This is a genomic window from Streptosporangium sp. NPDC049376 (assembly GCF_044466505.1).
Classification (GTDB): domain Bacteria; phylum Actinomycetota; class Actinomycetes; order Streptosporangiales; family Streptosporangiaceae; genus Streptosporangium.
The window spans coordinates 1-110516 of the sequence record NZ_JBITMT010000006.1 but is presented as its reverse complement, the minus strand read 5'-3'; the positions used below and the strand labels follow the sequence as shown (position 1 = coordinate 110516).

The 110516-nt window shown below is 71.3% G+C and carries 107 protein-coding genes, 1 pseudogene and 1 riboswitch (1 of these 109 running past the window's edge); of the genes and pseudogenes, 54 read left to right on the top strand and 54 right to left on the bottom strand.

Annotated elements, in window-relative coordinates:
- Positions 1–225, bottom strand: partial view of an AAA family ATPase gene (locus ACIBVQ_RS18570; RefSeq protein ID WP_399178743.1) — the 5' portion only. The gene continues 2031 nt to the left of window position 1, outside the view; the window shows 225 of its 2256 coding nt (coding positions 1–225); it begins with the start codon at positions 223–225; its stop codon lies beyond the left edge, outside the window.
- Between the two features lie 281 nt (positions 226–506).
- Between ACIBVQ_RS18570 and ACIBVQ_RS18565 the strand changes: the two genes are divergently transcribed.
- Both ACIBVQ_RS18565 and ACIBVQ_RS18560 read left to right on the top strand, forming a co-directional pair.
- On the top strand, positions 507–1829 hold the full coding sequence (locus tag ACIBVQ_RS18565) for a lanthionine synthetase LanC family protein (protein WP_399178741.1): 1323 nt from the start codon (positions 507–509) through the stop codon (positions 1827–1829).
- 108 nt (positions 1830–1937) lie between these two features.
- Positions 1938–2831, top strand: a complete 894-nt coding sequence (locus ACIBVQ_RS18560; RefSeq protein WP_399178739.1) for a hypothetical protein — start codon at positions 1938–1940, stop codon at positions 2829–2831.
- Positions 2832–2868: 37 nt separating this feature from the next.
- Here the strand turns inward: ACIBVQ_RS18560 and ACIBVQ_RS18555 are convergent, their stop codons facing one another.
- Complete coding sequence (locus tag ACIBVQ_RS18555; protein WP_399178737.1) at positions 2869–3855, bottom strand: sulfotransferase family protein; 987 nt, start codon at positions 3853–3855, stop codon at positions 2869–2871.
- A gap of 108 nt (positions 3856–3963) precedes the next feature.
- Here ACIBVQ_RS18555 and ACIBVQ_RS18550 point away from each other — a divergent pair, with 108 nt between their 5' ends.
- The 3 genes from ACIBVQ_RS18550 (at position 3964) to ACIBVQ_RS18540 (ending at position 5579) form a co-directional block, all read left to right on the top strand.
- Positions 3964–4647, top strand: coding sequence for a response regulator (locus ACIBVQ_RS18550; RefSeq protein ID WP_399178735.1), 684 nt, complete (start codon positions 3964–3966; stop codon positions 4645–4647).
- A 62-nt stretch (positions 4648–4709) separates the two neighbouring features.
- Complete coding sequence (locus ACIBVQ_RS18545) at positions 4710–5162, top strand: MarR family winged helix-turn-helix transcriptional regulator (RefSeq protein WP_390048326.1); 453 nt, start codon at positions 4710–4712, stop codon at positions 5160–5162.
- A 48-nt stretch (positions 5163–5210) separates the two neighbouring features.
- The gene (locus ACIBVQ_RS18540) at positions 5211–5579 is read left to right on the top strand and encodes a DUF4440 domain-containing protein (RefSeq protein WP_399178733.1); all 369 of its coding nucleotides are present in this window, start codon (positions 5211–5213) and stop codon (positions 5577–5579) included.
- 11 nt (positions 5580–5590) lie between these two features.
- On the opposite strand, the gene ACIBVQ_RS18535 is transcribed toward ACIBVQ_RS18540, so the two are convergent.
- Both ACIBVQ_RS18535 and ACIBVQ_RS18530 read right to left on the bottom strand, forming a co-directional pair.
- Complete coding sequence (locus ACIBVQ_RS18535) at positions 5591–7552, bottom strand: sigma-70 family RNA polymerase sigma factor (RefSeq protein ID WP_399178731.1); 1962 nt, start codon at positions 7550–7552, stop codon at positions 5591–5593.
- 56 nt (positions 7553–7608) lie between these two features.
- Positions 7609–9273, bottom strand: a complete 1665-nt coding sequence (locus ACIBVQ_RS18530; RefSeq protein WP_399178729.1) for a penicillin-binding transpeptidase domain-containing protein — start codon at positions 9271–9273, stop codon at positions 7609–7611.
- A gap of 418 nt (positions 9274–9691) precedes the next feature.
- Between ACIBVQ_RS18530 and ACIBVQ_RS18525 the strand changes: the two genes are divergently transcribed.
- Positions 9692–10318 carry a YigZ family protein gene (locus tag ACIBVQ_RS18525; protein WP_399178727.1) on the top strand — a complete coding sequence of 209 codons (627 nt, stop codon included), beginning with the start codon at positions 9692–9694 and terminating at the stop codon, positions 10316–10318.
- Between the two features lie 15 nt (positions 10319–10333).
- On the opposite strand, the gene ACIBVQ_RS18520 is transcribed toward ACIBVQ_RS18525, so the two are convergent.
- The gene (locus ACIBVQ_RS18520) at positions 10334–11563 is read right to left on the bottom strand and encodes an isochorismate synthase MenF (RefSeq protein ID WP_399178725.1); all 1230 of its coding nucleotides are present in this window, start codon (positions 11561–11563) and stop codon (positions 10334–10336) included.
- 167 nt (positions 11564–11730) lie between these two features.
- Here ACIBVQ_RS18520 and ACIBVQ_RS18515 point away from each other — a divergent pair, with 167 nt between their 5' ends.
- Entirely contained in the window at positions 11731–12618 is an 888-nt protein-coding gene (locus ACIBVQ_RS18515) for an SGNH/GDSL hydrolase family protein (protein ID WP_399178723.1), read from the top strand.
- Between the two features lie 106 nt (positions 12619–12724).
- On the opposite strand, the gene ACIBVQ_RS18510 is transcribed toward ACIBVQ_RS18515, so the two are convergent.
- Genes ACIBVQ_RS18510 through ACIBVQ_RS18495 form a run of 4 tightly spaced genes read right to left on the bottom strand, consistent with a single transcriptional unit; the run spans position 12725 to position 16111 of the window.
- On the bottom strand, positions 12725–13933 hold the full coding sequence (locus tag ACIBVQ_RS18510) for an MFS transporter (RefSeq protein WP_399178721.1): 1209 nt from the start codon (positions 13931–13933) through the stop codon (positions 12725–12727).
- 29 nt (positions 13934–13962) lie between these two features.
- Positions 13963–15567, bottom strand: a complete 1605-nt coding sequence (locus ACIBVQ_RS18505) for a DHA2 family efflux MFS transporter permease subunit (protein WP_399178719.1) — start codon at positions 15565–15567, stop codon at positions 13963–13965.
- 17 nt (positions 15568–15584) lie between these two features.
- Positions 15585–15929, bottom strand: a complete 345-nt coding sequence (locus tag ACIBVQ_RS18500) for a VOC family protein (RefSeq protein ID WP_362781374.1) — start codon at positions 15927–15929, stop codon at positions 15585–15587.
- Between the two features lie 2 nt (positions 15930–15931).
- The gene (locus ACIBVQ_RS18495) at positions 15932–16111 is read right to left on the bottom strand and encodes a CopG family transcriptional regulator (protein ID WP_362781376.1); all 180 of its coding nucleotides are present in this window, start codon (positions 16109–16111) and stop codon (positions 15932–15934) included.
- 388 nt (positions 16112–16499) lie between these two features.
- Between ACIBVQ_RS18495 and ACIBVQ_RS18490 the strand changes: the two genes are divergently transcribed.
- Entirely contained in the window at positions 16500–16781 is a 282-nt protein-coding gene (locus ACIBVQ_RS18490) for a DUF3040 domain-containing protein (protein WP_362913366.1), read from the top strand.
- Positions 16782–16815: 34 nt separating this feature from the next.
- On the opposite strand, the gene ACIBVQ_RS18485 is transcribed toward ACIBVQ_RS18490, so the two are convergent.
- Positions 16816–18444, bottom strand: coding sequence for a penicillin-binding transpeptidase domain-containing protein (locus tag ACIBVQ_RS18485; protein WP_399178716.1), 1629 nt, complete (start codon positions 18442–18444; stop codon positions 16816–16818).
- Positions 18445–18519: 75 nt separating this feature from the next.
- Entirely contained in the window at positions 18520–19170 is a 651-nt protein-coding gene (locus tag ACIBVQ_RS18480) for a lysophospholipid acyltransferase family protein (protein ID WP_362913362.1), read from the bottom strand.
- 462 nt (positions 19171–19632) lie between these two features.
- On the opposite strand from ACIBVQ_RS18480, the gene ACIBVQ_RS18475 reads away from it, so the two are divergent.
- Genes ACIBVQ_RS18475 through ACIBVQ_RS18465 form a run of 3 tightly spaced genes read left to right on the top strand, consistent with a single transcriptional unit; the run spans position 19633 to position 21835 of the window.
- Positions 19633–20034: a GntR family transcriptional regulator gene (locus ACIBVQ_RS18475; protein ID WP_399178714.1), complete on the top strand. Its 402-nt coding sequence runs from the start codon at positions 19633–19635 to the stop codon at positions 20032–20034.
- Positions 20031–20876 carry an ABC transporter ATP-binding protein gene (locus ACIBVQ_RS18470; protein ID WP_399178712.1) on the top strand — a complete coding sequence of 282 codons (846 nt, stop codon included), beginning with the start codon at positions 20031–20033 and terminating at the stop codon, positions 20874–20876. Before ACIBVQ_RS18475 ends, ACIBVQ_RS18470 begins: the two co-directional genes overlap by 4 nt.
- Complete coding sequence (locus ACIBVQ_RS18465) at positions 20873–21835, top strand: ABC transporter permease (protein ID WP_399178710.1); 963 nt, start codon at positions 20873–20875, stop codon at positions 21833–21835. The genes ACIBVQ_RS18470 and ACIBVQ_RS18465 overlap by 4 nt, the downstream gene beginning before the upstream one ends.
- A gap of 18 nt (positions 21836–21853) precedes the next feature.
- Here ACIBVQ_RS18465 and ACIBVQ_RS18460 read toward each other — a convergent pair whose 3' ends face one another.
- Positions 21854–22828 (bottom strand): tyrosine-type recombinase/integrase, encoded by a 975-nt coding sequence (locus tag ACIBVQ_RS18460; RefSeq protein WP_362781385.1) that lies wholly within the window; start codon positions 22826–22828, stop codon positions 21854–21856.
- A gap of 165 nt (positions 22829–22993) precedes the next feature.
- Here ACIBVQ_RS18460 and ACIBVQ_RS18455 point away from each other — a divergent pair, with 165 nt between their 5' ends.
- Entirely contained in the window at positions 22994–23974 is a 981-nt protein-coding gene (locus ACIBVQ_RS18455) for a DUF4037 domain-containing protein (protein ID WP_399178707.1), read from the top strand.
- 110 nt (positions 23975–24084) lie between these two features.
- Complete coding sequence (locus ACIBVQ_RS18450; protein WP_399178705.1) at positions 24085–25689, top strand: ABC-F family ATP-binding cassette domain-containing protein; 1605 nt, start codon at positions 24085–24087, stop codon at positions 25687–25689.
- Positions 25690–25695: 6 nt separating this feature from the next.
- Here ACIBVQ_RS18450 and ACIBVQ_RS18445 read toward each other — a convergent pair whose 3' ends face one another.
- Complete coding sequence (locus ACIBVQ_RS18445) at positions 25696–25995, bottom strand: DUF3817 domain-containing protein (RefSeq protein ID WP_352012510.1); 300 nt, start codon at positions 25993–25995, stop codon at positions 25696–25698.
- Positions 25996–26127: 132 nt separating this feature from the next.
- Between ACIBVQ_RS18445 and ACIBVQ_RS18440 the strand changes: the two genes are divergently transcribed.
- A complete protein-coding gene (locus tag ACIBVQ_RS18440) occupies positions 26128–26955 on the top strand; it encodes a MerR family transcriptional regulator (RefSeq protein WP_352012509.1) in 828 nt (275 codons plus the stop codon).
- On the opposite strand, the gene map is transcribed toward ACIBVQ_RS18440, so the two are convergent.
- Complete coding sequence (map, locus tag ACIBVQ_RS18435; RefSeq protein ID WP_399178702.1) at positions 26942–27709, bottom strand: type I methionyl aminopeptidase; 768 nt, start codon at positions 27707–27709, stop codon at positions 26942–26944. The genes ACIBVQ_RS18440 and map overlap by 14 nt on opposite strands.
- 62 nt (positions 27710–27771) lie before the next feature.
- Between map and ACIBVQ_RS18430 the strand changes: the two genes are divergently transcribed.
- Positions 27772–28026, top strand: a complete 255-nt coding sequence (locus ACIBVQ_RS18430) for a helix-turn-helix transcriptional regulator (RefSeq protein ID WP_352012507.1) — start codon at positions 27772–27774, stop codon at positions 28024–28026.
- Here the strand turns inward: ACIBVQ_RS18430 and ACIBVQ_RS18425 are convergent.
- The 3 genes from ACIBVQ_RS18425 to ACIBVQ_RS18415 all read right to left on the bottom strand — a co-directional run bounded on the left by ACIBVQ_RS18425 (position 28023) and on the right by ACIBVQ_RS18415 (position 31569).
- Positions 28023–29024, bottom strand: a complete 1002-nt coding sequence (locus ACIBVQ_RS18425) for a tyrosine-type recombinase/integrase (RefSeq protein ID WP_352012506.1) — start codon at positions 29022–29024, stop codon at positions 28023–28025. The genes ACIBVQ_RS18430 and ACIBVQ_RS18425 overlap by 4 nt on opposite strands.
- Before the next feature lie 263 nt (positions 29025–29287).
- Positions 29288–29755, bottom strand: a complete 468-nt coding sequence (locus ACIBVQ_RS18420) for a hypothetical protein (RefSeq protein WP_362913346.1) — start codon at positions 29753–29755, stop codon at positions 29288–29290.
- Positions 29756–30921: 1166 nt separating this feature from the next.
- Positions 30922–31569, bottom strand: coding sequence for a TetR/AcrR family transcriptional regulator (locus ACIBVQ_RS18415; protein ID WP_399178699.1), 648 nt, complete (start codon positions 31567–31569; stop codon positions 30922–30924).
- Between the two features lie 82 nt (positions 31570–31651).
- Between ACIBVQ_RS18415 and ACIBVQ_RS18410 the strand changes: the two genes are divergently transcribed.
- Positions 31652–32572, top strand: coding sequence for an alpha/beta fold hydrolase (locus ACIBVQ_RS18410; RefSeq protein ID WP_399178697.1), 921 nt, complete (start codon positions 31652–31654; stop codon positions 32570–32572).
- A gap of 11 nt (positions 32573–32583) precedes the next feature.
- Complete coding sequence (locus ACIBVQ_RS18405; protein ID WP_352012709.1) at positions 32584–33594, top strand: tyrosine-type recombinase/integrase; 1011 nt, start codon at positions 32584–32586, stop codon at positions 33592–33594.
- Here ACIBVQ_RS18405 and ACIBVQ_RS18400 read toward each other — a convergent pair.
- Positions 33562–33822 carry a hypothetical protein gene (locus tag ACIBVQ_RS18400; protein ID WP_362781402.1) on the bottom strand — a complete coding sequence of 87 codons (261 nt, stop codon included), beginning with the start codon at positions 33820–33822 and terminating at the stop codon, positions 33562–33564. The two genes, ACIBVQ_RS18405 and ACIBVQ_RS18400, sit on opposite strands and share 33 nt — an antisense overlap.
- A gap of 205 nt (positions 33823–34027) precedes the next feature.
- Here ACIBVQ_RS18400 and ACIBVQ_RS18395 point away from each other — a divergent pair, with 205 nt between their 5' ends.
- Genes ACIBVQ_RS18395 through ACIBVQ_RS18385 form a run of 3 tightly spaced genes read left to right on the top strand, consistent with a single transcriptional unit; the run spans position 34028 to position 36519 of the window.
- Positions 34028–34948, top strand: a complete 921-nt coding sequence (locus ACIBVQ_RS18395) for an ABC transporter ATP-binding protein (RefSeq protein WP_352012501.1) — start codon at positions 34028–34030, stop codon at positions 34946–34948.
- Positions 34949–34964: 16 nt separating this feature from the next.
- A complete protein-coding gene (locus ACIBVQ_RS18390; RefSeq protein ID WP_399178695.1) occupies positions 34965–35708 on the top strand; it encodes an ABC transporter permease in 744 nt (247 codons plus the stop codon).
- A 7-nt stretch (positions 35709–35715) separates the two neighbouring features.
- Positions 35716–36519 (top strand): ABC transporter permease, encoded by an 804-nt coding sequence (locus tag ACIBVQ_RS18385; protein ID WP_399178693.1) that lies wholly within the window; start codon positions 35716–35718, stop codon positions 36517–36519.
- Positions 36520–36540: 21 nt separating this feature from the next.
- On the opposite strand, the gene ACIBVQ_RS18380 is transcribed toward ACIBVQ_RS18385, so the two are convergent.
- The gene (locus ACIBVQ_RS18380) at positions 36541–36858 is read right to left on the bottom strand and encodes a DUF952 domain-containing protein (RefSeq protein WP_399178691.1); all 318 of its coding nucleotides are present in this window, start codon (positions 36856–36858) and stop codon (positions 36541–36543) included.
- Positions 36859–36889: 31 nt separating this feature from the next.
- A complete protein-coding gene (locus ACIBVQ_RS18375) occupies positions 36890–37216 on the bottom strand; it encodes a multidrug efflux SMR transporter (protein ID WP_352012497.1) in 327 nt (108 codons plus the stop codon).
- Between the two features lie 117 nt (positions 37217–37333).
- Between ACIBVQ_RS18375 and ACIBVQ_RS18370 the strand changes: the two genes are divergently transcribed.
- The gene (locus ACIBVQ_RS18370; RefSeq protein ID WP_352012496.1) at positions 37334–38317 is read left to right on the top strand and encodes a radical SAM protein; all 984 of its coding nucleotides are present in this window, start codon (positions 37334–37336) and stop codon (positions 38315–38317) included.
- Positions 38318–38362: 45 nt separating this feature from the next.
- Here ACIBVQ_RS18370 and ACIBVQ_RS18365 read toward each other — a convergent pair whose 3' ends face one another.
- From ACIBVQ_RS18365 to ACIBVQ_RS18345, 5 genes are all read right to left on the bottom strand, one after another.
- On the bottom strand, positions 38363–39553 hold the full coding sequence (locus ACIBVQ_RS18365) for an Ig-like domain-containing protein (RefSeq protein WP_352012708.1): 1191 nt from the start codon (positions 39551–39553) through the stop codon (positions 38363–38365).
- A 195-nt stretch (positions 39554–39748) separates the two neighbouring features.
- Entirely contained in the window at positions 39749–40726 is a 978-nt protein-coding gene (locus tag ACIBVQ_RS18360; RefSeq protein WP_399178688.1) for an alpha/beta hydrolase, read from the bottom strand.
- A gap of 155 nt (positions 40727–40881) precedes the next feature.
- Positions 40882–43101, bottom strand: a complete 2220-nt coding sequence (locus ACIBVQ_RS18355) for an ATP-dependent RecD-like DNA helicase (RefSeq protein ID WP_399178686.1) — start codon at positions 43099–43101, stop codon at positions 40882–40884.
- Between the two features lie 79 nt (positions 43102–43180).
- Positions 43181–43891 carry a hypothetical protein gene (locus ACIBVQ_RS18350; RefSeq protein ID WP_399178684.1) on the bottom strand — a complete coding sequence of 237 codons (711 nt, stop codon included), beginning with the start codon at positions 43889–43891 and terminating at the stop codon, positions 43181–43183.
- Positions 43888–44832 carry a DUF5996 family protein gene (locus ACIBVQ_RS18345; protein ID WP_352012492.1) on the bottom strand — a complete coding sequence of 315 codons (945 nt, stop codon included), beginning with the start codon at positions 44830–44832 and terminating at the stop codon, positions 43888–43890. The genes ACIBVQ_RS18350 and ACIBVQ_RS18345 overlap by 4 nt, the downstream gene beginning before the upstream one ends.
- Before the next feature lie 256 nt (positions 44833–45088).
- On the opposite strand from ACIBVQ_RS18345, the gene ACIBVQ_RS18340 reads away from it, so the two are divergent.
- The 3 genes from ACIBVQ_RS18340 (at position 45089) to ACIBVQ_RS18330 (ending at position 47883) form a co-directional block, all read left to right on the top strand.
- Positions 45089–46444, top strand: coding sequence for a serine hydrolase domain-containing protein (locus ACIBVQ_RS18340; protein ID WP_362913332.1), 1356 nt, complete (start codon positions 45089–45091; stop codon positions 46442–46444).
- A 63-nt stretch (positions 46445–46507) separates the two neighbouring features.
- Positions 46508–47122: a helix-turn-helix domain-containing protein gene (locus ACIBVQ_RS18335; RefSeq protein ID WP_352012490.1), complete on the top strand. Its 615-nt coding sequence runs from the start codon at positions 46508–46510 to the stop codon at positions 47120–47122.
- On the top strand, positions 47122–47883 hold the full coding sequence (locus tag ACIBVQ_RS18330) for an SRPBCC domain-containing protein (protein WP_352012489.1): 762 nt from the start codon (positions 47122–47124) through the stop codon (positions 47881–47883). Before ACIBVQ_RS18335 ends, ACIBVQ_RS18330 begins: the two co-directional genes overlap by 1 nt.
- A 12-nt stretch (positions 47884–47895) precedes the next feature.
- Here the strand turns inward: ACIBVQ_RS18330 and ACIBVQ_RS18325 are convergent, their stop codons facing one another.
- The gene (locus tag ACIBVQ_RS18325; protein WP_352012488.1) at positions 47896–49071 is read right to left on the bottom strand and encodes an erythromycin esterase family protein; all 1176 of its coding nucleotides are present in this window, start codon (positions 49069–49071) and stop codon (positions 47896–47898) included.
- A 90-nt stretch (positions 49072–49161) separates the two neighbouring features.
- Between ACIBVQ_RS18325 and ACIBVQ_RS18320 the strand changes: the two genes are divergently transcribed.
- Positions 49162–49845 carry a MerR family transcriptional regulator gene (locus ACIBVQ_RS18320; RefSeq protein ID WP_362781422.1) on the top strand — a complete coding sequence of 228 codons (684 nt, stop codon included), beginning with the start codon at positions 49162–49164 and terminating at the stop codon, positions 49843–49845.
- 19 nt (positions 49846–49864) lie between these two features.
- Here ACIBVQ_RS18320 and ACIBVQ_RS18315 read toward each other — a convergent pair whose 3' ends face one another.
- Entirely contained in the window at positions 49865–50254 is a 390-nt protein-coding gene (locus ACIBVQ_RS18315) for a MerR family transcriptional regulator (protein WP_352012486.1), read from the bottom strand.
- Positions 50255–50319: 65 nt separating this feature from the next.
- Here ACIBVQ_RS18315 and ACIBVQ_RS18310 point away from each other — a divergent pair, with 65 nt between their 5' ends.
- Positions 50320–51537 carry an MFS transporter gene (locus ACIBVQ_RS18310; protein WP_386189374.1) on the top strand — a complete coding sequence of 406 codons (1218 nt, stop codon included), beginning with the start codon at positions 50320–50322 and terminating at the stop codon, positions 51535–51537.
- 11 nt (positions 51538–51548) lie between these two features.
- Here ACIBVQ_RS18310 and ACIBVQ_RS18305 read toward each other — a convergent pair whose 3' ends face one another.
- Entirely contained in the window at positions 51549–53510 is a 1962-nt protein-coding gene (locus tag ACIBVQ_RS18305) for a GTP-binding protein (protein ID WP_399178679.1), read from the bottom strand.
- A gap of 362 nt (positions 53511–53872) precedes the next feature.
- Here ACIBVQ_RS18305 and abc-f point away from each other — a divergent pair, with 362 nt between their 5' ends.
- The 3 genes from abc-f to ACIBVQ_RS18290 all read left to right on the top strand — a co-directional run bounded on the left by abc-f (position 53873) and on the right by ACIBVQ_RS18290 (position 57209).
- Positions 53873–55516 (top strand): ribosomal protection-like ABC-F family protein, encoded by a 1644-nt coding sequence (gene abc-f, locus ACIBVQ_RS18300; RefSeq protein WP_399178677.1) that lies wholly within the window; start codon positions 53873–53875, stop codon positions 55514–55516.
- A gap of 64 nt (positions 55517–55580) precedes the next feature.
- On the top strand, positions 55581–56534 hold the full coding sequence (locus ACIBVQ_RS18295; protein WP_399178675.1) for an aminoglycoside phosphotransferase family protein: 954 nt from the start codon (positions 55581–55583) through the stop codon (positions 56532–56534).
- 57 nt (positions 56535–56591) lie between these two features.
- Positions 56592–57209, top strand: a complete 618-nt coding sequence (locus tag ACIBVQ_RS18290; RefSeq protein ID WP_399178673.1) for a hypothetical protein — start codon at positions 56592–56594, stop codon at positions 57207–57209.
- A 346-nt stretch (positions 57210–57555) separates the two neighbouring features.
- On the opposite strand, the gene ACIBVQ_RS18285 is transcribed toward ACIBVQ_RS18290, so the two are convergent.
- The 3 genes from ACIBVQ_RS18285 to ACIBVQ_RS18275 all read right to left on the bottom strand — a co-directional run bounded on the left by ACIBVQ_RS18285 (position 57556) and on the right by ACIBVQ_RS18275 (position 59513).
- Complete coding sequence (locus ACIBVQ_RS18285) at positions 57556–58344, bottom strand: amino acid ABC transporter ATP-binding protein (protein ID WP_399178671.1); 789 nt, start codon at positions 58342–58344, stop codon at positions 57556–57558.
- Entirely contained in the window at positions 58341–58988 is a 648-nt protein-coding gene (locus tag ACIBVQ_RS18280) for an amino acid ABC transporter permease (RefSeq protein WP_399178669.1), read from the bottom strand. Before ACIBVQ_RS18280 ends, ACIBVQ_RS18285 begins: the two co-directional genes overlap by 4 nt.
- 105 nt (positions 58989–59093) lie before the next feature.
- The gene (locus tag ACIBVQ_RS18275) at positions 59094–59513 is read right to left on the bottom strand and encodes an ArsR/SmtB family transcription factor (protein WP_399178667.1); all 420 of its coding nucleotides are present in this window, start codon (positions 59511–59513) and stop codon (positions 59094–59096) included.
- Between the two features lie 471 nt (positions 59514–59984).
- Here ACIBVQ_RS18275 and ACIBVQ_RS18270 point away from each other — a divergent pair, with 471 nt between their 5' ends.
- Complete coding sequence (locus ACIBVQ_RS18270) at positions 59985–60689, top strand: hypothetical protein (RefSeq protein WP_399178665.1); 705 nt, start codon at positions 59985–59987, stop codon at positions 60687–60689.
- Positions 60690–60694: 5 nt separating this feature from the next.
- Here the strand turns inward: ACIBVQ_RS18270 and ACIBVQ_RS18265 are convergent, their stop codons facing one another.
- Together ACIBVQ_RS18265 and ACIBVQ_RS18260 are read right to left on the bottom strand one after the other, a co-directional pair.
- Entirely contained in the window at positions 60695–60832 is a 138-nt protein-coding gene (locus tag ACIBVQ_RS18265) for a hypothetical protein (protein WP_399178663.1), read from the bottom strand.
- A 49-nt stretch (positions 60833–60881) separates the two neighbouring features.
- On the bottom strand, positions 60882–61397 hold the full coding sequence (locus ACIBVQ_RS18260; RefSeq protein ID WP_399178661.1) for an RNA polymerase sigma factor: 516 nt from the start codon (positions 61395–61397) through the stop codon (positions 60882–60884).
- 253 nt (positions 61398–61650) lie between these two features.
- A riboswitch (S-adenosyl-L-homocysteine riboswitch) is annotated at positions 61651–61727 on the top strand.
- Positions 61728–61743: 16 nt separating this feature from the next.
- Here ACIBVQ_RS18260 and metH point away from each other — a divergent pair.
- On the top strand, positions 61744–65382 hold the full coding sequence (metH, locus tag ACIBVQ_RS18255; RefSeq protein WP_399178660.1) for a methionine synthase: 3639 nt from the start codon (positions 61744–61746) through the stop codon (positions 65380–65382).
- A 46-nt stretch (positions 65383–65428) separates the two neighbouring features.
- Here metH and ACIBVQ_RS18250 read toward each other — a convergent pair whose 3' ends face one another.
- Positions 65429–66760 (bottom strand): serine hydrolase domain-containing protein, encoded by a 1332-nt coding sequence (locus ACIBVQ_RS18250; protein ID WP_399178658.1) that lies wholly within the window; start codon positions 66758–66760, stop codon positions 65429–65431.
- A gap of 160 nt (positions 66761–66920) precedes the next feature.
- Here ACIBVQ_RS18250 and ACIBVQ_RS18245 point away from each other — a divergent pair, with 160 nt between their 5' ends.
- Positions 66921–67178, top strand: coding sequence for a hypothetical protein (locus ACIBVQ_RS18245; protein ID WP_399178656.1), 258 nt, complete (start codon positions 66921–66923; stop codon positions 67176–67178).
- Positions 67179–67249: 71 nt separating this feature from the next.
- On the opposite strand, the gene ACIBVQ_RS18240 is transcribed toward ACIBVQ_RS18245, so the two are convergent.
- Both ACIBVQ_RS18240 and ACIBVQ_RS18235 read right to left on the bottom strand, forming a co-directional pair.
- Positions 67250–68068: a peptidylprolyl isomerase gene (locus ACIBVQ_RS18240; RefSeq protein WP_399178654.1), complete on the bottom strand. Its 819-nt coding sequence runs from the start codon at positions 68066–68068 to the stop codon at positions 67250–67252.
- A gap of 68 nt (positions 68069–68136) precedes the next feature.
- Positions 68137–68691 carry an RICIN domain-containing protein gene (locus tag ACIBVQ_RS18235; RefSeq protein ID WP_352012471.1) on the bottom strand — a complete coding sequence of 185 codons (555 nt, stop codon included), beginning with the start codon at positions 68689–68691 and terminating at the stop codon, positions 68137–68139.
- 378 nt (positions 68692–69069) lie between these two features.
- On the opposite strand from ACIBVQ_RS18235, the gene ACIBVQ_RS18230 reads away from it, so the two are divergent.
- Entirely contained in the window at positions 69070–69555 is a 486-nt protein-coding gene (locus ACIBVQ_RS18230; protein ID WP_399178652.1) for an AAA family ATPase, read from the top strand.
- A gap of 9 nt (positions 69556–69564) precedes the next feature.
- On the opposite strand, the gene ACIBVQ_RS18225 is transcribed toward ACIBVQ_RS18230, so the two are convergent.
- Positions 69565–70014, bottom strand: a complete 450-nt coding sequence (locus ACIBVQ_RS18225; RefSeq protein WP_352012469.1) for a MerR family transcriptional regulator — start codon at positions 70012–70014, stop codon at positions 69565–69567.
- 163 nt (positions 70015–70177) lie between these two features.
- On the opposite strand from ACIBVQ_RS18225, the pseudogene ACIBVQ_RS18220 reads away from it, so the two are divergent.
- Together ACIBVQ_RS18220 and ACIBVQ_RS18215 are read left to right on the top strand one after the other, a co-directional pair.
- A pseudogene (locus ACIBVQ_RS18220) lies at positions 70178–70990 on the top strand (MFS transporter); the annotation flags it as partial.
- A gap of 73 nt (positions 70991–71063) precedes the next feature.
- A complete protein-coding gene (locus ACIBVQ_RS18215) occupies positions 71064–71492 on the top strand; it encodes a hypothetical protein (protein ID WP_399178650.1) in 429 nt (142 codons plus the stop codon).
- Positions 71493–71502: 10 nt separating this feature from the next.
- On the opposite strand, the gene ACIBVQ_RS18210 is transcribed toward ACIBVQ_RS18215, so the two are convergent.
- The 3 genes from ACIBVQ_RS18210 to ACIBVQ_RS18200 are packed head-to-tail and all read right to left on the bottom strand — an operon-like array spanning position 71503 to position 74413.
- Positions 71503–72081, bottom strand: a complete 579-nt coding sequence (locus ACIBVQ_RS18210; RefSeq protein ID WP_362913296.1) for a TetR/AcrR family transcriptional regulator — start codon at positions 72079–72081, stop codon at positions 71503–71505.
- 51 nt (positions 72082–72132) lie between these two features.
- Positions 72133–72627 (bottom strand): DUF1348 family protein, encoded by a 495-nt coding sequence (locus ACIBVQ_RS18205; protein ID WP_399178647.1) that lies wholly within the window; start codon positions 72625–72627, stop codon positions 72133–72135.
- 43 nt (positions 72628–72670) lie between these two features.
- Entirely contained in the window at positions 72671–74413 is a 1743-nt protein-coding gene (locus tag ACIBVQ_RS18200; RefSeq protein WP_399178645.1) for a right-handed parallel beta-helix repeat-containing protein, read from the bottom strand.
- A 54-nt stretch (positions 74414–74467) separates the two neighbouring features.
- Here ACIBVQ_RS18200 and ACIBVQ_RS18195 point away from each other — a divergent pair, with 54 nt between their 5' ends.
- On the top strand, positions 74468–75343 hold the full coding sequence (locus ACIBVQ_RS18195) for a TetR/AcrR family transcriptional regulator (RefSeq protein WP_399178643.1): 876 nt from the start codon (positions 74468–74470) through the stop codon (positions 75341–75343).
- A gap of 270 nt (positions 75344–75613) precedes the next feature.
- Here ACIBVQ_RS18195 and ACIBVQ_RS18190 read toward each other — a convergent pair whose 3' ends face one another.
- Positions 75614–77872 carry a PxKF domain-containing protein gene (locus tag ACIBVQ_RS18190; protein ID WP_399178641.1) on the bottom strand — a complete coding sequence of 753 codons (2259 nt, stop codon included), beginning with the start codon at positions 77870–77872 and terminating at the stop codon, positions 75614–75616.
- Positions 77873–78254: 382 nt separating this feature from the next.
- Here ACIBVQ_RS18190 and ACIBVQ_RS18185 point away from each other — a divergent pair, with 382 nt between their 5' ends.
- From ACIBVQ_RS18185 to ACIBVQ_RS18175, 3 genes are all read left to right on the top strand, one after another.
- The gene (locus ACIBVQ_RS18185) at positions 78255–80291 is read left to right on the top strand and encodes a catalase (protein WP_399178639.1); all 2037 of its coding nucleotides are present in this window, start codon (positions 78255–78257) and stop codon (positions 80289–80291) included.
- A gap of 164 nt (positions 80292–80455) precedes the next feature.
- Positions 80456–80998 carry a hypothetical protein gene (locus ACIBVQ_RS18180; RefSeq protein WP_399178637.1) on the top strand — a complete coding sequence of 181 codons (543 nt, stop codon included), beginning with the start codon at positions 80456–80458 and terminating at the stop codon, positions 80996–80998.
- A gap of 204 nt (positions 80999–81202) precedes the next feature.
- Complete coding sequence (locus ACIBVQ_RS18175) at positions 81203–82030, top strand: alpha/beta fold hydrolase (RefSeq protein WP_399178635.1); 828 nt, start codon at positions 81203–81205, stop codon at positions 82028–82030.
- A 53-nt stretch (positions 82031–82083) separates the two neighbouring features.
- Here ACIBVQ_RS18175 and ACIBVQ_RS18170 read toward each other — a convergent pair whose 3' ends face one another.
- Positions 82084–82344, bottom strand: coding sequence for a hypothetical protein (locus tag ACIBVQ_RS18170; RefSeq protein WP_352012458.1), 261 nt, complete (start codon positions 82342–82344; stop codon positions 82084–82086).
- Positions 82345–82577: 233 nt separating this feature from the next.
- Here ACIBVQ_RS18170 and ACIBVQ_RS18165 point away from each other — a divergent pair, with 233 nt between their 5' ends.
- The 4 genes from ACIBVQ_RS18165 to ACIBVQ_RS18150 all read left to right on the top strand — a co-directional run bounded on the left by ACIBVQ_RS18165 (position 82578) and on the right by ACIBVQ_RS18150 (position 87672).
- A complete protein-coding gene (locus ACIBVQ_RS18165) occupies positions 82578–85463 on the top strand; it encodes an AfsR/SARP family transcriptional regulator (protein ID WP_399178632.1) in 2886 nt (961 codons plus the stop codon).
- A 169-nt stretch (positions 85464–85632) separates the two neighbouring features.
- Entirely contained in the window at positions 85633–85773 is a 141-nt protein-coding gene (locus tag ACIBVQ_RS18160) for a hypothetical protein (RefSeq protein WP_399178630.1), read from the top strand.
- A complete protein-coding gene (locus ACIBVQ_RS18155) occupies positions 85770–86621 on the top strand; it encodes an alpha/beta fold hydrolase (protein ID WP_399178628.1) in 852 nt (283 codons plus the stop codon). Before ACIBVQ_RS18160 ends, ACIBVQ_RS18155 begins: the two co-directional genes overlap by 4 nt.
- A gap of 109 nt (positions 86622–86730) precedes the next feature.
- Positions 86731–87672 (top strand): NADPH:quinone reductase, encoded by a 942-nt coding sequence (locus ACIBVQ_RS18150; protein WP_399178626.1) that lies wholly within the window; start codon positions 86731–86733, stop codon positions 87670–87672.
- Positions 87673–87681: 9 nt separating this feature from the next.
- On the opposite strand, the gene ACIBVQ_RS18145 is transcribed toward ACIBVQ_RS18150, so the two are convergent.
- Entirely contained in the window at positions 87682–88707 is a 1026-nt protein-coding gene (locus ACIBVQ_RS18145; RefSeq protein ID WP_399178624.1) for a hypothetical protein, read from the bottom strand.
- A gap of 115 nt (positions 88708–88822) precedes the next feature.
- Between ACIBVQ_RS18145 and ACIBVQ_RS18140 the strand changes: the two genes are divergently transcribed.
- The gene (locus ACIBVQ_RS18140) at positions 88823–89440 is read left to right on the top strand and encodes a TetR/AcrR family transcriptional regulator (RefSeq protein ID WP_352012453.1); all 618 of its coding nucleotides are present in this window, start codon (positions 88823–88825) and stop codon (positions 89438–89440) included.
- Between the two features lie 19 nt (positions 89441–89459).
- Here the strand turns inward: ACIBVQ_RS18140 and ACIBVQ_RS18135 are convergent, their stop codons facing one another.
- Positions 89460–89957: a hypothetical protein gene (locus ACIBVQ_RS18135; protein WP_386189425.1), complete on the bottom strand. Its 498-nt coding sequence runs from the start codon at positions 89955–89957 to the stop codon at positions 89460–89462.
- A gap of 27 nt (positions 89958–89984) precedes the next feature.
- On the opposite strand from ACIBVQ_RS18135, the gene ACIBVQ_RS18130 reads away from it, so the two are divergent.
- Positions 89985–90119 carry a hypothetical protein gene (locus ACIBVQ_RS18130; protein WP_386189427.1) on the top strand — a complete coding sequence of 45 codons (135 nt, stop codon included), beginning with the start codon at positions 89985–89987 and terminating at the stop codon, positions 90117–90119.
- Between the two features lie 115 nt (positions 90120–90234).
- The gene (locus ACIBVQ_RS18125) at positions 90235–90591 is read left to right on the top strand and encodes an arsenate reductase family protein (RefSeq protein WP_352012449.1); all 357 of its coding nucleotides are present in this window, start codon (positions 90235–90237) and stop codon (positions 90589–90591) included.
- Between the two features lie 77 nt (positions 90592–90668).
- On the opposite strand, the gene ACIBVQ_RS18120 is transcribed toward ACIBVQ_RS18125, so the two are convergent.
- A complete protein-coding gene (locus tag ACIBVQ_RS18120; RefSeq protein ID WP_399178621.1) occupies positions 90669–91139 on the bottom strand; it encodes a pyridoxamine 5'-phosphate oxidase family protein in 471 nt (156 codons plus the stop codon).
- Positions 91136–92470, bottom strand: coding sequence for an MFS transporter (locus ACIBVQ_RS18115; RefSeq protein WP_352012447.1), 1335 nt, complete (start codon positions 92468–92470; stop codon positions 91136–91138). Before ACIBVQ_RS18115 ends, ACIBVQ_RS18120 begins: the two co-directional genes overlap by 4 nt.
- A gap of 97 nt (positions 92471–92567) precedes the next feature.
- Between ACIBVQ_RS18115 and ACIBVQ_RS18110 the strand changes: the two genes are divergently transcribed.
- Positions 92568–92999 (top strand): helix-turn-helix domain-containing protein, encoded by a 432-nt coding sequence (locus ACIBVQ_RS18110; protein ID WP_352012446.1) that lies wholly within the window; start codon positions 92568–92570, stop codon positions 92997–92999.
- Positions 93000–93174: 175 nt separating this feature from the next.
- Here the strand turns inward: ACIBVQ_RS18110 and ACIBVQ_RS18105 are convergent, their stop codons facing one another.
- The 6 genes from ACIBVQ_RS18105 to ACIBVQ_RS18080 all read right to left on the bottom strand — a co-directional run bounded on the left by ACIBVQ_RS18105 (position 93175) and on the right by ACIBVQ_RS18080 (position 98179).
- Positions 93175–93480: a hypothetical protein gene (locus ACIBVQ_RS18105; RefSeq protein WP_386189430.1), complete on the bottom strand. Its 306-nt coding sequence runs from the start codon at positions 93478–93480 to the stop codon at positions 93175–93177.
- A 187-nt stretch (positions 93481–93667) separates the two neighbouring features.
- A complete protein-coding gene (locus ACIBVQ_RS18100) occupies positions 93668–94501 on the bottom strand; it encodes an NAD(P)H-binding protein (RefSeq protein ID WP_399178618.1) in 834 nt (277 codons plus the stop codon).
- The gene (locus ACIBVQ_RS18095; protein WP_399178616.1) at positions 94498–95400 is read right to left on the bottom strand and encodes an NAD(P)H-binding protein; all 903 of its coding nucleotides are present in this window, start codon (positions 95398–95400) and stop codon (positions 94498–94500) included. Before ACIBVQ_RS18095 ends, ACIBVQ_RS18100 begins: the two co-directional genes overlap by 4 nt.
- Before the next feature lie 234 nt (positions 95401–95634).
- Complete coding sequence (locus ACIBVQ_RS18090; protein WP_352012442.1) at positions 95635–96276, bottom strand: response regulator transcription factor; 642 nt, start codon at positions 96274–96276, stop codon at positions 95635–95637.
- Positions 96273–97385 carry a sensor histidine kinase gene (locus ACIBVQ_RS18085; protein WP_386189437.1) on the bottom strand — a complete coding sequence of 371 codons (1113 nt, stop codon included), beginning with the start codon at positions 97383–97385 and terminating at the stop codon, positions 96273–96275. Before ACIBVQ_RS18085 ends, ACIBVQ_RS18090 begins: the two co-directional genes overlap by 4 nt.
- A complete protein-coding gene (locus tag ACIBVQ_RS18080) occupies positions 97385–98179 on the bottom strand; it encodes a hypothetical protein (protein ID WP_362913258.1) in 795 nt (264 codons plus the stop codon). Before ACIBVQ_RS18080 ends, ACIBVQ_RS18085 begins: the two co-directional genes overlap by 1 nt.
- A gap of 263 nt (positions 98180–98442) precedes the next feature.
- On the opposite strand from ACIBVQ_RS18080, the gene ACIBVQ_RS18075 reads away from it, so the two are divergent.
- Complete coding sequence (locus ACIBVQ_RS18075) at positions 98443–99654, top strand: MFS transporter (RefSeq protein WP_399178614.1); 1212 nt, start codon at positions 98443–98445, stop codon at positions 99652–99654.
- Here ACIBVQ_RS18075 and ACIBVQ_RS18070 read toward each other — a convergent pair.
- Entirely contained in the window at positions 99602–100231 is a 630-nt protein-coding gene (locus ACIBVQ_RS18070) for a helix-turn-helix domain-containing protein (RefSeq protein WP_362913254.1), read from the bottom strand. The two genes, ACIBVQ_RS18075 and ACIBVQ_RS18070, sit on opposite strands and share 53 nt — an antisense overlap.
- Before the next feature lie 125 nt (positions 100232–100356).
- Between ACIBVQ_RS18070 and ACIBVQ_RS18065 the strand changes: the two genes are divergently transcribed.
- Positions 100357–101616, top strand: a complete 1260-nt coding sequence (locus ACIBVQ_RS18065) for an MFS transporter (protein ID WP_386189442.1) — start codon at positions 100357–100359, stop codon at positions 101614–101616.
- On the opposite strand, the gene ACIBVQ_RS18060 is transcribed toward ACIBVQ_RS18065, so the two are convergent.
- A complete protein-coding gene (locus ACIBVQ_RS18060) occupies positions 101613–102551 on the bottom strand; it encodes a LuxR C-terminal-related transcriptional regulator (RefSeq protein ID WP_352012436.1) in 939 nt (312 codons plus the stop codon). The two genes, ACIBVQ_RS18065 and ACIBVQ_RS18060, sit on opposite strands and share 4 nt — an antisense overlap.
- Positions 102552–102764: 213 nt before the next feature.
- Here ACIBVQ_RS18060 and ACIBVQ_RS18055 point away from each other — a divergent pair, with 213 nt between their 5' ends.
- From ACIBVQ_RS18055 to ACIBVQ_RS18035, 5 genes are all read left to right on the top strand, one after another.
- Positions 102765–103097, top strand: coding sequence for a hypothetical protein (locus ACIBVQ_RS18055; RefSeq protein WP_352012435.1), 333 nt, complete (start codon positions 102765–102767; stop codon positions 103095–103097).
- 177 nt (positions 103098–103274) lie between these two features.
- Positions 103275–103433, top strand: coding sequence for a hypothetical protein (locus tag ACIBVQ_RS18050; protein ID WP_352012434.1), 159 nt, complete (start codon positions 103275–103277; stop codon positions 103431–103433).
- 345 nt (positions 103434–103778) lie between these two features.
- Complete coding sequence (locus tag ACIBVQ_RS18045) at positions 103779–104585, top strand: alpha/beta fold hydrolase (RefSeq protein ID WP_362784786.1); 807 nt, start codon at positions 103779–103781, stop codon at positions 104583–104585.
- A 34-nt stretch (positions 104586–104619) separates the two neighbouring features.
- Positions 104620–104835 carry an MbtH family protein gene (locus tag ACIBVQ_RS18040; RefSeq protein WP_352012432.1) on the top strand — a complete coding sequence of 72 codons (216 nt, stop codon included), beginning with the start codon at positions 104620–104622 and terminating at the stop codon, positions 104833–104835.
- A gap of 37 nt (positions 104836–104872) precedes the next feature.
- Positions 104873–110516, top strand: a 5644-nt coding sequence (locus tag ACIBVQ_RS18035) for an amino acid adenylation domain-containing protein (protein ID WP_399178610.1), incomplete at its 3' end; no start/stop codon positions are given.

The window sequence follows — 110516 nt, the reverse complement described above, 5'->3', positions numbered from 1 at the left end:
GTCGAGGGCGGACAGCAGCGGCCCCAGCGGGGTCAGCCTGCCGAGCATGTCGGCTCTTCCTGAGACGACGGCCGCCCCCGTGCCGGGGGCGGCGGCGCACGCCTCGGCGAGCAGGAGGCTCTTGCCCGTTCCCGGTTCGCCTTCGACGAGGATCACGTTGCCCGGGGCTCCCGCGGTCTCCAGCAGCCGCAGGACCGTCGCCCACTCAGGGGCCCGGCCGCGCATCGTCCTGTCCGAGATCCGAGATCATATAGGCGATTTTCTCCCCGATGTCCACTTCCATCATGTCCTTGGGTGGCGAAACGGCTCGCCAAGAGAGGTTCAGGGTTGGGAGTGGACGGGTGTGATCGCCCGGTTACCGCATATCGCCTCCGGTGTGTGAACGCGCGTAGTAGCCTGCCTTCGAGACCCGGGTAAACGTCATCCACCTCGCATGTTCCAGTATTACCTATTGATCCTGTAGGAAAAGGGGGTAAACTGGTGGTCCCCCGCACGAAGGAGCCGCCATGAGCCCGGAACCTGGGACAGAGAGCCCCTTGCGCGCGGCGACCGAGGCCGCGAGATGGATCCGCTCCGCGGCGGTCGACGACGAGCGGGGACGGCACTGGAAGGCCAACCCCGACCCACGGGGCAAGGCCGCCCTGACCGGCCATCCGCTCTCGCTCTACTCGGGCGCGGCGGGCATCGTCCTGTTCTTCCTCGAACTGGCCGCGGCGACCGGCGACGAGAGCTACCTCGACGACGCCAGGGCCGGAGCCCGCTACCTCGCGGCCACCTGGCGCGAACAGGCCGACCTGTCCCTGCACCACGGCCTGGCGGGGGTGATGTTCACCCTGGCGGAGGCGGGATGGGCCGTCGGGGAGGAGGCCTTCGAGGCCGAGGCGGTCGCGGTCGCCGACCACGTCGTGCGCAGCGCCCGCTCGATCGACGGGGGCCTCGGCTGGACGGGCGACCCGGCCCAGCGTGGCGACGGCGGCGTCATCCTGGCCCTGCTGCACGCCTCCGGCATCCTGGGCGTCCCCGCCTACCAGGAGGTCGCCGTCGAGGCGGGCACCCGCATCGCCGAGCTCGCCGTACCCGGCCATCGCTTCGGTCACGGCGCGTGCGGCGACCTGCCGCTGGACGCCGTCACGCCCGGCTTCCTGTCCGGCACCGCGGGCACCGCCTTCCTGCTGGCCCGCCTCTACGGCCTGACCGGGCAGACCCGCTTCCTCAGCGCGGCGCGCAGGGGGGCCGACTTCGTCCGCGCGGTGAGCGCCGTGAGCGAGCGGTGCGCTCTGGTCCCGCACCACATCCCGCAGGGCCGCGACCTGCACTATCTCGGCTTCTGCTCGGGTTCGGCGGGCGTGGCGCGGATGTTCTACGAGCTGTACCGGGTCGCGGGCGACGCCGGAGACCTCGACTGGGTCGAGCGGCTGGCCAGAGGCATCGTCCGCAGCGGCGTGCCCGGCCGCCAGACCGAGGGCTACTGGAACGTGGCCTGCCAGTGCTGCGGCACCGCGGGCCTGGTCGAGCTGTTCGTCGGCCTCTGGGCGGCGACGGGCCGCCCCGCCCACCTGGAGTTCGCCTGCGAGCTCGGCGACAACCTCATCGGCAGGGCCGCCGGGCACGACGAGCGCGGATCGCGCTGGTACCAGGCCTACCGCAGGTTACGCCCCTGGGAGGTCACCGCGGACACCGGCTACATGGTCGGGGCGGCGGGGATCGGGGCGGCGCTGCTCCACCTGGACGCGACCGCGCGTCCCGAGGAGGCGCGCAGGCTCCTGCTGCCGCCGGACAATCCCTTCCCCGCCATCCCGTTCCCGGCGGCGACGCTCCGCAGGCCCTGACCGTCTCACCGACCTGTGCCTCGTGGCCGTCAAGAGACGGCCAAAACTCGTGACCATGATTGGTGATTCCCCGTGAGCGCTGCCGAAGCCCTGCCTAGCGTCGATGACGTGCTGACATTCGACGATCTCCTGCCCGACCCCGCCCGCTCCGCCGTGGCCGTCGAACCACCACGGGCGGCACCGGGCCACTGGGCGGGCGCGCCCAGCGCGGTCGCGGCCGACGGGCTGATCTATCTGGCCTACCGGTTGCGCAGACCGGTCGGCGAGGGACGCGGTTACGCGGTCGTCGTCGCCAGGTCCCGCAACGGCGAACGTTTCGAGACCCTGGTCACTGTCACCCAGCAGGAGATGGACACCGAGTCGCTGGAGCGCCCCACACTGGTGCGCACCCCGCAGGGCCGCTGGCGGCTCTACCTCAGCTGCGCCACCCACGGCACCAAGCACTGGCGGGTCGAGGTGCTCGAAGCGGACGACCCCGCCGGGTTCGACCCCGCGGTGCGCCAGGTCGTGCTGCCCGGCGACCCCAAGACCGGCGTCAAGGACCCCGTCATCGTACGGCGCGGCGGCCTGTGGCACCTGTGGGCCTCCTGCCACCCCCTGGCCGACCCCGACGAGGCCGACCGCATGGTGAGCGACTACGCGACCAGCGTGGACGGGATCGAGTGGACCTGGCAGGGCACGGCGCTCAGCGGAAGGCCGGGGATGTGGGACGCCCGCGGAGCCCGGATCTCGGCCGTCCGCTTCGTGGGCGAACAGGTCGTGGCCCTGTACGACGGCCGGTCCTCGGCACTGGAGAACTACGAGGAGCGCACGGGGGTGGCGACCGGCACCGACCCGGCGGAGCTGACCCCCCGGGGGACCGGCCCTGCCGCATTCTCCCCGCACGCCGGCGGCGGCCTGCGCTATGTGAACGTCGTGGACCTGCCGGACGGCGGGCGGCGGCTCTACTACGAGTACACCCGTGCGGACGGTGCCCACGAACTGCGCACCGAACTGCGCTGAGCGCCGGGTTCCCGGGGCTCTCCCGGGAACCCGGCGCTCACACCTGCGGGCGCCCGTTCCTGGCCTGGCGCTGACCGTCGGGACGGGTGCCGACCAGGCCGCCGGAACGCTCCCGGGGCAGCAGCCAGTCGCTGAAGTCCTCCCCGGTCACCCGCTGCAGCAGCGCCACGTCCTCGGCGAAGTGGCCGATCAGCCGCTCGCGCTGCTCCCAGGTCAGCGGACGCCGGGCGCGGGCGCGCTGCTGCAGGCGCCGTTCGAGGGGGTCGGTGAGGGCGCCGCTGATCCGGGGCGGCAGGAACCGGCCGACCGCGGCCCCGGTGCGGAGCACCCTCGACAGCGCCCGGTGGGTGCGGGTCGGCTCGGGGTGGGCGGTCACGTTCTCCCTGGGCACCTCGGTGATCAGCCCGGGTTCGGCCCCCAGGAAACGGCAGATCCGGTCGAGGGTGGCGACGGGCCTGTCGACCAGGTCCCGGTACCGGAAGATCAGCACCTGCTCGCGGGGGAACAGCGTGAACAGGTGCTCGAGCTGCTCGCCGTACCGGCCGAGCGCGAGATAGTGCCAGAACGGCGCCCAGCCCGCCGCGATCCTGTGCTCCTCCTCGGCGCAGGCCTCGACCACGTCGCCGACCGGCTCAAGCCCGGCCGACCACAGGTGCGTCCAGTTGGAGTGTGCCCGCTCGACCGGGTCGCGCAGCGCCGCGATCAGCCGGACGCCGGGGATGGTCTTCCTGATGCGCCGCTGGGCGGCCCGGTCGTAGAGGTAGAACGGGGTCGACTCCCCTCTGGGCACCCCGGTCGGCGCCTGCGCGAACAGTGCCTCGTAGTCCTCACGCCGCCAGAGGTGCTCACGGTAGGTCTGGGCGTCGCCCGGCCCGCCCCTGGTGGGCGGCGGGCCGTCGCTGAGGAAGAACTTCGGTTCCTTCACGGGGGACAGGAAGAGCCCGGGATGACGGGACAGCGCGGCGTGCAGGGCCGTCGTCCCGGACTTGGGGGCGCCGATCGTGAGGAAGTCTGGCAGCGGCATCGTATTACCCCTAATTCCTACTTATTTTATCGCAAATATAGCTCTTCCTGGGGCGAAGACAAGCGCCCGGGTGGCCCGGGGGAGGCCCGGTTGGCTAGCCTGACCGCCATGACCGCCTCGCAGCCCTGGACGGTCGGCGTGCTCATCGCCGACGACGACCCGCTGGTGCGCGCGGGCCTGTCGATGATGCTGCGCGGCGCCCCCGACATCCGGGTGGTCGCCGAGGCCGGTGACGGCGCCGAGGTGCTGCCCCTGGTCTCCCGGCACGCCCCCGACGTCGTCCTGATGGACATCCGGATGCCCGTCATGGACGGCCTGAGCGCGACCGAGGCCCTGCGGGCCAGGGCGGGAGCGCCCGAGGTCGTCGTCCTGACCACCTTCGACGCCGACGAGCACGTGCTGCGCGCGCTGCGTGCCGGAGCCGCGGGCTTCCTGCTGAAGGACACCCCGCCGGAGGAGATCGTGGCCGCGGTGCGCCAGGTGGCCAGGGGCCTGCCCGTACTGTCCCCGGCGGTGACCAGGCGCCTCATCGCCCGGGTCGCCGACACCGGCCGCGACCGGCACCGCGCCCGAGCCCTGGAACGCCTCACGGCGCTGAACGACCGCGAGCGCGAGGTCGCCCTCGCCCTCGCCGGAGGCAGGTCGAACGCCGAGATCGGGGCGCTGCTGCACCTCAGCGTCCCCACGGTCAAGACCCACGTCTCCGGCGTCCTGGCCAAGCTCGGCCTCAACAACCGGGTCCAGATCGCGTTGCTCGTGCACGACGCGGGACTGCTCGACGACCGGGAGTGAGAGGCGCCGCCGTACGCCCGGCCGTCATGACGGTGAAACGGCCGGGCGGCTAGCATGACCGCATGGAACCCCGGCACATGCGGCTCGTGCTCGGCGGGGGCTCCCTGGTCAGCCAGGTCGGCCGTGATCTGCGCGCGGCGACCGAGGCCCAGCTGACGCCCTTCGACGTCACCACCCAGCAGGCCGCCGTCCTGCTGCACGCCGCGCGGCACGAGAGCAGCCCGAACCAGCTCGCCGCGCAGCTCGGCACCGACACCGCGGGCATGACCAGGCTGCTCGACCGTCTGGAGGCCAAGGGCCTCATCCTGCGGAGCCCCCGTCTGGGCGACCGCAGGTCCGTCGTCATCGAGCTCACCGGGGAGGGGCGGGAGCTGGTTCCCCGCCTGATGCCGGTCTTCCGGCACATCGCACACAGGCTCCTGGAGGGCTTCTCCGACGATGAGGTCGAGCAGCTGCTGGCGCTGCTGCAGCGGATGCTCGGCAACCTCGGCGGCCCGGCCACGGCCAATCAGTGAATCTACTTTGTAAAGGGCCAAGGCCCATGCAACGAAAGAGGGGAAGCAGTGGCACACGAGACCGTCTGGGCGGTCATCACCGCGATGTACGAGGCCTACCTGCGCGGTGACCGGCCGGGGATCGACCGGCTGCTGCATCCCGAGGCGACCATCTGGGACTCGGCGGAGCAGGTGCTGATCACCAGCAGGGAGCAACTGGACAAGGTCCGTGACGCCCGCCCGCAGGACGGTCCCGCCGAGACGGGGCTACGGGTCCACGACGAGGTCGTCGACGTGTGGGGCGACACGGCGCTGGCCAGATACCTGCTGCGCGTGGACTTCGCTCAGGGGGTTCCGGAGATCGTGCGGACCACCGCCGTGCTGCGGCGCTCCGGAGACGAGTGGCGCATCGTGCACCTGCACGAGAACACGCTCTGACTCCGCCCAGGTCACCGGGGCCTGAGCCGGCGCAGCGTGTAGCCCTCGCCCGAGGGGTCGAGTGACCGGGTCGCCCGCTTGAAGAGATACTCGGCCCGTTCGTAGGAAAGCCGCCCGCGTCCCGTCTCCGGGCACAGATCCGCCGGGACGGGACGCCGGGACGGCCCGGGTCTGCGGTCGGCGAGGAACAGCGGGCCGCGGGCCCGGCCGGCCACCAGGCGGGGCAGCAGCCGAGCCGTCCCCGAGCGCCAGCCGATCCAGACGCCGCCCGAGAGCGCCCGGCGATCCTCCAGGTCCAGGTCCTCGACGTTCAGCGACAGCACGGCCCGCACTCCGGCGGCCGACTCGTGCAGCAGCCGCCACAGGGCCAGCTCCCGCACGGGCAGGTCGTCGCGCTCCCAGAGCGCCGCCAGCAGCGCCGGGTCGATCATCCCGGCGGGCGGGCCGGTCTCGGCACGCCGGTCGAGGCGGGCGGACAGGTCCTCCAGCGAGGCCCAGGCGCAGAAGGAGCGGACGGCGGAGCGGTGCCGGTTCCACGTCCTGGCGGCGGAACCGCCCCAGGCCGTCTCGAACACCCGCGCCACGCGTTCCGGGGTCATCGAGGTGAGCGGGGCGCGCTCGCCCAGGGCCAGGCACAGCCGCCGCAGCGTCTGCCCGTAGGAGCGCGAGGTTCCCGCGTCCAGGTCCTCACGCGCCAGGAAGCCCCGTACGGCCTGGCCGAGCGTGGGCCCGGCCACGTGGGGGAGCGCGAACCCCTCCGCCCGGCGGAGCAGGAAGTCCCGTTCGGCGGCGTTGCCGGTGAGAAGGGCGGCCCGCTCGAACTCCAGCCGCGCCTCCTCGTACCGTCCCAGCCTGGCCAGCAGATCGCCCCTCACCCCGGGCAGGAGGTGGTAGTCGCGCAGCGCGGGATCCCCGGTGAGCGACTCGACCAGGTCGAGCCCGGCCTGCGGGCCATGAGCCATCCCCACCGCCACGGCCTGGTTGAGCCGCACGACCGGGGTGGGCAGCAGCAGGGCCAGCGCCTCGTACAGGCTCGCGATCCGCGCCCAGTCGGTCTCCTCGGCGCTCGCCGCCTGCGCGTGGCACACGGCGATCGCGGCCTGCAGCACGTACGGCCCCGGCGTGCCGCCCGCCTGCCTGGCCCGTAGCATCGCGGCGAAGCCACGGTGGATGAGCAACCGGTCCCAGCGCCCCCGGTTCTGCTCGTGCAGCTGGACGGGCTCACCGGAGGGACCGGTACGCGCCGCCTCACGGGAGGCCTGGATCTCCATCAGCGCGACCAGCCCGTGCACCTCCGCCTCGTACGGCGCCAGCCCGGCCAGCAGCCTGCCCAGGCGCAGCGCCTCAAGGCAGAGCGCGGGACGCGTCAGGTCGCCCCCCGAGGTCGCCGAGTATCCCTCGTTGAAGATCAGGTAGATGACCTCCAGCACCGAGGCCAGCCGCCCGGCCAGCTCGGGGCCCTGCGGCAGCTCGAACGGCACCCGCGCCTCGGCGAGGACACCTTTGGCCTCGGTGACACGGCGGGCGATCGACCGCTCGTCGGTCAGGAAGGCCCGGGCGATCTCCGCGGTCGTCAGGCCGCCGACGAGCCGCAGGGTCAGCGCCACCCGCGCCTCGGTCGCCAGGATCGGGTGGCAGGAGACGAACATCAGCCGCAGCACGTCGTCCTGTTCGGGGTCCCGCTCGGGGCCCGGCGGCTGGTCCGCCTCCCGGGTGAGGCGTTCGTCACCGAGTTCGAGGCGCCGCGCGCGCCGGATGTGGTCGACGGCCCGGCGTTTGGCGACGGCCGTCAGCCAGGCGCCCGGGTTGTCGGGGACACCGGAGTCCGGCCACTGTTCGAGCGCGGAGACGAGCGCGTCCTGGGCCAGTTCCTCGGCCAGGCCGACGTCGTGCACCAGCCTGGTGAGACCGGCGACGATCTTCGCCGATTCGAGTTTCCAGACCGCGCCGACCGTGCGATGGACGTCCGTCACGGCATCGATGACAGCATCCGTCACCTCGGCTCGCAAACCGGCGAAGCGCTGGAGGGCTACCGCAGGGCGTTCAGGAAGCGGGCCGCGACCGGGGCGGCCGTCGCTCCGCCGCTGCCGCCGTTCTGGACGAAGGCCGCGAAGGCCAGGGAGCCGCGGTAGCCGATGAACCAGGCGTGGGAGTGGCCTCCGGCGACCTCGGCGGTGCCGGTCTTGCCTGCGGTGCCGGGGGGCAGACCCGCCGCCGCGGCGGTGCCCTGGGTGACGACGGAGCCCATCATGTCCCGCAGTTGCGCGGCCACCTCGTCTCCGATCGGCACCTCGGGCGGTGAGTCGGCCGGGGGTCGTTCGGTCATGACCGCCGGTTTCCACACGCCGGTCGCGGCGGCCGCGGCGACCTCGGCCATGCACAGCGGGCTGGCCTGCACCGAGTTCTGCCCGATGGCGTCGGAGCCGAGCTCGTTCAGGTCGGTGTGCGGCCTGATCCGGCAGGAGCTGAGGCCGGGCTTCTCCCTGAAGCCGAACCGGTCGGCGGCCTCGGCCCGCAGGCCGCCGTCCCGCAGCCGTTCGTAGGACTGCTGGACGAAGGTGGTGTTGCAGGACAGCGCGAAGGCCGTGGTGAGGGGGAGGACGCCGCGGTCGGCCGGTTCGGCGTTCGTGAAGCGCCTGGCGTTGGGGATGGTGTAGGCGGCGGGGCAGGGGACCGGGGACCGGGAGGTCAGCCCGGTGCGCAGCAGCGCGGCGGCGGTCACCACCTTGAACGTCGAGCCGGGCGGGTAGAGGCCGTTGAAGGCGCCCTTGCCGCCCAGGGTGTCGGCCACCGCCCGCACCTGGCGGGTGTGCAGGTCGATCGCCACGAGGGCGGCGGGCGCCTGCAGGCCGTCCAGGGCGTGGGCCGCGGCGCTCTGCACGTCCTGGGAGATCGTGGTGCGGGTGGCCTCACCCTCTTTGGAGGGGGAGGCCAGCAGTACCCGTCCCGAGGGGAACTCCCGCAGCTTCAGCTCGGTCGTGGTGCCCTCCAGCCCGGTGAAGTAGTCACCCGCCCTGCTGCCGGCGGGGAACGGCAGGCCCTCGCGGGTGAGCGTGGCCGGTCGCCTGACCTTGGTCTCGGTGAGCCGCAGGCTCCTTCCCTCGCCGAGCGAGGGGTGCATCGTCTGCGGGGTCCAGCGGACGCGCCACTGGCCGGCGTGCCGTACCAGGCGCAGCACGGAGGAGAACGGCCACGGCCCGAGGCCGGTGATCTGCCGCACCCCCTGGAAGGGCACCTCGGCTTCGAGCGCGCTGCGCCGCCGCGGTGTCTGCGGGGTCAGGGACGGCGGCACGGCGATCCGCAGTTCGGCGTCGAAGCGGCGGTGCCGTTCGGCGAAGTCGGCGGGGGGAGCCGAGACGAGGCCGGCCATCGCGGCCAGGTCCCCGGCCTGCCAGGCGGCGAGGTACCTCACCGCGACCTCCTGCGGATCCCCTGCCTGAACGGTGGCCTGGGTGGTGGCCTGGACGGCGGCAGGGGGCGCGACGGGCGGAGGCGACGACGGAGCGGGGGACACCGGGGGCGACGTTTCGGGCGCGGGGGTCTCGGCCGGCTCGAAGACGAAGGTTCCGGCGGCCCTCGGAGTCGGCGTGGGCGAGGTGGAACCGCCGTCCGTGACGATCAACGTCCCGTACACGCCGAACCCGGCGATCGCGAGCGCCAGGGCGATCAGGGCGAGAACCAACCGGCCGCGCATGTCCTCCTCCGGAGGTCTCGACGGGGGCACGCGAACGTCCGGAAACGGTCTCGTCCATCGTCCGTACGGCTGCGCGTCCCTGATTGTGCACCATATAGTGCGAAATCCATAATCCTGGGACGTGCTGAATATCGCCGTGGATGAAACAGATGGGATACGCGACCGAATTCCCTTACATCAAGCTTTCTCCAGAAATTCAGACATCTGCTAGTAAGAGATGGGTTTTCCCGGTTCGCGGAAAGGCGCGCGAAAATCGGGAACCCGGCAAGCGGGGCTCCCGCACCGGGCCCGGGTGACGCGACCGTCCGTGACGGGGCCGGTACGCTCTCGGGCTTCGAGCCGGCCGTCGGGCCCGTGGCGAGCCGGTCAAGCCCGGGGCGCCGTGAATCTACTTTGTAAAGGCGAGTAGCCTGGAGGAATGGCCCAGCCGTACCTGACCCCGGAGGGCGTCACCGAGCACGAGATCGAGATCAAGCGGTCACGGTTCATCTGCGCTCTCGCCCCCGTCCGCTCGGAGGAGGAGGCGCGCGCCTTCGTCGCGGCCCGTAAGGGGCTGTACGCCGACGCGACCCACAACTGCTCGGCCTACGCGGTCGGGGGAGAGCTGGGCGCCCGCAGGGCCGACGACGACGGCGAGCCCGGCGGCACCGCGGGCACCCCGATGCTGGAGACCCTGCTGCGCAGGGGGATGGGCGACGTGGTCGCGGTGGTCACCCGTTACTTCGGCGGGGTGAAACTGGGGGCGGGCGGCCTGGTCAGGGCGTACGGCTCCGCGGTCGGCAAGACCCTGGACCTGGCGCCGCTGGCCGAGATGGTCCCGGCGAGGGTGATGACGGTGACCGTCGACCACGTCCGCGCCGGGCGCCTGGAGAACGACCTGCGCGCCTCGCCGTACGAGGTCAGGCAGGTCGGTTACGGCGCGGAGGTCTCCTTCCAGGTCGCGGTGCGCGAGCGCGACCTGGCGGCCTTCCCCGACTGGGTCGCCACCCTGACCTCGGGCGGCGCCGAGGTCGAGCGGGGTGAGGAGATCCACCTGCGGGCCTGACCCCGGCCCGGGTGGTCAGCCCTCCAGGGCGTACTGCATCACCCGGAACTTGGCCTGGGCCTCGGCCAGTTCGGCGGCCGGGACGGAGTCGCCCATGATGCCGCAGCCGGCGAACAGGCGGGCGCGGGAGCCGTCGACGCGCGCGCACCGCAGCGCGATGCCCCACTCTCCGTCGCCCCGGGCGTCGATCCAGCCGACCGGGCCCGCGTAACCGCCCCGGTCCATGCCCTCAAGCTCGCGGATGACCTCCAGGGCCGTGCGTGTCGGCGTGCCGCCGACGGCGGCCGTCGGGTGCATGGCGGCGACCACGTCCAGCACCGAGGCGCCCGCCGAAAGGCGGCCGGTCACCGGGCTCGCCAGATGCTGGACGTTCGGCAGCACCAGCAGTTCGGGTTCGGCGGGCACGTTCAGCTCAGAGCAGAGCGGGGCCAGGGCGGCCCGGACGGAGTCGACGGCACAGGCGTGCTCGTGACGGTCCTTGCCCGAGGCGCGCAGCGCGGCGCCGCGCCGTCTGTCGTCGGTCTCGTCGGCACCCCGCGGGGTCGTGCCCGCGAGCACCAGTGACTCGACGGTCTCGCCGGTGCGCCTGACCAGCAGTTCGGGGGTCGCGCCGACCAGCCCGTCGCAGGAGAAGGCGTAGCAGTCCGGGTAGCGGCCGGTCAGGCGGGCCAGCAGCACGCGCACGTCGATCGCCCGTTCCGCGACGGCGGTCAGGTCGCGGGCGAGCACGGCTTTCTCCAGACGGCCGGACCTGATCCGCGCCACGGCCCTGGCCACGGCGTGCTCCCACTCGGGGGCGGTCAGGCTGCCGTCGCCGTAGCGGATCCTGCCGGGGTCGCGCGGTGCCGTGACCAGGTCGAGCGGTTGCCCGCCGACGGTGGTCAGCCAGGCGCGGCCCGCACGGCGGGCCAGGACGATCCTGGGGACGACGAGGACGGAGCCGGGGGAGTCCTCGTCGAAGGTGAAGGAGCCGAAGGCGACCGGTCCCGAGCCGGGGACGCCGACGCCGTCGTCCACATGGGCCTCGCCGAGGGTCGCCGCCAGCCAGTCGCGGGCCCAGCCGAACCGTCCGGGACCGGGGGGAATCTCGGCCCGCGCGGCCTCTCCCCAGGCGACCAGGCCTTCGCCGCGCCTGATCCAGGCGTACGGCGAGGCCTCGGGGAGCCGGGAGAGCAGATCGACGGGGTCGTCGACGGGGGTGGTTCTCACCACGAGGGGGCGGGTCAGTCCGAGCGCGACACTCACCCGGAACACTCTATTCCGCGCTCCGGCCGCGTCCGGAGCCCGGTCCCTCGCCCGGCCGGGGCGCCGTGCTCCGTCAAGAAATCCGAAAGCGGCCGGTCGGCGACGGGCGGCCCGGTGTCCTGCGGTGATACATCCGAAGCACTGGTGATCTCTCAGGCGGAGGTGTCATGCCCGGCAGGACTGTGATGGTGCTCACGGCGGCGGCGGCGTTCACGGCCCCGTGGGCCGCCTGCCCGGCTGAGGCCTCACCCGCGGTCTCGTCTTCGGCCCCTGACGTGCGGGGGCCGTGGCGTCCCGCGGTGGTCGCGGCGCTCGGCGACTCGATCAGTGCGGGCTTCAACGCCTGCGGCTGGTACGTCTCCTGCCGTTCCCGGTCCTGGTCGACCGGCGACGACGTGGGTGTCCAGAGTCACTACATGCGCCTGCTCGACCTGAACGCGGGGCCCGCACTCGGGAGCGAGGTGAACCTCGCCGTGCCGGGAACGACCAGCGCGGGCCTGGCCGCCCAGGTCGGCCAGGCGGTCGCGCGGCGGGCCGACTATGTGACGGTGCTGGTCGGCGCGCAGGACGCCTGCGCCGAGCAGGAGCGGCTGATGACCCCGGTCTCCGTCTACGAGCGGCGGGTGGCCGGGGCGCTGGCCGCTTTCAAGCGGTCCAGGCCCGGCGGCAGGGTGTTCCTGGCGAGTGTGCCCGATCTGAAGCGGTTGTGGCGGGTCGGCAGGGACAATCTGGTGGCGCGTGGTTTCTGGGCGGTCGGCAGGATCTGTCCCACGATGCTGGCCAAGGCGTCCTCCGACGCCCCGGCCGACCGGGCCCGCCGTGACCGGGTGCGTGCCCGGGTGGCCGCCTACAACGCCGCCCTGGCCAGGGTCTGCGCGGCGTACGGCCCGGCCTGCAGGTTCGACGGCAACGCCCTGTTCGACTGCCCGTTCACCCTGGACCAGGTCAGCAAGTGGGACTTCTTCCACCCGAACGCGGCGGGGCAGCGGCTGATCGCGCAGCGGACCTACCCGGTGGTCCGTGACTGGTTCGAGCGGCCGGAGCTTCAGCCTTGATCGGACGAAGGAAAAATCTACATTGTAAAGGCGCCTGGCAGGGAAAAATCACGAACAGAGACGAGGTCAACCCCCTCAGCGAGGACGTGAAGGGCCTGCCGGGGCCTCATCTGCGAGGCAGCAGTACGGCGGACGCGCACATCACGCCCGCGGCGACGAAGAGTGATGTGCGGGTGCCGGTCCAGGTCGCCGTGAGGCCGCCGAGGAGGATGAACAGGGGCTGGGTGACCGTCGTGGCGAACGACCACAGGGTGGCCACGCGGGCCATCAGGTGGTCAGGGGTCTGCGCCTGCCGGTATCCGGCCATGGTGGAGTTCGCCGTACCGGCGAACAGCAGGACCATGCCGAACCCGAAGCCGCACATCAGCAGTCCGGGTGTGCCGGGGAGCGCCGCCGGGATGAGGAGATACCAGGGGCCGCGCAGCATGCCGGCCCACCACAGGGCGCGTACGGCTCCCAGCCGGGTCACGAGTGTCGGTGCGAGTCTGGCGCCGAGGAACCCGCCCAGTGACGGCACTCCCATCAGCAGTCCGTACTGCCAGGCGTCGAAGCGCAGGTCGCGCAGGTAGAACACGGCGCTCACCGAGGCCGCCATCGAGCTGGCGCCGGCGAAGGTCACCCAGCTGATCAGGATCGGCCGGAGCGTCGGGTGTCCCCAGGCGAAGCGCCATCCGGCGAACAGTTCCGCGCGTCGTGACGAGCGTTCGTCGCGCGTGGGCGGGGCCGGCTCCGGGGCGCGCAGGGTCTTGATCGCTGCCGCGCTGACCAGGAAGGACAGGGCGTCGACGGCCAGGGAGCCGGCCGCGGTGAGGAAGCCGATGAGGGCGCCGCCCAGCGAGGGGCCGGCCGAGACGCCGAGCCAGCGTGTCGACTCAAGGCGGCTGTTGGCCTCGATCAGCTGTTGTGCCGAGACCAGCGCTTTGAGGTGGGCCTGGGCGGCGGCGGTGAACGCGATCTGGCACGCGGCGTTGATCACGGCGATCACGCCCAGTTGCACGAAGGTGAGAAGGCCCGTGACCGCCGCGATCGGGACGCTCGCCAGGCAGGCGAATCTGATGACGTCGGCTGTGATCATCACTGGGCGTTTGTGTCTGAACTCGATGTGGTCGCCGAGGGGAAACGCCAGCAGTGCGGTGGTGATCGCGGTCAGTGCCGACAGCAGCGCGACCTGGAAGGTCGAGGCTTCGACGACGGTTACGGCGACGACGGGCAGTGCCACCATGCCGACGGCCGATCCGAGTTGGCTGATGGCCAGGCCCGTCCAGAGCCGTTGGAAGTCGGCGTGGCCTCTGAGGCTTGTCTGGGGGGAAGTCACTCTGCCGCATTATGTCGTGGCGATCGGCTTCAGTTGGCCGTCTGGCCGCCGGTGGTTTCGGGGACGCCGGGCCGGTGGCCGGTTGGGTGGCGGCGTCGCATCAGGACGCAGGAGAGGGCGCCGAGTGCGATCACGGCGATGGGCAGTGCCAGGGTCGGCCGCATCGCGTGGACGAATCCGTGCTCGAACACCGACTCCGCCGTCCGGTGAATGTGTTCGGCGAGGTCCGCCGGTGTTCCCGGGGGTGGCCTCAGCGCGGCGCCGGCTTCCAGGCCGCTTTCTGCGGCGTTGTCGAAGCCGGTCAGGAACCGGTCGCGGATGCCGGCGGGAAGGTCGGCGGCCTGTTGGGCGGCCTCGGTGTGGAGTGAGGCGGCGAGGCGGTTCTGCAGTACGGCGCCGACCGCGGCGCTGCCGCAGATCGTGCCGATCTGCCGGATGGTGTTCAGCACCCCGGAGGCGGCTCCGGCCAGTCCGGGTTCCACGTTGCGCAGGGCGACCGTGACCATCGGGCCGAACACGCAGCCGATCCCGGCCCCGGTCATGATCAGGGCGGGTTGGAACTCCCATCCCGTACGGCCGACGTCGGTGACCCAGGCGAGCCAGGTCAGGCCGGCCGCGAACAGGGTCAGGCCGCCCATCAGGATGTATGTGCCGCCGATCCGGTCCGACATCCGGCCGGCGAGCGGTGACAGGAGTGCCGATACCACCATCGCCGGCGCCATCACCAGGCCGGCCGTGAAGGCGCTGAGGTGCAGCACCGACTGCAGGTAGATCATCACCGGCAGGAACAGGCCGATCATGCCGACCTGGACGGTCGCGGACACGAAGCTCATGACGGCGTAGCCGCGGTCGCGGAAGAGCGCGAAGGGCAGCAGTGGTTCGTCGCCCTGCCGGCTGCGCTGGTGGATCAGGAACGCCGCCAGTGAAAGCGCGGCGCCGCCCAGCAACGCCTGGATTGCGGTGCCCCAGTCGTATCGTTCACCTTCGGTGAGGGCGAAGGTCAGGCAGAACAGTGTGGCCGTGGCGAGTGTGACGCCTGGCATGTCCAGTCTGCGGTGGGAGCCGTGCCGGGTGTCGGGAACGAGGGTGAGGGCCATCGCGAGGACGACGGCGCCGATCGGGACGTTCACGAAGAAGATCCAGCGCCAGTCGGTCGTGCTGACGAGGAGTCCGCCGAGGGTGGGGCCTGCGATGGTGGCCACGCCGGCGACCGCGCCCCAGACGCCGAGTGCCGCGCCGCGGCGCTCGGCCGGGAACGTGCCGATGATGATGGTCATCGTCTGCGGCACCAGCGCCGCGGCGCCCAGCCCCTGTACGGCGCGGGCGGTGATGAGCTGGGCCGGGTCCTGGGCGAGTCCGCAGAGTACGGACGCCACGGTGAACAGTGCGACGCCTGCGACGAACATGGTGCGTGGCCCGCGCACGTCGCCCAGGCGCCCGGAGGTGATCAGCAGCGCGGCGAGGACGAGGACGTAGACGTTGATCACCCACAGGATCTCGTCGAGTGACGCGTGCAGTTCGCCGATCATGCTGGGGATGGCGACGTTGACGACGGTGATGTCCAGCAGCGTCATGAAGAATCCGAGGCTGAGGGTCAGCAGTACCGCCCATGGGTCGCCGCGCCATCTGCTCATCCGTGTCTCCTGGGCTGTCAGCTCTTGGCGGGGGCCTGCAGGCTCCACAGCCGCCCGTCGGGGTCGCGGACGGTCATCTCCCGGGTCCCGTAGTGGGTGTCCTCGAACGGGGTGACCACTTCGACGGCCGGGTCGGTGTGGAAGAGGTTCTCGTCGGCCACCTTCAGGGCGAGCTGTACTCGGGGTTCGCGGTTCTCGGGGATTTCGACGGTGACGAGATAGGGGCCTTCGCCGTTGCGGAAGACGCCGGAGCCGTCGCCGGTGGAGATCTCCAGTTCGAAACCCAGTGCCTGGAGGAACCTCGCGGTTCTTCCCCAGTTGTGGGTCTCCAGGAACACCGCCTCGAGTCCTTGGGTCGTCATTGTCATGACTCCTTGTGTGGTGATTGCCGTTGTTGCCCGGGGGCGTCGTCGAGGTAGGCGCGCAGGGCGTCGGCGACCAGCGCGGACAGGGACATGCCCTGCTCGATCGCGTGGTGCTTGACCTGTCTGATCAGCCCTGTCGGGAGGTACACGTTGAACTGCTTGACTTCCGCGTCACCCATGACGCCGATGCTAGCATCCTAGCAAGCTAGATCGCGTGGTCGTTTTCGTGGCCCCGCCGTGCGCGCGGGTGACGCGGGGTTGTGGCCGGTGCGCCGGTCGTGATCGCGGTGGTGAGGCGGGCCGCGAGGATCTGTTCACGGAAAACGGGAGCGTCATACGTCCGTGCGGTCGTCGGCTCCGCCCGGTGGTTTGCCGGGGCCGGCGGAAAGCGGCCGCCGGGTCACGGAAAGGACCGCTGCGGGAGAGCGTTCGCCCACGTCGCGGGCTGCGGGGAACACAGGTGGCGGGGGCGGAAAGAAGCGGTAAATCGCCGCCATGTAAATGGATAACGATCTTCATGATTGGGCAGGAAACCGGCACACGCCTTGCGTCCCGGGGAGGTACGGCATGGCCTGGTCGCAAGACGAGGAGCGAATGCTGCTGCAGATCGAGCGTCACCTCACCGACGAGGACCCACGCTTGGCAGCTCGGCTGGAGTCGTTCAATGAGCGTGTCCAGCGTCAGGAGGGCCGCCGCAGGCGCCGTGTGCGCGGGGAGGGCGGACCGGCCAGGGGTCCTCGCGGGACGACGGTCGTCATCGTGGTCAGCTGGATGCTGATCGCGATCCTGATCGCCATGCTGCTCGTCCTGGTGTTGCGTCACGAGGCCGCGGCGGCGCTCCCTCTCTGAGGACCCGGCGGGCTCGGGCGGGGAGTGGGGGGCCTCAGCCCAGCGCGCGCAGGAAGGCCGCCGCCACCGGGGCCGCGACCGCTCCGCCTCCGGTGCCCTCCTCGACGATCACCGCGAAGGCCAGGTCGCCGCGGAAGCCCATGAACCAGGCGTGGGTCTTGAGGTCGTCCTGCGGGCCGTACTCGGCGGTTCCGGTCTTGCCGCGGGTGCCCGCGGGCAGGCCGGCGTCCTTGGCCGTTCCCTTGGTGACGACCGCGGACATCATCTTGTGCATGTCCTGCAGGACTCCGGAGGGCAGTTCCCGGGGTTCGGCCTTCTGCTTGAGCGCGGGGACCAGGGTGGGCGGCCGCCAGGTGCCGTCGGCCAGGGCCGCGGCGGCGGAGGCCATCACCAGGGGGCTGGCGGTGATGCGGCCCTGGCCGAAGGACTCGGCGGCGAGTTCGGCGTCGCTCTGCGCCCTGGGGAAGCTTCCCTTGGTCGCGGGGACGCCGATGGTGAGCGGTTTGTTGAAGCCGAACAGCTCCGCGGCCCGCAGCAGTTTGTCGGCGCCGAGCCGCTCCTTGGTGAGGGGGGCGAAGGTGGTGTTGCAGGAGTAGGCGAAGGCGTCGGAGAGGGTGACCGCCCCGTAGCCCGCGTGGTGGGAGTTGCGGATGGGCAGGCCGCCGACGGTGACGTCCTTGGGGCAGGTGACGTCCTCGCCGGGGGTCATTCCCGAGGCGAGCAGTCCGACGGCGGTGACGGCCTTGAAGGTGGAGCCGGGCGGGTAGTTGCCGTCGAGGGCGCGGTTGAAGCCGCCCTGGTTGTTGACCACGGCGAGGATCTCGCCGGAGGAGGGTTTGACCGCCACCAGTGACGCGGTCTGCTTGAGGTCGCGTACGGCGTCGGCCGCGGCGCGCTGGACCCGCAGGTCGAGGCTGGTCTTCACCTCCTGGCCGTCGTGTCCCTCGATCGTGTCGAGGGTCTTGGCGGTCTTGCCGGGTCCGACGATCTGAATCTCGGTGGCGGGGGCGCCCGCCAGGCTCCGCTGAAAGGTCTGCTGCAGCCCGCCCCTGCCGATCGGGTCGCCCGCCTTGTACGGCGCGCCGAGGGTTTTGACGTCCTTGTCGGTCGCCTTGTCGAGGTAGCCGACGAGTTGCTGGACCGAGCCGCCGGCGTCGCCGGTGTCGATGCGTTCGCCGCCCGCGGCGGTGATCCGGGCGCGCTGTGGCCACTTGGTCTTCAGGGCGAAGGCGGAGCCGTCGGCCAGGCGGGGGTGGAAGGCGGCGGGGGACCACTTGACCCGCCAGTTGCGGTCGACGACCGCCAGGGGGAGGGTGCCGGTGTAGTCCCACTGGCCGATGTCGCGCAGGCGCAGGGTCGCGGTGTAGGCGGCCTCCCCGGTGCCGTCGCCGGTCTCGCGGACGGAGCCGAGGCGGATGGAGACCGACTCGACCGCGAGGTTCCTGCGCATGTCCTCGTAGGTCTTGGTGAGCGCCGGGGCGGGGGTGCCCGTCTCGGCGCGCATGGCGGCGAGGTCGCCCGTCTGCCAGGCGGTCACGAATCGCTGCGCGGTCTCCTGGGGGGTGCCTCTGGTGTGCAGGAACCACCAGGCCCCGGCACCCGCCGCCCCCGCGGTGAGTACGACGGCTGCCGACGTGATCGCGATCGTCCTGCCCTTCGGCACTTGGCTACCCCCCCAGTTGTCCGTGCCCGAAGGTCGCAGCCTAGCGTGAACGCCCCGAATTGTGACGACAAATAGTCAATTGTCCTTACTGCGGCTGGGGGCGTATCCCGGGGCACGCTCCTGGCCGGACAGCGCGTGGATCGCGTCCATGATCTCATCGGTCACCCGGCGGCGGTCACGGGCGTCGGTGTGCGAACCGGTGAAGGTCAGGGGCGCTCCGATCCGGATGCCGACCCTGCCGAACCTGGGCACGCCGGTGCCGATCGGCAGGACCTTGTCCGTGCCCTTCATCGCCACCGGGATGACCGGGGCACCGGTGGCCAGGGCGAGCCAGGCGACTCCGATCTTGCCGCGGTAGAGACGGCCGTCGGGGGAACGGGTGCCCTCGGGGTAGATGCCGAAGAGCTCGCCGTCCTTGAGCACCTTGGCGGCGGCGTCCAGCATGTCCTGGGCGGCGGTCGGGCTCTGCCGGTCGATGGGGAGCTGCCCGGTGGCCCGCATCCAGGCGGCGGTGACGGGGTTACCGGTGAAGTACTCGGCCTTGGCGACGAAACGCACCTGGCGGGGCAGTACCAGTGGCAGGAAGGTGGAGTCCACCACGGACAGGTGGTTGGAGGCCAGAATCGCCGGTCCCGTGTCCGGCACGTGTTCGGCCCCGGTGACCGTGGTCGGCCACATCAGGTGCAGGAAAGGAGCGCTGACGATCTTGGTCAGGCGATAGAGCACGGGCTCTCCTCATCAGATGGGATCACCACACTAGGCGGTGTCCCGGCGTCCCGCTGGTGTGTGCACCCGAACAGGCGGCGTCTTCATGTTTGTAGCCTCCCTCCAAAGCCGGAGGCCTCCCACGAGAGGAAACCGCAAAACGAACGCCCCGTGGGAGCGGACTCCCACGGGGCGGAACGTTTGAGCCGATGTGGCGGTCGCCTCCTCGGCGAGAGGCACAACACGGCTCCAGCCGAACGGTATTCCGTGAAGGCGGTAATTTGCGGCCCGGGGGACACAAACCACATCGGCACGATCACTCTAACGGACGCCGGACGGTGGTTATTCCGTAACGGGCCCGGTGTGTCAGCTCCGATGCGGCGCGGGCCCGTGTACGGGGCCCCGCACGGAGCGCGGGCGTGGGGCCAGGTTGACAGCGGACGACCGGCTCCAACACCCTTTCACTAGTCGAATAGTGAAAGGGTGTTTTCGTTGATCGAGTTCGTCCTGGACAGGGGCTCGGGCGTCGCGACGTACCTGCAGCTCGTTCACCAGGTGAAACAGGCGCTCCGGCTCGGCGTGCTCCGTCCCGGGGACCAGTTGCCGACCGCCCGCGAGGTGGTCGAGAGCCTGGCCATCAATCCCAACACCGTGCTCAAGGCCTACCGGGAGCTGGAGCGCGAGGGCCTGGTCGAGGGACGGCCGGGGATGGGGACGTTCGTCCGGCAGGGTGTCGCGGGCGCGACGCTCGCCGAGCACACACGGCTGCGGCGCGCCCTGGAGGCGTGGGTGTCCGAGGCCCGCGCGGCGGGACTCGACCAGGAGGATCTCCGGGCGCTGTTCGCCGTGGTCCTGACCGGCGCCGCGAAGGAGGGCGTGGCATGAGCCCCGTCCTGGAGGCGACCGGGCTGGGCGTCCGCTATCGCCGTACATGGGCGTTACGCGACTGCTCGCTGTCGTTGCCCGCGGGCCGGGTGGCGGCGCTCGTCGGACCCAACGGGGCGGGCAAGACCACACTCATGCACGCGGCCGTCGGGCTGCTGCGGCCCAGGTCGGGGGGCGTCCGCGTGGCCGGCACGGCCGCGTTCGTGGCGCAGGACAAACCGCTGTACGACGGCTTCAGCGTCGCCGACATGCTCACCTTCGGCCGCCGGACGAACGCCCGCTGGGACCAGGCCTCCGCCGTCGACCGGCTCGCCGGGCTGGGCATACCGCTGGAACGGAAGGTGAGCGGGCTGTCGGGCGGGCAGCGGGCGCAGGTGGCGGTCACGATGGCCCTGGTCGGCCGGCCGGACCTGCTCATCCTGGACGAACCGCTGGCCAACCTCGACCCGCTGGCCCGTCACGACGTGATGCGTTCGATCATGGCGGAAGTGGCCGATCGGGAGCTGACCGTGCTGCTGTCCTCGCACGTCGTCTCCGACCTGGAGGAGACGTGCGACTGGCTGATCGTGCTGAACGGGGGACGGCTGCAGGTCAGCGGTGACATCGAGGAACTGCTCCAGGAGCACCTCGTGCTCACCGGGCCGCGGGAGGCCACGGCGGCGGGGGTAGGGGTGGTGAGCGAGAGCCGTACCGGCAGGCAGACCGGCATGCTGGTCAGGGGACCGCTCCCGCCCGACCCGCGCTGGCGGGCACGACACCCCGGGCTGGAGGAGCTCGTCATGGGCTACCTGCGCAGCCCCGAGTCGGCGGCCCTGCCGCGACCGGCGGGGGTGGACGCGTGATCTGGGTGACCTGGCGCCAGCACCGGGCGCAGATCCTCGTGACGGCGGGCTTCCTGGCGCTGCTGGGGCTCCTGCTGCTGGGTTCGGCCGTCGAGGCGGGCCGGTACGCGGCCGAGCACACCCCGCCGGGCTGCCCGGGCCCCGACGTGGCGTGCGGGGAGCTGGAGGTGGCGCTCGGGCGGCGCTACGGCGCGGTCTACACGATCTTCGGATGGATGCCGCTGGTGGCCCCCGCACTGATCGGGGCGTTCTGGGGCGCGCCGCTGCTCGGCCGCGAGTACGAGCGCGGCACCCACCGGCTGGCCTGGACCCAGTCGGTGTCCGTACGGCGGTGGCTGCTGGTCAAGCTGTCGGTCCTGGGCGCGACGGTCACGGCCGGGGGGCTGCTGCTGTCGCTCATGGTGAGCCTGTGGCGGCCGGTGTTCAGGAAGGGGGCCGACTCCACCTTCGGCAACATCGGCGTGTTCAACATGGTCGGGGTCCAGCCCGGGGTGTGGTGGCTGTACGCGTTCATGCTCGGCGTCGCGGCCGGCGCCCTGTTCCGGCGGACGCTGCCCGCGATGGCGCTGGTCGTGGCGGGGGTGACGGTGACGATGTTCACGCTGTTCCAGCTGAGCGACCACTACGCCGAACCCGTGCGCGCCGAGCTGTCCGGCGACGTGCTGCTCGCCGACCCGGACGCCCGGCTGGTGGGCGCCGCCTGGGTGGAGCCGTCGGGCAGGGAGGTCACCGAGCCGTCGGTCGGCGGCTGCCCGCACCGGGCGGACATGGGACGGAGCGACAGGAACGCCAGAGCGTGGGAGGCCTGCCTGTTCGGCAAGGGGTACCGGCACGCGGTGTACTACCACCCGCCGTCCAGGTTCTGGCGCTTCCAGTGGACCGAGGCGGGCATCCTGACGCTCGCGTCGGCGGCTCTCGCCGGGCTGGCCGTACGCCGCACGCTGCGCAGGCCCGGCTGACGGGCCGGCGCCCGCGGGTCACAGCGGTCTGGCGGGGGGAAGGGTGATCCTGTCGACCGCCTCACGGCGGCGCCGTTCGGGGCGCCGGTCGTAGCGGGCCGTGGTGGCGGGGGAGGAGTGACCCACGAGGGCCTGGGCGGTGGCCAGGTCGACGCCCGCGTCGAGCAGCTCCCCGATGAAGGTGCGCCGGAAGTCGTGCGGGGTGCGGGCGGAGGCCCCGGCCTGAGCCAGCCGTCTGGCCAGGATGTCGGCGACCGCCTGGCCCGTCATGGGGGCGGGCCCGGCCCCGGTGGTCCTGAGCGAGCCGTACCGGCCGATGGGGCAGAACAGCGCCCCGGCGGGACGCCCCCGTACGGCCAGCCACCGTTCCAGCCTGCCGACGGCCTCGGACGTCAGGTAGACCAGCCGTTCCTTGTCGCGCTTGCCGCGCACCCGCAGGGAACGGGCCCCGGGGTCGTAGTCGTCCAGGGCCATCGCGGCGATCTCGGCGCGCCTGCAGCCGGTGGAGTACAGCACGGCGAGCAGGGCGGCGTCGCGTGTCCCGGCGGGGGAGGGGTCGTCGTCGCAGGCGGCCAGGGCGGCGCCGACGACCTCGGGCGGAACGTGCCTGCCCGCGGGAAGACGGGTGTGTTCGACGGTGGGCAGGTCGGCGGCGCGCTGGTACTCCTCGGCGGTCATCTGGCCCAGGCGCCACGCCTCGCGCAGCACCCTGCGCAGCGCGACGAGGTGTTTGTTGACATAGGCGGCCGACCAGCCGCGTTCGGTCATCAGGGTGCGCAGGCGCACGGTGTGCTCGTAACGCAGCAGATGCCAGGGCTGGCCCTCACCGCTGGCGGCCTGCCCGCCGGAGACGAGACCGGCCAGGCGGTCCAGGCAGCCGCGCATGGCGCGGCGGGACTCGGAGCTGGTCAGGGAGTCGAGGTACACCCGGTAGGGATCACGGGCGGGTTCGACGACGGGCCCCGAGGGCTCGGGCAGCACGGGCACGCTCACCCGGCGACCTTATCGAACCCTGGAAATCTACATTGTAAAGCCATCGGGTTGAACGCCCTTCCTCACACACCACAAAAACCCCTCGTCGAGGAAGGAGGCGGCCTCCTCCGGAGGGGAGAAAACCCGATGCGCCGGGCGGTTCCGGCAGGCAGAGTGAATGGAGTGATGTCCAGTTTTGTCCCTGGTCTGCAGTTTTCACGTGACTTCTACACGCAGGAGGTACGGCCCGTCATCGCCGGCGTCGCGCACAGCGCGGCGTTGATCGGGCCGGGCTCGGAGGTGCTGGCGTTCGACACCGAGCGTTCGGCCGCCCGTGGCTGGGGGCCGCGGGTGGTGGTGTTCGTTCCCGAGGGGTCGGTGGGTGAGGTCACCGCGTCGCTGGCCGAGGCGTTGCCCCGGGTGTTCGGTGGTTATCCGGTCGTGGTGGGGGAGGGCGGCGGGGTCCGGGTGGTGGAGCCCTCGGTGTGGTTGCCGGGCAGGCTGGGGTTCGATCCGCTGGCGGGGGCCGGGGTGCTGGATTGGTTGTCGGTTCCCTGGCAGCGGTTGGCGGAGGTCACCGGTGGTGAGGTTTTCCACGATGGCCTGGGGGTTCTGGAGCGGGTTCGTTCGGTGTTGCGCTGGTATCCGGCTGATCTGGAGCGTTACGTGCTGGCGTGTCAGTGGCGGCGGGTGGCGCGGTTGGAGTCCTTTCCCCGCAGGTGTGGGGAGACGGGCGACGATCTGGGGTCGGCGGTGTTCACGGCGTCGCTGGTGGGGGAGTTGATGCGGCTGGTGTTGCTGGTGCGGCGCCGGTATCCGCCGTATGCGAAGTGGGTTGGGGGTGCGTTCGCGCGGCTTTCCGGTACGGCGGAGCTGGGTGAGGTGTTGTCGGCGGCGGTGGGGGCGGGGGATTGGCGGGTTCGTGAGCGGTGTTTGGGGGAGGCGGTCGAGCGGGTGTCGGTGTTGCACGGGCGGCTGGGGTTGGGGGCGGCGGTGCGGGGTGGTGGCGCGCGGGGGGTGGCTGAGGCGTTGGCCGGTGGGGTGGTCGATCCGGTGGTCAGGGGGTTTCCGTTGACGGGGTCGGTGGATCAGCTGGGTGGGTGTGCGGAGTTGCTTGAGGATCCGGTGCGGTGCCGGGCGGCGGTGGGGGCCGTATTGGGGTTGTGAGGGGGTGGGGGGTGGCGTCTATGGTGGGGGGATGTTCGCCCGGATTTCTTAGCTGAGGACTCGCTTCCACGTCAGGAGTGTGTCCTTTTCGCTATCCGGAGCGTTTTTTCATGATTACTGTCTGTGGTGTCGGTGTGCGGGCCGGCGCGCGTCTGTTGCTGTCCGATGTCTCCTTCTCGGTGTCTCCCGGTGATCGGGTGGGCCTGGTGGGCCGTAACGGTGCGGGCAAGACGACGTTGTTGTCGGTTCTGGCGGGTCTGTCGGAGCCGGCTGGGGGGACGGTCACCCGTAGGGGGCCGGTGGGGTTCCTCGCGCAGGACTCGCGGGCCGCTGATCAGTCGGTCTCGGTCACCGATCGGATTCTGTCGGCTCGTGGCCTGGATGCGGTTTCGCGTCGTCTCCGGGCGGCTGAGGGGGCGATGGCCGGGGCGGAGGGTCCCGCGTTGGAGCGGGCGATGGCTCGTTACGCGCGGGCGGAGGCGGAGTTCCAGGCGGGCGGCGGGTACGCGGCGGAGGCGGAGGCGGCTCGGGTGGCGGCCGGTCTGGGGTTGCCTGAGCGGGTGCTGGCGGAGCCGTTGGGGGCGTTGTCGGGTGGGCAGCGGCGCCGGGTCGAGCTGGCGCGGATCCTGTTCGCGGGGTACGGCGGGGGCACGTTGTTGCTGGATGAGCCGACGAACCATCTGGATGTCGACGCGCTGGCGTGGCTGCGGTCTTTCCTGCTGGGGTATCGGGGTGGGCTGTTGGTGATCAGTCATGACACGGCGTTGCTGGCCGGGGTGGTCAACCGGGTTTTCCATGTGGACGCCGTGCGGGGTGCGGTCGATGTGCACAACACGGGGTGGGCGGCGTATCTGGCGCAGCGTGAGGCCGATGAGCGGCGGCGGGTGCGGGAGCGGGTGAACGCTGAGCGTAAGGCGGCGTCGTTGCACGCGCAGGCGGATCGGATGAAGGCGCGTTCGGCGACTTCGGTGGTGGCCAGGAGTATGGCGCGGCGGGCGGATCGGATGCTGGCCGGTCTTGAGCCGGTGCGGCGTGCGGAGAAGGTGGCGAGGATTCGGCTGCCGGAGCCTGAGCCGTGTGGGCGGGTGCCGTTGGGTGCGGTGGGCCTGTCGAAGTCCTATGGCGGCCGCCGGGTGCTGGACGGGGTTGATCTGGCGGTGGATCGGGGTGCCCGGCTGGTGGTGCTGGGTCTCAACGGTGCGGGCAAGACGACGTTGTTGCGTGTGCTGGCGGGCCGGGAGGAGCCGGATGGTGGCCGGGTGGTGCGGGGGCAGGGGTTGCGGCTGGGGTATTTCGCGCAGGAGCACGACACCGTCCGGGGGGATCGGACGGTGCGGCAGAACCTGGTGGAGGTGGCGCCGCATCTGACGGATGGTGAGGTGCGGGGGGTGTTGGGGGCTTTTCTGTTCCGGGGGGACGATGTCGACAAGCCGGCCGGGGTGTTGTCGGGTGGGGAGCGGACGCGTCTGGTGTTGGCGGGGTTGGTTCACTCGGGGGCGAATGTGTTGTTGCTGGATGAGCCGACGAACAATCTCGATCCGGCGTCGCGGGGTGAGGTGCTGGCGGCGGTGGGTTCCTATCCGGGGGCGATCGTGATGGTCACCCATGATGAGGGGGCCGTGGAGGCGTTGCGGCCGGATCGTGTCCTGTTGTTGCCGGAGGCGGATGAGGATCTGTGGGGTGAGGAGTATCGGGGGTTGGTCGCTTTGTCGTGAGGGGGGTCACACGGTGGCGGTGTGGCGGGTGAGCATGCGTCGTTCGAACCACAGGGAGGTGAAGGGGGGGATGGCGCAGGCCAGGCCGAGTGCCGTGGTGGGGATGCTCCAGCGGGCGGTGCGGGCGGCGGCGATGACTCCGGCGACGTAGAGGACGAACAGTGCGCCGTGGATGGGGCCGAACACTCTGACGCCGAGGTCGCCGGTGGCGGCGATGTATTTGAAGTACATCCCGATGAGGAGTCCGGCCCATGAGCACGCTTCGGCGATGGCGACGTATCGGAACAGGCGGAGCGTGGTGGGCACGATGGGGGACCTCTCCCTTGGGGACCGGGAACGGGGGGTGGGTTGGTCCTCACCTTAGGGGTGGTGGGTGGCGGTCCTGTTTCCGGGTTGTCGGCGGTGTCTTCGGGCTGGTGGGGGCGGCATGCTGGAGGGGTGGATGTGGATGATGGGCTGCTGCCGATCGGGCAGTTCGCGAGGTTGTGCCGGTTGAGTGTGAAGCAGTTGCGGCATTACGCGGATTTGGGGTTGCTGGTTCCGGCGTGGATCGATCCTGACAGTGGTTACCGGTATTACCGGGTGGCGCAGGCCAGGCAGGCGTTGTCGATCGGGTTGCTGCGGTCGTTGGATGTGCCGTTGAGCGCTGTCGGTGAGGTGTTGTCGGGGGTGGCGGTGGCTGAGGTGCTGGGGCGGGTGCGTGATGAGTTGGAGGCGGAGCTGGCGCGGCGGAGCCGTACGTTGGCGACGTTGGAGCGGTTGTTGGTGTCGGGGGTGCCGCCGGTTGAGGTGACGGTGGAGCGGCAGGGGCCCCGTCAGGTGGTGTTGGTGCGTGATGAGGCGGTTTCGCCGCAGGACATCGCTCGGGCGACGGGGGCGTGTGTGGCGTCGTTGGTGCGTGCTGTCCGGGAGGGTGGGTTGGAGGAGGGGTTGCGGTTGACGGGTTTGTTTCCGGTGGAGATGGGGGAGCCGATTCCGGTGGTGGTCGCGGCGGAGTTCGGGGGGCCTGCTCCGCGGGGGACGCGGCCGTACATTCTGCCGGGTGGGGTGTTCGCGGGGGCGGTGCATGTGGGGCCGTATGACCAGATTGATTTGACCGCGCATGCTGTGTTGGCGTGGTGTGCTGAGCGGGGTCATACGCCGGATGGGCCGATTCGGGAGGTTTATCTGTCGGATCCGGCGCGGACTTCGCCGGATCGGTTGCGTACCCGGGTGATGGTCAGGTTGGGGGAGCAGGGTCTTTCGGAGGGTCTCACGGCAGGGTGAGGATGCGGGGGCCGTCGTCGGTGATGGCGACGGTGTGTTCGACGTGGACGGTTTGGCTGCCGTCGACGCTGGTCAGGGCCCAGCCGTCGGGGGCGGTGAGGTAGGTGTCGTGGCCTCCGGCCATGAACATGGGTTCGATGGCGAGGACGAGGCCGGGGCGGAGGGTCATTCCGCGGCCGGGGCGGCCGTGGTTGGCGACGTGTGGGTCTTCGTGCATGGCGCGGCCGACGCCGTGGCCTCCGAAGTCGGTGGGGATGCCGTATCCGGCTTGGCGGCCGACGGTGGCGACGGCGTGGCCGATGTCGCCCAGTCGGCCGCCGGGTGTGCAGGTGGTGATGGCGTTGGCGAGGGCGGTTTCGGCGTCGGTGATGAGTTTCAGGTCCTGGGGGTCGGCCGGGCCGACGGTAAGGCTGATCGCGGCATCGGCGGCCCAGCCGTCGAGGTAGGCGCCGCAGTCGATGCTGAGCAGGTCGCCGGGGCGTAGCCGGTAGTGGTCGGGGATGCCGTGGACGAGGACGTCGTTGACGGAGGTGCAGATGACGGCGGGGAAGGGGGTGGGGGCGAAGTGGGGTTTGTAGTGGAGGAAGGCGGGTTTGGCGCCGGCCGCCGAGATGACGGTGGCGGCGGTTTCGTTGAGTTCGAGGAGGGTGGTGCCGGGGGTTGCCTGGTCGCGTGTCGCCTGTAGTGCGTTGGCGACGACGCGTCCGGCCTCGCGCATGGCTTCCAGTTCTGCCGTTGTTTTGATCTCGACCACGTGTCACCTTCCGGTCCAATATTTATACCGGTATTGTTATCACGTTTGCTAAGCTTCCGCACATGGTGCGACCCCCACTGACCGAACTCGACCACGAACGCGGCCACCGCCTGGGCGCCCTGCTACGCCAGGCCCGCGGCACCCGCAGCATGACGGAGGTCGCCGCCGCCGCCGGACTGTCCGCGGAGACCCTCCGCAAGATCGAAACCGGCAGAGTCCCCACCCCCGCCTTCTTCACCATCGCCGCCCTCGCCCAGACCCTGAACATCTCCATGGACGTCCTCGCCGAGGTCTGCACCGCCGAACGCGCCGCCTAAACCCCGCCCCCGCCCGAAACACCCCGCTCCCGCAACAACGGATGAGCCCGCATCGCCACCTCCAGCTCACCCGGCAACTCATCCCGGTAACGCCCCAGCGTCGCCAGATCACCGTGCCCCAGCACCCGCCGCACCGCGTCCATGTCCACCGCCTCGGCCAGCAGATGCGTCGCCGTCGTATGCCGCAACCCATGCGGCGTCACCGAACGCCGCCGATCCGGATCAACCCGCCGCTGCACCCGGTCGATCACCGCCTGAACATCCCCCCGCGCCAGCCGCCTGCCCCGCCACGACAACAGCAACGCCTTGTCCTGCACCCCCCGCAGAACCTCACCCCGCCACGACAGATACGCCTCAAGCACCCGCGCCACATCACCCGGCAACGGCACATCACGCGTCTTACCGCCCTTACCGAAGATCCGCCAGTAACGCACCCCGTCGTTGGTGTAGAAATCCTCCACATCCGCCCGCACCAACTCCGAAACCCGCGGCCCCATCGTCGACAGCAACAACACGATCAACGCATCCCGCAACTCCGTCCGCTGATCACGCCGCCGCGCCCGCCCCGCCTCCTCAACCGGCCCGTCACCCAACTCCCGCGCCGCCCCGACCAACCCCTGAGCCTGCTCCCGCGTCAACGCCCGCCGCTGCGGCCGCAACCCGCCACGCTCCTTGGCCGAAACCGTCACCAACGCCATCGGATTGACCTGCACCCACCCCGCCAGCGACGCGTGCTTGAACAACGCGGAAACCGACCGCCGAAACCTCGCCTGCGACGAAGCCGACTGCACCCCGCCCCCCTGACCGGGATCGGCCCGCCGCCCATCGGGCTTACGCGCGAACGCCAGCAGAACCGCATCGACGTCCTCACCGGTCAGATCATCGAGAACCGTCTCCTCACCCGCCAACCCCACGAACGTCGCCACATCACGCGCGTAAACCTCCGCCGTCGCCGGAGACAACGCCCCCGTCAACGTCTTGGCCCGCACCAACTCCACATACCGATCGGCCGACTCCCGCACCGTGAGGCGATTCAGACCCGCTGGCCGCATGACTCCCCGGACACCCTTCCTCGACGATCAGCCCGGCCGTACCCGCCCCAGACCACCCCGCCTGGCACACAGACCGCCACCGGACACCACCGCGGGCACCCCACACCCACACGGGGGAGAGGGGGAAACCAGCCGACGACGCGCAGCGAACCGCCGGCCACGCCCACCCGCCCAACGTAGACGATCACACCCGCCCACGGGCGGACAAGTCACATGTAAGGGCGGGCAGCCGCGACCAACCCGGCAACCGCACCGGCCGTACTGACCGCGACCGCCGACGGGGGAGTGCGCTCCCGCACATCCTCAGCCCGGATCGCCATCACCGCCGGAGGACTCCCCAGATCACCGTAACGAGCCGCGACCGCCTCCGTCACCGCCCTGCCCACGTCGGCCACCACGTCCTTGACCCGCCCGCACCCGCCGCTCACCGACAGATGACCCAGCAACGCCGCGAACCGCAACTCCTCGGCCACCGGCCCAACCCCGGCCTCACGCTCCGCCGACACCCTCGGCGGATCAAGCCAGAACACCGCGCCGTGCAGAAAACCCGCATACGACACCGCACCCCGGCCCGGCTCCCGCACCGCGTCGGCGAGCAGCCGCCCGAACTCCGCCAGATCAGCGTCCGGCGGCAAATCCGTGGTCACCAGCAACGGCACAATCAGCGAGTCAAGCATCGGCGAACACCCTTCCTGAGAGTCGGCTCATCGTAGAACCCGGCACCGACAATTCCAGGAGCCCACCGCAACCAAGAGGGCAAAACCCAGCCGCCGGACAACATTTCAGGAAAAACCCTCCAGGACGAAAACCACCAGGATCCGGCCCTGCCCCGCCGGACCGGCCACGAGCCGCACCTGAGCAAGGCGCCCCGCCGGGCGGCGAACCCCGGCCCCCGGAGACCCACCCCACAAAACCGGCGCAGACCGCCGAAAAACCCGGCAGCCTACAAACTCCTCAAACCTTTCCCCGACAGGAACGAAAACACCACCCGCCCTCCACGCACAAAACACAAAAAACTCCACGCCCTTCGACCAACGCGTCATCAACGAATTCCACACCAACGGCGGACGTGTCAACGGACCTTTCGATTCGAAAGGACACACCCCCTTCACCACAACCGAGCGCGAACCGGAAACCCCCGGACCCGTCCCTGGACGGCCTCCCGTTCGCCACCACCTCGACCGGGGCCGGCTCCACCGCGCCGTCACCGGTCCCGGCTGGGCCGTCCGTCGTGTCCTCGCCCCGGGCCCGGCGGCTCGGCGGGGGAGGCCTGTCGCGGTTCCGGCGGACCCGCCGGGCAGGGTCCCTGCAGGGGAGCGCCGGAACCGCGTCGTTCCGTGTTGTCTGTGTGGGGAGCGGGACGCCGGGGCCGCGGGGGCGGTGCTCCCCGTCCTGGGCCGGGATTTCTTATACCAAACAGAAACCCAATTCTGTTTGGTATCACGATTTTTCCGGACAAAGCGGGTGAGGTGGCGGAGCCAGGGGGTGCCGGAGCCGCGCACCCGGGTTCGACGTCCCGCCGCCGGCCAGGACCGTCCGGGCCAGCCGAATGCCGTCGGCCGTCCGCGTTCGGCCGTCCGCCGGAACCTCGCCGCGCCTGGAGGCCGCGGGCGTGCCGGGAGCTCCGTTTCCCCGTTTTTCATGATCGATTTACGGGCGGGCGGTGTTCTCCCGGACGGCCGGTGCGCGTCACCCGGTGCCTGGCCCGTCGCGGTGTGTTCGCCGTGTTCCGGTGTGGGTGTGTTCGCCGTACGGAACTACCGTGCCGGCGTTCGCCGGGCGGGCGTCGCCGCGGGTTCTCCAGGGCTCTCCGACGGTTTTGATGCATAATTTTACTTATGCATCACTTGTGACCGCCCTCCTCCGCCGTGGCCTCTCCCTGTTCTCCGGGGCTCGCGGGGTTCGGGAACAGGCGGGCGAGCCCGCTGCGCAGGATCGCGGTGGCCTCCTGCGGGGTGCGTTGCCCGGCGAGGACGGCGACGCCCAGTCCGGCGGCGGTCGCCAGCAGGGTGACGGCCTCGGTGCGCGGGTCGAGGCCGGGTGCGAGGTCTCCGTCGTCGCGGGCCTGGGTCAGCTGGCGGGTGACGAAGGTCTCCATGGCGTCGGGTGCGTTCAGGAAGGGGTGCGCGGCGAGTGTCTCGTCGGTGACGGCCAGGACGGCATAGGAGGTGTAGGCCAGGTGGAAGGCGCGGCTGCGTTCGTCGGTGGGGACGGCTTCGGCGAGGACGGCCTCCATGACGTCGCGTGGCCGGTGGGCGCCGGTGAGGCGGGTGCGCAGGCGTTGGGTCATCTCTTCGGTGAGCCGGTTCAGGGTGGTGTGCATGAGGTGTTGTTTGGTCTCGAAGTAGTGCTGGACCAGGCGGAGGGAGACGCCGGCCTCCGCGGCGACGGCGCGCATGGTGACGGCGTGCAGTCCTGATCGGGTCATGACGCGCAGGACGGCTTCGGTGATGTGGTGGCGGCGGGTTTCGCGGTTGTCGGTCCGGTTCACGGGTGCTTCCTGGTGGACGTGGCCTCACAATATTGATACAACCGTACCGTATACGTATGTATCAATTTTGCCGGGAGGGCGTGTGGACGGTGGGACCCGTGCCGGGATCGGACGGTTTCGTGATGGGCGGGCCGAGCGGAGGTTCCGGGCCGCGTACGAGGTGGCGATGGGGTTGTGGCCGCCGCACGAGGTGTTCGACGTGGAGACCTCCTTCGGGACGACGCGGGTCTACCGGTGCGGGCCGCGGGACGGGGAGCCGGTGGTGCTGTTGCACGGGCACGGTGCGAACGCCTCCATGTGGTATCTGCAGGCCGCCGGGGTGGGGTGTCGCCGTCCGGTGTACGCGGTGGAGACGATCGACGATCCGGGGGGTGGTGTGCAGCGGCGGGTGGTGACGGGGTCCGGGGACTCGGCGGCCTGGCTTGAGGAGGTTCTGGCCGGGCTGGGGCTGGAGCGGGTGCATCTGGTGGGGTTGTCCTACGGTGGCTGGCTGGCGCTGAACCAGGCCGTGTACGGGGCCCGGCGGCTGGCGTCGGTGACGTTGCTCGATCCGGGTGGGCTCGCGCGGGTGCCGCTTCGGTTCATGGTGACGTTGCTGGTGACGTTGTTGGCGATGGCCGCTCCCCCGTCGTGGCGGCGGGCGCTGTACCGGGTGGTGGCGGAGTGGGCGCTGGTGGGGCGGCCGGAGATCATGGCGCCGGTCGTGGCCGGGGCGCGGGGGTTTCGGCCGGATCGCAGTCCGGCGCGGCGGTTCGGTGACGAGGAGCTGGCGCGGGTGGCGGTGCCGGTGCAGTTGATCGTCGGGGGGCGCAGCAGTCTGGTGCGTCCGGCCGAGGTCGTCGAGCGGGCGCGGCGGTTGCTTCCGGTGGTGCACGCGGAGGTGGTTCCGGGTGTGGGGCACGCGGTCGCGCTCGAGGCGCCGGAGTTGGTCAACGATCGTCTTGTGGCGTTCGCGGATCGGTGTCGCGGTGGTGGGGGCCGCTCCCCCGGGCCGGATGCATAATCGCCTGTGTGATGGACGGTTGTGGTCTGCGGGAGGTCGCCGGGGAGTTCCTGCTGTCGTTGCGGGCCAAGAAGCTCTCCCCCAGTACGGTCGCCGGTTACGACAGTGATCTGCGGATCGTGGCGGAGCTGGTGGCGCGGCGTGCGGAGGTTCCGGTTGAGGATCTGCGGGTGGAGGTGTTGACGGCGCGGCTGGTCAGGGGGGCGTTCGCTGATTTCGCCGGGTCGCGTTCTGCGGCCAGTGTGAACCGGGCGTGGAGTGCGTGGAATCGATTTCTGACGTTCTGTGTGGCGGAGGGGGTGCTGGAGGGTAATCCGATGGCGGCGGTGCCGCGGCCGAAGCAGCCGGCGAAGGCGCCTAAGCCGTTGCTGGGTGACGGGTCGGCGTCGGTGACGTTGCTTGAGCGGGTGGCGGCGGGGGCGCGTAAGGCGCGTGATCCGTGGGTGGAGCGTGATCTGGTGGTGCTGGCGCTGGCGTTGGTCACGGGGATGCGGTCGGCGGAGTTGCTGGGGCTGACGATGGGGTCGTTCGGCGGTCCTTCGGGTGAGCGGCGGGTTCAGGTGGTGGGCAAGGGCGGCAGGACGCGGTCGCTGCCGATCGAGGAGCCGGTCGAGGTGCTGGCCGATCGGTATGTGCGCAGCCGGTTGGAGCGGTTCGGGCTTGGGGGGTTGCCGCCTTCGGCGGTGTTTCTGGTGGACACGCGTAATGAGCCGTTGCGGCGGGGTGGTCTGCAGTATTTGGTGCGGCAGTGTTATCGGTACGCGGGGGTGCACGATCGGGTGCAGCGGGGGACGTTGGTGCACGCGTTGCGGCATGAGTTCGCGACGCGGCTGGCGGAGCGGGGGGCCTCGGCGCATGAGCTGATGGAGTTGCTGGGGCATTCGTCGATCGTGACGGGTCAGGCGTATGTGGCTTCGACGGCGCGTGAGGTGCGCCGGGCGGCGGGGGTGAATCCGGCTTATGGGGTGATCGGCCGGTTGGCGGGGTCGTCAGGGGGTGTGGATCTTCCTGACGAGGCGTGAGGCGGCGCGGTGGCTGAGGCCGGTTTCTCCTCGGACGAGGATGACGGCCTGGTCGAACTGGCCGGTGGCTTTGAGGTGCAGGACCTGTTCGATGAGGGCGGGGCCGAGTCCGCCGCCGATGAGGGTGTTGCGGGGGCGCTGGGTGAGTCGTACGGCGAGCGCGATGAGGCCGATGATCACCAGGGCGGCGAGGGCCGCGAGGAGGATGACGGCGGCCGTGTTGACCATGGGGTGATCCTTGCGGGTGTGGGGGCCGGGTGGTGAAGGCCGTACCCGGTGTGTCGTCTGGTATGCCGTCCGGGCGGGGTGTTCTGTGTTCGTGGCCGTCCCGGCGGAGCCCTGCCGCGGTGCGGGGCCGGGGCGGGTCTCCCCCCGGTGCCGTACCCGGTTGGTGGGTTGCGGAAGTGTCGCCGGTCTCTGTTACGTTCCGGGCGTGTCTGCAGAGCCTCTGATCCGCGCGCGCGGGCTTGTCAAACGGTTCGGTGACTTCGTCGCGGTCGACGGGATCGATCTGGAGGTGGAGCCGGGTGAGGCGTTCGGGTTCCTGGGGCCGAACGGGGCGGGTAAGTCCTCGACGATGCGGATGATCGGCTGTGTGTCGATGCCGTCGGCGGGTGAGTTGCGGATTCTGGGGATGGATCCGGTGCGGGACGGGGCGCGGATCAGGGGGCGGCTGGGGGTGTGCCCGCAGCTGGACAATCTTGATCCGGATCTGAGTGTGCGGGAGAACCTGACGACGTACGCGCGGTATTTCGGGATGTCGCGGGCGAGGGCGCGGGAGCGGGCCGAGGAGTTGCTGGATTTCGTGCGGTTGCGGGATCGGGCCTCCAGCAGGGTCGAGCCGTTGTCGGGGGGGATGAAGCGGCGGCTGACGATCGCGCGGGCGATGGTGAACGATCCTGATCTGGTGTTGCTGGACGAGCCGACGACGGGGCTTGATCCGCAGGCGCGGCATCTGTTGTGGGAGCGGTTGTTCCGGTTGAGGCAGCGGGGTACGACGCTGGTGCTGACGACGCATTACATGGATGAGGCCGAGCAGTTGTGTGATCGGCTGGTGGTGATGGACGGGGGGCGGATCGTCGCGGAGGGGTCGCCGCGTTCGCTGATCGGGACGTACTGCGCGCCGGAGGTGGTGGAGTTGCGTTTTCCCGAGGGGGTGGATGTGGCGGGTGGGCTCGCGGGGATCGGGCGGGTGGATCCGTTGCCGGATCGGGTGTTGCTGTACACGGGTGATGGGGACGCGGCGGTGGCGGAGGTGCGGCGGCGGGGGTTGGTGCCGTCGAGTGTGCTGGTGCGGCGTTCTTCGCTTGAGGATGTGTTTCTGCAGTTGACGGGCCGGACGTTGGTGGATTGAGGTGGTTCGTCCGGCGGTGGCGGTGTTTGAGCGGCATCTGTGCCTGTACCGGAGGGTGTGGCGGGCGTCGGTGTTGTCGTCGTTCGTGGTGCCGGTGCTGTTCCTGGTGAGTTTCGGGGTGGGGGTCGGCCGGTATGTGGGTGAGGTCGGCGGGGTGGGGTATCTGGCGTGGATCGCGCCGGGGGTGATGGCTTCGACGGCGTTCCAGATGGCGGTGGGTGATTCGACGTACCCGGTGCTGGGTGACTTCAAGTGGGTGCGGGGGTTTCACGCGATGCGGGCCACTCCGGTCGGGGTGCGGGACATGGTGGCGGGTGGCCTGCTGTATGTGGTGTTGCGGGTGGAGAGCGCGGTCGTGGTGTTCCTGGTGGTGGCCGGGGTGTTCGGGGCGTTGCGTTCGCCGTGGGTGGTGGTGACGCCGGTGGTGGCGGCGTTGCTGGCGGTGGCGGTGGCGGCGCCGGTGACGGGGTTCTCGGCGAGTATCGATCACGACAGTTATTTCGCGTTGTTGTTCAGGTTCGTGATGATTCCTTCGGCGTTGTTCGGCGGGGTGTTCTTCCCGGTGGAGCAGTTGCCGCCGGTGGTGCGTCCGCTGGCGTACGCGTCGCCGTTGTGGCATGGGGTGGAGTTGTGCAGGGCGGCGACGCTGGGGGCGGCTCCGCCGTGGCCGGTGGGGTGGCATGTGGGGGTTCTGCTGGTGTTCGCGGGTGCGGGTGTGGTGTGGGCGGTCCGGGCGTTCGGCAGACGGTTGAGGGACTGAGGCGGTCATGGTTTCTGCGGTGCTGGCCGTGCGGGTCTCTCCGGCGCGGGTGGGGGCGGTGGCCGGGCGCAACGTGGGGGCGCTGCGGTCGGGTCCGGCGTATTGGCTGGTGCTGGCCTCGGGGTTCTTCGAGCCGGTGCTGTATCTGCTGTCGATCGGTGTGGGGGTCGGGGCGCTGGTCGGTGAGCTGCGGCTGGAGGACGGGCGGACGGTGGGTTACGCGGTGTTCGTGGCGCCGGCGATGCTGGCGGTCTCGGCGATGTCGGGGGCGTTGTCGGAGACGACGTTCAACTTCTTCTTCAAGATGAGGTACGCCAAGACGTTCGAGGCGATTCTGGCGACGCCGGTGCGGCCGTTGGAGGTGGCGCTGGGTGAGCTGGCGTGGGCGCTGGCGCGCAGTGCGCTCTACACGGGGGCGTTCCTGGTGGTGATGACGGCGATGGGGCTGACGCGGGCCGGGTGGGCGTTGGCGGCCTTTCCGGCGGCGTTGCTGGTGGGGCTGGCGTTCGGTGCGGTGGGGATGGCCGTCAGCACGGTGATGCGGGGCTGGCAGGACTTCGATCTGGTGAGTACGGGCCAGTTCGCGTTGTTCCTGTTCTCCGGGACGTTCTCGCCGGTCGGGGACTATCCCCCGGTGTTGCGGGCGGTGGTCGAGGCGGCGCCGTTGTTCCACGCGGTGGAGTTGGTGCGGGGGCTGGCGGCGGGGTTGCCCGGCTGGGGGCTGGCGGGGCACGCGGCGTATCTGCTGGTGATGGCGGCGGTGGGGTTGTGGGTGGCGGCGCGGCGGCTGGAGCGGGTGCTGTGCCGGTGACCGGGGTGTGATCGGGGGTGGTCAGGCGGGGGTGTAGGGGGTGGCGGAGACGACGGCGGTGAGGGGCAGCGGGCCGTAGATGTAGGGGAAGGTCTCGGCCGAGCCTGCGGGGGTCTCCAGGCGGACGTCGAGGCCGGCCGGGTCGATGGTCAGGACGAGCAGGGGCTGGGTGACGTCGCGGTAGAAGCGGCCGGCGACGCCGTCGAGCTGGGTGCGGTCGCAGCAGGCGTGGATGAAGCCCTCCTGTTCGAGGGTGCGGCCCAGGGTGGAGACGCGGTACTCCCCCTGGGGCTGGGCGGCGTCCCAGTCGGCGGCCAGGGCCAGGTGCAGGATGGTCATGGAGCGGGCCTTTCCTTGAGGGGGCGGGTCGTCAGGGGGCGCTGCCGGCGAGGTTGATCAGGACCACTCCCCCGATGATGAGGGCGATGCCGCCGGCTTTGACGAGGGTGAGGCTTTCGCCGAGGAAGAGCATGCCGATGACGGCGATGGCGGCGGTGCCGGCGCCGGACCAGACGGCGTAGGCGGTGCCGATCTCCAGCTGGCGTTTGAGGGCCTGGCCGAGCAGGGCGAACGCGGTGGCGTATCCGGCGACGACGAGCAGTGCCCATCCCTTGTGGGTGAAGCCGTCGCTGAACTTCAGGGCGGTGGTCGCCGTGATCTCGGCGATGATGGCTCCCGCCAGGAGCAGCCACGCCATGGGTCACTCTCCCGAATTCTGCTTACATCCCCTCCGAAACCGGCATGACCGTACCATTTCTGGCGGGGTTGGGGGCCGGAAACCCGGTGCGGCGGTTTCACTTGCGAGGGGTGTCGAATGCGTGTTCCACTGAGCGGCATGCGTTGGGAGGCTCCCGCCCTGTTGCCCGAGCCCGCCAGGGGTGGGCCGCGGATCGCGCGTTCGGCGGTGACCCGGGTGCACGGCGCGGTGACCTGTTACGAGGTGCAGGCCCGTACGGCGCTTGAGCGGACGGGGCAGGGGTGGACGGTGAGTCCCTATCAGGGGTGTGCCGGGGGGTGCCGTTACTGTTCGGCGCGGCACGGTCATCGCCGGCTCGGGCTGGACGGCGGTGCCGGGTTCGACTCGCGGATCGTGGTGCGCACCAACATCGTGCGGCGGTTGCGTGCGGAGCTGGTCTCCCGGTGGGACGGTGAGCATGTCGCCGTGGGGATGGCGGGTGACTGTTATCAGGGGGTCGAGGAGGTCTACCGGCTGATGCCGGGGGTGGTGGCGGCGTTGCGTGAGGCGGGGGCGCCGTTCACGGTGCACACCAAGGGGACGCTGATCCTGCGGGACGCCGATCTGCTGGCGGGGGCGCCGGGGGCGGGGGTGGTGGTCTCGATCGCGTTCGTCGACGACCGGGTGCGGCGTGGGGTGGAGCCGGGGGTGCCGGACGCGCAGCGGCGGCTGGAGCTGGTGGAGGAGCTGAACGGGCGGGGGGTGCCCAGCGGGGTGGAGATGGCGCCGATCCTGCCGTTGCTGACCGACTCCCCCGATCAGATCTCCGCGACGGTGCGGCGGGTGGCGGCGGCGGGGGCGGTCAGCCTGACGCCGCGGGTGCTGCGGCTGCCGCCGGGGGCGCGGGAGTGGTACATGGCGTGGGTGGGTGAGCATCATCCGGGGCTGGTGGCCCGGTACGGGGAGTTGTACGCCGCGGGGGCGGAGGCCGATCCGGTGTACGTGCGGGCGGTGGTGGGGCAGGTGCTGCAGGTGGCTGCCCGTTACGGTCTGAGCCCGACGCGGCCGGAGCAGCCGTTGCCGCTGGCGCTTCCGGCGCCGACGCAGATCAGCCTGTTGTGAGGTGGCCGCGCCGTGGCGGCGCGGCCTCGCCGGAGGGGCGGGTGGTCAGGCCTTGAGGGCGCTGCCCTTGCGCCACTCCTTGAACGGCATCTGCCAAAAGCCCCAGCCGTTGTTCCACTCCAGTTGCCGGGTGGTGCCGGTGATGGTGATCACGTCGCCGCGCTGGACCTGGTCGTAGAACCATTTGGCCTGGTCGGGGCGGGCGTTGACGCAGCCGTGGCTGACGTTCTGGCGGCCCTGGGCCCAGACGTTGTTGAGGGCGTGGACGTATTCGCCGCTGTTGGAGAAGCGCACCGCGTGGTTGATCATCAGGTCGTAGTAGCCGGGGTCGCCCTTCTTGCGGCCCGGGGAGATCATCCGTTCGGGGTTGGCCTTGCCCATGGTGAGGTGGACGCCGCTGGTGGTGGTGTACTCGCGGGTGTCGCCCTTGCCCGCGCTGATGAGCATGGTCTGCACGACCTTGCCGTCGCGTCTGACGATCATCTTGTGCTTGCGGGTGTCGACGACGGAGATCTGGGCGGCGCCGATGCGGATGACCTTGGTGAGGTTCTTGACGCCGTACATGTCCTTGCCGCCGCGGACGCCCTTGATGCGGGCGGTGAAGGTGACCTTCTGGTGGGCGGGCCAGTACTTGGCGGTGCGGTAGATCACGGTGGTGTCGTTGATCCACCGCCAGGCGCCGGGGACGGGTTTCTCCGCCTTGACCTCCAGGGCCTTCTCCACGGCGGCCTTGTTGGCGACCTGCTGGTTGAAGGTGACGATGATCGGCGCCCCCACGCCGACCTTTTCGCCCTTGATGGCCGGGGTGACGTCGGCGACGGCCAGTTCCACCTTCGGTTTGAGTGTGGTGAAGGTGCTGGTGGCGGTGGTGCCGTCCACGGTGCGGACGGAGACGTCGTAGGTGCTGGAGGGTTCCATGGGCACGGTGGAGGTCCACTTGGTGCGCTGGGCGTCGAAGTCGCCTTCGAGTTTGTGGCTGCCGCTTTGCACGGTGACCTCCTCCAGGGCGCCGCCGTCGGCGGTGACGACGACCTTGCGGTCGGGCCGTACGGCGGCGCCGCCCTGGGCGGGGCTGATCCTGATGGTGGGGGCGGCGGGTGTGGGGGTGGCCGTCTCGCCGCCGGGGGTGCCTGCGGCGCCGGGTGCCGCCGGGGTGCCGCCGGAGCAGGAGGTGGCCAGCAGGGCGGCGGCCAGGCCCAGTGCGGCCAGCGGTTTCCTCAGGTCACGGCGTTCCATGTTCAGCACAGCTCTCTCCCCCAACCGCAAAGTGCGTCTAAAAACTCTAATAGGTGACGCTGGAGCACTATGCACGGTTCGTGAGAGTTGAATCACATTTAGGTTACTTTCGGTGACGGGGGCGGCCGTTCCGGCCGGTTCGTGCCTCACCCGGGCGGGTGAGGCACGGTGTTCACCGGATGTTCGTGAGAAGGCTCACAGCGCCGTTTCGGGCGCGGCGGGGGCCTTGACCGGGTGGAAGGCGCGGCGCAGGGCGTACATCAGGTCGTCCTGCATCCGGCGGGAGACCTGGGCGTCGGGGACCCAGGAGCAGCCGTGGAAGGTCCCCGGGTACATGTGCAGGCCGACCGGGACCCCGGCCTGCACGAGTCTGGCGGCGTAGGCCAGGCCCTCGTCGCGCAGCGGGTCGAACTCGCACACCACCACGTACGCCGGGGGAAGCCCCGACAGGTCCTCGGCCCTGGCCGGGGCGGCGTAGATCGGGACGTCGTCGCCGCCGGGCCGGTGGGCCTGGCCGAGGTAGTAGTCCCAGCTGATCTCGGCCTTGTCGCGGCTCCAGCCGGGGGTGTCGACGAAGGCGCGCATGGAGGGGGTGTCCAGGCGGTCGTCGAGTTCGGGGATGCCGAGGTACTGCAGGCACAGCGCGGGGCCGCCGCGGTCCCTGGCCAGCAGCGCGACCGCGGCCGACAGGCCGCCGCCCGCGCTCTCCCCGCCCACGGCGATCCGCGCCGGGTCGACGCCGAGTTCCGCGGCGTTCTGCGCGGTCCACACCAGTGCGGCGTAGCAGTCCTCGACGCCGGCGGGGTAGGGGTCCTGCGGGGCGAGGCGGTAGTCGACGGAGACCGACACCACGCCCATGGTCTCGGCCAGGGAGGCCAGCAGCGCGTCGCCCATCTCGATCTGGCCCACGATGAAGCCGCCGCCGTGGATGAAGACCATCGCCGGGGCCGGTTCGGCCGAGCGCTCGCGCGGGGCGTACAGGCGCACCCGTACCGGCCCGCCGGGGCCGGGGATGTGGCGGTCCTCGACCGTCACAGTGTCGGGGAAGCCGCCGGGCATCGAGCTGAAGAACTCCTTGAGGACCTGCCGGGAGGTCACCGTGTCACGAAGGTCGTGCTCGGGCAGCAGGTCGGCGGTGAACGGAGCGAGCTCGGGGTCGAATCCGTAGGGCATCAGGGGGCTCTCCTCAGATCGGGTCGGCCCCATGATGCCCGGCGCCGGCGCGGCCGGGCCGGGCGCGGGCGGTGACTTGGACACGCACGCGCATGAACGGATGCGTGACGTCCAAGTCACCGCCCGCCGGGCCCCGCGGGAGGCCCGCCCGGGGGTCAGGGTGAGCGCAGGCGGTGGGTGAGGCTGGTGTGGCGGCGCCCGGCGCCGCGGGTGCGCACCGCCTGGGCCAGGGCGCGGCGGGAGCCGACGATGACGACGAGTCTCTTGGCGCGGGTGATCGCGGTGTAGAGCAGGTTGCGCTGCAGCATCATCCAGGCGCTGGTGGCCAGCGGGATGACCACCGCGGGGTATTCGCTGCCCTGGGAGCGGTGGATGGAGACCGCGTAGGCGTGAGCGAGCTCGTCGAGTTCGTCGAAGGCGTACTCGACGTTCTCCTCCTCGTCGGTCAGCACGGTCAGCCTGTGGTCGTCGGGCCTGATGTCGACCACGGTGCCGACGGTGCCGTTGAACACCCCGGCGGCGCCCTTGTCGTAGTTGTTGCGCAGCTGGGTGACCTTGTCGCCGACCCGGAAGACGCGCCCGCCGTAGCGGCGTTCCGGCATGCCCTCCCTGGAGGGGGTCAGGGCCTCCTGCAGCACGGTGTTGAGGTTGCCCGCCCCGGCGGCGCCCCGGTGCATCGGCGCCAGGACCTGCACGTCGCGGCGCGGGTTGAGGCCGAATCTGCGGGGGATGCGGCTGGCCACCACGTCGACCGTCAGCGCCGCGATCTCCTCGGGTTCCTCGCAGGGGAACAGGAAGAAGTCCTTCATGCCCTCCAGGGCCGGGGGCAGGCCGGTGTTGACGCGGTGGGCGTTGGTGACCACGCCCGACTCCTGGGCCTGGCGGAAGATGTGGGTCAGCCGTACGCGGGGGATCTGCTCCTGGGCGGCCAGCAGGTCGCGCAGGACCTCGCCGGCGCCGACGGAGGGAAGCTGGTCGACGTCGCCGACGAACAGCAGGTGGGTGCCGGGGGCGACGGCCTTGACCAGTTTGTTGGCCAGCAGCAGGTCCAGCATGGAGGACTCGTCGACCACGACGAGGTCGGCGTCCAGGGGGTTGTCGCGGCCGAAGGTGGCCTCGCCGCCGGGGCGCAGCTGCAGCAGCCGGTGCACGGTGGTCGCCTCGTGGCCGGTCAGCTCCGACAGGCGTTTGGCGGCCCTGCCGGTGGGGGCGGCCAGGATGACCTTGGCCTTCTTGGCGCGGGCCAGGGTGACGATGGAGCGGACGGTGAAGCTCTTGCCGCAGCCGGGGCCGCCGGTCAGCACCGCGACCTTCTCGCTCAGCGCCAGCCGTACGGCCTGGGCCTGCTCTTCGGCCAGGTCGGCGCCGGTCTGTTTGCGCAGCCAGGTCAGGGCGGTGTCCCACTCGACGGTCTTGAAGGCCTCCAGCCGGTCGTGGCCGGAGTTCAGCAGGGAGCGCAGCGCGCCGGCCAGGGACAGTTCGGCGCGGTGGAAGGGGACGAGGTAGACGGCGGGGACGACGGTGTCACCGGCCGGGATCTCCTCGCGGACCACGCCCTCCTCGGCGACGAGCTCCTCCAGGCACTGGACGGTCAGCTCCGCGGGGACCTGGAGGATCTTGACGGCGTCGGCGACGAGGTTGGGGGCGGGCAGGTAGCAGTGGCCGTCGTCGGCGGCCTGGGACAGGGTGTAGCGCAGCCCGGCCTTGACGCGTTCGGGGCTGTCGTGCGGGATGCCGACGGCCTGGGCGATGGTGTCGGCGGTCTTGAAGCCGATCCCCCACACGTCGTCGGCCAGCCGGTACGGCTGGCTCCTGACGACGGTGATGGAGGCCTCGCCGTACTGCTTGAAGATCCGCACGGCGATGGAGGTGGTCACCCCGACGCCCTGCAGGAAGATCATCACCTCTTTGATGATCTTCTGTTCCTCCCAGGCGGCGGCGATCATCTTGGTTCGTTTGGGGCCGAGGCCGGGGACCTCGACCAGTCGTTCGGGAACGGTCTCGATGATGTCGAGGGTGTCGGTCCCGAAGTGGGCGACGATCCGCTCGGCCATCTTCGGCCCGATGCCCTTGATCAGGCCGGAGCCCAGGTAGCGCTGGATGCCCTGCACGGTGGCGGGCAGCACGGTGGCGTAGGACCACACCTCGAACTGCCTGCCGTAGCGGGGGTGGGTGCTCCAGCGGCCGGTCAGGCGCAGCGACTCCCCCGGCTGGGCGCCCAGCAGCGGCCCGACGACGGTCAGCAGGTCGTCTCCCGACCGTTCGGTGGCGACCCTGGCGATGGTGTAGCCGGTCTCCTCGTTGGCGTAGGTGATCCGTTCGAGGACTCCGGAGATGCTGGTGCCGGGGGGTGCGGAACCGTCCTCGCGTGCCACCGGTGACCTCCCTGCCGAATGTCGCCCCCAGCGTAGGAGTGAACGCGGTTGATCGGCAATTTCGGTTCCGGGTGGTGCCTCACCGGGGGGTGAGGGTCCTGCCGATCCGGTCGAACAGGGGTTGCAGGCCGTCCTTGTCGGTGCTGAGGGTCAGGATGCAGGTCCTGCCCGAGGAGGAGGAGCGGGTGTAGTACTGGGTGCCTCTGATGTCGATGCCGCGGGAGGGCAGCCGGTAGACCACCCGCACGGCGGTGCCGTCGTCGATCGGGACCTCGCCCGCCTGGGAGACGGTGGCGCCGAGCTGGCCCAGTTGCCGTTTGACGTCGGCGACGATCTGGTCGGCGGGCACGTCCGGGCTCTCCTGGCAGAAGGCGTTGAGGTTGGTGGCGAAGCGGTTGGGGGAGGTCGCGGCGGAGGTGCGGTCGGAGGCCCAGACCGCTTTGTTGGCCACCAGCGGGCGCAGGCTTCGCCTGGCCTGTTCCAGGGCCTCGCCGGACAGGCCGATGGAGGTGAGGCTCTTGTCGAGGTCGTCCCTGGACAGGTCGAGGGCGACCCAGTCCTGCGGGACGGCGACGGTGAGCCCGTTGGCGGGGCCGCCGATGCGTGTGAAGCCCTGCGGCGCGGTGCCGGGCGGTACGGCGGGCCGCGCCGTCGTGGATGTCGCCGTGGGCGTCACCGGGGGTGTCGCCGTGGCCGGGGTGGTGGGGGGTGCCGGGGTCGCGGCGAGCGCGCCGCAGGCCACGGCCCCGGCGGAGGCCCAGAGGGCCGCCCGGACGGACGGCCGGGTCACGGCTCCTCCTCCAGGAGGGCGTCGGTGACGCCGGGCGGGCTGATGAGCAGCGCCCCGTTCCAGCCGGCGCGGCGGGCGCCCGCCTGGTAGGCGCTGTCGAGGAAGTCGAGCACGGTGGCCACCGGGTCGTCGTGGGCGCGCGCGTCGTCGTAGCGCAGCACCGCCAGGTGGCTGCCCCGCTGCGGCAGCCAGGCCGCCTGCTCGGGCCGCAGCGGTTCCCCGGCCAGGCCCTCGGGTTCGGGGGCGGTGTAGGAGTAGAAGGCGGGCCAGGGCATCGCCTCGTCGCCGAACCAGAAGCCGCTGCTGATCACCTCGCGGGAGTAGGCCTCCCGGGTGACGGGGTCGGCCTGGGGCTGGGGGCCCGCCGGGCGGCCGGAGAAGCGGGTCACGGCGATGTCGAAGGTGTGCCAGAAGTGGTGGACCGGGCTGACCTTGCCGCAGAAGCCCGCCGCGAAGCGGTCCAGCACCAGGCCGACCTGGGTCAGGACGCGCCAGTAGCGGTTGACCAGCGCCGGGTCGTAGTCGGCGTGCTTGGCGTCCTGGGCGAAGGGGGTGGCGTCGGTGAGGCCGAACGGTTCGGCCTCGATGCGGGTGGTGACGCCCAGGCCCTCCAGCACCTCGAACAGGGTCCGGTAGAAGGAGGCGACCGAGTGGCCGACGAGGCTGAACGTCACGCCGCGTCCGTCCAGGCGGTTGACGGCCAGGGTGTGGGCGACGAAGTCGAAGTCGATCGTGAAGACCGGAGCGCCGCCGAACCCTCCGGAGGGGCGGGTGGTGATGCCCCGCCCGGTCAGGTGGAAGGGCACGTTCCACCAGTGGTTGTGGCGGGTGCTCTCGGCGAGCCGTACCTTGCCGACGATCTGGGTGAACCGGTGCAGGGTCTCCTTGGTGCTCTCCCACTCCTGCAGTGGCATGGCGGGAAACCACTCGGTCGTGTCCATCGCTGCCCCCTCGGCGCGGGGCCGGCCGGTCCCGCATCCCTCTCAGCCATCACACTAAAAGTAGTCATATCATGACTTATAGTGATCATAGGGTGGGGAGGGGTCCCCGGCCGCACCGCGGTGGCCGGCGGATGATCCGGGGGGCGGCCCACGGGCGGCCCCCGGACGAGCGCCGCGGGCTCGTTCTCGCGGGTGCCGCCGGGGCTCCCGGGCACTAGCCTGAGCACACACGTCGTGTCGGGGAGGTATCAGTCTGATGTCGCCGCTTCTGGAGAGTACGGCTCGGGCGCTGCTGCGCAGGGTCGCGGTCGAGCAGGCCGAGTCGCGGCTGCCGTCCCTGGCGGCGGCCGTGGTGCGCGACGGGAGCCTGGCCTGGTTCGGCTCGCGCGGCCTGGTGGGCGAGGAGGCCCCCTCCCGCGACACCCAGTACCGGATCGGCTCGATCACCAAGAGCATGGTGGCCGTCGTGGTCATGCGGCTGCGCGACGAGGGCCGCGTCGACCTGCTCGACCCGATCGGCAAGCACGTGCCGGGCACGCCCGTCGGGGAGGTGACCGTCGCGCAGCTGCTCTCGCACACCGGCGGGCTGACCGCCGAGCCGCCGGGGCAGTGGTGGGAGCGCACCCCGGGCGTGCCGGTCGAGGAACTCATCGCCCGTCTCGGCCCGCAGACCTCCCGTCACCGGCCCGGCCGCCGTTTCCACTACTCCAACCTCGGTTTCGCCCTGCTGGGCGAGCTCGTCGCCAGGCAGCGCGGGACGGACTGGGCGCGGGCCGTGCGCGCGGAGGTGCTGCAGCCGCTGGGCATGGACCGCACCACCACCCGGCCGAGCGCCCCGCATGCCCACGGCTACGCCGTCCACCCGTGGGCCGACGTCCTGCTGCCCGAGCCCGAGCACGACGCGCTCGCCATGGCCCCGGCGGGGCAGTTCTGGTCCACCGCCGCCGACCTGGCCCGGTGGGCGGCGTTCGTCGCCGGGGACACCGGCGGTGTGCTGGACCCGGCGACGGTCGCCGAGATGCGCGAGCCCGCGACCGTCGACGACGGCGACGCCTGGACCGGCGGGTTCGGGCTGGGCCTGCAGCTGGCCCGCGCGGGCGGGCGGCGCCTGGCCGGGCACACCGGCTCCATGCCGGGCTTTTTGGCCACCGTGTGGGCCGACCCGGGCGACCGCACCGGGGTGCTGTTCCTGACCAACTCCACCTCGGGGATGAGCCGTACGTTCCTGGGCGAGATGCTGGCCGTCCTGGACGAGCACGAGCCGCGCATGCCCGCCGAGTGGCGGCCCTCGGCGGCCGAGGCGGGCCTGCTGGAGCTGACCGGGCCGTGGTACTGGGGGCCGAGCGCCTACGCGCTGCGGCTGCTGCCCGATCGGGGCCTGTCGCTGGCCCCGATCGGCGCCGCGGGGCGGGCCTCGCGCTTCGTCGCCCAGGACGACGGGACCTGGCTCGGCCTGGACGGCTACTACGCCGGGGAGCGGCTCAGCGTGGTGCGCGGCGCCGACGGGTCGGTCAGCCACCTCGACCTCAACACCTTCGTGTTCACCCGCACCCCCTACGACCCGGCGGCCGAGGTGCCCGGCGGGGTCGACGAGGGAGGCTGGCGGGGCTGACGGGCCCCGTCGTACGGCCGCCGGCGCTTTGACGGCAAATATTGTCGGTGAGAGGGTTGGGGCATGCTGGAAGTGGCGGTGATCGAGGACCCGGCGGCGGCCGAGGCCTCCCTTGACCCGGTGCGGGGGCGGCTGCTGGCAGAGCTGTCGCAGCCGGCGTCGGCCACGATGCTGGCCGCCCGGCTGGGCCTGCCCCGGCAGAAGGTCAACTACCACCTGCGGGCCCTGGAGCGGCACGGGCTGATCGAGCTGGTCGAGGAGCGACGCAAGGGCAACATGACCGAGCGGGTGATGCGGGCGACGGCGGCCTCCTACGTCATCTCCCCGCTGGCGCTGGCCGCGGTGCAGCCCGACCCGGACCGCTCCCCCGACGCGTTGTCGGCCCGCTGGCTGCTGGCGGTCGCCGCCCGGCTGGTCCGTGAGGTCGGCGAGCTCATCGGCGGCGCGGCCCAGGCCCGTAAACGGCTGGCGACCCTGACCATCGACGGCCACGTCCGTTTCGCCTCGGCGGCCCAGCGCGCCGCCTTCGCCGAGGAACTCGCCGCCGCCGTCGGCGCCCTCGTCGGCAAGTACCACGACGAGGACGCCCCCGGCGGGCGTGAGCACCGGCTCATCGTCGCCGTCCACCCCAGTCCCGACTCCCGGGCCCCGGGGGCGCCGGGCCGTAAGGAGCCGTGATGGGCCACGAGTTCGAGGTGCGCAGGCAGGTCGAGCTGGCGGCCGACCCCGAGGAGGTCTGGCAGGCCATCGCCACCGGGCCCGGGGTCGACTCCTGGTTCATGGGGCGCAGCCGGATCGAACCCCGGCAGGGCGGTTCGACCCGGCTGACCGTCGGCGGCGCCGTCGAGGAGGCGACCATCACCTCCTGGGAGCCGCCCGGCCGGTTCGCCTACCGCACCGGCCGGGGCGAGGACGGGACGTTCATGGCGTTCGAGTGGCTCGTCGAGGGCCGCGACAGGGGCTCCACCGTGCTCAGGCTGGTACACGAGGGCTTCCTGGAGGGCGACTGGGAGAGCGAGTACGAGGCCATGCAGTCCGGCTGGGACATGTACCTGCACACCCTGGCCGCCTACCTGAGGCACTTTCCCGGCCTCAGGGGCACACCGGTCTCGGCGCTCAAGGTGGGGGCCGCGGGTCCCGAGCGGGCGTGGGCCGCCCTGACCGGCGCGCTCGGGCTGCCCGCGACGGCCGCCGTGGGTGAGCCGGTGAGCGTCGCCCCCGAGGGGCTCGCGCCGATCGAGGGCGTGCTCGACTACGCCGACCCGTTCTCCTGCCTGGGGGTGCGCACCGGCGACGCGCTGTACCGGTTCCTCCACTCGGGGGAACGCAGGGGCGACGCGGTGTTCCTGGCCCACCACGTCTACTCCGGCGGCGCAGGTGAGCAGGAGCTGGGGCGGGCCTGGCAGGCCTGGCTGGAGCGGCTGTTTCCGGCATCCTGAGGCGCGGGAGGGTCAGAAGGGAGTGGGGGTGACCCGCCTGAGGAAGACGACGCCGTCGATTCCGCCGAGGCGGGCCGGGTCGAGCGGGAAGTAGGCGAAGTCGCGGGAACGGCGCGGCCCGGAGCCGGCGGCGGTGACGGTTTCGGCCAGGCGGCGGGCGTCCAGGAGGCAGCGTTCCCACGGGAGCGCGGACAGGGCGCCCTCGACGGTGTCCGGGGGCGGGACGTCGTCGCCGACCGTGCCGAAGGCCGAGGCCAGGAAGGCGTACCGGTCGCCCAGGCGTGCCGCGGTGATCGCCCCCGCGCCCCACCACCGCAGCGTCCGCTCGCCGAACGGCATCAGGCTTTCGCCGCGCTGCAGGTGGAGGTTGCTGGCGTAGACCAGGGCCGGGCCGTGTTCGGCGACGGCGCTCAGGTTGGCGGCCATCATCGCGTCCCGCAGCGCCGACAGGCGGCCCCAGCGGTGCGGGGAGTCCTCGGCCATCCCGTGGTGGTAGCGCAGCAGGCCGACGGCGGTGCGCCCGTACAGCTCCGCCCGCCACCTGTCGCGGGGGTTCAGCCGCGGGACCTGCGTCTCCAGCAGCGCCACCAGGTCGTCGGCGATCACGCGCAGCCGCAGGGCCTCGGCGGAGCGGCCGATCGACCGGGAGGGGTCCGTGGCCGTGGCCTCGTCGGACCACCGCTCGTCCGGGCCCAGCAGTTCCTCAAGGGTCTGGCGGGTCACGACCGTACGGGCGGGCGGGTCCTCCAGCAGGTCGTACAGGGCGGTGAGCGCCTGGCGCGGGCTCGCCGCCCAGTACTCCAGGGGGCCGTCGAAGCCGAAGAAGCGAAGCTTGTCGTCGTGCTTGTCGTTGTGGGAGCGCATCCAGCGCACGAGTTCGCGGTTGGCCTCCAGGGCGCCGAAGCCGTGGCTGAAGCCGCGCCGCATGACGTCGTCGAGGGTGCCCTCTCCCCTCGTGACGTAGTCGTCGACCAGCAGGCCCATGAGGCAGTCGCTCTCGATGGCGAAGCAGCGGTAGCCCTCGTGCTCGGCCAGGTGCCGGAAGATCTCGTTGCGTGCGCTGCCCAGGTCCTCCACCAGATGCCTGGCCTCGCCCAGGCCGAGCAGCAGGGGGCGGGCGGGAAGCGAGCGCAGCAGGGCCGACACGCCCGCGCCGTCGAGCGGCCAGGCGGTTTCCTTGATGTCCATTCCCTCAACGGTATCGTTGAACATCCAGTGTAAACTTTTCGCGGAAAATCCGGTGTCCGTCTTGGTGGACCTTCAAACGGTGGTGCGTTCATGAGGCCGGTCGACCTGGCGCGTGAGCACGGCCTGTCCGCCCAGGCGGTCAGGAACTACGAGCAGGACGGGGTGTTGCCGGCCGCCGGGCGCACCGTTCACGGCTACCGCGTCTACACGCCGTTGCACGCGCGGGCGCTGCGTGCCTTCCTGGCCCTGGTGCCCGGGCACGGCCACCGGACGGCGACGTCGGTGATGCGGGCGGTCAACCGGGGCGCGCTCGAGGAGGCGTTGCGGCTGCTCGACGACAGTCACGCCCAGTCGCTTGAGGACCGCCGCACCCTCCAGGCGGTCGAGGTCGCGCTCGGTGACCTGGTGCCCGTGCCGCAGGAGCGCGGCGACGTCTTCATCGGTCCTCTGGCCGGCAGGCTCGGCGTGCGCCCGGCCACGCTGCGCAAGTGGGAGAAGGCCGGGCTGGTGCGGCCGCGCCGCGACCCGAAGACGGGGTACCGGGTGTACGGCGCGGCCGAGGTGCGGGATGTGCGGCTGGCCCACCAGCTCAGGAGGGGCGGCTACCCGCTGGAGCGGATCGCCCCGCTGATCGCCCAGGTCCGTGCCGCCGGGGGTGTCGTCCCGCTGGAGTCGGCCCTGGGCGAGTGGCGGGCGCGGTTGGCGGCCCGGGGCCGCGCCATGCTCGCGGGCGCCGCGGCCCTGGACGCCTACCTCCGCGACCTCGAACCCTGAGGCGTCTTCGCGCCCCTGTTCAGCTCCGCGTGGCGACGCCCGGGTCGTCCTGGGTGAGGCGCACCGTGTCGAGGTAGTCGGCGATGGCGTCCCGGTTACGGGTCAGGGACTGGATGCGCTCGGTCATCCGGTCGCGCTCGTGCTCCAGTGTGGCGATCATCTCCGGGGTCGCGTCGGAGAAGTGGATGATCCTGGGCCTGTCCAGGCAGGGCAGGATCTGCTTGATGATCCGGGTCGGCAGCCCCGCGTCCAGCAGGCCCCTGATCTGCATGACCCGGTCCACCAGGCGCTCGTCGTAGGCGCGGTAGCCGTTGGCGCAGCGCTCGGGCAGGATCAGCCCCTGCTCCTCGTAGTAACGCAGCAGCCTGCGGGGCGTGCCGGTACGCTCGGCCAGCTCTCCGATCCGCATGTGCCCTACCTCACACCCTGTCACGTTGACCTTCACATCAATGTGATGGTTTGAACATACGCAACGTGCGAAACCACACCACACGATCAGCCGGGCCCGTCGCGGGAGCCGGCGATCAGAGACTACCCCTGCCCGCTCTGGCCGCGTTGGCCACGGCCGCCTTCGTCACCGTCCTGACCGAGGCCCTGCCCGCGGGTGTGCTGCCCGCGATGGGCGCCGACCTCGGGGTCGGCGAGTCCGCGATGGGACAGGCGGTGACGATCTACGCGATCGGTACGGCGGTCGCGGCGATCCCCCTCACCGCGGCCACGGCCGGATGGCGGCGCAAACGCCTGCTGCTGACCGGGGTCGCGGGCTTCGCCGTCGCCAACACGGTCACCGCCGCCTCGCCGTACTTCGCGCTGAGCCTGGCGGGCCGGTTCGTCGCCGGAGTGGCCGCGGGCCTGGTGTGGGCGCTGCTGGCGGGCTACGCCGGCCACCTCGCACCCGCCCGCCTGCGGGGCAAGGCCATCGCGGTCGTCATGACCGGCATCCCGCTCGCCCTGTCCCTGGGCGTGCCCGCGGGAACCTTCCTGGGCGGCTTCCTCGGCTGGCGGGCCGCCTTCTCCGCGATCACCGTGATCGCCGCCGTCCTGCTGGCGTGGATCGCCGTGGCGGTCCCCGACCGGCCGGGACGGCGGCACCGGGACCGGCACCCGATCCTGCCGACCCTCAGGATCGCCGGCGTGGTGCCGATCCTGTTCGTGACGCTGGTCATGGTGCTGGCCCACACCATCCTCTACACCTACATCGCCACCTTCCTGCGGCGGTCCGGCATGGGCGGCTCCGTCGACCTCGTGCTGCTGGTCTTCGGCGCCGCCTCCATGGTGAGCATCTGGATCGTCGGCGCCCACATCGACCGCAGGCCACGGCTCCTCATCGTCGCGGCCAGCGTCCTGTTCTCCGTGGCGGCGGCCGTCCTGGCCGTGCGGGGCGCCGATCCCGCGCTGGTCTACCCGGCGGTGACGCTGTGGGGGCTCGGCTTCGGCGGCGCCCCGACCCTGCTGCAGACCGCCGTGGCCGTGGCGGCGGGCCAGGCGGCCGACACCGCGCAGGCCATGCTCGTCACCCTGTGGAACGCGGCCATGGCGGCGGGCGGGGTCGCCGGGGCGGTCCTGCTCGGACTGCTGGGCCCCGGCTCCTTCCCGTGGAGCGTCCTGGCCCTGCTGGTCCCGGTGCTGGCCGTCGTGATCGGCGCCCGCACCGGCGGCTTCCCCGCCGTGAGGCGAGGCGCCCCCCGCTGAGGGCGCCCGGCTCACCTGCCCGCCAGATGACGCAGATAGGCCTCCCGGTCGAGCGGGTCGCCGCCGGCGCGCGGACGCGCGGGCGGGCGCCCGCTCACCGGCCGGTCCCCGCCGGGGGCCGACCACCACACCCCCTCACCGTGCGAGAGCCCGGGCAGTTCACGCTGGAACACGTGGACGGCCCCGGCCGGGATCTCCCCCTCCACCGACCAGGCCGCCTCCCGGGCCGCCGACCTGTGCAGCCGCGCCCCCAGCGCGGCCAGCCGGGCGGTGACCGGGCCGAGCGCCTCGGCGGGGATCTCCAGCTCGAAGGAGTGACACGGCTCGTAGACCCGGGTCCCGGCCAGGCGCAGCGCGCCCATGAGGACCAGCGGGGTCAGGCCGCGGAAGTCGGCCGCCGTGCTGACCGGCCCGCCGAAGCCGCTGTGGGTCAGCGTGACGGCGCAGTCGGTGACCGGCCAGCCGTACAGGCCCTGCCCCAGGGTCTCGTGCACGCTCTCCTCGATCGCCCGGTCGAAGGCGGCCGGAAGCGCGCCCAGCTCGACCTCGCGCCGGAACCTCACCCCGGAGCCCGGCGCGCCCGGCTCGACCCGCAGCCCGACCGTCGCCCAGAAGTCGGGCACCCCGCGCCGGTGGTTCATCTCCTCCAAGAGCGCCCCGATCCCCGCGGGCCGCTCGGTGTACACCGGCGTCGAGGGCTCGAAGACGGCCCCGGCCCCGAACTCGCGCTCCAGCCTGGCCGCGATGACCTCCTTCTGCACCTCCCCGTACAGCAGCAGCGAGGTCGCCCCGTCCGGTGTGAGGCGCGCCTGGATCAGCGGGTCCTCATCCGCCAGGCGCACCAGCGCGGCGCGCAGCCGGGCCGCCTGGTTCCGTCGCGGCGGCCGTACGAGCGTCTCCAGGCTCGGCGGCGGGAAGCAGGCGTCGGCGGAGCCGGGCGGCAGCGGGCCGATCAGGTCGCCGACACGGACCCCCGACAGTCCGCGCACCCTGGCGATGTCGCCCGCCCTGGCCGGGTCGCCGCCGCCGGAGGAGGCCGCGCCGGGCGCGACGACCCGCAGGGCGGTGATCTGCTCGGTGCGCTCGGCCGTACCGCCGCCCGGCTCGCGGCGCCGGTAGGTGACGCGCTCGCGGACGCGCAGCTCGCCCGAGCGCAGCCGCAGGTAGGCGACCCGCTCCCCGCGGGGCCCCGGCTCGATCGCGAAGACCGTCCCCCGCGCCTGGCCGCCCGCCGGGGGCGGCACCGGCAGGTAGCGGCGGATTCCCTCGACGAGGCCGCCGACGCCCTGGCCGCCCAGCGCCGACCCGAAGAACACCGGGTACAGCACGGCCGCCGCGCTCTGCCGGGCCACCGCCGCCTCAAGCCGCGCCGCCCCGGGGGTGCGGCCCGCGACGAGGTCTTCGAGCAGTTCCTCGTCGTGCTCGGCGAGGATCTCCGCCGCCCGCGCGTCGTGCGGCGGCGCAGGCCTCACCCGCACGCCCGCCGTACCGGCGCCCTCGACCGACGCCATGGGCAGCAGGTACGGCCACAGCGTGCGGCGCATCCGCTCGAACAGCTCCTGCGGGCGGGCGCCGGGGCGGTCGACCTTGTTGACGAAGATCAGGGTGGGCAGCCGCAGCCCGCGCAGGACGCGCATCAGGACCCGGGTGTGCGCCTGCACCCCCTCGACGGCCGACAGCAGCAGCACCGCGCCGTCGAGCACGCCGAGCGCGCGCTCGACCTCGGCGACGAAGTCCGCGTGTCCCGGCGTGTCGATCAGGTTGACCTGCAGGTCGCCGACCCGGAAGGGGGCGACCGCGGAACGGATGGTGATGCCTCGGCTGCGCTCGATGTCGCCGCTGTCGGTCTGGGTGCTTCCCTCATCGACGCTGCCCAGGCGCCCGATGGCCCCGGTGTCGAAGAGGAGACGTTCGGTCAGGCTGGTCTTACCGGCGTCCACATGGGCGAGAAGACCGATGTTCACGGTGGGCATGCTGGGAGAAGTCCTCGAAAACTCTCGTCCGGAAAAGGGGCTGAGATGTTCCGAAGACTCGCCGCATTGCTTCTCCCCGATCGGTGTGCCGGACCGCCTCATGATGCCACCCGGGCGTCCGGGACGCGCAACCGGATTTCCGGCCTCCGGCAGACCGGTGCCGCGCGTCCGCGGCGGGCAGGGGCTCTGGCGCGCGTCACCGGCCGGGCGCTGAGCACGTCACGGCACATATGAATTGAGGCGAGGTGATTCGCCTTGTTATGGTGAGGACATGGCTTTCCTCTTCTTCGTCTGAGTCCGGGCACGGCCGACGCCGCCGTCTCTGCCGCCCGTGGACCCTTCGTACGATCAGGGAAAGTCATATGCGCGACCGCGCCCATACCGTCCTGCCCGCTGCCGTGGCGCAGCTGTCCGTCAGGAACGTCACCAAGTGCTACGGCACCCGGACCGTCCTCGACCAGGTCTCCTTCACCGTCCGGCCGGGTGAGAAGGCCGCCGTCGTCGGTGAGAACGGCTCCGGCAAGTCCACCCTGCTGCGGCTGCTCGCCGCGGCGGAGCCGCCGGACGCCGGGCAGGTCACCGTCGCCTTCCCCGGAGGCGTCGGACACCTCGCCCAGACCCTCGGCCTCGACGCGGCCCGCACCGTGCAGGACGCCGTCGACCTCGCCCTGGCCGAACTGCGCGACATGGAGCGAAGGCTCCGCGCCGCGGAGGAGTCGCTCGCCGGCGCCTCGGAGGAGGAACTCGCCGCGTACGGCGAGCTGCTCGTCGCGTACGAGCGACGCGGCGGATACGCGGCGGACGCCCGGGTGGACGCCGCGATGCACGGGCTCGGTCTCGCCCGGATCACCCGGCGGCGCCCGCTCGGCTCGCTGTCCGGCGGCGAGCGGTCCCGGCTCGCGCTCGCCTGCGTCCTGGCCGCCGCCCCCGAACTGCTGCTCCTGGACGAACCGACGAACCACCTCGACGCGGCGGCCGTGCACTGGCTGGAGGAGCACCTGCGCGCCCACCGCGGCACCGTCGTCGCGGTCACCCACGACCGTGGCTTCCTGGAGCGCATCGCCACCACGATCCTTGAGGTCGACCGGGACGAGCGCGCCGTGCACCGCTACGGCGACGGCTGGGCCGGCTACCGCGCCGCGAAGGCCGCCGCCCGGCGTGGCGCGCAGCAGCGGTACACCGACTGGGTGCAGGAGGTGGCCCGCGCGGAGGAACTGCTCAGGGCCGCGGGCAGGAGGCTGGCCGTCACCGGCCGCGACCCGAAGCAGGGCTTCGGCAAGTACCGCCGCTCCAGCGAGGCGAAGCTCGGCGGGCAGGTGCGCTCGGTGCGGGAGCGCCTGGACCGGCTGCGGCGCGACCCGGTGGCCAGGCCGCCGGCACCGCTCCGTTTCACGACGGCGCCGCCGACGGTGGACGGCGGCCCGGCTCAGGGCCCCCTCGCCGAGCTCGACGGCGTGCGGGTCGGGGAACACCTGCGCCTGGACGGGCTCCTGACGATCACGCCCGGACAGCGGCTGCTGGTCACGGGAGACAACGGCGCGGGCAAGACGACGCTGCTGCGGGTCCTGGCGGGCGACCTGACGCCGGACGCGGGCACGGTACACCGGCCCGCCCGGATCGCCTACCTCGCCCAGGAACCGCCCGCGCACACCACGCGGCTGCCGCTGCTCGCCGCGTTCGCCGCGGGACGGCCCGGACCGCCGGACGAGCACGCCGAACGGCTCCTGTCCCTGGGCCTGTTCCGTGAGGAGGACCTGCACGTCCCGGTCGCCGCCCTGTCGGCGGGGCAGCGGCGGCGGTTGCAGATCGCGGCCCTGGTGACCCGGCCCGCGGACCTTCTCGTCCTCGACGAACCGACCAACCACATCGCACTCGACCTGGTCGAGGACCTTCAGGCCGCGCTCGCGGCGTACCCGGGGGCGGTGGTCGCGGTCTCGCACGACCGGGGCTTCCGTGCGCGCTTCGAAGCCGAGCGGCTGGAACTGCACGCCGGCCGCAGGCGCTGACCCGGCCCGGCCTGCTTCCGTCCCGAATCGCCTGACATCCGTCAACGCACCGAAACAAGGGATTATGACCACTTTCCTGACACCACAGCAGCGCGCCGACCGCACCGCCGCCGCCGTCGAGGCGGCCGTCACGGCCGGGCGTGATCTCGGCCTGACCGTCACCGGCCCCACGGTGCTCCACGACGTCTTCTCGGTCGCCGTCCACCTGGCGCCCTCGCCGGTCGTGGCCCGGGTTCCCACCGTCCTGCCCCGCCCCGGCGACCTGGCCGCCCTCGCGCGCCGCCAGCGGGACGAGCTGGACGTCACGCGGTGGCTGGCCGACCAGGGGGTCCCCGTGATCGCGCCCAGCCCGCTCGTGCCGCGCGAACCCGTGCGACGCGACGGGTTCTCGATGACGTTCTGGACGTTCGTCGAACAGGCGCGGGACAGGGAACCCGACTACGTGGCGAACGCCGAGAGCGTCGCCGGCCTGCACGCGGCGCTGCGCGCCTACCCGGGCCGCCGCCTGGAGTTCCTGTCCGCGGCCGACCCGCGGTTCATCGCCGACGGCCTCGCCCTGCTCGACCGACGTCCCGGCCTGATCGGAGCGGCCGAACTCGACCGGGCCCGCCGCGAATGGCGCCTCCTCGAACCCCTCGTACGCTCACGCGGCGCCTTCGAGGCCCGCTTCCCCGGCGTCGGCCTCCAGCCTGTCCACGGCGACTGCCCGCCCGCGAACATCGTCAACGCGGTCGACGGCGATCTCTACGCCGACTTCGAACTGGTCACACTGGGGCCCGTCGAGTGGGACCTGGCCGCTCTCGGGCCCGAGCACGAGGCCGCCTACAACCGTGGCGCCCGGCGCAACGGCATGAGACCGCTCAACGAGGAGGTCCTCGCCTTCGTCAACGCCCTGGGCATGCTGCGGATCATCGCCGCCCTCACGCTGGTCCCGCAGCTGCCCGAGCTGATGGGCTACCTCGAACCCGCCGTCGACCGTTGGCGGGCGACGCCCTTCGCCGGCGGCGTGAACGTCTGACACCGGCCCGGCCGCTGGAAACGCACCCGCCGGCTGCCAGCGGCCAGCCTGTGATCCGTGGCGCAGCATGAGTACGACGCGGCCGAAATCACCGTGCTCGAGTTCGACGAAGTGGTTCTCAAACGGCCCGGTATGTACTTCGGCGTCGGACTGGACGATCCGGGGCTGCCGGTCACGCTTCTGTCCGTTGCGGCTCAGCACGCGCTGCACCCGGCGGCACACGTCGCGGAGGACCGTTCGCTGACCTCTGTGATCGAAATCCTTGGCGATCTTCGCTTCGCGGTGACGATCAACCAGCGGCACACTTGGCCGGACTCACCGCCCCTCGGATACCACGGCTCCCTGATCGGTCCCGAGTGGTGGTCCCTGGCGGCCATCGCGGCGCTCTGCGGAACGACGACCGCCGAAATGTGGTGCGACGGCCGGGGCTTCGGCCAGGAACTCGCCGGTCTCCGGCCTCGTACCGCGGTGTGGCGGTTCGAGCCGCCCCCTGGAAGCGGTACCCGGGTCACCTTCACCCTCGACGCGCGGCGCCTTCCGCCCGGCACCGCGTTCCCAGCCGACCTGGGCGGCCTCACCGTTCATGGGCCGTACTGCGACGCGGCGGACGGGCCCGGGACCGTCGCCGTCCACGACAGCAGGAACGGCCCCGGCATCGGCGCCTCGTTCTTCTGACCTTCCCTGCGGGCCCGTCAGGACCGGTGCGGGGCCCGGGGCGTGCAGGCCGCCGGACTCCGACGGGCAGGCGCACCTCCGCCTGGTGAAGTAGGTGACGCGACCAGGAAACCGAACGCCACCGCGATCCCCACCGTCGACAGGGGCACCCCGTTCTCGGCCGCGTCCCGCCGCGCGGATGCTCGTGTTCCCCGGGTTCCCCGGGTTCCCTGCGTCCTTCGCTCATGCCGTGCCTCACCGAGGCTTTCAGGGTTTCGCGGGGGCGCCCCGGGATCACCGGTCGTGGTCGTGGAAGGGGCCCCTCGGGCGTCTGCTCCGTGGCCCGTCTCCGATGCGTGTTGTTTTCTCAAGGCCGGGACGGGGGCCCGCCGCCCTTGGGCACGAGACGCAGGAACGATCTCGCGCGGGCGGTCGCGGGGGCGTCGAAGAAGACGTTCGGATGCTGCTCCTCAAGGATGTGGCCGGCGTCCATGAACGCCACCCGGTCGGCGACCTCCCTGGCGAAGGGGATCTCGTGGGTGATGACGACCATGGTCGTGCCGCAGGCCGCCAGGCTCCGGATGGTCCGCAGCACCTCCGCGCCCAGCTCCGGGTCCAGGGCGGAGGTCGGCTCGTCGAGGAGGATGACCTCCGGCTCCATGGCCAGCGCCCTGGCGATGGCGACCCGCTGCCGCTGCCCCCCGGACAGCCGCGCGGGGTACTCGTCACGCTTGTCGTCCAGGCCGACGTGGGCCAGCAGACGCTCGCCCATCTCGACGGCGTAGGAGCGGGGCAGACGCCGTACCGAGATCGGGCCCTCGATGACGTTCTGCAGGACGGTCATGTGCGGGAAGAGGTTGAAATGCTGGAACACCATGGCCGTCCGGGCGCGGATGTCACGGACCAGGCGCCTCCTCGAACGGCCCTGCCCCCGCGCCGGATAGCTCAGCGTCGTGCCGTGCACGGTGACGCTGCCCGCGTCGGGCTCGTCGAGCAGGTTCAGGCAGCGGATGAGAGTCGTCTTGCCCGACCCGGACGGCCCCATGATCACCACGACCTCACCGCTGTACACGGTCAGGTCCACGCTCCTGAGCACATCCAGGTCACCGAAGCGCTTGTGCAGCCCCCGCACGTCGACGGCGACGTTCCCGCTCATGCGTAGGCCCTCCCCAGCCGTCGTTCCAGCGCCCCCTGCCCGGCGAAGAGAACGGTGTTGATCAGCCAGTAGACGGCGCCCGCGACCGTGAACGCCTCGACGTAGCGGAAGGAGGAGCTGCCCGCGGTCTCGGCGACGCGCGTCAGCTCGACCACCGTGATCACCGAGGCGAGGGAGGTGTCCTTCATCAGCGAGATGAACCGGCCGCCGATGGCGGGGGTGGCCACCCGCAGCGCCTGCGGCAGGACGACCCGGCGCAGGGCCAGGCCGTGGGACATCCCCATCGAACCCGCCGCGTCCCACTGGCCGCCGTCGACGGCCAGGACGCCGCCGCGCAGGTTCTCGCTCAGGTGGGCGCCCGCGTAGAGACTGAAGGTCAGGATCGCCGACGGGACGGGCGGCAGCCGCACGCCGAGCCGGGGAAGCCCGAAGTACACGAGCATGAGCTGGACGAGCGGCGGTGTGCCGCGGAACACCGAGACGTAGACGATCGCGGCCACCCTGAGCGGCCGGCGCCGGGAGAGCCTGGCCAGCATGACGAGGCCGCCCAGCACGAGGCCGAACACGAACGACACCACACCGAGTAACAGCGTGACGGCCACGCCGGAGAGCAGGCCGGGCATCGGCAGGGAGAGCAGGTCCATCGAGCGCGTTCCCTTCTGGGCCTTCGGCCGGTCCGTTCGGCCGGTGTCCCGCGGAGTTCGGGTGGGGGCCGTGCGGATCGGCGCAGTGGTCGTCGTGGCGCGAGGTCATGAGGCCTGCTCCGGAGGCCGGTATCCGCGGGCCGTGTCCGGGGCGTGGCTGACATGGGACAGGCCCAGGCCCAGCAGCATCCGGACGTGGGCGTCGTCGAGGCGGTGGTAGGCCATGCGCCCGGACCGGCGCGCCCGCACGACGTGACAGGCGCGCAGCAGGCGCAGCGTGTGGGAGACCGCCGACTCACTGTGGCCGCACGCCGCGGCGATGTCGCACACGCACATCTCCCCGCCCTTGAGCAGCGCGATGATCACCCGCAACCGCCCCGGGTCGGACAGCAGCGCGAAGACCCCGGCGAGTTCCTCGATCGACTCCGCCCCCGGCATCGCCTCAGCGACCGTGCCGACCCGATCCGGATCGACCATGCGCACCGCGCAGCCCTCGCCCGCGGAAACATATGAAGCTCTGCTCATATGAAGAAGCGTAGATACCGTTTTCGCCCGCCGCCATATTTCATTTCGGATGAATTTCCTGGCGATATGGTCAGGTGGGTGAACAATCGCTTTTGTTGACGATTGCGGGCCCGGCCGAATGGGCCTTGCTCCTCGCTTGAACTGCTGAGATGCCCATTGGTTTCATGTGGCAAAAAATCCAAAAACCAATGCCTTTTTGTGTCTTGTTGTGTTTTTGATCGGTCTTCGACCGGCCGATGCTCCTGTTTCAGGCTTACGCATGAAAAAGGCTGGCATATCCCTTCGGGAGGTCGGATGGCGGCCGCCTTCTGGCCGGAGGCGGTGTCGCGGCGCTGCGTGACCTCCCCCTCCGGATTGGCCGGTCCGGTGCCGGGCCGCCCGGCGCACGGCGGCCTCCGCCGCGCCGTACCCGATCCGCCGCCCGGCGCACGGCGGGTGGGATGTCGGTGATCCCCGCTAGGGTCACCGTCCATGCCGAGCAGTTACCTGTCCTGGGCCGCCGCGGTCGAGCTGTTCGAGCGGCGCGGCCTTGCCCGGGAGACCTACCGTGACCTCTACGAGGAGGAGTACATCCTGCACCCCGGCGCCGCCCGGGTCACCGGGGAGCTCTCCCTCGACGACCACGACGGCTCCCCGTGGTGCGCCGACACCCCGGACCAGGCGACGGGCTACGTGATCGACGGCGACCTGACCGTCGAGGGCAACATCGTCAACGTCGACGACGGGGCCGCCGCGCTGGTCGTCCTGGGAAACCTGCGCGCCGCCAACGTCCTGCTGGAGGGGGACGTCAAGCTCGTCGTGCTGGGCGACGTCGAGGTCGAGACCTTCGTGGGCAACTGGACCGACAAACTCGTGAAGGTCCACGGCGACCTGCGCACGGCGGTGACGATCCTCTGGAACGAGTTCTGTCCCGATCTGGTCGCCGGCACCCTGCGGGGCAGGGTGCTCGCCCCCCGATACATGGATCTCACGGACCTGGGAGCGGGCGGCCTCGAAGACCCCGGCCCCGACGTTCCGCTTTCGGCTCTCATGGTCCCCGAGGTCCTGGTGGACGGTGAGCCGGGGCCGGACGACTTCGCCGAGATCGGTGTGCGCTCCGGGGCGCTGCGTGAGCGCCTGAGCGCGGGCCTTCCCCTGATCCGGGGAGGGCGCGCCGTACCGGCCGCGTCCTCCTGAGCGGGTCAGCCCGCCTGGTCGGTGACCGTCTGGGACATGACGGCGCTGGAGCTCATGAGGGTTCCCGCCCTGCCCCGGCTGGAGTCGGCGATCAGGTAGTCGCGTGTGCCGAGGAAGGCCAGGAGCCGGCGTCGAAGATCCACTCGGTGCGCTCGCCGTCGGCGTCGAACGCCACCGCGATGCCCGGACGGTTCATCGCGTCCGCCGACCTGGCCACCAGGCGCACGCCGGGGATGAGCGCCGTCGCCCGGTACGGCGCGGCCCGGGTGGCGGGGGCACGATCCGTTCGCTCATCAGGCCCTGGATCTGGTCGAAGGCGCGAAAGGGATCTCGGTCGCCCTGCCAGGTGTACAGCTGTTCGAGCAGGACGGTGACGGCCGCGGCGATCCGCTCGGCCTCCTCGGCGGGGTCGGGGGCCGTGTCGCGGACCGGCATCCGGGACATCGCGGCGCGGTGCCTGCGGGCGGCGCGGGCGGTGTTGCGCATGACGTTGGCGGCGATGCCGAACAGCCACGGCCCGACGCCGTCGCCGTCGGGCCTCAGCCGTCCGCGGAGCCGCCAGGCCTCCAGGAAGGTCAGCGACACCACATCCTCCGCCGCCGTCCGGTCCCCCGTGGTCCGGGCGGCGTAGCGGTAGATCGTCTGCGCGTGTTCGCCGAACAGCTCGCTGAAAGCCGCCGGGTCACCGGCTCTGAGCCGGGTACGCATTGTTCGTTCCACATCCGTACCTGTCCGCCGCCCCCGCCGGGTTCCTGTGATCCGCGTCACCCTTCACCCGGCCGTCCGGGCGGGAGCCATTCCCTTGGGCGCCGGAGGGTTCAAGATTGTTCCCTTACCGCCACGTCACCGGCCCTCGGCCACGATCAACCTGCGGTGAGACGTACGGCGGTCGCTTTCCGGGGATTCGTCCCGCGGCCCATCGGATCACAGAACGTCTTGGGGCGTGAGTAAGATTGGCTCTCAGGTCGAGAGGCGCTGCAACGGGCTCACGCCCGCCACGCTCGGCCCGCACCATTCGAACAAGGGCGCCTCCCAGCTGAAGGGAGGCCTCGAAGTGGAGAAGACAGCGCCGGTCGAGACGCGTGCGGAGCGTACGCGGCGGCTGAGGGACATCCTCGACCAGCGGATCGCGGTGCTCGACGGCGCGTGGGGCACGATGCTCCAGGGCGCGAAGCTCACCCCGCAGGACTACCGGGGCGACCGGTTCACCGACCACGAGATGGACGTCACCGGCGACCCTGACCTGCTGAACATCACCCGGCCCGACCTCATTCTCGACGTGCACCGGCAGTACCTCGCGGCCGGGGCCGACATCACCACGACCAACACCTTCACCGCCACGAGCATCGCCCAGGCCGACTACGGCCTGCAGGAGCACGTGCGGGAGATGAACCTGCAGGGCGCGCGGCTGGCGCGTCAGGCCGCCGACGAGGCGGGCGGGAAGTTCGTCGCCGGATCGGTCGGGCCGCTGAACGTCACGCTGTCGCTGTCGCCCCGGGTGGACGACCCGTCCTACAGGGCCGTCACGTTCGACCAGGTCAAGGCGTCCTACGCCGAGCAGATCGCGGCGCTGGCCGACGGCGGCGTCGACCTGCTCCTCGTTGAGACGATCTTCGACACGCTCAACGCCAAGGCGGCGATCACCGCCGCCCAGGAGGTCGCCCCCGACCTGCCGCTGTGGATCTCGGTGACGATCGTCGACCTGTCGGGGCGCACCCTGTCCGGTCAGACGGTCGAGGCGTTCTGGAACTCGGTCAAGCACGCCAAGCCGCTGGTCGTCGGTGTGAACTGCTCGCTGGGCGCCGTGGAGATGCGCCCGCACGTGGAGGAGCTGGCCAAGCTCTCCGGCACCTACACCGCCTCGCACCCCAACGCCGGCCTGCCCAACGCGTTCGGCGGCTACGACCAGACGCCGGAGGAGACCGCGCACCTGCTCGGCGAGTTCGCGGCCGAGGGACTGGTCAACCTCGTGGGCGGCTGCTGCGGCACCTCCCCCGCGCACATCAAGCAGATCGCGGGCATCGTCGCCGGGCGGGCGCCGCGCCAGGTCGCCACCCCGCCCAGGCGCAGCCGTTTCTCCGGCCTGGAGACCTTCGAGATCGGCCCGGACACCGGCTTCGTCATGATCGGTGAGCGCACCAACGTCACCGGCTCCGCGCGGTTCCGCCGCCTCATCGAGGCCGGGAACTTCCACGCCGCCGCCGACGTGGCGCTGGAGCAGGTCCGGGGCGGGGCCAACCTGCTGGACGTCAACATGGACGCCGACCTGCTCGAAAGCGAGCAGGTCATGACCTCCTTCCTCAACCTCATCGCGACCGAGCCGGAGATCGCCAAGATCCCGGTGATGATCGACAGTTCGCGGTGGAGCGTGCTGGAGGCCGGGCTCAAGTGCGTCCAGGGCAACGGGGTGGTCAACTCCATCAGCCTCAAGGAGGGCGAGGAGCCCTTCCTCGAACAGGCTCGCAGGGTCAAGAGCTTCGGCGCGGGCGTCGTCGTCATGGCCTTCGACGAGCAGGGGCAGGCCGAGACGGCCGACCGCAAGGTCGAGATCTGCGGACGCGCCTACGACCTGCTGACGCAGCAGGTCGGTTTCGCCCCCGAGGACATCATCTTCGACCCGAACGTGCTGGCCGTCGCCACCGGCATGAGCGAGCACAACGGCTACGCCAAGGAGTTCATCGAGGCGCTGCCGCGCATCAAGGAGCGCTGCCCCGGCGCGCTCACCTCCGGCGGCATCTCCAACCTGTCGTTCTCCTTCCGCGGCAACGACGTGGTGCGTGAGGCGATGCACTCGGCGTTCCTGCTGCACGCCGTACGGGCCGGGCTGGACATGGGCATCGTCAACGCCGGGCAGCTCGCCGTCTACGCCGACATCCCCGCCGACCTGCTCGAACACGTCGAGGACGTCCTGTTCGACCGCCGGGAGGACGCCACCGACCGGCTCATCGAGTTCGCGCGGACGGTCTCCGGGAGCGGCACCGAGCGCAAGGTCGACCTGTCGTGGCGGGAGCAGCCCGTCGCCGAGCGCCTCGCGCACGCGCTGGTGCACGGCATCACCGACTTCGTCGAGGAGGACACCGAGGAGGCCCGCAAGATCGCCGCGAGTCCCCTTGAGGTCATCGAGGGCCCGCTCATGGACGGCATGAAGATCGTCGGTGACCTGTTCGGCTCGGGCAAGATGTTCCTGCCGCAGGTCGTCAAGAGCGCCCGGGTGATGAAGCGCTCGGTGGCCTACCTCGAACCGTTCATGGAGGCCGAGAAGGAGCGCGCCCGGCTGGCCGGGCAGGTGGAGACCCGCAAGGGCCAGGGCAAGGTCGTGCTGGCCACGGTCAAGGGCGACGTCCACGACATCGGCAAGAACATCGTCGGGGTGGTCCTGGGCTGCAACAACTACGAGGTCGTGGACCTGGGCGTCATGGTGCCCGCCGCGAAGATCCTCGACACGGCCGTGGCGGAGGGCGCCGACGCCGTGGGCCTGTCCGGGCTGATCACCCCCTCGCTGGACGAGATGGTCTCGGTCGCCGCCGAGATGGAGCGGCGTGGCCTGAAGCTGCCGCTGCTCATCGGGGGCGCGACCACCTCAAGGCAGCACACGGCCGTACGGATCGCCCCCGCCTACACCAACACGGTCGTGCACGTCCTGGACGCCTCCCGGGTCGTCGGGGTGGTCTCCGACCTGCTGGACGCCGAGCGGGCGGAGGCGCTCGACGCCGCCAACCGTGAGGAGCAGCAGGCGCTGCGCGAGGCGCACGAGAACCGCAGGCGCCAGCCGATGCTCACCCTGGAGGAGGCCCGCGCGAACGCCGAACGCCCGGTGTTCGACGAGCTGCCCGTCCCCGAGTTCACCGGCCTGAAGGTCGTCAGGCCGAGCCTGACCGAGCTGCGCGAGATGATCGACTGGCGCTTCTTCTTCCTGGCGTGGGAGCTCAAGGGCACCTTCCCGGCGATCCTTGAGCAGCCCGCCGCCCGTGACCTGTACGACGACGGGCAGCGGCTGCTCGACCAGATCATCGCCGACGGCTCGCTGCGGCCGGAAGGCGTCTACGGCTTCTGGCCGGCGCACCCCGAGGGCGACGACCTGGTGCTGGAGAACGGCATCAGGATCCCGATGCTGCGTCAGCAGACGCTCAAGCCCGAGGGGCGGCCCAACCGCAGCCTCGCCGACTACGTGGCGCCCTCCGGGGACCACATCGGCGGGTTCGCGGTGGCCGTGCACGGCGCGGAGGAACTGGCCGCCCGTTACGAGGAGAGCCACGACGACTACCAGGCGATCATGGTCAAGGCGCTCGCCGACCGTCTGGCCGAGGCGTTCGCCGAGCAGATCCACCTGCAGGCGCGTCGTTCCTGGTTCGAGCCGGACTCCCAGCCCGTCCTTGAGGACCTGCACGCCGAACGGTACCGGGGCATCCGGCCCGCGCTGGGATACCCGGCCTGCCCCGACCACACCCGCAAGCGGACGCTGTTCGACCTGCTCGGCGCGGAGTCGCACGGCATGGTCCTGACCGAGTCGTACGCCACGACCCCGGCGGCGAGCGTCAGCGGGCTGCTCTTCGCCCACCCCGACGCCCGCTACTTCACCGTCGGACGGCTCGGCCGCGACCAGATCGAGGACTACGCGCGCCGTACGGGGATGAGCCAGGAGGAGACCGAGCGCTGGCTACGCCCGAACCTCGCCTACGAGCCCGAGTCCTGATCCGCCTGCTTCGCGCGGTCCGTGCCCCGATCGTTCGGGGCACGGATCAGCGGACGCGCCTGGCCGCTCTGCCGCCCAGGTGCAGGAAGGCGATCTCGCCCGCGTCGTCCCGCAGGAAACGGCCGATGACCTGCTTGGGGTCGGCGGCGATCGTCAGGTCGTCGGAGCCCTCGACCAGCGCGAGCGGCATGTCGGGCATGCCCTCGACCCCCGCGGCCACCAGCTCGGGCCGCAGCACGAACCGCGCCGTCAGTTTCTCGTCCACCTCGAAGATCCACTGCCCGGCGTCGTAGCTGCCCGCGTACTCCGGCCCGGGCTCACCCAGCGGCAGCAGTACGGCCTGCGACGGCACGCCGAGCAGGTGCTCCAGGCACCAGTCGGTCACCAGCGTGCCCAGAACCCTGCCCGGCGCCGAGTTGGTGAGCGTGGTGACGGCGAAACCGTGCTCGGGGGCCAGCACGAACGACGACAGCTGCAGGTTGCCGATGTTGCCGCCGTGGGTGACCAGCCGCAGGCCCGCCCGTTCCTCAAGCAGCCACGGCAGGCCGATGCCGCTCCACGGCGCGCCGAGGTGCACGTGCTCCCGCTGCATCAGCTCCCTGGTCGTGGCTCCGATCGGCCCCTGGCCGTCCACGGCGCCCGTGCCCAGGTGGAAGGCGGCGTAGCGGAGCTGGTCGCGCACCGAGGAGACCAGTCCCCCTTCGGGCATGCCCTCGCGGAACAGCCCCCAGGTGTGCGCGACGTGCGGGCCGTCCGGCCGGACGACGTGGCCGACGGCGTGCGGCCGGGTCGCGACCTCCCAGGGGAAGAAGGAACTGGAGTCCATCCCCAGGGGCGTGAGCACGATCTCGCCGACCGCCGTCTCGTACGGCTTGCCGCACACGACCTCGACGATCCTGCCGAGCAGCCTGAACCCGGCGTTGCTGTAGGAGGCGAGCCGCCCCGGCGCGAAGAGCTGGGGCAGCCGGTCGTAGGTGGTGATCGAGGCCGCCAGGGCGTCGGCGCCCCAGCTGTCGCCGTCGTCGACGTCGCCGAGGAAGCCGCCGGTGTGGGTGAGCAGGTGCCTGACGGTCAGCTCCTCGGCGGCCTGTTCGTCGGCGAGCCGCAGGTCGGGCAGGTAACGCCGTACCCGTCCGTCCAGGTCGAGCAGGCCGCGCTCGACGAGGTGCATGATCGCCGTCGCGGTGACCGTCTTGGTGGTCGAACCGATCTGGAACAGCGTGTCGCCCGTCACGGGGGCCGGGGCGTCGACGCTGGCGACGCCGGTGGTGAGGACGTGCTCGGTGCCGTCGACGATCACGCCGACGGCTGCGCCGGGAACCTGGAGGGCTTTCGCCTGACTGTCGAGCAGGTCCCGCAGGTGGGTGAGGTCAGCCATTCACCCATCCTGCTGACGACCGGAACGCGAGGGCTTCGTCGGCCTCCACCATTTCCCGCGCCTGGTTCGTCCGGCAGCCAGAGCGGGATGCATGATCTTCCGGGGCCCGCACGCCGGAGACGCTCGGCCGGTTTCCCGGGCCTGGGAAGCGAGGAGACAGGTGAATCGATCGAAGGCCGGAGCCATAGCCGTGGAAAAGCTCGGATACTGGGTCGGTGAGGCCGCGTCCGAGGTCAGGGAGAGGCTTCTCGACGGGAGCGTCCGCGAAAGGTACGTGGACGAACAGGGGAAGACCTGGACGATCACCTCAAAGGCATTCTGGGATGGCGAGGATATTCGCGTCGTTGTCTCCGTGGACGACGGCGGTCTCCTCTCGTCACTGTTCCCGGAGTCTCAGAGTGACGTCATCAGGGTTTGAGACCGTGTGCCGGGGTCCGCCGGTGACTCCCGCATGGAGGGGGCACCCGCGGACCACGCGGACAACGGAGACTAGCGCCAGACCTGGGCGTGGCGGATCTTCACCGGAAGGACGGGCTTACCGTCGACCGGCGGGGTGGGGCCGTCCGGCGTCGGCTGGATGCCGCCCGCGGCGACACGGTCGAGGGCGGCCAGGCCCGCCGCGTCGACCGTGCCGAAGACCGTGTAGTTGGGCGGCAGGCCGGAGTCTCCGTAGACCAGGAAGAACTGGCTGCCGTTGGTGTCAGGCCCGGCGTTGGCCATGGCCAGCACCCCGCGGGCGTAGGTCTTGCGCGTGCCGGTGGTGTCACCGGGCCACGGCGGCAGGTCGGTGGGCAGCTCGTCCTTGTACTTGTAGCCCGGGCCGCCCTCACCGGTGAAGCCGGGGTCGCCGCACTGCAGAACCTTGAGGCGGTCGTAGGCGGTCAGCCGGTGGCAGCCGGTGAAGTCGTAGAAGCCGTGCCTGGCCAGGTGCACGAAGCTCTGCACCGTGCAGGGCGCCTTGGCGGCGTTGAGGGTCAGGCCGATCCGGCCGTGGTTGGTGCTGAGGGTCGTGGTGACCGTCCTGGTGGGGGTGCGACGCGGGTCCGGCGGCAGCGGCACACGCCGTACGGCGGGGTCGTCCGGCGTCGGGGTGTAGTGGCACGGCCCGTTCGTCGGCCTCGGAGGCCTGCCCCCGGCCTGGTTCGCGGCCGAGTCGGTGGCCGAGGGCGCGGCCGGGTCCGTGGCCGCGGAGGCGGGCAGGGAGCTGAGCGCGACCAGGGAGCCGGCCGTCGCGGCGGCCAGTGCGGCGCGGGCCGCGAATCGTAACAACGCGCTGTCGGACATGGTGCCCTCCTGGGGGGTGATCAACAGAACCCCTGAGGTCTAATCGATCTGACCGGCGCCGTCAAGGGTGCCGCCGCTTGCCGGCCGGGCGGTCACCAGGTCTCGTCCTCACGCAGGAACCGCCACAGCCGGTCGGTGGAGTTCTGGTCGCGGGCGAGGTGGAGGGTGTCCCAGCTGCCGGGCCCCTGGTAGGAGTCCAGGGTCAGCGCGAGTGTGGTGTTGAGCCGGGGACGGTAGGCGGCCCAGCCGGTGCGCTGGTCGGAGTCACCCTGCTCGGGGCGGCGCGACCAGTCCTGCAGGGGCGAGCCGTTGCACGTTCGCACGACCACCTTGTCGGCCTCCCGGGGAAGGCCCGTCACCGGTTGCAGGCACTTGTTGGCCGCCTCGTTCTTTATCACGTAGTAGCCGTCGTCCTTGACGGTGTAGGTCCATTTGACCGTCCGGTATCTCCACCGGGGGTGACGCAGGGCGATCGCCTCGGCGCCGTCGGCGAGGCTGTCGCCGAGGACGGCGAGACGGCCGCCGTCCATCCGGTTGATGAGCTCCCGGTTGGTCTGCGGGGGGTCGGCGTGCGCGGCGGGCGCGCAGATCAGCACGGCCGCGACGAGCATGGCCGCCACGCACACGATCTGGCTGGCGCTGGGCATGGGGAATCACCTCCGTGATGCCACACAAAGTAGCCACTCGGCTACTTTTCGTGCGCTCTCCCGGGAGGGGCTTCTTCGTCCCGCCGGGTCACACAGTCCTCACGGGCGGCACCGTTTGACTCGTCATGGGCCGGCGTGGGTTGTCCTCCCGGTGGCCGGCACACGTGCTGACGCGTCACCTTTTGACCGGCCGGCTGGTTGCGGCACGTAGACGCATCCGGCCACAGTGGGCGAGCCGGGCACGAGGCCGGATTCGCTCAGGACGTCGGCCGCCGTCGTGGCCGCACGAAGGCGGCCGGTACGGTCACGCGGACGATCCACCGGAAGGGTGGCCGTGACGGCGCGGCGGCCGGAGTACCGGAGCGATGGAGGATTCCGATGGGCGACGCGGGCTCCGAGCCGAGGCTGATCCTGCTGTGCGGACCGCCCGGCTCTGGGAAGACGACGCCGGCCAAGCGGCTGGCGGGAGAGATTCCGGCGGTGCGGTTGTGCCCGGACGAATGGATGGCCGATCTCGGCGTCGACCTGTTCGACGAGAACACGCGCGACCGGCTTGAACGGCGGTTCTGGGAGCATGCTCAGGAGTTGCCGGCACTGGGGCAGAACGTGATCCTGGAGTTCGGCTTCTGGGGGCGTTCCGAACGCGACGAGAAGCGTTTGCGGGCGCGCGCGCTCGGTTTTCCTGTCGAGCTGCGCTATCTGGCCACACCGGTCGATGAATTGTGCCGTCGCCTGGAGGTCCGCAACAGACAGGGGGCGCCTGGGACGGCTCCGGTCGGCCGTGAGCTGCTTGAGGAGTATCTGAGGCTCTTCCAGGCTCCCGGCGATGACGAGCTCGCCCTTGTCGACGAACCGCTGTCGTGAGGGGCCGCCTCAGTCGTGGCCGGGGTCGGGGGCCCACAGCCGGTCGGCGTCTCCCGCGGCGAGCCGCCCCCGGTAGACGTCGATCTTGTGGCTGATGAGGTCGAGACTTTCCCGTACCTCGGCGAGCCTGGCGGTCACCTCGCCGCGGTGCGCCTCCAGGAGGGCGAGCCGTTCCCGTTCGTTGCCCGGTCCGGCCGCCACGAGCTCGGCGTAGTGCCGGATGGTCCTGATGGGCATGCCGGTGGCCCGCAGCTTGGTGCAGACGACGATCCAGTCGAGGTCGATCTTCCGGTATCTCCGCCATCCGCCCACGGTGCGGTCGACGGTGGTGACGACCAGCCCGGCACGCTCGTAGTAGCGCAGCGTGTGCACGCTGACCCCGGTACGGCGGGCGGCCTCGGCGATGCTCAGCCCCTCCTGGGCGTCGGGGAGGGCCGTCTGCGGATTGACTTCGAGCACGCTCTAAATCTTAGCCTCGCGGTCGTGATTCATCCGACACGATTCCGGACCACGGCCGACGAGCCCGGTCACCGGCTCCTGGTGCTCGCGATCTGCTGCGTCAGCGCGGCCGTCGTGGTCATGGACATCTCCATCGTCAACGTCGCGCTTCCCTCGATCCGCCGTGACCCTGCACGCCTCGGTCTCGGGCCTGCAGTGGACGGTGGACGCCTACACCCTGGTGCTCGCCGCCTTCCTGGTGCCGGCGGGCTCGACCGCCGACCGGGTGGGCCGCAGACGCGTCTTCCAGATCGGCCTGGCGGCCTTCGGGATCGGCTCGCTGCTGTGCGGGCTGGCGCCGAGCGTCGGCTGGCTGGTCGCGGCACGGGTCGTCCAGGCCGTCGGCGGCACGATGCTCAACCCGGTGGCCATGGCGATCGTCGCCACCGCCTTCCCCGAGCCCGCGGACCGGGCCAGGGCCATCGGCGTGTTCGGCGCGACGACCGGCCTGGCGCCGGCACTCGGCCCGGTTCTCGGCGGCCTCCTGGTCGACGGTTTCGGCTGGCACGCCGTCTTCTGGGTCAACGTGCCGGTCGTGGCCGCCACGATCGGGTGCGCCGCGCTGTTCGTCCCCGAGTCCCGTGCCCCTCGCCCGCGCCGCTTCGACCCGGCAGGCCAGGCCCTGGTGGTCGTGGTGCTGGGCTGCGTCGTCTACGCGGTGATCGAGTCCCGGCGGCTCGGCTGGACCTCACCGGTGATCCTGGGGCTGCTCGTGGTCGCCGCGCTCGGCGTGCTGGGCGTTCTGCGCCACGAGCCACGCCGTACCGATCCGCTGCTCGAACTGCGGCTCTTCCGGAGTGCGCCGTTCGGGTCGGCGATCCTGATGGCCTTCTTCGCGCTGTGCGGGTTCGGCGCCTTCCTGTTCGTGACCACCCTGTACCTGCAGGAGGTGCGCGGCATGTCCGCGCTGGCGGCCGGGTTGTGCCTGCTGCCGGTCGGGGCGCTGACCGTGGTGCTCTCCCCCCCTCACCGGAAGGCTGGTCGGCGCGCGCGGCCCCCGGCTGCCGCTGGTGGTCGCCGGGAGCGCCCTGGCCCTGGGTGCTCTGGCCTCGCTCCGGCTCGGCCCCGCGACCCCGTTGCCGGCCGTGCTCGTGACGTTCCTGCTGTTCGGCGTCTTCCTGGGGGCCGTCAACCCGCCGATCACCAACACGGCGGTCTCCGGGATGCCCCGTTCGATGGCCGGGGTGGCCGCCTCACTGGCCTCGGCGGGACGGCAGAGCGGCACCGCGCTGGGCGTCGCGATCGCCGGAATGATCATGGGGCCGGCCCTCACCCGCGGCGGTACGGCGTTCACCGCGGCCGAGCGGGGGGTGTGGTGGCCGGTGGCAGGGCTCGGTGTCTGCGTCGTGGCCTTGGGGTTGCTCGCCACCGGGCGCCGGGCCCTGGAGAGCGCGGACCGGACGGCCGCGCTGTTCGAGGACCTGGACGGCAGGCCGTGACGGTGTGCCGTCACGGCCTGCCGGCGAACCTGTCGACCAGGAGGTCGAGCCGCTGTGCCGACCCCTCCGCGGGCAGGCGGCCCGAGCGGGTGAGCGCGACCAGGCCGTGCATGGCCGCCCAGAAGACCTCGACGAACAGACCCGGGTCGGCGTCCCCCGCCACGTCGCGAAGCGTGTCGAGCAGCGCGCCGAACCCCTCGCGCAGCGGCGCGGGGGTCGCCGCGTCGGCGAAGGGCAGACCGGTGTCGAGAAGGAACATCGCGTCGTACAGCGCGGGGTTGCGTTCGGCGAAGCCGACATACGTCTCCGCGAGCGCGGACACCGCGGCCCGCCCCCCGGAGGAGTCCGCGACCGCGCGCCGCATCGCCGCCGTCAGTTCGGCGAACCCCTCCAGGGCGACGGCCCCGACGATCTCACGCTTGCCGCGGAAGTGGCTGTAGAGCACGGGCTGGCTGTACTCGATGCGTTCGGCCAGGCGGCGTGTGGTGACCGCCTCCCACCCCTGCTCCTCGGCGAGCTCCCGAGCCGTCGTGACGATCAGCTGGTGGCGGTGCGCCCGCTCGCGCTCCTTGCGTTCCCGTACCGACATCCCTCGACTCTAGCATCGCTAGACATCCGAGCGTCGATCGAAACGATCTGTTCAGCGGATCGGAAGCGCGACGCCGCGCTGGTCGGCCGGACGGGGACCGTGGATGCGCCGGTCGTCCTCGAAGATCGGCGTGTCGTTGATGCTGGCCTCCCTCCGGCTCATGAGCCCCTCCGGGGAGAATTCCCACAGCTCGTTTCCGTAGCTGCGCCACCACTGACCGGAGGAGTCCCGGCACTCGTACTGGAAGCGCACCGCGATCCGGTCACCGTGGAACCCCCACAGCTCCTTGCGGAGCGCGTAGTCAAGCTCCCGGTCCCACTTCTCCCGCAGGAACGCCACGATCTCCGCCCGGCCCGTGACGAAACGGTCGCGGTTACGCCACACGGAGTCCTCGGTGTAGGCCGACGCGACCCGTTCCGGATCACGGGTGTTCCAGGCGTCCTCGGCGGCCTGGACCTTCTCCAGCGCGGTTTCCAGGGTGAAGGGCGGCAGGGGCGGTCGTGTCGTCACAACGGTCTCCTCGGCGTTGTCCGGCAGTCCCTCCATTAGAGCCGTACGGCGGGCGGGAAGGCGTCAACGGGACCCCGGGTCAGGACGGCGCCGGGGCCTTCCGCAGGAGACCGGCCCGGGCCCGGATCGCGGCGGCGGCCTCCGGCTCCGGCCCGACGGTGAAGGTGACGTTGTCCTTGTAGAGAACCCCCGGCGGCGGCGCGTCGGCGCCGACCGGGTCGGCGTCCCACAGGTTGCCCCGGTAGACGACGTTGTCCAGCGGCGGCGACACGTGCAGGACGGCCGTGCTGTCGGCCCTGACGACCAGGTTCTCCTCGACCGTCACCCACGCCGCGCCGTAGTCGGTGTAGAGGCCGAAGTTGTACGGCGTGCGCGTGTCCTCGATGACGTTGCCCCGGATGACCGCCCCCGAGTCGTGGGAGCCGCCCTGCGGACCGGCGAGATAGACACCTCCCCCGTCGGCCAGCACCTGCATCGTGCCGCTCGTGAGGTTGTTCAGGACGCGGGTGCCCGTGCCGGGCCCGGCGACGATGCCGCAGTGGGGCACGTCGGCGATGTGGTTGTGCGCGACCGTGCATCCGGTCGTGCCGTTCAGCGCGACGCCGGGCGAGCCGGAGAACTCCAGGCCGACGCGGTGGACCCGGTTGTCCTCGACGAGGACCGAACGGCTGCCGCCGACCACGATCCCCCCGGCGGAGAGCGTGTCGAAGTCGCACCCGCGCACCGTGACGTCCTCCGACGCGGAAACACCGAGCCCGGTGGCGCCGAGCCGGGTGAAGCGGCACCCTTCGAACCGCACGCCGGAGGCGTTCTCGACCACCACGCAGGCCGGGATCGTGACGGGCTCCCGGGGCACCGTGACCGAGGAGCCGGAGTCGTCGATCGGGACCGTGTCGATCGGGCCGCCGACGTGGAAGCCGCTGCCGTGGTAGTGCAGGAAGCCCTCAGGCCCGCTCGGCCGCAGCCAGGTGGCCTCGGCGAACGTCACCCCGAGGAAGGTCACACCGCGCCCGCCGGTGACACGCACCAGTGTCTCCAGGACCGGCGCGACCACCCGGGTGCGTTCCGGGTGCTCACCGGGCAGGGGCAGGTAACGCAGGACGTGCCGCCCGGGGCGTGAGCGGTCCAGGACGAACGTGCCGGGCTCGGTGAGGAAGGAGGCGTCGTTCTCCACCCTGGTCGGCAGGCCGGGTCCCCGTGAGGTCTGGCCCTGCCAGGTGGAGTTGTACAGCTCCAGGGCGCGTCCGAACGCGGGCTGCGCCATGGTGATCACCGTGCCGTCGCCGCCGGTCGTGACCGAGGCGACACCGATGCGGGCCTCGGTCCACGGGTAGACGCCCCGGTGGACGAACTCCACGTCGCCCGGATTGCGCCAGGCCGACGGCGCCGTGCTGTCGGTGGTGTAGCCGGTCTCGGTCAGGGTGATCTCGCCGGGCAGGGCCTCGACACCCGCCCGTTCGGCCCGCCGGCCGTCCACGTAGAGCTGGCGGGTTTCCAGGTCGCCGACGTCGGCCAGCCACACGCCGTCCAGTTCCCGCCAGCCGGTGACGGTACGGCCGCCGCTGACGACGACCTCCTCCTGTTCGGCGGTGCCGTACCCGTGGGCCTGGTAGGTGACGTGGCCGTCACGGCCGTCACGGCCGGGGGTGGTGGTGAGTTCGAGCGGCTCGGTCAGCGCGTACGCGCCCGCCCTGAGCCGCACGACGACCTCGCCGGTCAGGGCGCGGGCCGCCAGCCCGGCACGGCCGAGGGTGGCGAACGGGCGTTCCCGCGTCCCCGGGGCGGAGTCGTCCCCGTCGGGGGCGACGAACAGTTCGATCATGGATGTGTCCCCTCGAAACGTGTTTATGGTGTGCACATGGTGTATACCATAAACATGAGGGATGACAAGGTGAACGATCCTGAGCGCACGGTCGAACTGCTGTGGCGGCGGGACGGCGTGGAGGCGAGGCGGGGGCTGAGCCTGGGCCGGATCGTGCGCGCGGGCATCGAGCTGGCCGACGCCGAGGGGCTGGCCGGGCTGTCCATGCGCAAGGTCGCCGAGCGGCTCGGCTTCACCACCATGTCGCTCTACCGGCACGTGTCCGGCCGCGAGCAGCTCATCGACCTCATGCGCGACGCGGTGACGGGCGAGAGCCCGGGCACCGTGGATGCGGACGCGGACGCGACGGGGAGGGACGGCTGGCGGGCGCGGCTTGAGGCGTGCGCCAGGCAGGGGTGGGAGCTGCGCCGCCGTCATCCCTGGCTGTCGGAGATACGGGGCGGGCGCCACGTGCCCGGCCCCAACGTCATCGCGCATTACGAGCAGATGCTCGGCGTGGTCGCCGAGACCGGCCTGCCCCCCTCCGAGGTGATCGCGGTGGCCGGTCTCGTCGGCAGGTTCGTCGACTCGGAGGCGCTGCTGCTGGTCGAGGCGGCCGAGGCCGAACGGCACAGCGGCCTCAGTGAGGAGGAGTGGTGGGGAAGCCGTGACACGCTGTTCGAGCAGCTGAACGGCTACCCCGTGATCGCTCGCCTGTGGGAGGAGGGGGGCTACGACCGGCCGGAGGACCCCTTCGAGTTCGGCCTCGCCCGGCTGCTGGACGGCATCGAGCTGCTGGTCAAAAAACGTTACGAAACAAGTGACGAAACAGGGGTGTGTGTCGTGTGCGGCACGCCGGTCGAACAACCCGCCTCGGGACGCCCCAGGGAGTACTGCTCCCCCTCGTGCCGCCAGCGGGCCTACCGCAGACGCAAGTCCGACGCCACGTGACGTCGAACCGTACTCACGTCACCTCCCTGAGCGAGAGACCCAGGCCCCGGGCGGACACCACGGCGGAGGTCTCGACGGCCGGGCCTGCGGGCGGGGGCCGCGTTCTACGCCACGACCACCAGATTCTGCGTCAGCAACCTGAATCCGGTCCCCGGCTAAGAGCCGAGCCGGTACGGACCGGCCGGAAGCGGGCCGGCGCCGATGGAAACCCGGCCGGGGAACGGGGCCGATCCCGTCTCCCGGCCGGGCGGTCGTGTCGCGGCTACGCCGCTACCTCAACGTGATGACGGCGAAATGGCCGGTGCCGTCGTCGAGCTTCAGCTGGAGCTGTCGGCAGGTGTCGGACCAGCTCTTGTCGGTCTTCCAGACGTAGTTGTACTGGCCGCCCCCGTAGCTGATCTTCGAGTTGCCCGGGTTACGGGTCGGTTCGGCGGGGCCGATCGGTTTCCCGGTGTCACAGGCCACCTGCTGAGAAGCCGGGTAGCCGGGGGCGAAGACGTCGGTGCCGCGGTCGCCGCCGAGGCTGAACTTGATCGGTACGGCGCTGCCCGCCTTGCCCGACATCGTCTCCGGGAAGTAGGCCTGCCAGGGGTAGACGACCTGGTAGGTCACCTTCCGGCTCGCGGTGTTGCCCGCGTTGTCGACGGCCTTGACGGTGAAGTCGTGGAAGCCGACGGAGGAGGTGTCGAGCGGGCCGCCGTCGGGCACCGTGCCGGTGCAGCCGGCGATCCCGGACAGGTTGTCCTCGCACCGGTACGACGCGGTCGTGGCCGTCCCGAGCGTGTAGACCGCGCCGTCGGCGGGCCTGGTGAGGGAGATCGTCGGCTTGGTGAGGTCGACGGTCACCTTCACCGCGTGGTCACCGGAGATCGCCACTCCGCGCTCGGTGACCGTCGCGCCCTCGGCGGTCACGGAGAAGTCGCACGTGATGTGCGGGAAGACAGCCTTGAGCCTGCCGTCGGCTCCGGTGGTGCCCAGGGCACGCGGGCCGTTGCCGCAGTCGGCGCGTACCTGCGCCCCGGCCAGCGGCTGACCGGCGTCCGAGAGCGCGGACACCGTCACCGCGTTCAGCGCGTTGTGCGCCACCGCGCCGCCCACGACGTCCAGGGTGGTCTGCAGCCTTTCGGGGCTGATGTTGTCCATCGTGTCCGTCGGCCTGTGGTACTGCGGCTCGGTGACGTACGTCCCGCCCGTGGGACCGCAGACGGCCGGCGGGGCCGGCGGCCGGTAGTCGAGCCAGATGAACAGCGAGGACGGGATGCCCACGTCGTAGAACGCCTGGTGGTCGCTCTGCCCGAGCCTGCAGTTGCGCAACCCGTCGAACCCGACGCGGGCGGCCGACTCGTAGGCCTCCTGGACCACGTAGTTCGACTGACCGTTCGGGGTCAGCGCCCACAGCCGGGCAGGCTCGTACGGCGTGCCGACCATGTCCATCTGCCATTCGCCGACGAACCGCGCCTTCTCCGCCGCGGTCAGCGTGTTCACGTACGCGCGGGCACCGAGGAGACCGCCCTCCTCACCGCCGAAGCCGCCGATCCGCAGTTCCTTGTCCAGCGGGTACTGGCTGAGGACCCGGGCGACCTCCAGGGAGACGCCGTTGCCCGAGGCGTCGTCGTGGGCGCCGGGCGCGCCCAGCACCGAGTCGATGTGCGCGCCGACCATGACGATGGGCGCGGTGGTGCCGTCCGGGTCGCCGACCGCGGGCCGGATGCCGATGACGTTGGTGCCCATCGGGTTCGCGTACTCGTTCGTCGCGACCGTCAGCGTCAGCGGACCCTTGGCCAGGAGCCCCCTGAGCCAGGCGCTGTGCGCGCTGCCTCCGCCGACCACCGGAATCCCCGGCTGGGGAGTGGTGAGGGTGAACGACGGTGGTGCGGAGTTGCCGGTCGGGTAGGCCAGGACGACCGCGAGCGCGCCGCGGCTCACCGCGTTGGCCACGGCGGTGTTGCGGACCGTGGCGTTGGTGCTGTAGTCCATCAGCACGATCTTGCCCTCGGTGTCGGCCGGGAACTCGGTGGCGGACTGGCCCGTCCCGGCGTCGACCACCTGGCCCTTCACGCCGGTGTCGCCGGTGAACTTCCCGCTGGCCGAGGCGGCCATCTGCCAGTTCGGCCCGCCGGGCAGGTCGGCGTCCGAGGACGTGACCTTCGCGACGCGTTTGGTCGAGACCGGGCCCCACTGCTGGAGGGTCACCTTGAAGCCGTAGGACTTCAGGATCCCGCCGATGTACTCCGCGCCCTCCCGTTCCTGCGGGGTGCCGTTCAGGCGTGGGCCGATGTTCACGGCGAGGTGCCGGATGTGGTTGACGGAGTTGGCCGAGTCGAACCGGCCGACGATCTCTTTGTCGTAGTCCGGCAGTGGCGCGTCCGCCGTCGCGGACGCCGCGGCCGTCAGGTTGGAGCCTGGCAGCGCCTGAAGCTGTACGCCACCGGCGGACGCCGGAACGGTCCCGAGGGACAACGCGGTCGCCAGGCCACCGATGACGGTCAGTCGCTCAAGTCGCCGAGGTCGTCTGAGTGAACTCCTCACGGAGAACCTCCTGGTCATGGCGGACGTGAAAGTCCGCATGGCGTCCCCACCCTCTGGACCCTCCGGGGTGCGGAGGGTGAGGACAAGGTTGGCGATTAGTACCAGGCGGGCAAACCAAGGGTCAAGGGTCGCCTCGCTCGCACTCCGGAGGAGACGCGCCTCGCGGACGGGACCGTTCCACGCGGCTGGGACGAGGACGACGCCCGGAGCGCCGGCCGTCCTCGCGGAAACGGCGGATGAGTCTTCCTAGGGGTCCGGCGACGCGCCGGATCCGCCGGGAATCCCACGGCGCTCACGACTGACCGGGGTGACCGGGTGGGTGATGGGGGTATAAGCGCGATTGGCCCCCCGGCTTCGATCTCATCTCGACCGTGGGGGACCTGTGGCAGACGACGGCAACCGGAAACAGCAGCAGCTCGACCAGTATCGGGTGGACTCGGCGGACACCCGATACACCACCGACCAGGGCGTCCGTGTCGACGACACCGACAACTCACTGTCGATCGGTGAGCGCGGCCCGACCATCCTGGAGGACTTCCACTTCCGGGAGAAGGTGATGCGCTTCGACCACGAGCGCATCCCGGAGCGGGTGGTGCACGCCCGCGGTTCGGGCGCGCACGGCGTCTTCCAGGTGTACGAGTCCCTGGCCGAGTACACCTGCGCCGACTTCCTGTGCGACCCTTCGCTGGTCACCCCGGTCTTCGTGCGCTTCTCCACCGTCGCGGGCTCGCGCGGTTCGGCTGACACGGTGCGCGACGTGCGCGGGTTCGCCACCAAGTTCTTCACCCGGCAGGGCAACTACGACCTGGTCGGCAACAACTTCCCGGTGTTCTTCGTCCAGGACGCGATCAAGTTCTCCGACTTCGTGCACTCGGTCAAGCCCGAACCGCACAACGAGATCCCGCAGGCCCAGTCGGCGCACGACACCCTGTGGGACTTCGTGCAGCTGCAGCCGGAGACCATGCACACGATCATGTGGCTGATGTCGGACCGGGCGATCCCGCGCAGCTACCGGATGATGCAGGGCTTCGGTGTGCACACCTTCCGGCTGGTCAACGCCGAGGGGCGGGGCACCTTCTGCAAGTTCCACTGGCGGCCCAAGCTCGGCACCCACTCGCTGGTGTGGGACGAGGTGCTGCGCATCCAGGGCAACGACCCCGACTTCAACCGCCGTGACCTGTGGGACGCCATCGAGAACGGCGACTACCCCGAGTGGGAGCTGGGCCTCCAGCTCGTGCCGGAAGAGGACGAGCACAAGTTCGACTTCGACCTCCTCGACGCCACGAAGATCATTCCGGAGGAGGAGGTGCCGTTGCGGGCGGTCGGCAAGCTGACCCTCAACCGCAACCCGGATAACTTCTTCGCCGAGACCGAGCAGGTCGCCTTCTGCACCGCCAACGTGGTGCCGGGCATCGACTTCACCAACGACCCGCTGCTGCAGGGCCGTAACTTCTCCTACCTCGACACCCAGCTGCTCCGCCTCGGCGGCCCGAACTTCCAGCAGATCCCGATCAACAGGGCGGTCGCGCCGGTGCACAACGACAACCGCGACGGCTTCCACCAGCACATGATCCACACCAGCCGGACGAGCTACTCCAAGAACTCCATCAGCGGGGGCTGCCCGGCGACCGGCGTGCTCAGCGGTGACATGACCGGGGTCTTCCGGCACTACACCGAACGGGTCGAGGGCGAGAAGATCCGCAAGCGCAGCCCCAGCTTCGGCGACCACTACAGCCAGGCCACGCTGTTCTGGAACAGCATGGCCCCCTGGGAGAAGGACCACATCGTCAAGGCGTTCCTGTTCGAACTCGGGCACGTCGAGCGCCGCTACATCAAGGAGCAGGTGGTCGACCGGCTGACCAACGTCGACACCGGGCTGGCCGCGCACGTGGCCGTGGGGCTCGGCCTGCCCGCGCCGACGGCCAAGGGCGTCAACCACGGCAGGTCCTCCCCCGCGCTCAGCCAGGCCGACCAGCCCTCGTCCCTGGCCACCCGCAAGATCGCGGTCCTGGTGAGCGACCACACCGACGCCGAGGCGCTCTACCCCGTGATCCAGGAACTGGAGAACGGGAAGGCGATCTGCGACGTGGTCGCCCCGCACGAGGGCATGGCCGGGCCGCTGTCGGTCGACAAGCAGGTCAGCGCGGCCTCGTCGGTACTGTACGACGCGGTGCTGTGCACCGGCGGTGAGGGGCAGGCGGACGACGGCTACGCCGTACAGTTCGTCCGCGAGGCCTTCAAGCACGGCAAGGCCATCGGTGTGCTGCCGGACGGCGAGGCCCTGTTGCGGGCCGCCGCACTGCCCGGCCGCCAGGGGGTCGTCGAGGCCTCAACGGGAGACGACTTCGTCCAGCGGTTCGTCGACGCCGTCGTCCGGCACCGGCACTACGACCGCGACGTGGCGTCCTTCCCCGCCTGAGCGGGAGAGGTGACGCTCCGGCCTTCGGGCCGGAGGCCGCCAACATCCAAGCCGTCCGCCGGCGCGGGAACACGGCGGACCTCTCGGCGTCGATGACGACGCCGAGAGGTCCGCCGATCCGTGCCGTACGGAGCTTCTGTCGGTCCTGCATGCCAAAGTGACCCATGACGACTTTCGCCCAGCTTCGCAAGACCGCGCTCTCCCTCCCCGAGACCGCCGAGCAGGGTGACCGCCCCGGCGTGATCGCGTTCACCGTGCACGGCAGCCTGTTCGCCTCGACGGGAGACAACGACCACGTGCACCTTCACCTCCCCGCAACGGAGGCGGAGAAGGTTCTCGCGGCGTACCCGACCGCGGAGCCGCTGTCCCACGACGGGACGTCGGCCGGCGTACGTGTCCCGCTCGTGGACATCGACGGTCAGCAGCTCAACCACTGGGTGCGCCGCGCCTGGTTCTCCCACGCGCCGCGACAGCTCGCGCGGCAGGCCGCCGCCGGAGAGACGGCGGTCGCCGGTGAGACCGGGGACCTGCCCAAGGCCATCGGAGGGCCCGCCACCCGGGCGCTCGCCGGCATCGGCATCACCACTCTCGCCCAGGTCGCCGAACTGACCGAGGCCGACCTGATGGCGATGCACGGAGTAGGGCCGAAGGCGGTTCGCGTTCTCGGCGAGGCACTCAGGGCGGCCGGACACGAACGCGGGAACTGACCTCACCGGGACACGTCGAGAGGTCCCCGGCCGGAATCCGTCCGCCCAGGACCGGCGGACCGATTCCGGCCGACGGGCAAAAATCCGCAGACCTCGCTTTGGCCTTATTTCTGCCCCTCCGGCGGTATCGCCTCCGTGACGACACCGGAGCCACCGGCCATCCATGGCCAGGCCGCGTCCCGGGAGACCTTCGGAGGGTACGGCATGCCTTACGTGACCACGCGCGACGGCACAGAGATCTTCTTCTACGACTGGGGCAGCGGGCCGCCGGTCGTCTTCATCCACGGCTGGCCGCTGAACGCGGACGCCTGGCAGGACCAGCTGAAACTGGTCAAGGACCACGGCTTCCGGGCCATCGCGCACGACCGCCGGGGGCACGGCCGCTCAAGTCACCCCCACGACGGCTACGACTTCGACACCTTCGCCGACGATCTCAACGACCTCATCACCAAGCTCGACCTGCGTGACGTCACGCTGGTCGCGCACTCCATGGGAGGCGGGGAGCTGGCCCGTTACATCGGCCGGCACGGCACCGACCGCATCAGTAAGGCCGTGCTGCTGTCGGCGGTCCCGCCGCTGATGCTCAAGACGGACGACAACCCCGAGGGCACCCCCCAGGAGGTGTTCGACAAGATCAAGGCCGGTATCCTCGCCGAACGCTCGCAGTTCTGGAAGGACTCCGCGGAGGGCTTCTTCGGCGCCAACCGGCCCGGCAACAAGGTGACGCAGGGCAACAAGGACGCCTTCTGGCTGATGGCCATGGCCGAGAACATCGAGGCCGGGGTGGTCTGCGTGGACGCCTTCTCCTCCACCGACTTCACCCAGGACCTGAAGAGGTTCGACATTCCCACCTTGATCATCCACGGTGACGACGACCAGGTCGTGCCGATCGCGGCCTCGGCGGACAAGTCCTCGAAGCTCATCCCGAACTCGACCTACAAGGTGTACAAGGGCGGCTCACACGGCATCGCGCTGGTGCCCGGCGACAAGGAGAAGTTCAACGCCGACCTGCTGGAATTCCTGAACTCATGACCCGCGGGTGGTGCCCGTCCGCACGACGGGCACCACCCTCACGGCGGGCCGGCTCAGCGGTCGGTCCACAGGTGCCAGAACACGTCGCCCTCGGAGCAGGTGTAGTGCCCCCAGTGCCCCCGGTCGATCCCGCCCTGGCCCGCGGTCACGCACCTGGCGTGGCTCGTGAACCAGTCACGGTAGACGTCGTCGCCGAGCGCCTGCACGGCGGTGCCCTCGGTCGCGACGGTGGCGTGTGCCGGGCCCGCGGTCAGCAGGCAGGCGGAGCCCAGCACGGCGGCGGCCAGCGCCACCGGACGGAACCTGGTCGTCATGTCGTCTCCTTCGCTTGTCTTCGCACGCCGTACGGCGGTGCCCGTTCCGGCGGACCGGGGCGGCGCGACCCGGGATCCCGCGCCCAGTGCCGTGGGGTCGTGCGCCCCGGTCACTCGTAGCGTGGTGGAGGCCGCCGACACGCCGGTCACCCGCCGGTCACGCGCACCGCTCCGTCGCGGGCCCGTACGTGACGCGTTGCGAGCAGAGGGTAATGATGTGATTACAATTCGCTGTGAAAGGGTTGGGTTTCGAGTTCAGGATTCTGGGGCCGGTCGAGGTCCTGCACCACGGCAACCGCCTGACCATCCGAGCGGCCAAGCTGCGCACCCTGCTCGCGGCGCTGCTCCTGGACGCCAATCGCGTGGTCACCGTCGAGACGCTGATCGAACGCGTATGGGGGGACGACGCCCCCAACGGCGCCCGCAACACGCTGCAGAACTACGTGCTGCGGCTGCGTCGCCTGCTGAACGGGGCGGGGTGGGAGTGCCCGCTGACGACGCACCCGAGGGGGTATGCGATCGAGCTGCCCGCCGACACGCTGGACCTGCACCGTTTCGACGCCCTGGTGCGCCGCGCGCGGGCGGCGGCCGCCGTCGAGGAGACGGAGCAGGCCGCCACGCTGCTTCGGGAGGCGTTGCGCCTGTGGCGCGGAGAGGCGCTCGCGGACATCGGATCAGAGGTCATACGCCGTGACGTCGTCCCCGTGCTCGACGAACGCAGGCTCGACGCCCTTGAGCTTCGCATCGAGGCGGACCTGGCGCTGGGACGGCACGAGGACGTGCTGGCCGAGCTGCACGGGCTGACCACCGCGCACCCGCTCAGGGAGCGACTGTGGAGACAGCGGATGCTCGCGCTGTACCGGTCGGGACGCCGGGGCGAGAGCCTGCGCTGCTATCACAACGCCAGGGATGCGCTGGTCGAGCAACTCGGCGTCGATCCCGGCGACGAGCTGCGTGAACTGCACCGGCGGTTGCTCACCGCCAGCCCCGCGCTGGCCTACGTCAGCCCACCGCGGGTGCGCGGCAACCTGCCCGCGGAGGTGACGACGTTCATCGGCCGGGCACGTCAGCTCGCCGACATCGGGCGCCTGGTGAGAGGAAACCGGCTGGTCACCCTGACCGGCGCGGGCGGGGTGGGCAAGACCCGGCTGGCCCTGCGGGCGGCGGCCGAGCTGTCCGGGGACTTCCCCGACGGGGTGTGGCTGGCCGACCTGACCGCGTTGCCGGAAGGACGGCCACTTGAGCACCTCGTGGTCCAGGCGCTGAGAATCCGCGACCAGTCCGCGCGTCCGCCCGCCGACGTCCTGGCCGACTTCCTGCGTGACAGGCGGCTGCTGCTGGTGCTGGACAACTGTGAGCACGTGGCCGCCGCGGTCGGCGCTCTGGCCGACACCCTGCTCAGGGCCGCCCCGGGCCTGCGGATGCTGACGACCAGCAGGCACCGGCTCGGCCTGCGCCACGAGCACGTGCTGGTCGTGCCCCCGCTCGCCCTGCCGCCCGTGGCCGCCGCGTCCCGGGAGCGTCCGCTGACCGGCTACGACGCGGTGGCGTTGCTGGTGGCGCGGGCCGCGGCGGCGGCACCGGACTTCCGTGTCACCCACGACAACCACGACCTCGTCGTCCAGCTGTGCAGGCGCCTGGACGGCATCCCGCTGGCCATCGAACTGGCCGCCGTACGGCTGGGCACGCTGTCCATCGCGGAGATCCTGGAGCGCCTCGATGACTGCTTCCGTCCGCTGGGCGGCGACATCCGGGCCATGCCCCGCTACCACCGGACGTTGTGGGACGTCATCGACTGGAGCCACGAGCTGTGCACCGAGCCGGAACGCCTGCTCTGGGCGCGCCTTTCGGTCTTCTCCAGCGGTTTCGACCTGGAGGCGGCCGAAGCCGTGTGCTCCGGCTCGGGCATCGCCCGCCGGGACGTCGTGGATCTGCTGGCGAGCCTGTGCCACAAGTCGGTCCTGCTGGCGCGGACCCAGGGTCTCCGTACGCGCTACCGCCTTCTGGAGACCATCCGTCAGTACGGCGGGCGGAGACTGGCCGACATGGGCGCGGAAGCTCGGCTGCGGCGGCTCCACCGTGACCACTACCAGAGACTGGTCGCCACCGCCGCGGCCGAGTGGTGCGGCGTCCGCGAGGTCGAGTGGCTGTCCCGGCTGCGAAGGGAGCTGCCCAACCTGCGGACGGCGCTGGACTTCTGCGTCACCGAGCCGGGGCAGGCGGACAACGGCCTGGAGATCGCCGTCAACCTCACCCGTGTCCGGTCCTGGTTCTTCACCAGCACCATCGGTGAGGGCCGCCACTGGCTGGAGCGCACCTGCGCGTTGTCCGCGCCCGGCCCCCGGCGCACCGACGCGCTGGCGATGCTGAGCTGGGTGGCCCTCCTGCAGGGCGACCACCGGCTCGCCGAGAGGTATCTCGCCGAACACCGCGCTCCGGCCTCGCCCGTCGCCACCTATCTGGAGGGCGCCCATGCGATGCTCACCCATTCCGACGCCGGGGCGATCCCCGTGCTGGCACGGGCCAGGGACATGTTCCGGCGGGCTGGTGCCCGGGGAGACGCCCACATGGCCACCATGCTCTGGGCGATGGCCTGCGCCTTCCTCGGCGTCCCGGACGTCGCGCGCGCTGCGGGAGACGCCTACCTGGAGGAGGCCGAGGCGAACGGCGCTGCCTGGGCCCAATCATGGGCACTGTGGACGCTCGGGCTGACCAGGCTGCGGCTCGGCGACACCGTCGCGGCCATCGAGCTGCTGCGCGACTCCCTGGTCCGCCAGCGCGACATCGACGACCGCTGGGGTCCCGTCTGGGGAGCGGAGGCGCTGGCCTGGGCCGTCGCCGCCGCCGGGCAGTACCACCGGGCCGCCGAGCTCCTCGGCGCCGCCCGTCATCTGCGCCAGACCGTGGGCGTCGGCCTCATCACCCTGCGCCCCTTCCACGAGATGCACATCGAGGCCGTACGGCTGGTGCGCGACAACCTCGACGCCCGCTCCTACGCCGCGGCCCTCGAACGGGGGGCCAGGACCGAGGACGCCTCCCCGTGGCCGTCCTGCCTGGTCGAGGCCCTGGAGAGGCATGGGGTGGTTCACACCTCCTCGGAGAGCGGGGCGACCCGGTGACGGTCGTCCCGTCTCGGGCCCGGAGGTCCCGCGGGGTCTTGAGACGGCGGCCGCCGAGACTTCCGGCATCCCTTGCCTCCTGCTTCCCGGGTGGCGACCGGCCTGCTTGACTCCCTAATATTCCCTATTGTTCCCTTAAGTAGAGGTGTTAAGGTGATTTTAGGGAATCGTGATTCCCCTCTTCGTCCGGATGCGCGAACACCCGGCGGGGCGGGGACGGCACATCGACGAAGGAGAGGGTCACATGAAGGTCATCGTCGCGGGCGGCAGGCGGACTCCGAGGCGCACCGGCGCGGTGGTCGGGCCATGACCGCCATCTACCGGACCGAGGACGGCGGCCGGCGCATCCGCGAGCGGTACGTCCAGACCCTGCGTACCTGGCCCGTTCCTTACGAGCACCGGAGGGTCCCGACCCGCGAGGGAGAGACCTTCGTCGTGGTCTCCGGCCCCGAGGACGCGCCGCCGCTGGTGCTGTTGCACGGCTCAGGCACCAACGCGGCGATGTGGGTCGCGGAGGTGGCCTCCTGGGCCGGACACTTCCGCGTCCACGCCGTCGACATGATCGGTGAGCCCGGCCTGAGCGCCCCTTCCCGCCCTCCGCTTGACTCCGAGGCGTACGCCCTCTGGCTGGACGACGTCCTGCGGGAACTCGGGGTGTCGAGGACGTCCGTGGTCGGCGCCTCGCTCGGTGGCTGGCTGGCGCTGGACTACGCCACCCGCCGCCCGGACCGGGTGGAGTGCCTGGCGCTGCTGTGCCCCGCCGGAATCGGCAGGCAGAAGTGGGGCTGGCTGCCGAAGGCCGTACTGCTGAACCGGTTCGGTCTGTGGGGACAGCGCAAAACGCTTGAGACGGTCGCGGGGCTCGACATGCCGGGTTCCGAGGAGTTCCTTGAGGGGATGGCCCTCACCTTCCGGCAGTTCCTCCCCCGTAAGCGGTTGCCGGTCTTCTCCGACGACACGCTGCGGAAGCTGACCATGCCCGTGCTGGCCGTCGTCGGTGGCCGTGACGCGATGCTCGACTCGCAGGACACCGTCCGGCGCCTGAACGAGACCGTCCCGCACGCGACGGTTCGCCTGCTGCCGGGAGTCGGACACTCCGTCGTCGGCCAGAGCGAGGTCGTCCTCGCCCATCTTCGGCGGACGTCCGCCACGCAGTGAGTTCCTCACGGTGAGATCGCGGCGACGGGCGTGTCGGTCCTTCTGTACGGCCGTGCCGCTCGGGAGCGTTTACGGCACCCGAGGACCACGAACACGACGGAGCGCACCGATGTCCCTGCCCGCGCACATGTACGCCGCCCACGTCACGGACATCGGCCCCACCGACGTCCTGGTGCGGGTGCGCATGGTCGCCGCCGACCCGGTGGACGTCTTCGTGCGCTCGGGCGCCTACCCCACGCCCATGCCGTCGCCGTTCGTGATCGGCCGGGACCTGGTCGGCGAGGTGGCCGCCGTGGGACCCGGCGCGACCGGCTTCTCCCCGGGGCTGCCGGTGTGGTGCAACAGCCTGGGGCACGCCGGCAGGCAGGGCTCCTTCGCCGAGTACGCCGTGGTCGCCGCCGACCGGCTGTACCCGGTTCCGCCGGGCGTCGACGAGGCCGACCTGGTCGCGGCCGCCCACCCGGCGGCGACCGCGTGGCTGGCCCTGTTCCGGCACGGGCGGCTGCGGGCCGGGGAGAACGTCCACGTCGGCGGCGGGGCGGGCAACGTCGGGTCCGCCGCGGTCGCCCTGGCCGTGGCGGCGGGGGCGCGCGTGGTCGCCACCGCGCGTCCGGAGGACTTCGCCTCCGTCCGCGCGCTGGGCGCCGCCGAGGTCCTCGACTACCGCGACCCGGACCTGACCGACGGCCTGCGTACGGCCGCGCCCGGCGGCTACCGTGTGTGGGTGGACACCTCGGGGCGCGGGGACCTGGCCGCCGGGGTCGGTCTTCTCGCCCGTGGCGGGCGGCTGGTGGTGATGGCCGGGCTGCACGCCACCCCGGCGCTGCCGCTCGGCTCCCTCTACACCCGGGACGCCTCCGTCGTGGGGTTCGCGATCAGCAACGCCTCCGTCGCCGATCTCGCCGACGCGGCAGGCGGCGTCGCCTTCCTGCTGCGCGAGACCCGGTGGCGTCCCCGTGTCGCCGGGCGGCTCCCACTGTCGCAGGCCGCCCAGGCACACCGCAGGCTGGAGACGGGAGACGTCAACGGCAGGCTCGTGCTCTCCCCGTAGAGGTGGTGGTCACCGGGCCGCGGGTTCCGGCGAGGAGCGGTAGTAGGCGGCGATGGAGTGGAAGGCGGCCTTGGGTTCCCACGGCCTCTCCGGGTCCTCGTGGACCTTGACGACGCCGTAGCTGGCCAGGTCCAGGTCGTCGCGGGGGTCGCCGCCGGGGCGGTACGGGTGGTCGTAGAGCGCGAAGGTGAACACGAAGGCGCTGTCGACGCCTCCGGCGTCGAAGACCTCAAGCAGTTCACGCACGTACGCGGCCTGTCCGGCCTCGTCACGTTCGTACTCGCCGTTCAGCCGGACAGGCGCGCGGGTGGCCGGGTCGTACTCGACGACCTCCAGGCCGAGGGCTCCCCTGTCCCCCGCCCCCCGGTAGCTCGCCGCGCCGAACTCGGTGATCGCGACCGGCTTGCCCTGCGCGACGAGTCCGTGGACGCCGGCGGCGAACCGGTCGGCGATCTCAGCCGACCGGTAGAGGTCCACGGACATGATGTCGAAGGGCTCCCAGTTGACGCGTTCGAGCGGCACGGAGGCGTAGGTCACCTTTCCGCCGAAGCGTTCGCGGACGAGCGCCACCGCTTCGGCGAGGAAGTCGTTGACCCGTGCGCCGACCGTGCCGATCTGCTCGCGCACCTGGTCCGGCCTGCTCAGCAGCCCGACTCGCTCGTCGATGCTGTCACCGGGCAGGAATCCCTTGTTCATCAGGCAGAGTTCGGCGCCGGTGACGAACACGACCTCGGCTCCCCTCAGCCGGAGCCGCTCCGCGCGTTCGGCGCAGTCGGCGAACAGCGACAACATCTCGCCGGCGGTCAGTTCGAGCGGGTACGGGGAGAACCAGACTTCGAGGCCGAGGTCGGCGGCGCACTCCGCGGCGAGTTCGATCCGTTCGGGGTTGCCGCCCATGACGCGGACCGCGGTGCAGTTCAGGTCGTCGCGGATGGCGCGCATGTCACGCCTGACGTTCTCCGCGGCGAACCGCCGGTGACCGATCGTTCCGTTGACGACGAAGCCGGTGTCATAGCTGATGCCCTTGGCGCGCACGTGCTGTGCCTTTCTCTGGAGGGAGTTTTAAGGTACTCCAAGTACCCTATTTGTGCGAGAGAGGGACGGCAACAAGGATGGGAGGGCACGGCCGGTATCGACTACGGGAAGAGCCATGACAGAGGACGCGGCAGGCAGTCCGGCGGGACGTACCAGGAGGCGTGGAGCCGCCCTGGAGGAGGCGATCCTGAGCGCCGCGGCCGACGAACTGGCCGAGGCCGGATACGCCGGGCTGACCATGGACAGGGTCGCCGCGCGAGCCGGGACCAACAAGAACGCCATCTACCGTCGCTGGCCGAACCGCCTCGCGCTCGGCGTCGCCGCCTACCGGCGGCTGACCACGACGATCTCCCCCGACGACACCGGCGACCTGCGGGGCGACGTCCTGGCACTGCTCCGCCAGGCCAACCGCTACTGGAGCTCCCCGCAGGGCGCGATCCTGCGCGAGCTGTTCGCCGCGGCCGGAGGGACCTCGGAACTCCTGGAACAGTTGCAGGACCGGTCCGGTGACGACGCCGCGGCCCCGTGGCTGACCGTCCTGGAACGCGCGCTCGCGCGCGGCGAGGTGGCCCCCGAGGCGCTCACTCCACGGGTCGCCACCGTGGCCATGGTCCTGCTGCGCAACGAGTTCGTCGTGCGCGGGGTTCCCACCGCTCCCGACGACGTCCTCGTCGAGATCGTCGACGAGGTCTACCTCCCCCTGGTACGGCGGCGCGCCCCGGCCCGGAACTGACCTCGCGCACGCCCGGGTGTCAGCCGGCCTTGGGCGGGTCCTGCGGCTGCGCGTGCTGCAGCTGGACACAGCATTCGCCGGAGCGCGGAGCGAGAACCGCCTGAACGGCTCCGGCCTGCAGCCCTTGCAGGTATCCGGTGAGGAAGGCGTGGTTCATGCCGCAGACGAGGTCGGGGGCCTGGGCGGCGAGGGGGTGGAAGGGGCAGTTGCGCAGCCGTAGCCGGTCGGGGGCCTCGCGGGCGGGCTCGAAGCCGTGCTGGTTGAGCATCTGCTCGCACAGGGTCAGGCCGCGTTCGGCGCCGAGCCTGCCAGGCCGCAGGCGCGCGCGGTCCTGGCCGCCGAGTTCGTCGCCGTGCTGCCTGGCGGTGCGTATGGCGGCGTTCGCGGCGGTCTCGTTCTCGCCTTCGGCCAGGACGGCCCGGAGGAGGAGACCGGCCAGCAGCTCGTGGCGGCGGTCGGGAATGCTGACCTGGATGGGGCTGCCGGCCGACCTTGCGCAGGCCGGTCGGCGACGCATGCCGGGTGCGGAATCGCCTCACGGTTCGTGGCGGATCCGCGCTTCCTGTCCCAGGGAGCGATGTGGCTGATCGCGATCGGGGTGGTCGGCGCGCACGGGTTGTTCGCCGTCGTGACCGTGCTCCTCGTCCTGCTCTCCGCCCTGGGCGTCGGCGGCGGCTGACGGAGACCTCGCCCTCCTCGGCGCCCCGCGCGCCGAGGCCCGCTCGCGTCGCCGGTTCCCCGCCCTGACCGCCTGCCCGGATGACCGGCACGCCCGCAGCTGGAAGGATCACATCGTGGAAATCTGGATCAACCCCGCGTGCAGCAAATGCGCCTCCGCTCTTTCACTGCTCGACGAGGCGGGTGCCGCCTACACCGTGCGGCGCTACCTGGAGGAGCCGCCCACCGCCCAGGAGATCGAAGACGTGCTGCGGCGTCTCGGCATGCAGCCCTGGGACATCGCCCGTCTCGCCGAACCCGCGGCGGCCGAACTGGGCCTCACCACGTGGCCACGCGACGAAAGCCACCGCCCCCGGTGGATCGCGGCGCTGGCCGCTCACCCGATCCTGATCCAGCGGCCCATCATCACCGCGGACGACGGAACGGCGGTGGTCGGCCGCACACCCGAATCCGTACGGTCCCTCCTGCCGTGACGGCCGGCCCCGCACCACGGCGTTCAGGGGTGGGGCCTTCGCCGACGTCGGCGAAGGCCCCACCCCTGTAGCCCGCGTCATACCGGAGGCGTCCAGATGCGGCTGCGCAGATCCGTGCCGCGGATCACCTGGATGCGCCAGGGTTCGAGGCGCAGAACGTGCAGCCTGGGGTCGGCGGGTGACTTCCAGAAGGCCCCGAGGTCGTATCCGGCCCCGCGCGGGCTGGTCGCCCGGTAGAGGTCCCAGACGTGGCGCTTGGTCTCCAGGTCGTCGTCCCAGGTGGCCGTGGCCTCGATGGCGACCGAGCTGTTGCCGGGCTTCCAGTAGGAGAAGGAGGTGTGCGGGTTGCCCGCCAGGTGGGCCGCCTTGACCGGGGTCTTGTAGGTGGCCAGCCACCCGCGCGACTTGCCGTCCACGTTCTCCCAGACGGGAATGAGAATGCGCGTGCGGGGGCGGTTCCCGGAGTCGACGGTGACCATCGTGGCGTACCGGATGGCACCGATGTAGGCGTTGAACTCGCTCTCGATCTCGGCGAAGGACGTGGTCATCGGAGGGACTCCTTCCGCAGGCCGTACGCGCTGAAGGCGGCGGCGAGGACGGCGGCGACGATGGGGACGGACAGGGCGGCGCGGTAGGCGCCGAGCGGATCACCTTCGCCGGCGGCGACGATGACGGCGGTGCTGGCGGCGAGCCCGAGGGCCGCGCCGAACTGGAAGGACGTGTACAGCAGGCCGCCGGCCAGCCCCTGCTCGCTCTCGTCGACACCCTCGGTGGCGACGATGGTCAGCGGCCCGTAGGCCAGGGCGAAGGACAGGCCGAGGATGAGCATGGTGGGGAACATCGCCAGGTAGACGGTGTCCGTCCCGATCGGCAGGAACAACACGTAGGACAGGACGGCCAGCAGCAGCCCGCCCAGGATGACCTTGGCGTTGCCGAACCGGGTGACCAGCCGAGGGGTGAGGGTCGGGGCGAGGATGGCGTCCGCGCCGATGGCGAGCATGGCCAGGCTGGTCTGCATCGAGCTCCAGCCGCGCAGTTCCTGCAGGTAGAGCACGGCGATGAACTGGAAACCGAAGAAGGCGGCGGCGAACAGCAGGCCCGCAAGGTTGGCCCGGACCAGCGATCCGGAGCGCAGGATGCCGAGCCGCAGGAGCGGAGCCGGGGACTTCCGTTCGATCAGGACGAACAGCACCAGGAGGGCGAGCCCGGCCAGGAGGATGGCGGCGGTCAGACCGGCGCTCACGTGGGCGGCCCGCTCGATGCCCAGCACCAGCAGCATGATCGCGCCGGTGATGGTGACCGCGCCCGGCACGTCCACCCGCCGGTCCGTGGCCTGCTCCGCCGGGGTCGTGGGAATCAGCCGTACGGCCAGCACGAGGATGACCAGGGCGAGCACGGCGGGCACGAACAGCACCAGCCGCCAGTTCACCTCGGCCAGCAGGCCGCCGAGCACCAGCCCGAGCGAGAAGCCACCCGCCGCCGTACCGGAGTAGACGAGCAGCGCCTGGTTGCGCTGGGGACCCTCCTCGAAGCTGGTCGTGATGATCGACAGCCCGGCGGGGGTCATGACGGCGGCCGCGACGCCGGCCACGAACCGGGCCGCGATCAGCACCCCGCCGCTGTCGGCGACGCCTCCCAGGGCCGAGACGACCAGGAAGACCCCGAGCCAGGCCAGGAACATCCGGCGGCGGCCGAACAGGTCGGCCGCACGGCCGCCGACCAGCATGAACCCGCCGTAGCCCAGGACGTAGGCGCTGATGACCCACTGGAGTTCGCCGGTGGACAGGCCGAGTTCGGCCCGGATCGCCGGCAGCGCCACGTTGAGCATGGCGACGTTGATGCCCTCCAGGAAGATCGCTCCGCAAAGAACGAACAACATCCCCCAGGTCCGGGGGGATCTCACGATGGTAGACACAGTGACTTCTCCCGTGGTTCTCTTTAGTAACGAAGGAATCTTGCGTCACCGTGGGGGAACTATGGAAGACGGCACTTCAAAGGCACTGAGTTACTGCACGGGAACCGATGCCGACCAGGCAAGACAGTGGGACGTCCGGGCGGACTGCGACGTACGGAACATCCTCGACCGTGTCGCCGACAAGTGGTCGCTGCTGGTGATCGCTCTTCTTGACCGCCAGACGATGCGCTTTTCCGAGTTGCGCCGCACCGTTGACGGCGTGAGTCAGCGCATGCTCACCGTCACGTTGCGGAACCTGGAGAGGGACGGGCTGGTCAAGCGGACCGTCTATCCCGTGGTGCCGCCTCGGGTCGAGTACGAGCTGACCCCGCTCGGCATCTCTCTCCACGAGGTGATCAAAACGCTGGTGATCTGGACGGAGGACCACCAGCAGGAGATCTCCGACGCCCGCTCCGAATTCGACCAGCGGGAGCTTGAGGCGGCCGTCCCGTAGCCGTGTCGCCGTGTTGTCGCCGCGCGGCTTCCGCGCGCTCCGCGGTGGGGTGCCGTGAACGAACGCGGCCCCCGCCGACCGGAGCCGGAACGGGGGCCGTGCGGTCCGGCGAGGCCGTCCCGCGCGGGCGAGGGGGTGCGCCTGGCCGCGCGGGACGAACGACGCCTGGAACGTTCTAAGCCGGTCGGCAACCGGCCGCGACGACGCCGTCGGGCAGCTGCGCGCGGCCACCGGCCCGGCAGTGGAACCTCACCGGCGCCTGGCGGGCGACCACCAGCGACTCGCCCTGGAACTCACCCTCGGTGGCCGCTCCGTTGGAGGCGACGCAGTTGCCGTGCCCCAGCACGACCGCACCGGGCAGGACCTGGTCGCAGGTGTAGGTCGGGGTGGCGTCGGCCTGGGCGGGGGCCGCGACGGCCAGGGCGCCGGCGACTGAGACGGCGGCGAAGGTGATGGTGAGCAGGTGGCTGGAGAAACGCATGGGGGTGGTGTCCTTTCTGAGATAGGAGAGACAACCACCCGTTATGTTACCGACGGTAGTCGGGTGACTATCTAGCGTTACAGCTGGGTTGATGTAACCTTCGCTCCCCACTTCGGGTGCCCTTTTCGTAAGCCCCGCGGTCCATGCCGAACCCGGGGAGGGGGGCGGCCCCCTCCCCGGACGGTGACTATCTGAAGGCCGTCACGTGATCGGCGGCCCACTCGTCGAAGGTCCGGGCCGGGCGGCCCGTGAGACGCGGGACGAGCGTCGCCCACTCCTCGTTGAGCGGGGCGGGATCATGTGCCGACTCGGCCCATATCCCGAACAGCCAGTCCACCACGGTGGCCGGATAGCCGTGCCGAACCCACTGCTCCCGCGCCGTCACCGGGTCCTGCTCCTCGAAGCGCACCCGTTCGCCGAGAGCCCGCCCGATCGCCTCGGCCTGCTCGGCGACGGTGAGCGACCGCGGTCCGGCGAAGGTGTAGGTACGGCCCGCGTGACCCTCCCCGAGGAGGACCGCCGCGGCGACGGCGGCCACGTCCGCCTCGTGGATCGGCTGGGTCACCGCCCCGCCGTACGGACGGCGCACGACCCGCTCCGCGCGGATCGACGGCGCCCAGTCCAGCCAGTTGCGCGAGAACTCCCCCGGCCGGATGTGCGTCCACTCCAGACCGGACTCCTCGACGGCGCGCTCGACCACCTGGTAGCCGTCCGCGAACATCGCGTCGTCGGCCAGGGCACCCGACAGGTTCACGATCCGCCGCACCCCGGACTCGGCCGCCAGCGCGACGACCTCGGAGATCGCCTGTGGCACGGGAAACAGATAGAGCCGTTCCACGCCGGTCAGCGCCTCCCGCAGCGACTCGGGACGCTCCAGGTCCCCTTCGAACACCTCGACCCCGCCGGGCAGGCCGGCGGCGGAACGCCGGGTCAGGGCCCGTACGGCGTGGCCGGACCTCAGCAGCTCCGTGACGACGCACCGGCCCACCTCACCGGTCGCCCCGGTCACCAGGATCGTCATGCCGCCTCCCCCGTGAAGTCCGCCGCGTGGTCCCGGGCCCACCTGGCGAAGGTGCGCGGTGGACGGCCGGTTATCTCCTCGTACGTGCCCGTCGGCGCCAGCGCACCGGTGCCCTCGACGGCGGCGGCCAGCAGCTCGACCAGCCAGTCGGCCATCTCCGGTGGGCAGCCCTCCGCGAGCCACCGGACGCGGGCCTGTGACGGGGTCAGCTCCTCGAAGCGCACCCGCGCGCCGATGGCGGCGCCGATCGCCGATACCTGCTCGGTCTGGGTGACCTTGGCCGGGCCCGTGACGGTGTACGCCGCGCCGAGATGCTCGTCGGTCAGCAGCGCGGCCACCGCGACCTCGGCCACGTCCGCCTCGTGGACCAGCGGATACCCCGAGGCGGGGTACGGCTCGCGCACCGTCCGCTCGGCGCGGATCGAACCCGCCCAGCCGAGGGCGCGCGCGGCGAGCAGACCCGGGCGGACGTGGGTCCACTCCCTGCCGGTGGCCTCGACCGCCGTCTCAAGACCGCGATGGGCCCGGCGTTCCTCCTCCAGGTGACGGCCCAGCGCACTCGGATCGTCGGACGGGGCGAACCCGGCCGCGGCGGCCGAGTGCACCACGAACCTGCGCACCCCCGCCGCCACGGCCTCCTCCGTGAATCCGGACCCGGCGGGCCTCGGCTCCTGGTAGGCGTACGGGAACAGATAGACCCGTTCGACCGCCTTCAGCGCCCGCGGCCAGGTGTCCGGCCGGGCGAAGTCCCCGTGGACCAGTTCGACCCCCTCGGGAAGACGCGTCCTGGCCGCCCGCGGGTCGCGGACCATGGCGCGTACCCGCTGGCCCGCGCCCACCAGCCCCCGCACCACATGGCGGCCGATGTTGCCGGTCGCCCCCGTCACTAAAATCGTCACGTTGCTCCTCTGAACTCCGGATGGGCAATGGGGGCCGCCGCGTCCGTTGCCGTGGTTTCGCGGCGGCGCCCCGGCCCCGGGATGGTAGGCCGGTTCCCGAGGAGCTCGCATATGGATCGTTCCAGGGCGTCACGGCGGAGCGCCGCCTGAGAACCGCGTGACCACCGGAAACGGTGCTCGACGGCCCCGCGAGGCTCCCCCGCCCGCCGGGTCGTCCCGCGCGGGAACGCGGGCTCAGGAACGGTTGTTCAGGCCGTGTTCGTACGCCCAGATGACGGCCTGGACCCGGTCGCGCAGCCCGAGCTTGCCCAGGATGCGGCCGACGTGGGTCTTGACGGTGCCCTCGGCGAGGAACAGCGATCCCGCTATCTCGGCGTTCGTCTCGCCCCAGGCGATGTGCCGCAACACCTCGCGTTCGCGTTCCGTCAGCGGGTCCGGCGTGACGTCCGGCAGGCGCCGCGCGACGTGGTCGAGCAGACGCCGCGTCGTGGACGGCGCGATCACCGCGTCCCCACGGTGGACGGTCCGCACCGCGGACAGCAACTCGTCGGCGGGGGCGTCCTTGAGCAGGAACCCCGACGCTCCGGCCCGCAGCGCCGCGAAGGCGTATTCGTCCAGGTCGAAGGTGGTCAGGACGATCACCCTCGGCCCTTCGTCCGTCATCGGCAGCCGCCTGATCGCCTCGACCCCGTCCATGCGCGGCATCCGCACGTCCATGAGCACCACGTCCGCCGTCACCGCGCGCAGCCCCGCCAGGGCCTCCGCCCCGTCGCGGGCCTGCCCCACCACGCGCATGTCCTCCTGCGCGTCGATCACCATCGCCGTACCGGTACGCACCAGATCCTGGTCGTCGACGACGTAGACCCGAATCGTCATGCCCGATACGGCAGGCGCGCCTCGACGACGAACCCGCCCGCCTCCCCCTTCCGGATCTCCAGGGTTCCGCCCACGGCGCCCACCCGCTCCCGCATTCCCGTCAACCCGTTCCCCGTCCCTGTCGCCCCCGCCGGGGGCCTGCCGTCGTCGCTGACGGTGAGGCGCAGGTCGTCCTGTGCCCACTCCAGCATGACCGTGCCGCGGGCACCGGGGCCCGCGTGCTTGAGCGTGTTGGTCAGCGCCTCCTGAACCGTCCGGTAGACGACGAGTTCCATGCCCGGTCCGAGAGGGCGGACCGGGCCCCGCACGATCTCGGTCACGGGAAGCCCCGCCCCCCTGGTGCGCTCCAGCAGTTCCGGCAGGTCGGCCAGCCCCGGTGACGGCCGCGCTCCGCCGGGTACGGCGCGCAGCACGCCGACGGCGGCCCGCATGTCCGTGAGCGCCGTGCGCCCGGTGTCCTCGATCGTGGCCAGGATCTCCGCCGCGCGCGCGGGCGCGAACCGGCCGCCCCTGGCCTGGGCGACGATGACCGCCAGCGCGTGCGCGACCACGTCGTGCATCTCCCTGGTGATCCTGGCCCGTTCCGCCGCGGTCGCCCGCGCGGCGGCGTCACGGGCCCGCTCCCGCAACAGGTCGACGTAGGCGAGCTGGGTCCGCCGGTACAGACCGAACCCCCACGCCGAGACCACCACCGCGGCCAGCAGCCCGAACAGTAACCACGGGTTCGGTCCCAGGGCCGCGGCGGCCACGCTGGAGTCGGTCGCGAACCTGGCCGCCGCCACCCCGGCCCCCGCCAGGCCCAGGGCCAGCGGAGGGCGGCGCCGGTCGTACGCGGCGCAGGAGTAGACCATGAACGGGAAGACCAACGCCGACGGCAGCACGAGGAACAGCCCGGTCACGGCGACCTGGACGGCGAAGGCGGCGGCGACCACGAGAAACGCCCAGTATGTCCGGCGGTACGCGACGGCCACGTGCGCCACCAGGCATGCCGCCACGAGCAGGCCCGCGCGCGCTCCCGGCACCGAGAGCACCGCGACCACCACCGACAGCGAGAACAACGGCACCCCGGCGACGAAGGCCGACACCATGTCCGCGCGCCGTGGCGTCATCACACCGTCGCCCGCTGGTAGGCCAGCGTGGCCCCGCCGACCGCCAGCCCGAACAGCAGCCAGCTCCCGTACACCAGCCCGACCGTCACCACGGCCGAGGGATCGGCCAGCGGTACGGGCCCCCGGGTGAGGCCGAGCAGCTGCGACAGCGTGCCGAAAACGGACATGGTTCCCATGGTGGTCAACATAGCGGCGCCCGTCCAACCGCCCGCCAGCACCAGCCGCCTCGGCAGCCACCGCCCCCACCGCTGGACCAGCGCCAGGGAACCGGCCGCCCCGACGACCAGCATGATCAGCTCGCCGTACGGCAGTCCCTCGTCGTACCCCGTGGGACGCAGCAGCGTGCCGCCGAACGACCAGTACAGCTTGGCCGTCGGATAGACGAACCCGACCGCGAAGGCGCTGTACCCGAGCCACGACCCGCCGGGCACCCGGATGTGACGCAGGACCAGCGCCCCCAGCAGCGCGCATCCCGCCAGGCTGAGCCCGCGCAGCGCCATCCCGGGCCAGTCGACCCGCGCGAACTCCCCCGCCGGGATGCCCGTGACGGCGAAGAACGCGCGGAACGCGTCAAGCACGATGCCGCCCGCCGACCACAGCAGCAGGACGGCGGGCAGCAACCCCGCGGCGTGCGGTCGCACCACGAACACCGCGCTCAGCACGGCGGCCGATACGGTCACCCAGTGGGGAGCGAAGCCCGCGGTGTAGGGAAGCGCCGGCAGCGGCACGAGGGCGAGCGCGGCGGTCAGCGCGAGGACGATCAGCGCCGAGATCTGCATTCGTTGGAGTCGCATGACGTCAACGATTCCGGCCGAGGCCCGCGGGCCGCGTCTCCGTCAGGTCCGGACGAGATCTGACCTGAGAGGTATTGACACGGCCCGCACCCGGCGGGTCAGCGCGTACATGAGAGATCGGCCCGGTGCTCGGCCGCTCTCTCATGGAGACCCCGGCCACCGCGAAAAGGAATCGGTCAGGTCTGAAACATGCCGGTACCCGCTGCTTCGTCACTGCTTGGCTGAGTGCCCGTACGCCACACGCACCTGTCCGAACGGGAACCATGTCCACCATCACGCTCGCCCGGCCCCGCTCGCCCCTCATCGGCTGGCTCGCGGTCGTCTCACTCATGCTGGGCATCTTCACCATCGTCACCAGCGAGATCCTGCCCATCGGCCTGCTGCCCGTCATCGGCGCCGACTTCGGCGTCTCCGACGGCACCACAGGGCTGACCATGACACTGCCCGGAGTCGTCGCCGCGGTCGCCGCGCCCACCGTCACACTGACCACCGCGCGCCTGGACCGCCGCGTGATGCTGTGCGTCCTCATGGCGGTGCTCGCCATGGCCGACGTGCTGGCCGCGGTGGCGACCTCCTACTGGGTCATGCTGATCTCCAGGGCGCTCGTCGGTCTCACCATCGGCGGCTTCTGGTCGATCGGAGCGGGGCTGGCCGGTCGCCTGGTGCCCCCGCCCGCCGTCGGCACCGCCACCGCTGTGATCTTCTCCTCCGTACCGCTGGGCTCCGTGCTCGGAGTACCGGCCGGTACCCTCATCGGCGACCTCGCCGGTTGGCGGACCGCCTTCCTGGTCCTGGCCGCGCTGGCCGTCCTGGTTCTGGCCGCCCTGCTGACGCTGCTACCGCCACTGCCCGCCCAGCAGGCCACCAGCCCCCGTGTCCTGCTCGACCTGCTGCGCGCCCGGGGTACCGCCGTCGCCCTGTCGGCGACCTTCCTCGTCGTCCTGGCCCACTTCGGCACCTACACCTACGTCACGCCCTTCCTCCAGGACGTCACCGGCCTGGCTCCCGCGGCCGTCGGCGCCGTCCTGCTGGCGTACGGCGTCGCGGGAGTCGCAGGCAACTTCCTGGCGGGCAGGGCCGTCGCCGCACACCCGCGAGCCACCTTCGCGGTCTGCGGTTGCCTGATCGCGGCCACCACCCTGGCGCTGCCCTCGGTCGGAGGAACAGCCGTCGGGGCCGTGGCGTCGCTCGTGCTCTGGGGCCTGGCGTACGGAGGTGTGCCCGTCTGCTCGCAGGCGTCGTTCATCGCCGCGAGCCCTCACACGCCCGAGGCCGCCACGGTCGTCTTCACCTCCTCCTTCCAGGCGACCTTCGCCCTCGGCGCCTTCCTCGGTGGCCGTGTCGTCGACGCATTCTCGGTCTCCACCGTGATGATCTGCGGCGGGCTGGTCGCCCTGCTCATGGCGGTTTCCCTGCGCGCGTTCAGCTCGGCTGAGGGGGCTCCTCCAGGGTCGGGTAGAGGAGGGCGTTCATGACGACGGGAAGGGCGCCGGGGCTCTCGTCGCTGTAGGCCTCCCTCTCGATCAGTTCGGTGATCGCGGTGCGCACCCGCACGTACCGCTCCGGCGTCATGTTCACCCGGACGCTGCTGATCTGGAGGCTGAGGTCGGGGCCGTAGGCGGGCGGGTCGAGCGGGACCCGGCCCGCGCGCAGGTCGGCGCGCAGCCGGTCACGGGCCGATTCGAGGAGTGCCAGCGTGGTGTCGCTGAAGTCCTCCGAGTCCTGGGCCAGGTTGAACACGTCGTTCTCGATGGTGAGCCTGCGATACGTCGGCCGGTAGCGCTTCTCGATGATCCCGGAGACCACCCTGGTCTGCGCCACGTAGATCAGGTTGGCCTCTTCGAGCTGTTTGATGTGCCGGTACAGCTTCGTCTGGTTCTCGCCGAGCCGTTCGGCCAGCTCCTTGACCGTGAGGGGGTCGGCCTGCTCTCCACTGGGGAAGGCGGCCAGGATCGACAGGCGCAGGGGGTCCGCGACCATGCGGAGGGTCTCCAGGTCGGTGATCCTGCGGACGTCGACGACCGCGCTCTCGGACAGGCTGGCTTCCATCATCTCGGGCTCCATCGCCGGTCAGCTTCACTGGTTGCGTTACAGTAGCGCATCCGTCAACATTCACGTTAGCATGAATGAGTGTGATGATGTGAATGATCACGGCGTCGAGAACGAGAGTGAAGACGATGACGGTGACAGAAACGCCCCAGGCGCAGACAGACTCGGCTGACCTGCCGTTACGCAGGAACCGGCGCTTCCAGGCCCTGTGGGTCGGCGGCGCGGGCGCGGCGATGTCGGTGAACATGGCCCTGGTCGCCATCCCCGTGCTGGTGCTCGCGGTGACCCGGTCGGCGATGGTCGCCGGACTGTACGGCCTGGTCACCGGGGTGGCCGCCTTCGCGGCGGGCGTCCCCGCCGGGGCGATGCTCGACCGCTACGACCGCAGGACCCTGCTCATCGTCTCCGAACTCGTGCGGGCGCTGGCGTTCGCCACGCTCCTGCTCGCCCTGGCCTACGACACGTTCGGCGTCGTTCACCTCCTCGCCGTCGCGGCGGTCACCGGAGCCACGCAGCCGCTGTCCAGCGGGGCCCGCATGCTGGCCACCCGAAGCGTCGTCCCGCCCGCCCAGCTGACCAGCGCGCTGACGCAGGAGGAGGTCAGGTCGCACAGCGCCTCGATCATCGGTCCGGCGCTCGGCGGCATGCTCTACGCCGCATCCCGCACCCTGCCCGTCATCGGCATCGCTGCCGGGTACCTCCTGTCCGCGCTCTGCGCGCTGGCCGTACCCCGGGACAGGGAGGCCAGCAGGGAGCGGCGCGCGCGGTCCGGCGGAGGCATGCTGGACGGGCTCGCGCTACTGCTGCGCGTCCCGGTGCTGCGCGCCTCGATCATCGCGCTGAGCGTGCTCAACCTCGGCGGCTCCGCGCTCGACCTGCTGGTGGTCGTCCTGATCAAGACCAACGGCGGCTCGGAGGCGGAGGTCGGGTTCGCCTTCACGATCGTGTCGATCGGCGGGCTGGCCGGAGCCGGTCTGATCGGAGTTCTGCACAGCAGGCTGAGCCCCGGCGCGCTGCTGATCGGGCTCTACGCCTGGGGCAGCGCCCTCACCGCGGCACTGGCCGTGCCGCTCGGCTTCTGGTGGTACGGCGTGGTGCTGGCGCTGGCGGTCCTGCCACTGCCCGCGACCATGGTGCTGGTCGACATTCTGATCTTCCGCCAGGTCGAGGACGCCCTGCGCGGTCGGACCATCACCGCGACCATCACCATGCTCACGGTCGGCGCGGCCCTCGGCCCGTTCGTCGCCGGGCTCCTGCTGCAGTACGCCGGGCCCGTTCCCGCGGTGCTCACCGTCAGCGGCGTCTTCCTGGCCGCCGGGGTCTACGCCCTGAGCAAGCGTGTCATCCGCACCGCCCGGTGGCCGCAACCACAGGACTCGGGGGCCTAATGCTCAAGCCAGCCCTGGCGCACCGCCCGCACGCCGGCCTCGAACCGGCTGCGGGCTCCGAGCCTTTCGATGAGCGTGGCGGCCAGCCGCCGGGAGGTCCTGGGCGAGACGCCCAGCCGTTTGGCGATGGCCTCGTCGGTGTGACCCTCGGCCAGCAGGGCCAGCGCGCTCTGCTCCTGCGGCGACAGGCCGTGCGCGTTGATCGGGACGGCGCTGGACAGCGGCCTGGCGTTGGCCCAGACGCTCTCGAACAGCGCGCACAGGGCGGTCACGGTGCCCTCACCGGTCAGGACGACCGCCCCGGCGGCGGTGTTGTCGCTGGAGACGGCGATGACGACGGTGTCACGGTCCAGGATGATCATCCGGTTGGGGAGCGTCGCCACGGTCCGCACCTCGGCGCCGCGCTGGACGATCCAGTTGGCGTAGTCGACGGTCGGCTGGTTGTTGCGCAGGCTGTCGAGGTAGACGACGCGCAGCCGTACTCCCCGCTCCAGCACCGCCGCGTCCTGCGGGCGGGCGCTCTCCAGGTTCTCCGGTGTCTGGGCGCCGTCCGGCGCGAAGGTCATGATCTCCCTGCTCACCGCACGGCAGAGCACCGCGATCCGGTCGCGGATGTTGTCGATGCCGACGATCTGCTCGACCCCGGCGCCCCCGGTCTCGGATCTGAGGCTGGCGTGGTCGGCGATGAGCCGGGCGGCGGCGGCGCGGGACTCCTCAAGGCGCTGTTGCTGCGCGATCAGACCGGCCTGCTGCCTGCTGAGCAGAATCTGCATTCCGATGTCGGGCGAGACCGCGTGCAGATGTCCGTTCTGCTGCTGCGAGGGGCGGATCAGAGCGAGTTCGCTCAGCTCGTCCAGTGCGGACCTTATGTCGCCCGCTTCGCAGGAGAGCCGTTCGGCGAGTTCGCTGACGCCCTCGTTCGGCCGGGTCAGCATCGCACGATAGACAGACTCAGCGACCTTAGTCAACCCCAGGGAAGTGAGCACCTGCATTTCCTTTTGGATCGAACATCGCCGTTGACCGGAATCGTCGCAGAGCCCCAACCGGGATAGCAAGGTTCATTTCGCCAAAAACTTTAATTTTTTATGACATACCTCCCCACTGTCGGTCAGTGGCAATCGCAATTCGCCACGAGAAAGCGAGCGCCGATGTACCTCGTGCACGTGCAGGTCAGGTCGTCGGCCGGAAGCGGCCTGCCGGCGGACGTGGCGGGCCGGGTCCTGGCCACGGCCGTCCCCGACGAGCGCATCGAGCACGTCGCCGTGCACCCGCACGCCAGGCCGTACCCGGTGCTCGGGGTCGTCCTCGGCGCCGACGGGCTTGAGCAGGCGGAGGAGCGGGCCGCCGCCGTGGTGCGCCGCGCCCTGGCCGCCCACGACGAACTGCGGGAGTGGGAGCAGGTCACGGCGCAGGTGCCCCTCGTCGGGCCCTTCTACGAACTGCTCGTCGAGCGGGAAACCCCCGGAGAGTTCTCCGGATGAACCGGTGAACGGTTCCGGCCACGGCATAGACAGGCCAGCTCGATCCCCTTCCGAGCAGGGGAAACGGTGATGAAGATAAGTCTCACACCCCGGGATGAGCAACCTGGAAGGCGGCCTGACGAGGCGCCGACCGCCCAGCCGGAGCCACACGGCTCTGATCCGATAAGGACTCTCGTCATGTTCGACAGCCTGCGCACCCTCCCCTCCCGCGTCGTCACCCTCCTGGCCGTCTCCGCCCTCGCCGTCCTGGCCGCTTTCGCCGCCGGAGCCGTGGACACCGCCGCACCCGGCGTCTCCGCCGCCGTGGTCGCCCAGAGCGGAACCGGCTGGCAGTGACCCGGCGGTAGTCCAGCGGCGGCCCGTGTGGCCTGTTCGGGCCACGCACATGGAGCCCGGCCGTGGGACCCGGCCCCGGAACCCGGCTCGCCATTTGTTTGACTCCCCCGCCTCGGCACGGACTTTATGACGGCGGATCACCGCCCCTTCTTACTCCGGCCGGCCGTTATTGCAGGTCATCGAAGTCGCCCATTGACAGCGGGCGCCGGTGAACCCCTTTCCTCAGACGAACATTCTGCTGCCGTGTGCGCGGAAAAACCCTCTCGCGGACGCCCGTCACGGGTTTCCCCGCCTCTCCCGAGAACCCTCATGAAAAGCCACCGTCCAGCGACGAAAGGACGCGACATGCCGCCGACGAACCCGGTCGCGACCTCGGAGCGTCAGTTCCACGCGATAAATCCTTGCCCCAGACCGAACCTCCGGCTGGTCTGCTTCCCGCACTCCGGCGGCTCCGCCGGGTATTTCCGCACCTGGAAATCGGCGGTGCCGGAAGGCGTCGAACTCCTCGCGGTCCGCTACCCCGGACGGGAGGAACGACTCTGCGACCCGTTCGCCGAGGACATGCGTGAACTGGCCGACTCCATCGCCCACGCCTGCGCGCGGTTCGACGACGCGCCCCTGGCCTTCTTCGGCCACAGCCTGGGATCGCTGGTCGCCTACGAGGTGGCCGTACGACTGTCGGCGCGGTACGGCATCACACTCAGAACGCTCTTCGCCTCCAGCTGTGCGGCGCCCTGGCTGGCGCCCAGGCTCGGGCTCGGGGACGCCGACGACGAGGCCCTGATCGAACGGGTCGGACGGCTCGGCGGGACCGACATGAGCGTCTTCGACAACCTGGAACTACGTGAACTGATCATGCCGGCGATCCGGGCCGACTACCGCCTGCTGGACCGTTACACCGAACCGGCCACGACCGCGCTGGACTGTCCCGTCCACGTCTACCACGGCACGGACGACCCGGGCGTCGGGGCGGAAACGGTCGCCGCGTGGTCCAGGGCGACCGCCCGTGCCTTCTCCACACGGGCCTTCCCCGGCGGCCACTTCTACCTCGCGGAACACCTTCCCGAGCTGGCCCGCGACCTCTTCGCCCGCCTGGAGACCCCGCCGGCCGGCCGGCCCTCCCGCTCCAACCTCCTGTTCGTCCTCGGGTGAAAGACCCAGAACCGCTGAGAAAGGAAACACCGTCATGGCCAACCCCTTCGAGGACCCGGACGCCCGTTACCTCGTGCTCGTCAACGACGAGGGCCAGCACTCGCTCTGGCCGACCTTCAGCCCGGTCCCGGCCGGATGGGAGGTGGTGTTCGGGGAGGCCGCCCGTCAGGAGTGCCTCGACCACATCGAGCGGTCGTGGACCGACATGCGGCCGAAGAGCCTGATCGCCGCCATGGAAGACAACAGCTGACGACGACGCGTACGGGAAAGCCGAAGGAGGGAACCGCATGTCCGCGGTTGGTGGGGTGCCCCCGGCGACGCTGCCGGAACTGATCGGGGCACAGGTGGCCAGGACACCGGACGCCGTCGCCCTGGTGGCCGGGAAGACCCGGCTCACCTACGCCGAGCTGGACCTTCGGGCCGGTCGGCTGGCCCGGCTGCTGGCCGGGCGGGGAGTCGGCACGGAGGACGTCGTCGCCCTGGCGCTGCCGAGGTCCGTCATGGCGATCACGGCCGTCTACGCGATCGCCAAGTCAGGGGCGGCCTGGCTGCCGGTCGACCCCTCCCTGCCCGCGGACCGGATCACGCGCATGGTCGCCGACTCCGGGGCGAAGCTGGTCCTCACCTCGACGGAGACGGCTCCGGGCCTGCCCGACTGCGGCGTCCCCCTCCTCCTGGCCGACTCCCTCACCGACACCGGGACCGGGGAGGGCCCGCTGCGGACCCTCTCCCCGGCCAACACCGCCTACGTCATCTACACCTCCGGCTCGACCGGCACCCCCAAGGGCGTGGCCGTGACCCACGCGGGGCTCGCCGCCCTGGTCGCCACCCACACGGGCCTGACCGGCATCGACGGCACCAGCCGCGTACTGCAGGGCGCCTCCCTCAGCTTCGACGTCTCCGTCTCGGACATCGTCAACACCCTCGCCAACGGCGCCACCCTCGTGCTGCCGCGCGAACAGAGCCAGATGGTCGGCGAGGAGCTCGCCGGCCTGATCGACGAGTACGGGATCACCCACGCCGACCTGTCGCCGGCGATGCTGGCCACCCTGCCCGACGTGCCGCTGCCGACCCTGCGCGCCATCGTCGTCGGAGGAGAGGCGGTCCCCCGCGAACTGGTCTCCCGCTGGAGCGCCGGGCACGCCGTCTTCAACGGCTACGGCCCCACCGAGACCACGGTCACCGCCACCATGAGCGGCCCCCTGAACGGTGACGAGGAACCACCGATCGGCCTGCCCTGCCGCGACACCCACGTCCACGTCCTGGACGACGCCCTGCGCCCGGCCGCCGAGGGCGAGCTGTACGTCGCGGGACCCGGACTGGCCCGGGGCTACGTGGGCAGGCCGGGCCTGACCGCGGAACGCTTCGTGGCCTGCCCCTTCGGCGAGCCGGGCGAGCGGATGTACCGCACCGGCGACAGGGTACGGCTGCGCCCCGACGGGCAGCTCGACTTTGTCGGCCGAGCCGACGACCAGGTGAAGATCCGCGGCTTCCGCATCGAACCGGGCGAGGTCGAGGCGGTCCTGGCCGGGCACCCCGCCGTACGGCAGGCCGTGGTGCTGGCCAGGCAGGACGAGCCCGGCCGCAGGCTCCTCGTCGGCTACGTCACCGGCCAGGCCGACCCGGCCGAACTGCGTGAGCACTGCGCGGGCAGGCTGCCGCACTACATGGTGCCCGCCGCCGTCGTCGTGCTTGAGACGTTCCCGCTCAACGCGGCGGGAAAGGTCGACAGGAAGGCCCTGCCCGCCCCGGTCTTCGGCCAGGCCGACGTGGGGACTCCCGCCCCGGCCGACGAGCTGGAGCGGACCCTCCACGAGCTCTACCGGAAGGTCCTCGGCCTGGCCGACGTGGGGGTCGAGGAGTCCTTCTTCGAACTCGGCGGCGACTCGATCACCGCGATCCAGCTGGTCTCCGAGGCACGCAGGGCCGGGCTGCGGATCAGCCCGCGTGACGTCTTCACCGCGGGCAGCGTGGCGGCCCTGGCCAGGATCGCCGGGACGGTCGAGGAACGACCCGCCGTGACGGAGGAGGCGGGCGCCAATCTCGGCGAGGTCCCGCAGACCCCCGTCATCGCCTGGCTGGCCGCGCAGCGGGGCCCGCTGGACGGCTACCACCAGTCGATGAGCCTGTCGATCCCCGCGGAGACGACCGACGAACGGCTGACCGCCGCGCTGCAGGCCGTACTGGACCGGCACGACGTGCTGCGGATGCGGACCTCGGCGCCCGCCGTACGGCCGTGGCGGCTCTGGACCCGGCCCGAGGGCGCCGTGCGCGCCGGGGACGTGGTCGAGTTCGTGACCGGCGAGGCGGACTTCGCGGCGGCGGCGCGCACGGCACCGGCCCGGCTGCGGCCCGAGGCCGGGGTGATGCTCCAGGCGGTCAGGTACGGCGCGCGCCTGCTGCTCGTCGTCCACCACGTGGTCGTCGACGGGGTGTCCTGGCGGACCCTCCAGGCGGACCTGCTGGCGGCGCTGCGCGAACCGGGAACGCCGCTCGAACCGGTGCCGACCTCCTTCCGCCACTGGGCGCGGCGGCTCGGCGAGGCGGCCCTGTCCCCCGCCCGCGTGGCCGAACTGCCGTTCTGGGCCGAGACCCTGAGGACACCGGAGACACCGCTCGGCGGACGTGCCTTCGACCCGGCCCGCGACACCTACGCCACCGTCGGCTCACTCCGCCTCGCGCTGCCGCCCGAGATCACCGAACCACTGCTCACCCAGGCCCCCGCCGCCTTCCACGCGCAGGTCAACGACGTGCTGCTGACCGCCTTCTCCCTCGCTCTCGGGCACTGGCGCGCACGCCGCACTCCCGGTTCTGGGACGCCCGTGCTCGTGGCCGTCGAGGGACACGGCCGGGAGGAGATCGTCGACGGGGTCGACCTGTCCAGGACGGTCGGCTGGTTCACCTCAGTCTTCCCGGTACGGCTCGACCCGGGCACGGTTCCCTGGCCGGAGGTGACCGCCGGAGGCGCGGGAGTCGGCGCCGCGCTCAAACAGGTCAAGGAACAACTGCGCGCCATCCCCGACCACGGCATCGGCTACGGCCTGCTCAGATACCTCAACCCCGCGACCGGGGCCGTCCTGGGCGAACACCCCGAACCGAGGATCGAGTTCAACTACCTGGGCCGCTTCCCGATGGACGACGTCACCGGCGAGGACTGGCTGGCCGGAGCCGACCTGGTGGGCGAGGGCGGCGAACCCGGCATGTCGCTGCCGCACGCCCTCGGCCTCGACGCCCTCACCCTCGACACCCCGAAGGGCCCGGCGCTGCTGGCCGAGTGGACCTGGGCGGGCGAACTGCTCACCGAGCGGGAGACCGCCGAACTCGCCGAGGCCTGGTTCACCGCGCTGCGCGGTATCGCCGCCCACGTACGGCGAAACACCGTGAACACCTACACCCCCTCCGACTTCCCCCTCGTCGAGATCGACCAGGCCGGACTGGACGCCCTGGTGGCCGCGCACCGGCCCGCCGAGATCGGCGACGTGTGGCCCGCGTCCGCGACGCAGAGCGGCATGGCCTTCCACTCCCAGTACGACCTGGGGGCCGCCGACGTCTACACCGCCGCGTGCAGCTTCGACCTGACCGGGGAGCTTGAGGTGCCCAGGCTGCGCGCCGCCGCCACGGCGCTGCTGGAACGCCACCCCAACCTGCGCGCCGCCTTCCACCGGGGCGAGGACGGCTCGACGCTCCAGGTCGTCGTGGACGGCGCGCGGGCGCCCTTCACCGAGATCGACCTGTCCGGCGTGGACGACTTCGAGGAACACGCCGCGAGGATCGTCGAGGAGGAACGCGCCCGCCGCTTCGACCTGTCCCGCCCACCGCTGGTGCGCTGGCTGCTGCTGCGCGCCGCACCGGAACGCCACCGGCTCGTCGCCTCCATCCACCACATCCTGCTCGACGGCTGGTCCATGCCGATCTTCGCCGAGGAGCTGTGGGCCCTGTACGCGAGTTCCGGCGACGACTCCGCGCTGCCGCGCCGCGTGCCGTACCGGGACTATCTGGCCTGGGTCGGCCGGCAGGACCGGGAGGCCGCCAGGCGGGCGTGGACCGCGGCGCTGACCGGATTCGAGGAGCCCACGCTGGTCGCGCCCGGCCAGAGGGCGCCGGAACCGCCCCTGCGGCTGCGCAGGGAGCTGCCCGCCGAGACCACCGACCGGCTCGTACGGCTCGCCCGGCGGCACGGCGTGACCGTCAACACCGTGATCCAGGCGGTCTGGGGGGTGCTGCTGACCAGGCTGACCGGCCGGGGCGACGTCGCCTTCGGCATGACGGTCTCCGGCCGCCCGCACGAGATCCCCGGCGTGGAGCGGATGGTCGGCCTGCTGATCGACACCGTCCCCGTCCGGATCGGGGTCCGCCCCGCGGAGAGCTGGGCGGCGCTGCTCACCCGGGTACAGGCCGAACAGGCCGAACTCCTGGACCACCAGCATCTGGGGCTGGCCGAGATCCAGCGGTGCGCCGGGCTCGGCGGCCTGTTCGACACCGTCGTCGTCTACGGCAACTACCCGGACAACGCGCCTCTCGGCGTCGAAGGCGTCCTGGACGTCGCACTCGTCGAAGACGCCGACAGCGCCCACTATCCACTGCTGCTCGCGGTCACCCCCGGCGAACGGCTCGGCCTGCATCTCGACCACCAGCCCTCCGTCATCACCGGCGAGGCGGCCACGACCCTGCTCGGCCGGTTCGAACGACTGCTCGGCCACCTGCTGGACGACCCCGGGGCACCGGTCGGCCAGGCCGGAGTCCTGACGCCCGGGGAGCGGGCCGAGATCCTCGGCGGATGGAACGACACCGCGGGGCCGGTCCCCGAGCGGAGCCTCCCTGAGCTGTTCGCCGAACAGGTGGCGCGCGTCCCGGACGCGGTGGCTCTGCGCTGCGGCGATGAGGAGCTGACCTACCGGGACCTCGACCTGCGGGCGGAACGGCTGGCCGACCGGCTGGCCGCGGCGGGCATGGGCCTGGAGACGCCGGTCGCGCTGCTGATGGACCGCTCCGCCGACCAGGTGGCCGCGCTGCTCGCGATCCTCAAGGGCGGCGGCCTGTACGTGCCGCTCGACGACCGCCACCCGCTGGAACGGCTCAGCCGCGTGCTGGCCGACAGCGGCGCCGGGCTGCTGCTGGTGGACGAGGCGCACCAGGGACACCCGCTGACCGGCTCTGACCGGCTGCGGACCATCCGGGTGCACGCGGCGGAGCAGGCCGGGGAACGTCCCGCCGTCCGCGTCCTGCCGGACAACCGGGCCTACCTGATGTTCACCTCGGGGTCCACGGGGGTGCCGAAGGGCGTGGCCGTCACCCACGGGAACGTGGTGGCGCTGGCCGCCGACGGCCGGTTCGGTGGAGAGGAGCACCGCCGGGTGCTGGTCCACTCCCCGCTGGCCTTCGACGCCTCGACCTACGAGCTGTGGGTGCCGTTGCTGTCGGGCGGTCAGGTGGTCGTGGCGCCGCCGGGGCAGCTCGCCACGGCTGATTTCGCCCGGTTGTTGTCCGGTGGTGGGGTGGACGCGCTGTGGTTGACGGCGGGGCTGTTCAACCTGGTGGCGCAGGAGGCGCCGGAGTGTTTCGCGGCGGTTCGGCAGGTGTGGACCGGGGGGGACGTGGTCTCTGCGGCCTCGGTTCGGCGGGTGCTGGAGAGGTGCCCTGGGCTGACGGTGGTCGACGGGTACGGCCCGACCGAGACCACGACCTTCGCCACCTGCCACCCGATGCGCTCGGCCGGTTCCGTCCCTGCCTCGGTGCCCATCGGCGGGCCGATGGACAACATGCGGGCCTACGTCCTGGACGAGGCGCTGCAACCGGTCCCGGCCGGAGTGGCCGGCGAGCTCTACCTCGCGGGCGAGGGCCTGGCCCGTGGGTATGCCGGCAGGCCTGGTCTGACGGCTGAGCGGTTCGTGGCCTGTCCGTATGGCGGGTCAGGTGGGCGGATGTATCGCA

Excerpts from the sequence above, each read along its gene's own strand:
- ACIBVQ_RS18565 (WP_399178741.1), top strand. The coding sequence starts at position 507 with ATGAGCCCGGAACCTGGGACAGAGAGCCCCTTGCGCGCGGCGACCGAG.
- ACIBVQ_RS18555 (WP_399178737.1), bottom strand. The coding sequence starts at position 3,855 with ATGCCGCTGCCAGACTTCCTCACGATCGGCGCCCCCAAGTCCGGGACG.
- ACIBVQ_RS18550 (WP_399178735.1), top strand. The coding sequence starts at position 3,964 with ATGACCGCCTCGCAGCCCTGGACGGTCGGCGTGCTCATCGCCGACGAC.
- ACIBVQ_RS18545 (WP_390048326.1), top strand. The coding sequence starts at position 4,710 with ATGGAACCCCGGCACATGCGGCTCGTGCTCGGCGGGGGCTCCCTGGTC.
- ACIBVQ_RS18530 (WP_399178729.1), bottom strand. The coding sequence starts at position 9,273 with ATGCGCGGCCGGTTGGTTCTCGCCCTGATCGCCCTGGCGCTCGCGATC.
- ACIBVQ_RS18525 (WP_399178727.1), top strand. The coding sequence starts at position 9,692 with ATGGCCCAGCCGTACCTGACCCCGGAGGGCGTCACCGAGCACGAGATC.
- ACIBVQ_RS18515 (WP_399178723.1), top strand. The coding sequence starts at position 11,731 with ATGCCCGGCAGGACTGTGATGGTGCTCACGGCGGCGGCGGCGTTCACG.
- ACIBVQ_RS18505 (WP_399178719.1), bottom strand. The coding sequence starts at position 15,567 with ATGAGCAGATGGCGCGGCGACCCATGGGCGGTACTGCTGACCCTCAGC.
- ACIBVQ_RS18500 (WP_362781374.1), bottom strand. The coding sequence starts at position 15,929 with ATGACGACCCAAGGACTCGAGGCGGTGTTCCTGGAGACCCACAACTGG.
- ACIBVQ_RS18495 (WP_362781376.1), bottom strand. The coding sequence starts at position 16,111 with ATGGGTGACGCGGAAGTCAAGCAGTTCAACGTGTACCTCCCGACAGGG.
- ACIBVQ_RS18490 (WP_362913366.1), top strand. The coding sequence starts at position 16,500 with ATGGCCTGGTCGCAAGACGAGGAGCGAATGCTGCTGCAGATCGAGCGT.
- ACIBVQ_RS18470 (WP_399178712.1), top strand. The coding sequence starts at position 20,031 with ATGAGCCCCGTCCTGGAGGCGACCGGGCTGGGCGTCCGCTATCGCCGT.
- ACIBVQ_RS18455 (WP_399178707.1), top strand. The coding sequence starts at position 22,994 with ATGTCCAGTTTTGTCCCTGGTCTGCAGTTTTCACGTGACTTCTACACG.
- ACIBVQ_RS18450 (WP_399178705.1), top strand. The coding sequence starts at position 24,085 with ATGATTACTGTCTGTGGTGTCGGTGTGCGGGCCGGCGCGCGTCTGTTG.
- ACIBVQ_RS18430 (WP_352012507.1), top strand. The coding sequence starts at position 27,772 with ATGGTGCGACCCCCACTGACCGAACTCGACCACGAACGCGGCCACCGC.
- ACIBVQ_RS18420 (WP_362913346.1), bottom strand. The coding sequence starts at position 29,755 with ATGCTTGACTCGCTGATTGTGCCGTTGCTGGTGACCACGGATTTGCCG.
- ACIBVQ_RS18405 (WP_352012709.1), top strand. The coding sequence starts at position 32,584 with ATGGACGGTTGTGGTCTGCGGGAGGTCGCCGGGGAGTTCCTGCTGTCG.
- ACIBVQ_RS18400 (WP_362781402.1), bottom strand. The coding sequence starts at position 33,822 with ATGGTCAACACGGCCGCCGTCATCCTCCTCGCGGCCCTCGCCGCCCTG.
- ACIBVQ_RS18385 (WP_399178693.1), top strand. The coding sequence starts at position 35,716 with ATGGTTTCTGCGGTGCTGGCCGTGCGGGTCTCTCCGGCGCGGGTGGGG.
- ACIBVQ_RS18380 (WP_399178691.1), bottom strand. The coding sequence starts at position 36,858 with ATGACCATCCTGCACCTGGCCCTGGCCGCCGACTGGGACGCCGCCCAG.
- ACIBVQ_RS18375 (WP_352012497.1), bottom strand. The coding sequence starts at position 37,216 with ATGGCGTGGCTGCTCCTGGCGGGAGCCATCATCGCCGAGATCACGGCG.
- ACIBVQ_RS18370 (WP_352012496.1), top strand. The coding sequence starts at position 37,334 with ATGCGTGTTCCACTGAGCGGCATGCGTTGGGAGGCTCCCGCCCTGTTG.
- ACIBVQ_RS18365 (WP_352012708.1), bottom strand. The coding sequence starts at position 39,553 with ATGGAACGCCGTGACCTGAGGAAACCGCTGGCCGCACTGGGCCTGGCC.
- ACIBVQ_RS18360 (WP_399178688.1), bottom strand. The coding sequence starts at position 40,726 with ATGCCCTACGGATTCGACCCCGAGCTCGCTCCGTTCACCGCCGACCTG.
- ACIBVQ_RS18345 (WP_352012492.1), bottom strand. The coding sequence starts at position 44,832 with ATGGACACGACCGAGTGGTTTCCCGCCATGCCACTGCAGGAGTGGGAG.
- ACIBVQ_RS18340 (WP_362913332.1), top strand. The coding sequence starts at position 45,089 with ATGTCGCCGCTTCTGGAGAGTACGGCTCGGGCGCTGCTGCGCAGGGTC.
- ACIBVQ_RS18335 (WP_352012490.1), top strand. The coding sequence starts at position 46,508 with ATGCTGGAAGTGGCGGTGATCGAGGACCCGGCGGCGGCCGAGGCCTCC.
- ACIBVQ_RS18330 (WP_352012489.1), top strand. The coding sequence starts at position 47,122 with ATGGGCCACGAGTTCGAGGTGCGCAGGCAGGTCGAGCTGGCGGCCGAC.
- ACIBVQ_RS18325 (WP_352012488.1), bottom strand. The coding sequence starts at position 49,071 with ATGGACATCAAGGAAACCGCCTGGCCGCTCGACGGCGCGGGCGTGTCG.
- ACIBVQ_RS18320 (WP_362781422.1), top strand. The coding sequence starts at position 49,162 with ATGAGGCCGGTCGACCTGGCGCGTGAGCACGGCCTGTCCGCCCAGGCG.
- ACIBVQ_RS18315 (WP_352012486.1), bottom strand. The coding sequence starts at position 50,254 with ATGCGGATCGGAGAGCTGGCCGAGCGTACCGGCACGCCCCGCAGGCTG.
- ACIBVQ_RS18305 (WP_399178679.1), bottom strand. The coding sequence starts at position 53,510 with ATGCCCACCGTGAACATCGGTCTTCTCGCCCATGTGGACGCCGGTAAG.
- abc-f (WP_399178677.1), top strand. The coding sequence starts at position 53,873 with ATGCGCGACCGCGCCCATACCGTCCTGCCCGCTGCCGTGGCGCAGCTG.
- ACIBVQ_RS18295 (WP_399178675.1), top strand. The coding sequence starts at position 55,581 with ATGACCACTTTCCTGACACCACAGCAGCGCGCCGACCGCACCGCCGCC.
- ACIBVQ_RS18285 (WP_399178671.1), bottom strand. The coding sequence starts at position 58,344 with ATGAGCGGGAACGTCGCCGTCGACGTGCGGGGGCTGCACAAGCGCTTC.
- ACIBVQ_RS18280 (WP_399178669.1), bottom strand. The coding sequence starts at position 58,988 with ATGGACCTGCTCTCCCTGCCGATGCCCGGCCTGCTCTCCGGCGTGGCC.
- ACIBVQ_RS18275 (WP_399178667.1), bottom strand. The coding sequence starts at position 59,513 with ATGAGCAGAGCTTCATATGTTTCCGCGGGCGAGGGCTGCGCGGTGCGC.
- ACIBVQ_RS18270 (WP_399178665.1), top strand. The coding sequence starts at position 59,985 with ATGCCGAGCAGTTACCTGTCCTGGGCCGCCGCGGTCGAGCTGTTCGAG.
- ACIBVQ_RS18260 (WP_399178661.1), bottom strand. The coding sequence starts at position 61,397 with ATGCGTACCCGGCTCAGAGCCGGTGACCCGGCGGCTTTCAGCGAGCTG.
- ACIBVQ_RS18250 (WP_399178658.1), bottom strand. The coding sequence starts at position 66,760 with ATGGCTGACCTCACCCACCTGCGGGACCTGCTCGACAGTCAGGCGAAA.
- ACIBVQ_RS18235 (WP_352012471.1), bottom strand. The coding sequence starts at position 68,691 with ATGCCCAGCGCCAGCCAGATCGTGTGCGTGGCGGCCATGCTCGTCGCG.
- ACIBVQ_RS18230 (WP_399178652.1), top strand. The coding sequence starts at position 69,070 with ATGGGCGACGCGGGCTCCGAGCCGAGGCTGATCCTGCTGTGCGGACCG.
- ACIBVQ_RS18210 (WP_362913296.1), bottom strand. The coding sequence starts at position 72,081 with ATGTCGGTACGGGAACGCAAGGAGCGCGAGCGGGCGCACCGCCACCAG.
- ACIBVQ_RS18205 (WP_399178647.1), bottom strand. The coding sequence starts at position 72,627 with ATGGAGGGACTGCCGGACAACGCCGAGGAGACCGTTGTGACGACACGA.
- ACIBVQ_RS18200 (WP_399178645.1), bottom strand. The coding sequence starts at position 74,413 with ATGATCGAACTGTTCGTCGCCCCCGACGGGGACGACTCCGCCCCGGGG.
- ACIBVQ_RS18195 (WP_399178643.1), top strand. The coding sequence starts at position 74,468 with ATGAGGGATGACAAGGTGAACGATCCTGAGCGCACGGTCGAACTGCTG.
- ACIBVQ_RS18180 (WP_399178637.1), top strand. The coding sequence starts at position 80,456 with ATGACGACTTTCGCCCAGCTTCGCAAGACCGCGCTCTCCCTCCCCGAG.
- ACIBVQ_RS18175 (WP_399178635.1), top strand. The coding sequence starts at position 81,203 with ATGCCTTACGTGACCACGCGCGACGGCACAGAGATCTTCTTCTACGAC.
- ACIBVQ_RS18170 (WP_352012458.1), bottom strand. The coding sequence starts at position 82,344 with ATGACGACCAGGTTCCGTCCGGTGGCGCTGGCCGCCGCCGTGCTGGGC.
- ACIBVQ_RS18155 (WP_399178628.1), top strand. The coding sequence starts at position 85,770 with ATGACCGCCATCTACCGGACCGAGGACGGCGGCCGGCGCATCCGCGAG.
- ACIBVQ_RS18150 (WP_399178626.1), top strand. The coding sequence starts at position 86,731 with ATGTCCCTGCCCGCGCACATGTACGCCGCCCACGTCACGGACATCGGC.
- ACIBVQ_RS18140 (WP_352012453.1), top strand. The coding sequence starts at position 88,823 with ATGACAGAGGACGCGGCAGGCAGTCCGGCGGGACGTACCAGGAGGCGT.
- ACIBVQ_RS18135 (WP_386189425.1), bottom strand. The coding sequence starts at position 89,957 with ATGCGTCGCCGACCGGCCTGCGCAAGGTCGGCCGGCAGCCCCATCCAG.
- ACIBVQ_RS18120 (WP_399178621.1), bottom strand. The coding sequence starts at position 91,139 with ATGACCACGTCCTTCGCCGAGATCGAGAGCGAGTTCAACGCCTACATC.
- ACIBVQ_RS18115 (WP_352012447.1), bottom strand. The coding sequence starts at position 92,470 with ATGTTGTTCGTTCTTTGCGGAGCGATCTTCCTGGAGGGCATCAACGTC.
- ACIBVQ_RS18110 (WP_352012446.1), top strand. The coding sequence starts at position 92,568 with ATGGAAGACGGCACTTCAAAGGCACTGAGTTACTGCACGGGAACCGAT.
- ACIBVQ_RS18105 (WP_386189430.1), bottom strand. The coding sequence starts at position 93,480 with ATGCGTTTCTCCAGCCACCTGCTCACCATCACCTTCGCCGCCGTCTCA.
- ACIBVQ_RS18100 (WP_399178618.1), bottom strand. The coding sequence starts at position 94,501 with ATGACGATCCTGGTGACCGGGGCGACCGGTGAGGTGGGCCGGTGCGTC.
- ACIBVQ_RS18090 (WP_352012442.1), bottom strand. The coding sequence starts at position 96,276 with ATGACGATTCGGGTCTACGTCGTCGACGACCAGGATCTGGTGCGTACC.
- ACIBVQ_RS18085 (WP_386189437.1), bottom strand. The coding sequence starts at position 97,385 with ATGACGCCACGGCGCGCGGACATGGTGTCGGCCTTCGTCGCCGGGGTG.
- ACIBVQ_RS18080 (WP_362913258.1), bottom strand. The coding sequence starts at position 98,179 with ATGCGACTCCAACGAATGCAGATCTCGGCGCTGATCGTCCTCGCGCTG.
- ACIBVQ_RS18075 (WP_399178614.1), top strand. The coding sequence starts at position 98,443 with ATGTCCACCATCACGCTCGCCCGGCCCCGCTCGCCCCTCATCGGCTGG.
- ACIBVQ_RS18070 (WP_362913254.1), bottom strand. The coding sequence starts at position 100,231 with ATGATGGAAGCCAGCCTGTCCGAGAGCGCGGTCGTCGACGTCCGCAGG.
- ACIBVQ_RS18065 (WP_386189442.1), top strand. The coding sequence starts at position 100,357 with ATGACGGTGACAGAAACGCCCCAGGCGCAGACAGACTCGGCTGACCTG.
- ACIBVQ_RS18060 (WP_352012436.1), bottom strand. The coding sequence starts at position 102,551 with ATGCTGACCCGGCCGAACGAGGGCGTCAGCGAACTCGCCGAACGGCTC.
- ACIBVQ_RS18055 (WP_352012435.1), top strand. The coding sequence starts at position 102,765 with ATGTACCTCGTGCACGTGCAGGTCAGGTCGTCGGCCGGAAGCGGCCTG.
- ACIBVQ_RS18050 (WP_352012434.1), top strand. The coding sequence starts at position 103,275 with ATGTTCGACAGCCTGCGCACCCTCCCCTCCCGCGTCGTCACCCTCCTG.
- ACIBVQ_RS18045 (WP_362784786.1), top strand. The coding sequence starts at position 103,779 with ATGCCGCCGACGAACCCGGTCGCGACCTCGGAGCGTCAGTTCCACGCG.
- ACIBVQ_RS18040 (WP_352012432.1), top strand. The coding sequence starts at position 104,620 with ATGGCCAACCCCTTCGAGGACCCGGACGCCCGTTACCTCGTGCTCGTC.